The organism is Pseudomonas khavaziana, assembly GCF_036704165.1.
In the GTDB taxonomy this organism is placed as follows: domain Bacteria; phylum Pseudomonadota; class Gammaproteobacteria; order Pseudomonadales; family Pseudomonadaceae; genus Aquipseudomonas; species Aquipseudomonas khavaziana.
The window spans coordinates 2139700-2252946 of sequence record NZ_CP129946.1 but is presented as its reverse complement, the minus strand read 5'-3'; the positions used below and the strand labels follow the sequence as shown (position 1 = coordinate 2252946).

Here is a 113247-nt window from a genome sequence, read left to right as displayed (position 1 = left end):
ATGCTGCGAAATAATCGTGGGCTGACGGTGAATGCCGAGAATATCTGCCTGACCCAGGGCACCCAGATGTCCCTGTACCTGAGCGCAAGCCTGCTGCTCAAGCCCGGCGACGTGGTGCTGGTGGAGCGTTTGAGTTACCCGCCGGCGTGGGAGATTTTCCGAAAACTCGGCGCGCAGCTGGTCACGGTCGACATCGATGATGAAGGTTGCCGCACCGACCAGATAGACCGTTTATGCCGCGAGCATGACGTGCGCATGATCTACCTCACGCCCCACCATCAGTTCCCCACTACCGTGAGCTTGCATGCAGCACGCCGGCAACACCTGCTGGCACTGGCTGCGCAACATGGTTTTTGCGTGATAGAGGAAGACTACGATCACGAATACCATTTCAGCGGCCGCCCCTACCTGCCGCTGGCCAGTGACCGCGCCCAGCGCCATGTGATCTACATCGGTTCGTTATCCAAGGTGCTGGGCTCAACGTTTCGTTGCAGCTACATCGTGGCGCCCACCCAGGTGATTGAGGTTTTGCAGCGCAATGCCGCCTTGATGGTGGGCGATGCCGATGGGGTGGCGCAGGCCATGCTGGCGGACTTGATCAATGACGGTGAGTTGAAAAAACACCTGCGCCGCGTCTCGAAAGAATACCTGGCGCGCCGAACTGTGCTGCGCGATTGCCTGGACCAGGCATTCGGCGATCGCATCCAGGTGCGCGAGCCTGAGGGCGGGCTGGCGCTCTGGGTACGATTGGAGGAAGGAATAGACGTGGATCGCTTGGTAACCACCGCCCTGGACCATGGGCTGGTGGTGCGCAGCGGTCGTCAGTTTTCACCCAACGACCGCCCGGAAAATGCGCTGCGCCTGGGCTTTGCATCCCTGGACCGGGATGAAATCGCGCAAGCCACCCAGCGCTTGGCCCAGGCGATGAAAGCGATGGGCATGGGGTGAAGCGACTTACCCGGCGGCTCCGAGAAACGGCAGTGCCAAGTACAGCTTGATCACCACGGCATTGGTGATATCGATGAAGAATGCCCCGACCATCGGCACCACCAGGAACGCAATATGCGACGGCCCGAAGCGCTGGGTCACGGCCTGCATATTGGCAATCGCCGTGGGTGTGGCGCCAAGCCCGAATCCGCAATGACCGGCCGCCAATACCGCCGCGTCGTAGTTACGGCCCATTACCCGGAACGTCACGAAAATCGCAAACAACGCCATCAACAGCGCCTGCGCAGCCAACAGGATAACAATCGGCAAGGCCAGTGCCGCCAGGTCCCAGAGCTTGAGCGACATCAGCGCGATCGCCAGGAACAACGACAAACTGACATTGCCCAGTACCGACACTTCGCGATCAAACACCTGATGCCAGCCGAGGATCGACAGCCCATTGCGCAGCACCACACCGACGAACAATACGCAGACGAAGGTCGGTAATTCGAAGGCGCTGCCTTGGATGGCACTATTGAGCAAAGTGCCGGCCTTCAGGCTGATCGCCACCAGCGCCAGGGTCTCGATAAACGAAAACGCCGTGATCAGGCGCTCCTGATTGGGCTGTTCGAACCCCTTGGGCAAGAGCGGCTGCGGTTGCCCGACGCCTGGCACTTCGACTCGCTTGATCAGCAAGCGCGCCACGGGGCCGCCAATCAGCCCACCGAGTACCAGGCCAAACGTCGCCGAGGCAATTGCCAACTCAGATGCGGAAGCCACGCCATATTGCTCACTGAACACCGCGCCCCAGGCCGCGCCAGTGCCATGTCCGCCAGATAATGTCACCGAGCCAGCCAGCAAGCCCATCAGCGGGTCCAGGCCAAGCGCCGTGGCCAATGCGATACCCATGGCGTTTTGCAACACCAGCAGCGCGGTTACCACCAGCAGGAATATGGCCACTATGCGCCCGCCCTTCTTCAGGCTGGCGAAGTCTGCGTTAAGGCCGATAGTGGCGAAAAACGCCAACATCAAGGGAGTTTGCAAAGAGGGGTCGAAGCGTACCTCGATATCAGCCAGGCCGCGCAAGGCCAGGAGTAGCAGGGCGACCAACAAACCACCGGCGACCGGTTCGGGAATATTGTAGGTGCGCAAGAAGCCGATCCGCGCCACCATCCATCGCCCCAGCAATAGCACCAGCGAAGCGGCCACCAGGGTTGAATAAAAATCGAGTTGAAGCATCTGGGCAGTTCTCTGAAGTGAACAAGGAGAATGGGCGGCCAGAGTAAAGATCACGACAAAGAAACGCATCTCCCCCACAAAAAGTACAGACTATCCCTACATGCTTTACAAGAACGCCCTACGATCAAGGTGTGCTTTTCCATTAGAAAGGGCCCATGAGCTATCTGCGGTGCCGTCGCAACAAGGGCCAGCTGGAGGCTAGGGCTCCGGGCTCATAGTCACGCCCCTCGACCCGCACCAGATCGGGGAACTCAAGCAACAAGGCGCGGTTGCCCCTGCCAATGTGCTCCATCACTGCCAGGGTAATGTTCTCGCGCACCATGCCCGTCGAGACGTAATACATGGCCCAGGCTTGTTCGGGCGTACAAAGGCCGATCTGCTCTTCAATCTCTTTGTATGCCTTATAGTCGTCCGACTCCAGATAGCCCTGATCAACACCTTGGCGCATGCTGTATCCCTCCCCCGGCCCCCGCCCTGTGGTCAGCCGGCCAATAGTTCTACCCTCACGTACCACTCTTGACCTTGGTCCACACACGGGTGCGGATGCGCTCGGCCTTCAGCGGCAGGGGCTCGAGCGGAACCAACGTTGCCATGGTCTTTTTATCGGGATAAATCCACGGGTTATCCCGCAGCTTCTGCTCGACAAACTGCGTGGCATCTTTATTGGCGTTGGGATAGAGCATGTAGTTGGATGTCTTGGCGATCACCTGTGGCCGCAACATGTAATTGATAAATTCCAGGGCGGCCTTGGGGTGCCGGGCATCCTTGAGCAGCACCCAGTTTTCAGACCAGACCAATGCCCCTTCCCGGGGCAGGCTGTAGGCAATCTTGCGTCCGCTGTTGGACTTTTCATTGATCGCCTGCGCCGCCAGGGCACCGTTGGCCCAGCCTACGACGGCACAGATATTGCCGTCGGCCAGGTCGGTGTCGATGCGAGAGGAGTCGAAATAGAGGACGTAGGGGCGGATTTTCAACAACAGGGCCTGGGCCTTCTGATAATCCTCGGGGTTGGTGCTGTTGCTGGGCAGACCGAGGTAGTGCAAGGCAATCGAAATGATCTCGCTGGGCGAGTCAAGCATGGCCACGCCACATGCCTTGAGCTTGCTGATGTTCTCTTCCTTGAAGATCAGGTCCCAGCTGTTCACGGGGGCATCTTCACCCAGTGCCGCCTTGACCTTATCCACGTCGTAGCCAATGCCGGTGGTACCCCATACGTAGGGTACGGCGTAGCGATTACCGGGATCATTGACCGCCAGCAGAGCGAGGATATCGGGATCGATGTGCGACAGATTGCTCAATTGCGAGCGATCCAGCGGCTGCAATACGCCGGCCTTGATCAGCCCGGGCAGCACATTGGAGGTGGCCACCACCAGGTCATACCCGGTGCGTCCGGCCATCACCTTGCTCTGCATGATTTCTGCGCTGTCGAAGGCGTCCATGTGCAACTTGATGCCGGTTTCCTGCTGGAATTCCCTCGGGGTCTGCGGCTCAAGAAACCCGAACCAATTATACAGATACAACGAAGATTGGGCGGCGCCTGCCGGTGTACTGATTGCGGCTCCCAGCAGCGAGGCTAAAAAAATAGCTCGCAAGTGTGATCGACTCATATGACTATCCCTGTCCACCCGACATGCCTTCATGGCTATCGTTAGTTCGGGGTGAATATACCGGGCATGGTTGAATAGTAAATACCTAGAAATACTTAGCCATGGCCTGCCAACTCCTAACCCTAAAGGGGTAGAACATGTCGCTTGACCTTCATAGCCTGGCTTGGCATCGATCCGTTGGGAAACTGATCATGCAGCTCAATCGGCCAGAATTCTGGAGCTCATTGATTCGTGTATTGAATGAATACGTGCAGATAGACAATTGGGTTGTATTGGTTTTCGGCGATCACTCTGTGCGTGTGATCAGCCTGCCTGAGGTAGCTGACAGCGAAGAGGTTGACGCCTTTATTCATCGATATGTGAAAGGTCTTTATCTACTCGACCCGTTTTATATCGCTGATCGAGAAAACCCGCAGAGCGGCTTCTTCCATCTGCTCGATATTGCGCCAGAACACTTTCTTGAGACCGAGTACTACCATCAGTATTTTGCGCAATTCATCTCGGTCGATGAGGCGCAATACAACGTACGCCTCGATGCCGACCGAACCTTGTGCATGTCGTTTGGCAGCAACGTGCGGTTCACACAGGCGCAAGTTACCATGCTCGACATGATCAAGCCGTGGGTGACGGCGATGATGCACCAACGCATGTGTTTTGAAATCGACCAGGAAAAGAACATTGCCGAGCCAGCGCCATGGGCTGAAGCCATAGCCCAGTTGGAGGCCCAGATAACCGCTCGCGAAAAAGATGTACTCAGGTTGCTGCTCAGCGGCTTTTCCAACAAGGAGATCGCCGGGAAGCTGTCGCTGTCGACGGAAACCATCAAAGTCCACCGCCGCAACATCTATAGCAAGTTGAATATAAAGTCGCAGTCCGAGCTGTTTGCGCGGTTTTTTATGCCAAGACAGGAGGCGCCTGCGGCCACTTGAGTGCTGGCAGTGCGCGGGTGAGGTAAATTCAGCACACACAAAAACGCCGATCATTACTGATCGGCGTTTTCGTTGAATATGGAGCGGGAAACGAGACTCGAACTCGCGACCCCGACCTTGGCAAGGTCGTGCTCTACCAACTGAGCTATTCCCGCAAATGGCGTCCCCTAGGGGACTCGAACCCCTGTTACCGCCGTGAAAGGGCGGTGTCCTAGGCCACTAGACGAAGGGGACACGCTACTGAAACACATGGTGTGTATTTCAGTGCCCAGAGGCCTCATCCGAAGACTTGGTCCTGGTTTCACTCAATGCCGCCCGAGGGCAACACTGCTTAAAAATTGGAGCGGGAAACGAGACTCGAACTCGCGACCCCGACCTTGGCAAGGTCGTGCTCTACCAACTGAGCTATTCCCGCATATGGCGTCCCCTAGGGGACTCGAACCCCTGTTACCGCCGTGAAAGGGCGGTGTCCTAGGCCACTAGACGAAGGGGACACACGTACAACATTCACTCCCTACCGCGTTTCGCTGTGTGCTTTACGCTGTAAGTGGCGCGCATTCTATGGATGGATTGAAAGGTCGTCAACCCCCAAGGATAAATTTATTTAAATCAATGACTTCGCCACCCTTTACAGACCTTCCCGGGCTTTGTCGGCGCCCGAGCCTTGGCGCCTATATTCCGGCGCCCGCCAAGACGTTATAGTTCACCCGGGCAAATGATGGCAATGTGCATCCATGCAGGGCACGCCTACCTATATAGAAGAAAGTACCTGGGCAATTGGTCGATCAATCCTATCCGCCGGCTGACCCAGTCACTACACTCCACAGCAAACCCTATAAAGAGGTCACACCGGTGACACCACTCATGATCACCCTGCTGGTAATAGCCGGGATCGCAATACTGATCGCCATTGGCTACATGAACCACGTGGTGGAAAATAACAAGCTGGAAAAGAAGCGCACTGAGATCGAGCTTAATGATCGGTTGCGTCGCTGCGGTGAAATCACCGAGACCTTTCCCGGCCAACTGATGACCCCGGCACTCAAACTGTTGCTGACGCGCCTGGAGCTGAACGTTATCCAGCGCCTGTTGAACCTCAACAAATCCAGCGCGCCATTCAAGGCACGTATCGCCGAGCTGAATGCGCTGATCGCCCAGGGCGAATCTATTCCAGTAGCGAACCCACCGGCACCGATCCAGACCGAAGCCAAGGCCAAGGACGTACGCTTTTTACTGGAAGCCTTGCACGGCCAAGTCACCCGTGCAGCCCAGGACGGTTTCCTGCCAACCAACGAAGCCAAGCACTGGATCAAGGAAATCCGTCATATCCTGGTGCTGCTGCACATTGAGTTCTTCAACAACCTCGGCCAGCATGCCCTGCAGCAAGGCCAACCGGGCCAGGCGCGCCTGGCGTTCGAGCGTGGTGTGCAGTACTTGCGCAAACAACCGGAGCCGGTGCTCTACAGCGCGCAGTTGCAGCTGCTGGAATCACAACTGGCACGCGCCAACTCCACGGTACTGACCAACAGCCAGCCCGCCGAGAACGAAGTCAACGAGTTGACCGAGGGGTTGAAGGTGGTCGACGCCGATGCCGAGTGGAAGAAGAAAGCTATCTACGACTGACAGCCCAGGTAATAACGTGGAGCAAAGGCGATTTACCTGGTGTAAGACGATCCAAATGTGGGGCTTGCTCCCGATATAAGTGGTCCAGTCAACAGATGCATCGACTGACACCCAGCTATCGGGAGCAAGTCAAATCGTCGCACCGCCCTCCTACATTTGGATCGCGGGGCATCAGTTGGGGAGCGCCCTCACTCCACAGGCCATCACTTTGCACCTATCCCCCCGCCCACAACTAGCGTAAAAAAGTGCCCCTCACTCCGTGAAGTTAGAGGCCTGTTATGCCTGTTGCCGTGATTGATGGACAACCGCTGCATTATCTCGACCAGGGCACCGGCCCGGTCGTGCTGTTGGGTTCGAGCTACCTGTGGGCCAGCGACATGTGGGCGCCGCAGATTGAAGCGCTGTCGCAGCAATACCGGGTGATCGTTCCCGAGCTGTGGGGCCATGGTCAGTCGGGCACGCTGCCGACGCAAACCGGGTCCCTGGATGATCTGGCCCGCCAGGCCCTGGCGCTGCTCGACCAACTGAACATTGAGCAGATCAACCTGGTGGGCCTGTCGGTCGGTGGCATGTGGGGCGCACGCCTGGCGTTGCAGGCTTGCGAGCGCGTCAACAGCGTGGTGCTGATGGACACCTACCTCGGCGCCGAACCCGAAGCGACGCGCCAGTACTATTTCTCGCTGTTCAAGATGATTGAAGACGCCGGCGTGATCCCTGAACCGTTGCTGGATGTGATCGCACCGATCTTCTTCCGCCCGGGCATAGACCGCGAATCGGCGCTGTACCAGGATTTTCGCAAGTCCCTGCAAAGCTATTCCAAGGAGCAACTGCTGGAAAGCATCGTGCCCCTGGGACGCTTGATCTTCAGTCGCGAAGACATCCTGGCGCAACTGCCACGCCTGGATTCCGACACCACCCTGGTGATGTGCGGGGAGCAGGACAAACCCCGGCCGCCCGCCGAGTCCGAGGAAATGGCCGACCTGATCGGCTGCGACCTGATCCTGATCCCCGAGGCCGGGCATATCTCCAGCCGCGAGAACCCGGAATTCGTCAATGAAGCCCTACTGACCTTCCTCGCCACCCACGCCTGATCGCCCTGCCTATTGATCGCAGTGCCATTGCTGCGATCAAAGGCGGAAATGCCCCACCATGCCCTTGAGCTCTACCCCCAACTGCGCCAGCTGCAGGCTCGATGCGGCATTGCCCTGCATGCTCAACGCTGAATGATCGGCACTGGCTCGGATACTGGTGACGCTACGGTTGATCTCTTCGGCCACCGAGCTTTGCTCCTCCGCGGCGGCGGCAATCTGTTGGTTCATCTGCTGGATCAGTGACACGGCGGCGGCAATGCTGCCCAGCGCACTTTCGGTTTCCAGGGCATCACCGACCGCCTGCTTCACCAGTTCGCCACTGTGCTGGATCTGTTGCACCGACGCCTGCGCCGCACTGCGCAAGGTGCTGACCAGCCGCTCGATTTCCTCAGTCGATTGCTGGGTGCGCTTGGCCAGTGCCCGCACCTCATCGGCCACCACGGCAAAGCCACGACCCTGCTCACCGGCACGCGCCGCTTCAATGGCAGCGTTCAGGGCCAGCAGGTTGGTCTGTTCAGCCACGCTGTTGATGACGCTCAAGACAGTACCGATATTCTGGATCTCTGCACTGAGGCCCTCGATGCTGGCGCTGGCGCTGCTGCTCGACGCCGCCAGTAATTCGATACGCTGCAAACTCAGGCGCACCACCTGCTGGCCACTGTCGACCTTGTCATCCGCCGTCTGCGCGGCTTGGGCGGCCTGCTCGGCGTTGCGCGCCACATCATGCACGGTGGCGGTCATCTGATTCATCGCGGTGGCGACCTGCTCGGTTTCCTCCTTCTGGCTGCTGACCTCAAGGTTGGTCTGCTCGGTGACACTGGACAGTGAATGCGCGGAATTGGCGAGTTGTTCGATACCGGCCTGCAACCCGCGCACGATCTGGCTCAAACCACTGCCCATCTGCTGCATCGCCTGCATCAGTTGGCCGATTTCATCACGGCGGCTGACCTCCATGCGCCCACTCAGGTCACCCGCGGCAATTTGCTGGGCCACCGCAATCACGCTGCGCAGCGGCGCCACGATCAGCCGGGTTATCACCCATGCCGCGATCAAACCCACCAGCAAAGCCAGAGCGGATGAGCCGATGATCAGCATTGCGCTGCGATGCAACTGCGCCTGCATCGACTGGTCTTCGGCGGCATACGCCTGGTTGACACGGCTGACCACGTGCTCGGCGCGGTCGCGCAGTTGCGTGTAGACGAGTTTTTCCTGGGCCAGCAGCCCGGTGTACTCGCCAAGTTTTTCACTGAACGCCGCGATGTGCCCGGCGACTTCGTTGAGGACGGTCTGGTAGCCAGGATCCTTCACGCTGACCTTGAGCTTCTCGACTTCGGCCAGCGCCTGGTCGGCCTGTTCGATCCTGCCCTGCCCGGCATCATCTGCGTCAGCCTTGCGGCTCTGGTCCAGGCGCACCCGTGCCTCGTTCATGGCTTGCAGCATCAAGCGCGACACCTGGCTGACCTGCCCCGCCTGTTCGATAAACTCGGTGCCCTCCTTGCCTTGGCTTTCCTTGAGACCATAGGCACCGTCGTCCGCCAGGCCGGCTTGCAACACGTCCAGGTTGTTCGCCACGCTGGACACTGACCAACTGGCCATTTCCAGCGCCAGGTCCTTGGTCTGGTTCAGTTCGACGAACTCATCGAACGCCTTGCGGTACGCCGCCAAGGCTTGCTCAACGTCAGCCATTACTTGCTCGTTGGCCGCAGACCCGGCCTTGAGACTGGCGGCCTGCGCCGCCAGCGCCTCAACACCTGCATGCAGGTCGTCAACGGCCTTGGAGTCGGCGTGCAGTGCGTAGTCCTGCTCGATCAAGCGCACCTTGAGCAAGCCGCTGTTGAGTGAAGACATGCTGGTGAGCCCGTCGAAACGCTGGCCGACGGTTTGCAGCGACCACACACCTATCGCCGCCACCAGCGCCGTGAGCAGGAGTACCAGGCTAAAGCCCAAACCCAGTTTTTTTGCCATGCCAAGGTTGGCGAAACGTCGTTGCACGCCCGAAATCATTGCCTTGAATCCTCTTGCGATGGCAAATGCCATAAGCCAGGTTTACAAGCAGTGAGATTGGCAACCCCCGAGTGCTTAGCACAAGCGGCTGGCGCCGGAATAATGGCAAAAAGCTACACGTGCGTCGTTTTCAGAATGGTCGAGGTCGATCTGGCTGGGCCCATGGCACGAAACAGCGCCAATGCGCGCTGATCGGCCGCATAGGCCACATTGATACGCAGCCACTCGCTGCGCTCGCCGGTCGGACTGAACAGCCCACCCGGCGACAGCAACACCCCCAGCCGCCGGGCGCACGCCTGCAAGCGTGCAGAGTCTGCCAAGCCAGGTCGCGCCCACAGGAACATGCCGCCAGCGGGGACGGCAAACACCTGCCACTCTTCATCTTCGAGCACCTGCAAGGTCGCGGCCATCTGCGCGTTCAGCCGCTTGCGCAGGCGCTGCACCCACTTGCGGTAAGTGCCGTTGCTCAGCAACGTTGCCAACATGGCTTCGGCAAAGCGTGAGGTACCAATCCCCGTCAGGGTCTTGAGGTGGGCCAATTGGGTAATGGTCGCGGCATTGGCACAGAGGTAGCCCACGCGCAAGGCACTGCTCAGGGTCTTGGAAAAACTCGAGACGTAGATTACCCGGTCATCGTGGGGCAACGCCGACAAACGCGTGCAACTGGCATGTTGCAGGTCGCCGTAGACGTCCTCCTCGATGATCAGGAAGTCCTGGTCCCGCGCCAGCTCCAGCAAACGCTCCGCGACCCTGCGGCACAGACTGGTGCCGGTGGGGTTGTGATAGAGGCTGCTGATAAACAGGCACTTGGGCCGATGGGTTTGCAGCAACACTTCCAACGCCGCGATATCCGGGCCGCCCCGGGTACGTGGCACCTCCAGTAGCCTGACCCCCTGAAAGGCCAATTGACGATAGAGGTTGCCGTAGCCTGGCGTCTCGATTACCACCTCATCACCGGCCTTGAGCAGCGTGCGTATCAGCAGATCCTGGGCATGACTGGCACCATGGGTGGTGAGGATACGGTCCAGGCTGGAGGGTACATGGATCTGAGTCAGGCGCTTGAGCAGTTGTTCGCGCAGCGCGGGCAGCCCCAGCGGCGTGCTGTAGTTGAACAGGCCTGCGGTGTCGGTACGGCTGACTTCGCGGATCGCATAGCTGATGTCATCGCTTTCACGCCAGGCGTCGGGCAACCAGCCGCACCCCAGTTTCAGCTCGCCCAAGGGGCTGTCGGTGAAGGCGCCCCAGCCCTGTTCCGCACCTTCGTACCAGTGGTTTTCGTCGGCAGCCGGCGGTTGCGCCACCACGTACCCCGAACCGTGCCGCGAGGCCAGCAGGCCGTGGGACACCAACCGTTCGAATGCCTCCATCACGCTGGACTGGCTCAACAGGTTGTCGAGGGCCAATTGCCGAATGGACGGCAAGCGTGTTCCGGGGCTTACCCCATTCTTGCGAATCCATTGCGCCACTGCGCTGACGATTTGCTGAACCACCGGTACCTGGGCTTGTCGATCGATCCCTAAATCCATGAGCCACTCACTTCAACTGTCTGTAAACCTAAAACAGTTAAGCACAGAAGCCGGTCAAAACTCGTCGCCAACATTTATTAAAGTATTGATTTTATTGAATTATTTACCTAGCGATACATATTCGGGCACGGCACTTTGCCAGCTCTGGAAACCCCTCACAGCAGGTCACTCACTTTTCGAATTGGACATGACGTGAAGTCCTAGATCGCCGTCGCACCGCCGTCCACCGCCAGCGCCTGGCCAGTGGTAAACGCCGCACCATCACAGCACAGGTACAGCACCGCGCTGGCGATTTCCTCGACCTTGCCAATGCGCCCGACCGGGTGCATTGCCGCAGCAAATTCGGCCTTGCGCGGGTCAGCCTCGTAGGCACGGCGAAACATGTCGGTATCAATGACTGCCGGGCAGACCGCGTTCACCCGGATGTTCTTTTTCGCGTACTCAATGGCTGCCGACTTGGTCAGGCCGATCACCGCATGCTTGGACGCGGCATAGATGCTCATCTTCGGCGCCGCCCCCAACCCCGCTACCGACGCCGTGTTGACGATGGCCCCACCGCCCTGGGCCAGCAGCAACGGCAACTGATACTTCATGCATAACCACACGCCCTTGACGTTAACCCCCATGATGGCGTCGAACTCGTCCAGGCTGCCGTCGGCCAGCTTGCCTTTCTCGATCTCAATCCCTGCGTTGTTAAAGGCATAGTCGAGTTGCCCGTAGGCAGCGACAGTCTGGGCCATCAGTTGCTGCACATCGGCTTCGAGCGTGACGTCGCAGCGCACAAACAGGGCTTCGCCTCCGGCCTCTCGGATCAGTGCGACGGTGCCCTCGCCGCCCGCCGCATCAAGGTCGGCGACCACCACCTTCAAGCCTTCGGCGGCAAATGCCAGCGCGGTGGCACGGCCAATACCAGCGGCGGCGCCAGTGACCAGGGCGACCTGGCCGGAAAACGTCATGCTCATGGGAAGCGTCCTATGGGGAGTAGCGGTGGAGCGAGTCTAGCCAACGCTGGGAGCAGCGCGTCAGCACTATCAGAAGGCCGGTTGGGGCAGCATGAATCGCAGTGATAACGTCAGCCGGGTGATTATCAGTGAGGCCTATCGATGGGCATTCGTCACCCACTGATAACCTTGCCCTACCGCCACTGAAGGTCTATCACTCAGGATTCATTTCTAAAGAGTCCTTGCCATGACCGCCCAGACCAACCGCCAATTTCTTCTCGCCAAACGCCCGGTCGGAGCGGCCACGCGGGAAACCTTTACCTACCAGGAAGTGCCGGTGGGCGCGCCCGCCGATGGCCAGGTGCTGGTGCGCAACGAATACCTGTCCCTCGACCCGGCGATGCGTGGCTGGATGAATGAGGGCAAGTCATACATCCCACCGGTCGGCATCGGTGAAGTGATGCGTGCCCTGGGCGTCGGCAAAGTGATCGCCTCCAACAACCCGAAGTTTGCCGTGGGTGACTATGTAAACGGCGCACTCGGCGTGCAGGATTATTTCCTCGGCGAACCCCGTGGCTTCTATAAGGTTGACCCCAAGCTTGCGCCCCTGCCACGTTACCTGTCTGCCTTGGGCATGACCGGCATGACCGCATACTTCGCGTTGCTGGAGACCGGTGCGCCGAAAGCCGGCGACACCGTGGTGATCTCCGGCGCCGCGGGCGCCGTGGGCAGCATCGCCGGGCAAATTGCCAAGATCAAAGGTTGCCGCGTGGTGGGGATTGCCGGTGGCGCCGACAAGTGCAAGTTCCTGGTGGATGAACTGGGCTTTGATGCCGCCATCGACTACAAAAGCGAAGACGTGCCCGCGGCTCTCAAGCGCGAGTGCCCCAAAGGGGTGGACGTGTATTTCGATAACGTCGGCGGCGACATTCTCGACGCCGTGCTCAGCCGCCTGGCGCTGAAAGCCCGCGTAGTGATTTGCGGCGCCATCAGCCAGTACAACAACAAGGAAGCCGTCAAAGGCCCGGCCAACTACTTGTCATTGCTGGTCAATCGCGCACGCATGGAAGGCTTCGTGGTGATGGATCACGCGGCAAACTTTCCGGCGGCCGGGCAGGAAATGGCCGGCTGGATGGCGCAGGGCAAGCTCAAGAGCAAGGAAGATATTGTCGAAGGGTTGGAGACATTCCCGGAAACGCTGATGAAGCTGTTCAACGGCGAGAACTTTGGCAAGTTGGTTCTAAAAGTCAGCTGACACATTGTAGATCGAAATGTGGGAGGGGATTTGCCCCCCTGGGAAGTAAGCTTGCTCTCCCTGGAGCCTGACAGCCGACTGGGATGATGGATCAGACCGAGTACATATCCGTTATTTAGGTTACGGCCACTATTGGTTCCGCTTTTACAGCGGGTCACTTTTGAAAAGAGCCCAAAAGTAACCAAAAGGCTCTCGCCCCACCACTCGGCACCTCGCTCAGGCTCGGTGTGCCCGTAATCCGACATTGATTTGGGGGGCCGCCGCCACGCGCCATCCATGGCGCGGGGCGGCTAAACCGGCATCCCTGCCGGTTTACCCCCAAATCAACATCGAATTCCGGCCAGCGTGGTTTAACGGGGCGCCTAAGATCAAAAACACAGCGAGGCGGCCTTATAGCCGACCTGATCGTTGAAGCGTGCGCGTACCCCTGTGGGAGCGGGCTTGCCCGCGAAGGTCGTTAACGATGACGCGGGAAACCAGAAAGAACGCGGCGTTTTCAGGTTTTTCGCGAGCAAGCTCGCTCCTACAGAAAAGCAAAAGCGCCGCCGGCGTATCTGCGATGCGCAGCGAGTCGCTCTTGATCTTAGGCGCCCCGTTAAACCACGCTGGCCGAACGCAGGCTTGAAGCCGTGGCTAACCCGGCAGGACGCCGGGTTAGCCGTCTTGGGCCAGGGATGGCCCAAGACGGCGGCCCACGGATTCAAGCCGGAGTGAGGGTACACCGAGCCTAGGCGAGGTGCCGAGTGGTGGGGCAAGAGCGTTTTGCTTACTTTTGCCTGGGCCGGCATTCCGGCTTTTCAAAAGTGAGCCGCTGTAAGAGCGGAACCATAAGTGGCCGTTGCCCAAGTAACGGATATGTACCGAGGACGAAAACCAACATCCTGCTCGGCTGTCAGGCCGCCCCGGGAGCAAGCTCCCAAGTTTGCTGCGCGACAGCGTCACATCGAAGATGTGGTGGGGACTCCCACATTTTTTACAGTGTTCACTTGAGTATCAGGCGATTTCGGCAACCACTGCGGCCAACGCTTTGGCAGGATCCGCCGCCTGGCTGATCGGACGACCGATCACCAGATAGTCGGAGCCCGCATCCAACGCCTGGCGCGGGGTCAGGATACGGCGCTGGTCATCCTGGGCACTGCCCGCCGGGCGAATCCCCGGCGTCACCAGTTGCAACGAGGGGTGGGCGTTCTTCAGGGCCTGGGCTTCCAGGGCCGAGCACACCAGGCCGTCCAGGCCGGCTTTCTGCGCCAGGGCCGCCAGGCGCAAGACCTGCTCCTGGGGCTCGATATCCAGGCCAATACCGGCCAGGTCTTCGCGCTCCATGCTGGTCAGCACAGTCACGCCGATCAGCAGCGGTTTCGGACCGCTGCGTTGTTCCAGCACTTCGCGGCACGCGCTCATCATGCGCAGGCCACCGGAGCAGTGCACATTGACCATCCACACCCCCATCTCGGCCGCAGCCTTCACCGCCATCGCCGTGGTGTTGGGAATATCGTGGAATTTCAGGTCGAGGAACACTTCGAAGCCTTTGTCGCGCAAGGTGCCGACAATTTCAGCCGCGCAACTGGTGAACAGTTCCTTGCCGACCTTGACCCGGCAAAGCTTGGGGTCCAACTGGTCAGCCAGCTTCAGTGCGGCGTCACGGGTGGGGTAATCCAGGGCGACGATGATAGGAGTCTGGCAGACGGACATTGGAATAGGCTCTCAGGCAAGTCGAAATCGGCGCGGATTGTAGCGCAAGCAGCGCCGTTGCGGGATCCGATGATCGGTAAATACTGATCAAATGCCCGAGAGACAGCCGCGACGCGCTGGTCATCCGAGCGCTCACGCAACCGCAACTCGGGTGGCGTCGGCCTGGGCATGACGATTGCCAGGGAAGCGGCGAGCTTGAGCCTGGAAGAAACACAGGCGGCGGGCTGACCACCGTCATGTGGCGGCCCCGCGCCTGAACGCCTCAGTTACAGGGTTTGTCCTCGCGACGGACTTGCGCCTGGGTGGCGCTCCAGTCGGTCAGCAGGCTGTAGGCCACTGCCAGCAAGGTCGGGCCGATAAACAGGCCGATAAAGCCGAACGCTATCAAGCCGCCAAACACCCCCAGCAGCACGATCACCAACGGCAGGTTGCCACCACGGCTGATCAGGTACGGCTTGAGCACATTGTCCACGCCGCTGATCACGAACGTGCCCCACACACCCAGGAATACGGCGTAGGTGTAGTCGCCCTTCCACGCCAGCCAGGCCGTGGCCGGGATCCACACCAGCGGCGGGCCCATGGGGATCAGGCTGAGCAGGAAGGTGACAATACCCAGCACCAGCGCACCCGGCACGCCGGCAATCAGGAAGCCGATCAGGGCCAGCAGGGCCTGGGCCGCTGCGGTGCCGATCACACCGTTGACCACCCGTTGCACGGTGCCGGCCACCAGTTCGATGTAATAGCCGGCGCGCTCGCCAATCAGGCGCTCCAGCAGGCGGTGCACAAACATCGCCAGGCGCGGCCCGTCACGGTAGAAAAAGAACACGAAGACCAGGCTCAGGGTCAGCTCGAGAATGCCGCCGCCAATTTGCGCACTGCGTGCCAGCAGCCAATTGCCAACCTGGCCGAGGTACGGCTTGATGCTGACCATCAGTGCCGCGCCTTGTTGATCGATGCTGTCCCACATTCCCACCAGGCGCTCGCCGACTAACGGAATCGAACCCAGCCAGGTCGGCGCCTCGGGCAAGCCGTCGACCTGGATGTCCTTGATCAGCGCCACGGCATCGCGCACATGGTCGGCCAGGTTGAACCCCAGCCATACCAGCGGCACCGCCACCAGCAACATCCAGCCCAGGGTCAGGATGCCGGCGGCAAGGGACTCGCGGCCGCCCAGCCAACGCGTGAGCAAACGCATCAGCGGCCAACTGGCAAACGCCAGCACCGCACCCCAGAACAGCGCCGACCAGAACGGCGCCATGACCCAGAAGCTGGCACCGAACAGCACCAGCAGCAGGATTTGCACCAGCAGGCGATCGTTATTGAGCATCGGGTATCTCGAGACTAAGGCTATTGGAAGAGAGCTTAGGCGAACGGCGCGGGTCCGTTCGCCTGATGACGGTCAGCGTATCAGATGCAGGTGCAATCCCTTAGCGTCACCGGTGCCGGTTTCCAGGCGGGCAGCGCGCACGCCGGCATCGATCAGTCCCTGGCGCCAGGCTTCGGCGTTCGGCCCGGTCAGGCTGATACGCAAGGTGGTATCGAGGTTCAGGCCGCGGGAAATCAAGGTCAGCCACGTGGCGTCAGGTTCGGCACCCAGCGCCGGGAAGTCCAGCTCGCCGGTGCTTTTCAGTTCACGCAACAGGGTGGCCGAAGTCGGCAGCAGGTTACCCAAAGGCGCGCTGGCGTCGAGTTGCTCGACATGCAGGTAAGCGCGACGATTACCGCGGGTGATGCCGTACAGCGCGATCAGGGAATTGTCCTGCGGGGCGGCCAGGCGCAGCAGCAAGTACTCCTGCTGGCCGTCGGCCCCCACCAGCTTGGCGTTGCCGAACACCTCATTGGCCCACAGGCTGCTTTCGCCGCAATCGCGGGCCTGGCACCAGAACAGCAATTGCGCACCGTTGGCCTGCAAGGCTTCGCGCGTTGCCGTGAAGGCCGCGCTGGAGCTGTGCTCGGCGGGCAGTTCATAGGTGATTGCAGTGGCTTGGCCGCGCGCGGTGGCCTGGCCCTCGTAGCGCAACTGGCCGCTGATCTTGCGGATCGCGCCCATGGGGTAGATGCGTTCCTTTTCTTCGGCGGGGCGATAATCGACGATCTGCGCGTCAACCTGGCGGGCCACGGCAGGCAGATCCTGGCTACCTGGCACGTCGGCGGCGAACACCAGGGGGCTGAAACAGCAAAGGCCAAGGGCCCGGAGATATCCTTTACCCAGGCTCATCGGATCAATGAGTCCTGGCCAATGGGGGTGACAGCGGTATTGAGTGTGTACATGGTTGACTCCCTTTCAATCCGCCCAGCCTCGGCAGTTGACCCCGCCAAGTCAAGGCGTGGAGAAGAACCGATTGAAACAGTCTGCAACAAGAGCGGCGCCGGACTCGTCATTCAGGTGTAAATGATGGCCGCCTGGCAGCGTGGTAGCGGTGAAGGGAAGCTGGGAAAGCAATTCGGAATGTTTCGCCAACATGCCCTCAGACGCGACCACCAACTGCGTAGGGCAACCTACGCGCCTTACGAAAGCCATGGCCTGCTCATCGGTCAGGCGCGTCGGCGATGCCAAGGTCAGGCGGCTGTCGCTGCGCCAGGTGTAACCGCCCGGCACTGGCATCAGGCCGCGCTGGGCCAGCAGTTCTGCGGCTTCACGACTGACCGCCACCATGCCCTTCATCCGCGCCTCCACCGCTCGATCGAGCGTGCCGTAGACAGGTTTGCGCTTGTCTTGCAGGCTCATTTGCGCCTGCAAGGCCATGCCCAGGCGTTCGGCCGCGTTCTCGGCGCTGGCGGTCGGAGGGATCACGCCATCGATCAAACCCAGGCGCGTCACACGCTCCGGCAAGGCCCCGGCCAACACCAGGGAGACAATGGCACCCAGGGAGTGGCCAAGTAATGCAAAACGTTTCCAGCCAAGCTGTTCAGCCACTTGCAACACGTCATAGACGTAATCCCACAAAGCGTACCCGGCCCCTGCCGGACGATGGTCCGAGTGCCCGTGCCCCGCCAGATCCAGTGCAACAATACGCAACCCATGCAGCTTCGGCGCCAGGCGCGCAAAGCTGTTGGCGTTGTCCAGCCAGCCATGCAGGGCGATCACCGGCAGGCCATCCTCGGGGCCGAACAGATGAGCCGCCAACTCAATATGCGGCAGCCTCAGGCGAACTTCTTCGACAGGTGTGCTCATGCGCAACTGCGCTCGCGGGCTTGCCAACGGGCGAACAGGTTCTTGATCAAGGTGGCGGTGTCCTGGGGGCGTTCCAGGGGGAACATATGGCCGCCCGGCATGGTGAGCATTTCGCCCATGGGCAGGCGGTCGACGCCGCTGGCATGGTGGCGCATCACCACACGACTCTGGCGCCCACGCACCACCGCCAGCGGCACCTTCAATTGGCGCACCTGGCCCGGGCTGGTGTGGGGTACGCCGCGATAGATGCTGATTTCGGTGGCCGGATCGAACCGCAGGCGCAGGCGGTCGCCCACTTGCTGCAGGCCATGTTGCAGGTACGCGTCAAAACAATCGGGATCGAAGCCACGAAACAGGGTCTTGCCGGCAAAATAGCTGCGTGCAGCGTCAAGATCGGAGAACTCTTCACGGCGGCCGAGGGTGCGCCCAGCCGGCGTAAGGCGGTCGATAAAGCCAAAACGCTTGGCGGCACGGATCACCCAGCGGTCGGCTCGGGTCAGCACCGGCGAATCCAGCATTACCACGCCCCGGTACAACTGCGGGCAACGCATGGCCGCGTGCAGGTGCAGCACGCCTCCGAGGGAATGTCCCACGCCCCACGCAGGCTCGGGCTGCTGCTCCAGGTGGTGGATCAGCTCATCCACCAGGTTCTGCCAGTTATCATCCACCGGGAACCTGGGGTCGTGACCGTGCTGCGGCAGATGCGCTACCGCATATTCCGGGGCCAGAGCGGCAAACAGCTTGCCGTAGGTGGCCGATGGGAAGCCATTGGCGTGGGTAAAAAACACGTGCTGCGGCATACAGGTTCCATCAACAAAAACAGAGGTGGATTGTCACCAAGGCGGCTGGCTCCAGCAATGACCGTAACTGCCAGGAATGATGACACTCACGCCACGCCTATCGCGCCGGCGGCTTTTCGCCCAGCGGCACCACGGCCATAGTCAGGCGCGAGATACAATTGGCCTTGCCATCGTCGCTGCTCAGGCGGATGTCCCACACCTGGGTCGTGCGCCCGATATGAATGGCCTTGGCCACCGCCGTCACCCGCCCGCTGCGCACGCCGCGCAGGTGGTTGGCGTTGACCTCCAGGCCCACGCAATAGAATTTGCTCGCGTCGATGCACAGGTAGGCCGCCATGGAGCCGACACTCTCGGCCAGCACCACCGAGGCGCCGCCGTGCAACAGCCCGTAAGGCTGATGGGTGCGGTGATCGACCACCATGCTGGCGGTGAGGGATTCGTCGTCGAAGCTTTCGAAACGAATATCCAGCAACTCGCCAATGGTGTTTTTCTGCATCGCATTGAGTTGTTCGATATTCGGTTGGGTGCGCCACAGGCTCATAGGAGTGTCCTTGTTGATTTTATTACGTGCCTAATCCTGCCACAGAACGGTTTCGGTGCGCGCGCTCCATGCCTGCAAATGTGCCCCGTACGTCGACTCGATCACGTTGCGCTTGATCTTCAAGGTCGGGGTCAGGAAGCCGTTTTCCACCGCCCAACTGTCTTTCACCACCACCAGTTGACGCAGGCGCTCATGTTTATCCAGGGCAGCATTGACCTGTTCCAGCCAATGTTCGAGACCGGCGCCAAGGGTTCGGTGGTCCTCATGCGGCGCCGACAATACACAAAGCCCAATCGGCGCGGCGAGCCCCTCTCCGAGCACACAGACCTGTTCGATGCGCGCATGTTCGGCCAGGCGATTTTCAATCGGTGCCGGCGCCACGTATTTGCCTTTGCTGGTCTTGAAGATTTCCTTGAGGCGCCCGGTCAGGCGCAGGCGACCGTCGGCGTCCTGCTCGCCCTTGTCACCGGTTCGCAGGAAGCCGTCCTCGGTGAGCGTTTCAGCGGTTTTCTGCGGGTCCTTGAAATAGCCCAGCATGGTCGCGCCGCTGCGCACCTGCACCTCGCCCGCCGGATCGATGCGCACTTCCACGCCAGGGCATGGCAGGCCGATCCAGCCTAGCTTCTGTGCACCCGGGGTACACACATGGGAATAACCACAGTTTTCGCTCATGCCATACACCTCCAGCACATCCAGGCCCAGGCGCTGATACCAGCGCAACAGCGCCTCGGGCACCGGTGCCGCGCCGGACAAGGCAATGCGCAGCGCATCCAGCCCCAGGCCCGCCAGCACTTTATGGCCCACGCGCTTGCCGATGAACGGCAGGCGCAGCAGGGTCTCGAGGCGCTTTTCCGGGAGCTTGGCGTAGACCCCCAGTTGGAATTTGGTCCAGATACGCGGCACACCAAACAAGGCCGTCGGCCGTGCCCTACGCAAATCGGCGAGGAAGGTCTCCAGGCTTTGCGCAAAAAACACGGTTTGCCCGGTGTAGATCGAGGCCATTTCCACAAACATGCGTTCGGCCACATGACACAGCGGCAGGTAGGACAGCAGCCGGTCTTCTTCCCCCAGGCCAAACAACTCGGTACCGCGGGTAGCGGCAAAGCCCAGGGCACCGAACGTGTGCATCACGCCTTTGGGCAGGCCGGTAGTCCCGGAGGTATAGACGATGGTGGCGAGTGTCGAGGCAAGGGGTTCGGGGTTGTCCTGGATCGGTGAACAGGCTTGCAGGTCCGCCCAGCTGAAATCGAACATCCCCGCCGGGCACAGCGGCAGACCGATGGTCGGCACACCCGCTGGAATACCCGGCGCCATTGCCGACCAGTCATCCAGCTTGCCGATCAACGCTAACGCCGCCTCGGAATGGGTCAGCACGTGGGCAACGGAGTCGGCGGTGAGGTTGGGATAGAGCGGCACCGAGACATGCCCGGCCATCCAGATGGCCAGGTCGGCGATGATCCAGTGCGCACAGTTTTTTGAGATCAGGGCGATGTGCGAGCCCTGGGGCAACTCCCGGCCACGCAGCCAATGGGCGGCGCACCGGGCCTGGTGGCCGACATCGCCCCAGGTCAGGGTCTGCACCTCGCCGCCCTCGATGGGTTGCACCAGAAAGACCTTGCGCGGGTGCCGCGCTTCACGCTCGAAGAAAACCTGCAACGGCAAACGAAAAGCGACAGGCATGGGACGCGCTCCTTTGTGATCCGCCAAACAGTCAACCAAGCACTTGCTTGGTTGACTGTATAGCACATACAAAGGCGACGGCCTGCTGGAGCAATAGGCTAGAAGGCTGCGTCGGGCTTAGGCATCAACATGATTTTGGCGCGGCGTCGGTCAGTCAAGCGAACGACATGCTCAAGACAGTGAAGATCCAATGTGGGAGGGGGCTTGCTCCCGATGAGGGAGTGTCAGCAAATGCATCTGGAGCTGACTCACCGCCATCGGGGCAAGCCCCCTCCCACATTCAGACGTCGTAAGGCCACAGGTCCAGCGTCGCACCAACGCTGTGTAAATACCTATATTAGGGACTCTTCACACCGACCAGGCTCATCAAGCCGGCCAGCGGAAAGTCGCCCTCGAGCTCTGCGAGGCTGGCCGTGTACATCGGCTGCGGCTGGCGCTGATGCCCGTGCAACAGGAAGCTGATCAGGCTGCCCACCAGGGGTTGGTGGCTGACCAGCAGCACGTTGTCGTCGGTATCGAGGTTTTCCAGTACCTGCAGCGGGTTACCGTCGGGCGTCAGCCACGGCACCGTGCGGATGTCCGGCTCAAACGCCAACGCTTCGCGCACCAATTGCGCCGTCTGCTGCGCCCGCACATAGGGGCTGGCAATGATGGCGCTGAGGGGCTGGCCAATCAGGTGCGCCGCGCTGCGCAATACTTCGGCGCGCCCATGCTCGGTGAGGTTACGTTCGGCGTCGGTACGGGCGTGCCCCTGGGCCTCACCGTGGCGCAGAATCCACAACTTCATAGCTTTGGCTCTTCATCACGCACGGGGTGCGGAGCCGGTGGCACGCTGTGAGCGGCTTCGCCTTCCGGGGCACGCGGGGCCGGCCAATCGGCGAACGGCCAGGGTTTTTGCTCGGTGTGGAAGCTGCCGAAGCGGCCGATCTGCGCGAGGAACTGGCTGAGGCTGTCACCAAAGTTCATCAGGCCCAGGTTAGGTGCGCCGTAGATCAAACGGTAAACCAGCTGCACCACCACCAGCGCGCCGAGCAGCAATTGCGCCACCTGCCACACCAGCGCGAATACCAGCATCCACAGGACGCGCAAGGCAATCGACTCGTATTTGGGGGCGGCTTTCGGATCGTTCATGATGCGTTCCTCAGTTGAAACCACTGGTGGAAATAAAGTCGACGTCGGTCTTGGGCTCGGCCCGCATTAACAACTCGATGACCTGGTCCAAGGTGCGCCCTTCGAACAGGATCGCGTGCAGCCCGGCGACCAGCGGCATGTACACACCGACTTCCTGGGCCTTGGCTTTCAATACCTTCAGGGTGTTGACCCCTTCAGCCACTTCGCCCAGGCGCGTCACCGCCTCCTCAAGGCTCAGGCCCTGGCCCAGGGCAAACCCGACCTGATAGTTACGGCTCTTGGGCGATGAACAGGTGACGATCAAGTCGCCCACGCCTGCCAGGCCGAGGAACGTCATCGGGTTAGCGCCCTGGTTTACCGCAAAGCGGGTCATCTCGGCGAGGGCACGGGTAATCAACATGCTCTTGGTGTTTTCCCCCATGCCCAGGGCCACGGCCATGCCGGCAATGATCGCGTAGACGTTTTTCAGCGCGCCGCCCAGTTCGACGCCAAAACGGTCGGCGCTGGCATAGACCCGGAACGTACGGCCATGCAACACCGCCTGCACGCGCTCGCACAAGGCTTCGTCTTCGCTGGCGACCACCGTGGCCGTCAGGGCGTGCTCAGCGACTTCCCGCGCCAGGTTCGGCCCGGACAGCACACCAATGCGCGCCTGAGGTGCAATCTCCGTGAGGATTTCACTCATCAGCTTGAACGTGTGCGCCTCGATGCCCTTGGTCAGGCTGACAAGCAGCTTGCCTGCCAGGCGTTCGGCATGGGGGGCGAGCACCGAGCGCAAGGCGCTGGAGGGCAGCGCGACAAAGCACAGGTCGCAGGCCGTGAGGGTCTCCAGCAGGTCGGTGACCGGCTCGACCGCCGCATGAATCTTGATGCCTTTAAGGTAACGGGGGTTTTCACGATGCACGCGAATCGCTTCGGCCTGCTCGGGGTCGCGCATCCACTGACGCACTGCCTGGCCGTTCTCGGCCAGCAGGTTAGCCACGGCGGTACCAAAACTTCCGCCTCCCAGGACCGCGATAGGGCGCTGTTCTGTCATATGCAATCCGTTAATCCATACCAGTGGCGATGCCGGCATTATACGGAGCGCCCCGCTTGCGGCCAGCCCCCGTATCAATTGGCACGCCTGTCGGAAAATGCCACGCCTGTGCGAAGTAATTACAAACCCGACGACTGGCAAATAGCCCCGCCTCGGTTAACATGGGCGGCTATCCGTCATTAACAAGGCCGCGCCGTGTATCTGGGCCCTCCTCCTCGCTCATCACTTTTGTTGATGCTGTTGTGCAGCCTGCCTGCACTGGCTGACGATCTGTTTCTCGACGGCCAGCCGCTGCCGCAGGTATTGACCGCCACACGCCTCAAGCAATCGGCCGCCGCCGTGCCCGGCAGCATGACGGTGATCGACAGCGAGTTGATCAAGGCCAGTGGCGCCCGGGACGTCTCGGAACTGCTGCGATTGGTACCCGGGATGATGGTCGGCTACACCACTGGCAACCAGGCGTCGGTGAACTACCACGGCACCAGCGCCAGTGATGCACGGCGCATGCAGGTGTTGATCGATGGTCGCTCGGTGTATCGCGCCGGCCTGGCCACGGTGGACTGGAGCGATATTCCGGTGGCCATGGAAGATATCGAGCGCATCGAGGTATTTCGTGGCCCCAATACCGTCAGCTATGGCGCCAATGCGCTGATGGCGGTGGTGAATATCCTCACTCGCTCCCCCACCAACAGTCACGGCTCTCGCATGAAGGTTACACGTGGCGAACGCGGGATCAATGACTTCTATGCCAGCCAGGGCGTGGGGTGGGAGACCGGCGATTTGCGCCTGTCGCTGTCCGGGCAACAGGACGACGGTTTTGACAGTAATGCCGTCGGCGCCGACCGCCGTGATGGGCGGCGCCTCAACCGTTTCAGCCTGGCGGTGAGCCAGACCCTGAACGCGCAACAGAGCCTCGACTGGCAGCTGAACGTCAAGGAAGGCACCAACCAGCGCCCATATACCTACACGCCGGTATTTGATGGTATTAGCGAACACGGCAGCAACTCCGACATTACTGCCAAGGACTACGCGGGCTCACTACGCTGGAACGTCGATTTCAACCCCGACCACAGCCTGTACATCCAAGGATCAGCGCAGCAATGGGACCGTCGGCAAATCTGGAAGGCCTGTGATGCCAAGGTCTCATTCAGCCCGCAGCTGACTCAATTGTGGCAGCTCAACCCCAACTACGCCGAACGGTTGGCACGCAACATGGAGACCTATAGCCAAGGCTCCGCCCCGCCCGGCAGCGCCGCTGAACAGGCATTGGCCAACCAAGTGCTCGATCAGTGGAAATACCAGGGTGGCAAGGACAACGTCTGCGGTGACATCGACCAAAGTACCCGGGAAAGCCGCTACGACCTGGAACTGCAGGACACCCTCAGCCTGTCCGATAGCCTGCGCCTGCTCACCGGCTTTAATTACCGCTACGACCGCGCCGACTCGGACACCTACTTCAACGGCACACTGGACGACACCACTTGGCGCCTGTTCGGCCAGCTGGAATGGCGACTCAGCGAACACTGGCTGCTGCAAGGCGGCGCCATGTACGAAGACACCCACCTGAGCGGCCACTCCCTGACGCCGCGGGTGGCGGTCAATTATCTGATCAACCCGCGCCATGGCTTGCGGGCGGTTTACTCCGAGGCGGTCCGCTCGCCGGACATGTTTGAGAACAACGTCAACTGGAGCTACCGCGTCACCAATCTAAGCTCCCCGGCCTACGGGCAAAACTCCGGGCAATATTTTGTCGTGACGCGCGGCCCCGGCAACCTCGACAAAGAATTGATGCGCTCACGAGAGCTGGGCTACAACGGTTTCTTTGCCGACCTGGGGCTGAATGTCGATGTGAAGCTGTTCTATGACGAAATCACCGACATGATCAGCTCGCCACTGCGCAACAACCAATACATCGCCAGCAACGCCAACAACTCGCGCTTTACCGGGGTAGAATCACAAGTGGACTGGCGCGTAAGCAACGCTGACCGCCTGCGCCTGACCTATGCTTATGTCGACGCCTCTTCAAGCAACCCGTTGGACAAGGCGCAAACCGCCCGCAACAGTGGCTCGGCGGGATGGCTGCGTGAATGGGGCCAGGGTTGGTCCAGCGCAGTGTTCTACTATGGCGACGACGCACTCAATCAATATCGTTTCCAACGGGTCGACCTACGGGTGGCCAAGCGCATTGCGGTGGCCAAAGCCAATGTGGAGCTGGCCGGCATGCTGCAACAACGCCTTGATAACCAGCCCACCACCTGGGCCGACAATAACTACGATCATCGTCACGTCCTTTACTTCAGCGCGGAGCTGGATTTCTGACATGGGTGATCAGTCACGGATGACCCTCTTTTTGATTTCACTGCGCTGGTGCCGCGGCCTGCTGCTGGCGGGCCTGCTGCTGGCGGCTCCGGCGTGGAGCGCCGATATCCTGCTGACCGCAGCTCAAGACAGTGCCGGCGTACAAGCCTTCACCCAGGCCCTTGCGCACCAGCGCCCCGACGACCAGGTCACCTTCACCCCGCTCAGGGACCTGCCGGCGCCGAGCCGGTTGCCCTCCAGCACCCGCTTGATCCTCCTCGACCTGCCCGGCCTCGATTGGCGCCTGCAGGACGCTCAGGGCCCGCCAACCCTGGTGCTGCGCATCAGCCGCCTGCAGGCCCGGCAACGCATGGGCAATACGCACCCGGCGAAAATCAGCCTGCTGTGGAGCGACCCGCCGCTGGAACGTCAGTTGCACCTGATCGCCAGCATCCTGCCCCAGGCCCACCGCATCGGCGTGCTTTACAGTGCCGACAGTGAGTTCCTGCTTCGCGAACTGACGCAGCTCGCCAAACCCATGGGCCTAGAAATCGTGCCGCAACTATGGGGCAACACCAACGACAGCCGCCCGCTGCAAACTCTGCTCAGGAACAGCGACGTACTGCTTGGCCTCGACGACCCGCAACTGTACAACCCCAAAACCGTAAAGAACCTGTTGCTGAGCAGCTACGCCCAACAACTGCCGCTGGTGGGCCCCAATGCCGGGTTTGTCAGGGCCGGCAGCCTGGCCAGCACCTACAGCGACCAGCCCGACTGGCTCGCCGTACTGGACCGCCTGCTGGACCATGCGCCGGCCAATTGGCCGCACACCTTGTATCCGGAACACTTCAAAGTCGTGGGCAACCCGCAAGTCGCGCGCTCACTGGGCATCGAACAGGTCGATGAAGCCGCCGTCGCCGCCCGCTTGGCCGAAGGAGAAAAACGCCCATGACCTTGCGTCGTCGTTGGGATATCAACACCCGCACACAGCTCATTACCCTGGGCCCCGCACTGTTGCTGACCTTGCTGTTGATCAGTTTTTTTACCTTTGTGCGTATCCAGGATTTGCGCCAGGAACTGGACCACACCGGTCAACTGATCGCCAACCAACTGGCGCCCGCCACCGAGTACGGGGTGATTTCCGGCAACAATGATGTGCTCGAGACTCTGCTGCGCGCGACCTTGGCCACGCCCCACGTACGCTTCCTGGAGATTCAGGACAGCGCTGAAAACATTCTGGTGTATGTCGAGCAACCGTCGGAGAAACATGACCGCTCACTGTCGGTGAAGGTGTTCCAGGCGCCGATCCGCCTGCAGCATATCGAGCTGGGTAATGACTTCTTCCAGGACAACCTCAAGGGCCCCATGGCACCCCGCGCCGATTACCTGGGCCGGGTGATCGTCGGCATGTCCAACGACGCGTTCAGCCAGCGTCAGCAACAGATGCTGTTCAAGGCCGGGGTCCTGGCACTGTTCGCCCTGCTGTTCACCTTCCTGCTGGCGCGACGCCTGGCAGCGAGCCTGTCGCAGCCGATCAGCGCAATGGGCAACGCAGTCAAGGCCATCCAGCAGGGCGACTACAAGACACCGCTGCCGATTGTCGATGACTCGGAACTGGGCGACCTGTCGCGGCATATCAACAACCTGGCCGAGGGCCTCAACCAAGCCAGCCGCGAACAGCAACAAACCATTGCGCAGTTGATCCAGACCCGCGAGGAAGCCGAGCGTGCGAACAACGCCAAGTCGGATTTCCTGGCGATGATGAGCCACGAACTGCGCACGCCCATGAACGGTGTGCTGGGTATGCTGCAGCTGCTGGAAACCACCGAGATGACCGAAGAGCAGACCGAGTACGCGGCGCTGGCTTCCGAGTCCACCGAGCACCTGCTCAAGGTGATCAACGATATCCTCGACTTCTCGCGCATTGAGCGCGCCGCATTGGAGCTGGAACATATTTCCTTCAACCTGGCAGACCTGATCAATAGCTGCGCCCAGGCCTTCCAGCACAGCGCCCAGCAGCGCGGGCTGACCCTGGAGTTGCTGATTCCCACCGGCATGGAAACCCTGCGGGTGCGGGGTGACCCGACGCGTATCCGACAGGTGCTGGTCAACCTGATCGGCAACGCGTTGAAATTTACCGAACATGGCAGCGTGACCGTCGAGCCCCATTGGCAAACCCTGGACCACGAACTGGTGTGGTTCACCTGCACGGTGCGCGACAGCGGTATTGGCATTTCAGCCGAACGCCTGGAGCTGATGTTCGATGCGTTCCAGCAGGCCGACAGTTCCATTTCAAGACGTTACGGCGGCACCGGCCTGGGGCTGCCAATTGCGCGCACCCTGGCCGAGCGCATGGGCGGCACCCTGCGGGCCCGCAGTGAAGAAGGCCGGGGCTCGGTGTTTACCCTGGAAATCCCGCTGGCCATCGACCAGCAACAGGTGCCGGCCGTCGCTCCAGACGCCCTTGGCAAAACCAACGCCGGTGACGGACGCCACGTGTTGCTGGTGGAAGACAACCCGGTCAATCGCACAGTGGTCGAAGCAATGTTGCGCAGCCTGGGTTTTGAAGTCAGCTTGGCCACCGATGGCGCCGAGGCGATCCGCAGCGCCGAGAGCCTGATTTTTACCGCCATCCTGATGGATTGCCGCCTGCCGTTGATCGACGGCTACGAAGCTACCCGACGGATTCGCCAACTGCCCGGCTGCGCCGAGCTGCCGATCATTGCCCTGACGGCCAATGCGTTGCAGGGTGACCGCGAAGCTTGCCTGGCAGCCGGAATGAACGATTACCTGGCCAAGCCGTTCAAACGCACGGATTTGCAGGAAATCCTGCAGCGCTGGGTGCAATAGCGCCGCGCCATCAGCCAACTCTGACTGGCGTGAAAGACGAAAGTGCGGCAGTCTTAGGCACCCGAACGGGCCGATAAACAGGCCCGGTTTAAAATTTCAGTGAACAAGTGTACATTCAGTACCTTGCCGCTGTGACTTTCACTACAACGCAATAGTCTATGTGTAGGCTGCCGCTATGAGGCATGAACGCTTCATTCGGTTCGGGAAGATTTGCCCTACCCTGCCGCATGGGATTATTGAGGAGCTCGCATGACCAAACAAAACGCCTTTACTCGGGAAGACCTGCTGCGCTGCAGTCGCGGTGAGCTGTTCGGCCCAGGTAACGCGCAACTGCCCGCCCCGAACATGCTGATGGTGGATCGCATCACCCATATCAGCGAAGAGGGTGGCAAGTACGGCAAAGGTGAATTGGTCGCCGAGCTGGATATCACCCCGGACCTCTGGTTCTTCGCCTGCCATTTCGAAGGTGACCCTGTGATGCCGGGCTGCCTGGGCCTCGATGCCATGTGGCAACTGGTCGGTTTCTATCTGGGCTGGCAAGGCCTGCCGGGCCGCGGCCGCGCCCTGGGTTCGGGCGAAGTGAAGTTCTTTGGCCAGGTCCTGCCGAGCGCCAAGAAAGTCACCTACAACATTCAAATCAAGCGCGTCCTCAAGGGCAAGCTGAACCTGGCCATCGCCGACGGTTCGGTGACTGTCGACGGTCGCGAGATCTATACTGCCGAAGGCCTTCGGGTCGGCGTATTCACTTCCACTGACAACTTTTAAGGGTTATCCGCATGCGCCGCGTCGTTATCACTGGTCTGGGCATCGTTTCTTGCCTGGGCAATGACAAAGAGACCGTCACCGCTAACCTGCGTGCAAGTCGCCCTGGCATCCGCTTCAACCCGGAATATGCCGAAATGGGTCTGCGTAGCCAGGTTTCCGGCTCCATCGACCTGCCCCTCGAAGAACTGATCGATCGCAAGATCTATCGCTTCGTCGGCCACGCTGCCGCCTATGCCTACCTGGCCATGAAAGACGCGATCGCCGACTCCGGCCTGAGCGAAGACCAGGTGTCGAACGTACGTACCGGCCTGATCGCCGGCTCCGGCGGCGCATCGACCCTCAACCAGATGGAAGCGCTGGACATCCTGCGCGAAAAAGGCGTGAAACGCGTTGGCCCGTACCGTGTCACGCGGACCATGGGCAGCACCGTTTCGGCTTGCCTGGCCACGCCGTTCGCGATCAAGGGCGTGAACTATTCGATTTCCTCCGCGTGCGCCACAAGCGCCCACTGCATCGGGACTGCCGTTGAGCAGATCCAGTTGGGCAAACAGGACATCGTGTTCGCTGGCGGCGGTGAAGAAGAACATTGGAGCCAGTCGTTCCTGTTCGACGCCATGGGCGCGCTGTCCACCCAGTACAACGACACCCCGGAAAAAGCCTCCCGTGCCTACGACGCCAAGCGTGACGGTTTCGTCATCGCCGGCGGTGGCGGCATGGTGGTGGTCGAGGAGTTGGAACACGCCCTGGCCCGTGGCGCGAAGATCTACGCAGAAATCGTTGGCTACGGCGCAACATCCGATGGCTACGACATGGTTGCGCCAAGCGGCGAAGGTGCCATCCGCTGCATGCAGATGGCCATGTCCACCGTGGATACCCCAATCGATTACCTGAACACCCACGGCACCTCGACACCGGTCGGCGATGCCAAGGAAATGGAAGGCGTGCGTGCGGTATTCGGCGACAAGGCTCCACAAATCAGCTCCACCAAGAGCCTGTCCGGTCACTCCCTGGGCGCTGCCGGCGTTCACGAAGCGATCTACTGCCTGCTGATGATGGAAGGCAACTTCATGGCCGGCTCGGCCAACATCGACGAGATTGATCCGGTTGTGGCCGATATGCCGATCCTGACCAAGACCGTTGAAAACGCCAAGATCGACACCGTGATGAGCAACAGCTTCGGCTTCGGTGGCACCAATGCCACCCTGGTGCTGAAACGCTGGCAGGGCAAGTAAGCCCCGCAGGCTAAGTCACATGAAAAAGCCCCGACTGGTTCGGGGCTTTTTTATGGGTCAACGGAAAGACCGAGGCGCCTGCTTCGCACCGGTCAAGGCAAAAAAAGCAATATCAGGGTGTGACGCCATTGCCAGGCGGCTTGGGCAGGATGGCAAGGAAGTTATCCCGCGCCACCTTGTGCGCAACCAGCTCGGGCAATGCATCGAGGAAGGGGTCGAAGCGCCGCATCTCTTTACCCAGCTTATTGAAACGTCCGACCACATCAGAACCCAGCATAAAGCGCTCTGGAAAGCGCTCCACCAGTTTTACCCACTCCGGCCGAGGCTGACCCGCCTCATCCAGCAGATAAGGCGTGAGCATGCTCCAGGACAGGTCGATATACAGGTTGGGGTACGCCTCGAGCATGCGGTTCAAGGTGGGCAGCAAAAAGTCCATCTGCACCTGATGCCGGTGGATTTCCTTGCTCGTGCCGGCATGGGCCCAGATAAAGCGTGTGTGTGGGTGGTTGCGCAACGACTCCTCGACTTCCGCAAGATACAGCGGATTACGCTCGCGCTTGGAGGTGATGTTGGAATGCAGCATCACCGGCAGGTCGTTTTCGGCGGCCAGGTGATAGATACGCGTCATCGCTTCGTTGTTGGCGCGGGGTGTGTCACCGGAGGTCAGGGCGGTGAGGTCGTCGTGACGGGTGAACACTTCACCGATGCCCTGCCACAGCCCGGGGTTGAGATCGAGCATGCGCTGGATGTGGGCAGCGGAGTTCTTGTCGTTGGGATTGAAGCCGGCCAGGAACGGATGAAAGTGTTGGCGTTGCTCGGGTGCCAGCTTATTGACCGCTGCCGCGACAATTACATCGGTGGCACTGTACCAATAGGCATCGGCGTCATCACCGGCGTAGTAGCGCGGGCGCTTGGGCTCGTCTTCGTGCCATTTCTTGGCCACGGGGATACCGGAAATCATCACATGCTCGATGCGGTTCTCGGCCATCGCCTTGAGCAGTTTGTCCATGCCTGCCGTTTCCTGGAAAAAATCCACGTAGTGCAGGTGCGCGTCACTGTAGGCATAGTCGCGGGCCTGCGCGGCAAGGCTGCTGGCAGCGAGCAACAAGGCAAGACTCAGGCGGGTCCGAAGCACGGTAAAATCTCAATTAGGGCTGATACGGGTAGACCTTGCGCCAGCCATCGAGGTTCAGCACGGAAAAACTGGAACACTCGGGCGCCAGCATGCTCTATAACTGCATGACCTTCATCCTGCCCTCTCGTGAGGTTCGCCATGCCTGTTACCGTCAATACACTGAACGCTGAAAACTTCCGTCACAGCGTCAATATCAACAACCACGAGCTGTTTACCGACCTGCCCAAGAGCCTGGGTGGCGACGACTCGGCGCCCTCCCCCCACGATTATTTCGATGCTGCGCTGGCGTCATGCAAAGCCTTGACGGTCAGGCTTTACGCGCAGAAGAAAGATATCCCGCTCACCGGCGTGACCGTTGAAGTCACCCACGACGCCGCCGAAGAGCAAAAAGGCAAATACAAACTCAGCGTCAAATTGACCCTCAAGGGTGTACTGAGCGATGAGCAGCGCGAGGAGCTGCATCGTGTCGCGGACAAGTGCCCGGTACATAAGCTGATGACCACCGCCGAAATCAGCATTGAGACGAAATTATCGGAAGGTGCCTTCAGCGCATAGCACCAACTTCCCATCGAGCGGGTTATGCTCAGCCGCATCCAACCCGCTCAGACAGGGATGCCCCATGACCACCCTCACCGTGATCCGCCCCCGCGCCGAAGATGTCGAAGGCCAGCCGATCCTGCGCCCGCTGCCCTCCCGTGAATGCCGCAGCGTCGGGCCCTTTGTGTTTTTCGACCATATGCTGCCGACCCGCTATGCCCCAGGCACGGGCATGAATATCCGCCAGCACCCGCATATCGGCCTGTCCACCCTCACCTATCTGTTTGAAGGCGCCTTACAGCACAAAGACAGCCTCGGCTCAGATCAGGTGGTGCAAGCCGGTGATGTGAGCTGGATGACCGCGGGCAGCGCGATTGCCCATGTCGAGCGTACCCCCGAAGCGCTCAAGAACAGTGGTTTCAGCCTGCATGGCCTGCAAGTATGGCTGGCCTCACCCAAGGACCACGAGACCGGGCCCGGCCATTACAGCCATCACCCGGCGGCGAGCTTGCCGGTGAGCGATAACCTCGGCATACAGGTGCGCCTGATCGCCGGTGATGGCTTCTGCCTCAAGTCTCCGGTGCCGGTGCTATCGCCGACGTTATATGCCGAGGTGCGGATGCAGACGGCTATCACGTTATTGCTCCCCGATGAGCATGAGGAACGCGCGGTGTATGTGCTGGAAGGGGATGCGCAGCTCGACGGTGAGCCGCTGGCAGTGCATAGCCTGGTGGTATTGCCGCCAGGGCAAGAGATGACACTGTTTGCCGAGACCGATTGCCATGTGATGGTGTTTGGTGGGGCGCCGCTGGATGGGCCGCGGCGGATCAACTGGAATTTCGTGGCGAGCGATCCGGCGATGATCGAGCAGGCACGGCAGCGGTGGGCGGCTGGGGATTGGCCGACGGTGCCGGGGGAGTCAGAAAGAATTGAGTTGCCTGTGAAATAGTCATCGCCCGTAACCACGATGCGAAGCGAGCCGCTCTTGAACTTGATCTTGATCTGCTTTTGATCTCAGGCGCCCCGTTAAACCACGCTGGCCGGAATTCGACAGGGATTTGGGGGGTAAACCGGCAGGGATGCCGGTTTAGCCGCCCCGCGCCATGGATGGCGCGTGGCGGCGCCCCCCCAAATACATGTCGGATTACGGGCACACCGAGCCTAAGCGAGGTGCCGAGTGGTGGGGCAAGAGCGTTTGGTTACTTTGCGCTTTTCAAAGTGACCCGCTGTAAAAGCGGAACCAATAGTGGCCGTTACCTAAACAATGGATATGTACTCTGCTTAAACCAAGACCCCGGTCGGCTCTAAGGCCGCCATCGGGGGCAAGCCCTAATGCCAGTCAGTTAAGGCTTTTTTGTAGGAGCGAGCTTGCTCGCGAAAAACTTACAGGCGCCGCGCTCATTCAGCAAACACGCGTTATCGTTGACGTTTTTCGCGAGCAAGCTCGCTCCTACAGAAGGCGATGACCGCTTAACTGACTGGCATTAGGGCAAGCCCCCTCCCACATTTGCACCGCTCGGCATCAGTTGGATCCCCATCGTCTGCTAGACCGTCGCGGGAGCAAGCTCCCTTGTCACGGATCAGGGCCACGCCAGAGCTGTGTAGATACCCATGCCCCGATGAGGCCCGAACAGGCGCTGAAAAATCAGCCCTTGAACACTTCATCCAAGAGGTTATGCATCGACTGGAACGCCCGTGCAGCGGTCTTGGCGTCGTACATCATCTTGCCCGGCACATTGGCCTCGGGGTCGGTGAAGGAATGCACCGCGCCACCGTAACTCAGCAGCTGCCAATCCACACCCGCCGCGTTCATTTCATCTTCGAACGCCGGCAGTTGCTCTTTGGGCACCAACGGATCGGAAGCACCGTGCAACACCAGCACCGAGCCCTTGATATTCTTCGCATCCGCCGGATTTGGCGTATCAAGGGTGCCGTGGAACGAGATCGCTGCCTTGAGCGGTGCCCCAGTACGCGCCAACTCCAGGGAGCAGCAACCGCCGAAGCAGAAACCGAAGGTCGCCAGCTTCGACGTATCGACGGCCGCCTCGGTCTGGCCCTGCAACTGCTCAAAGGCCGCTTGCATGCGCTTGTTCAGCAGCGGGCGATCATTTTTCAGCGGCATCATCGCCGCGCCTGCTTCATCGCCATTGCTCGGACGCACGGTTTGCCCGTAGAGGTCGGCAATCAGCACCACGTAACCTTTGCTGGCGACACGCTTGGCGATCTCCTCGGCGCCCGCACTCACCCCCATCCAGTTCGGTGCCATCAGCAAGCCCGGCAGCGGGCCCTTGTGGCTGGCATCGAACGCCAGGCGGCTTTCATAAGACTGGCCATCAATCTGATAGACCACGGAACGTACAGTGACTTGGCTCATCATTTTCCCCAATTTAGATGGATTGACGATGCCCCCTGTAGGAGCGAGCTTGCTCGCGAAAAACGTGAGATCACCGCGTTCATTCAGCATTTGCGCGTTATCGTTGACGTTCTTCGCGAGCAAGCTCGCTCCTACAGTAGAGCCAGAACGAAAAAACCCGCCGAAGCGGGTTTTTCTACGCCGGTATTAAACCGACAGTTCAACCAACAGCTTGTTCAGACGACGCACATAGGCGGCTGGATCTTTCAGGCTGTCGCCGGCTGCCAGGGCGGCTTGGTCGAAGAGAATGTGCGATAGATCGCCAAAACGCTCTTCGCTCTGCTCGCCATCGAGTTTCTCGATCAGCGGGTGAGCCGGGTTGAATTCGAAGATAGGCTTCGAATCCGGCACTTTCTGGCCGCTGGCCTCGAGGATCTGGCGCATCTGCATGCCCAGGTCCTGCTCGCCGATGGCCAGGATCGCCGGGGAGTCGGTCAGGCGATGGGAAACCCGTACTTCACTGACCGCATCCCCCAGGGACGTCTTGATCCGCTCAACCAGGCCTTCTTTGGACTTGGCGACTTCCTCGGCTTCTTTCTTCTCTTCCTCGGAGTCCAGGTTACCCAGGTCCAGGTCACCACGGGCGACGTCAACGAAGGATTTGCCGTCGAACTCGGTAAGATAGCTCATCAGCCACTCATCGATACGGTCGGTCAGCAGCAGCACTTCGATGCCTTTCTTGCGGAAGACTTCCAGGTGCGGGCTGTCCTTGACGGCTTCGTACTTCTCGCCGGTCAGGTAGTAGATCTTGTCCTGACCTTCCTTGGCACGGGCCAGGTATTCGGCCAGTGACACGACCTGCTCTGCATCGCTGCCTTGAGTCGAAGCAAAACGCAGCAAGCCGGCGATTTTTTCCTTGTTGGCGAAGTCTTCCGCCGGGCCTTCCTTCATCACCTGACCGAAGTTCTTCCAGAAGCTCTTGTACTGCTCAGGCTCGTTCTTCGCCAGTTTTTCCAGCATGTCGAGCACGCGCTTGGTCAGCGCAGACTTCATGGAGTCGATGATCGGGTCTTTCTGCAGGATTTCCCGCGACACGTTCAACGACAAGTCGTTGGAGTCAACCACACCCTTGATAAAGCGCAGGTACAGCGGCAGGAAGGATTCGGCCTGGTCCATCACGAACACGCGCTGCACATACAGCTTCAGGCCTTTGGGCGCTTCACGCTGGTACAGGTCGAACGGAGCACGAGCCGGCACATAGAGCAACGAGCTGTATTCCAGCTTGCCTTCGACCTTGTTGTGGCTCCAGCTCAGCGGGTTTTCGTAGTCGTGACCGATGTGTTTGTAGAACTCCTGGTATTCCTCGTCCTTGATCTCGGTACGCGGGCGGGTCCACAGGGCGCTGGCGCGGTTGACGGTTTCCCACTCCTCGGCCGGCTTTTCTTCGCCTTCGGCAGCGGTGTGCTCCTTGGGCAATTCGATCGGCAATGCGATATGGTCGGAGTATTTCTTGATGATGTTGCGCAGGCGCCAGCCATCGGCGAATTCGTCTTCACCAGATTTCAGATGCAGCACGATGCGGGTACCGCGGTCAGCCTTATCAATGGTGGCGATTTCGAACTCACCCTCACCTTTGGAAGCCCAGTGCACCCCTTCGCTGGCGTCGAGCCCGGCACGACGGCTGAACACTTCGACCTTGTCGGCAACGATGAAGGCCGAGTAGAAGCCCACGCCGAACTGGCCGATCAGGTGCGAATCTTTTTTCTGGTCACCCGAGAGGTTCTTCATGAAATCCGCAGTGCCGGATTTGGCGATGGTACCCAGATGGGTAACCGCCTCTTCACGGCTCATGCCGATACCGTTGTCTTCGAGGGTGACGGTCTTGGCGTCTTTGTCGTAGCTCACACGGATTTTCAGTTCCGCGCCACCTTCCAGCAACTCCGGCTTGGACAGGGCTTCGAAACGTAATTTGTCGACAGCGTCAGAGGCGTTCGAGATCAATTCGCGAAGGAAGATTTCCTTGTTGGAATACAGCGAATGGATCATGAGGTGCAGCAGTTGCTTCACCTCGGTCTGGAAGCCCAGGGTTTCCTTTTGAGTTTCCACACTCATGGTCATCAAACTCCAATTGGATGGCAATGGCCGCGCCCTTGAGGGTTGGCGGCGGGTTGTCATCAAAGTTGGGGGCTAAGACCAGGATTTCAAGGGCGGGCCAGATCCTCAATCTTGAAATGTGCGCGGGCGGTGGCAATCGGTTCGGCCGGGGTGCTCTGCCACGCGGTGATCGCCACATTCGCCACACGGCGACCCTGGCGCCATACCTGGCATTTGGCGTAGGTGTCGCGAAACTGGCCGGCGCGCAGGTAATCCAGGGAGAAGTCGATAATCTTCGGCAGGCTCGGAGCGCCGGTAGACACCAGCAGGTGCATCGCTGCCGACAACTCCATGAAGCCGGCGATCACTCCGCCATGCAATGCTGGCAATATCGGGTTACCAATATTGTCCTTGTTGGCCGGCAGTCGAAACAGCAGCTCATCCCCCAACCGGGTGCATTCCACACCGATCAGCTTGGCATAGGGCACCAGGTCCAGAAGTGCGTCGTAATTGCCGCGAGCGAGGGCCTGCTCCAGGCGGGTCTTGAACCGATGGGTCATGCCTGCTCTCCCCTGATCGTGCTGCCCAGCCCATGCGTGCCTTTAAGACGCTTGCCCATGCGCATGAACGTGCCCACCACATGGGCGATGGGCTGTTGCGGATCGTCCTGATAGGCCACCCCCCGGGTAAAGATCACATCAGTGGTGACCCGGTAGCATTGGGCAAAGCCATAGACCGGCTTATGGGGCTCGGCCGGGTGCATGTAATCGATGCGCAGGTCCAGGGTCGGGCACACCTCGAATTCGGCTAATACGCACAGGGTGGCCATGCCGCAGGCCGTGTCCATCAAGGAAGTCAGCGCGCCACCATGGATCACTCCGGTGAGGGGGTCACCGACGATATGCGCGCCGTAAGGCAGCACGAGGGTCATGCCCTCCTCACTGGCCGCATGCACGGCGACACCCAGCACCTGGCAGTGGCGCAGCGCCGAAACAAAGCGCGCAGCACGCTCTAACAAGGGGTTTTCGGTCATTGGTTTTAGACTCTTATTAGTGTGAATCCGGCGGACTAAAAACGCCGAAAAAAGTTTCTGTGCGAAAAGGTATATATATCTGTGGGATAAAAGGAACTAATGCTGGCCCATTAGGCTCGAAAGGCCAGTAGATATCTTCAATAAGGAGAAACACCCCATGCGCAAGACATTAGCTATTTCCATGATGCTGGCCGCTGCCCTCGGCCTGGCTGCCTGCGACAAGAAATCCGAAGACAAAGCCCAAGACGCTGCTGCCCATAAAGAGCAAGCTCAGCAAGACATGGCTAAAGCACAGGATAAAGTGAACGACGCTGCGAAAGAAAACGCCGATGCTGCCAAAGCTCAGGCTGAAGCTAACGAAGCTGCTGCAAAAGAAGCTGCACCTGCCGCACCAGCAGAGCCTGCCAAGCCTTAATAGGCTGGTCTGATTCCGCAAAAAAGCCCGCTTAGATAGCGGGCTTTTTTTGTCTGCTTATTTTGCGCCGGCCACAGGCGTAATCAAAGTGCGGTCTCTTTGACCGACTCCGGCGCAGACATATCGGTCGGGGTATAGACCATCACTTGCAGCACCGCAGAATGAAATTCTCGGTGATAAAGCACCAGCACCACCCCGCTGCTCATCAACATGAACAGCCAAGGGCTGACAAACCAGGCCAGCATGGTCATGCCGAAATAATAAGAACGCAGCCCAAGGTTGAATTGGTTGGCCGCCATGGAAATCACCCGTGCCGCCCGGGACGCGAACGCCTTGCGTTCCTGTTCCGAGACTTGTCGCTCACCGATCATCGGCGCCGAACCCACCAGCACCGCCGCAAAGTTGTACTGGCGCATACACCAGCTGAAGGTAAAAAACGCATAGACAAATACCAGTGCCAGGCAAAGCAATTTGATCTCCGACATCCCGCGGGACGCCTGCTGCACCATGGGAATGTCCGCCAGCAACGACACCGCCCGTTCGGAAGCGCCGAGCACAGTGAGAATACCGGCGAGAATGATCAAGGTGCTGGAGGCAAAGAACGAGGCATTGCGTTCCAGGTTGCCGATCACGCTGGCGTCGGCGATGCGGTTATCGCGCAATAGCATGCGGCGCATCCAGTCTTCGCGATACAGATGCAGCACGCTGGCCAGACACGCAGTGTCACGGGCTTTCCAGGTGGCGTAACGGGTATAGCCGCCCCAGCAGATAACAAACCAGAGTGCGGCGAGCAGGTGAGTTTGGTTGGTTTCAACGAACGACATGCAGGTCCTATTACATGAGAGGGTGTGGCGAACGCGGTAAACCTGAGAGAGGACAAACCCTCCTTCCACTCTTACCGGGTTACAACTTTAGAAATATGTAACCTCATGCGCATAAAAAATGCCCCGTATCGATTGATACGGGGCATTTCAATACAGCCTCAAACAATCTGTTATGCGATGGCTTCGCTACGCTTGCCAAGCATTCGGTCAATCACCACCGCCACGACCAGGGTCATCACCGACGGCACCAGCCAGGCCAGGCCTTGCTCGCTCAGCGGCAAGTGTGTCAGTTGCGCCGGCATCCAATCCGCCAGGCCCGCGCCCTTAAGAGCGTCGATGCAACCAAAGATAAACGACACCAGCATTACCGGTCCGACAATACGCCCTTGCTCCTGCCAGAAATCCTTACAGAAGCTCAGCGCCACCAGCACGATGCACGGCGGGTAGATGGCAGTAAGTACCGGAATCGAGAAGGCGATCAGCTTGGTCAGGCCCAGGTTGGACACGAACAACGAGAACACTGCCAGGATTACTACCAGGGTCTTGTAGGACAGCGGCAGGATCTTGCTGAAGTACTCGGCGCAGGCGCAGGTCAGGCCTACTGCGGTGACCAGGCACGCCAGGGAAATCAGCACGGCAAGGAAGCCGCTGCCCAGGGAGCCGAACGTATGTTGCACGTAGGCGTGCAGTACCGCTGCCCCATTGCTGGCACCGGCGGCGACCGCATGGCTGCCCGAGCCCAGGCGGAACAGGCTGACGTACACCAGCGCCAGGCCCACGCCGGCTATCAGCCCGGCGATGATCGCGTAACGGGTGATCAGCTTGGGCGACTCAACACCGCGGGAGCGGATCGCGTTGACGATCACGATGCCGAACACCAGGGCACCCAGGGTATCCATGGTCAGGTAGCCGTTGATAAAACCTTGCGAGAATGGCGCGGCGACGTATTCCGTGGTGGCAACCCCTACCTCACCGGCCGGCAAGGCAAACGCGGCGATACCGAGGATGGCCAGGGCGATAATCTTCAGCGGTGCGAGGAAACGACCTACCGTGTCCAATAACCGGCCTGGATACAGCGAGACAAAGAACACCACCAGGAAATATACCGAGCTGTAGAGGAACAGCGCCAACGGACTTTCACCGGTCAACGGCGCAAGACCCACTTCAAATGACACCGTCGCAGTGCGCGGGGTCGCGAACAGCGGCCCTACCGCCAGGTACGCCGCCGCCGCCAGCAGGCCACCGGCGATCTTGCCGATCGGGCTGCTCAGCGCATCCATGCCACCACCGACCTTGGCCAGGGCAATCACGGTGACCACCGGCAAACCGACCGCAGTGATCAAGAAGCCCAGCGCCGCCATCCAGACATGGGGCCCGGACTGCAAGCCAACGATAGGCGGGAAGATGATGTTGCCGGCGCCCACGAACAGGGCAAAGGTCATAAAGCCCAACGCCAGGATATCCTGGCTTTTCAACACTTTCATTTGAGGAAATACCACACTACTGAATCGGAATTTAGAGAGGGCTTCCCTATGGATGAGGGAAATGCTGCCGGCCCTGATGGGGGCTGACCGTACCAGCGCGCAGCTTCCTTTTGGGATGCGGACGCATAAAGAGGCGGCTAGGGTACAGAATTAGGCTGACAAACGCACTGTTGCGGGGCGCTCTGTCCGATAAGCGACATTTGAATGTCGCGTTTTCATACTTAATTTGCCCATACAGTTTTTTGTAGGAGCGAGTTCGCTCGCGAAAAACCCACAGGCGCCGCGTTCATTCAGGCAGCACGCGTTATCGTTGACGTTTTTCGCGAGCAAGCTCGCTCCTACAGAAGGGCCATATCGCAGACACAGAATGCACAAAGGCCACCCGAAGGTGGCCTTTGTGTGGTGAAGCGTCAGCTAAGCGCGAGGCTTACTTGACAGCCCAACCAGTCAGCTCGGCCAGGGCCTTGCCGATGTCTGCCAGCGAACGCACGGTTTTAACACCTGCGTCTTGCAGAGCAGCGAATTTCTCGTCTGCAGTGCCTTTGCCGCCAGAGATGATTGCGCCAGCATGGCCCATGCGCTTGCCCGCAGGGGCAGTCACACCAGCGATGTAGGAAACAACCGGCTTGGTCACGTGTGCCTTGATGTAGGCAGCCGCTTCTTCTTCGGCCGAACCGCCGATCTCACCGATCATCACGATCGCTTCGGTCTTCGGGTCTTCCTGGAACAGCTTCAGGATGTCGATGAAGTTCGAGCCTGGGATCGGGTCACCGCCGATGCCGACGCAAGTCGACTGACCGAAACCGGCGTCAGTGGTCTGCTTCACAGCTTCGTAGGTCAGGGTGCCGGAACGGGAAACGATACCGACTTTACCTGGCAAGTGAATGTGACCTGGCATGATGCCGATCTTGCATTCGCCTGGGGTGATCACGCCTGGGCAGTTAGGGCCGATCAGGACTACGCCCAGCTCGTCGCACTTAACTTTAGCGTCCAGCATGTCCAGGGTAGGAATGCCTTCGGTGATGCACACGATCAGCTTGATGCCGCCGAATGCCGCTTCCAGGATCGAGTCCTTGCAGAAAGGAGCTGGAACGTAGATCACGCTGGCGGTGGCGCCAGTGGCTTCTACTGCTTCTTTCACGGTGTTGAACACGGGCAGGCCCAGGTGCTCGGTGCCGCCTTTGCCTGGTGTTACGCCGCCAACCATCTGGGTGCCGTACTCGATGGCTTGCTGGGTGTGGAAACTACCTTGCGAACCGGTAATACCCTGGCAGATAACTTTGGTGTCTTTATTGATCAGGACGCTCATTACTTGCCCTCCGCAGCTTTGACAACTTGTTGAGCAGCGTCGGTCAGGCTGGTAGCCGCGATGATGTTCAAACCGCTTTCTGCCAGTACTTTAGCGCCCAGTTCAGCGTTGTTACCTTCAAGGCGCACAACAACCGGGATTTTGACGCCGACTTCTTTCACTGCACCGATGATGCCTTCGGCAATCATGTCGCAACGAACGATGCCGCCGAAGATATTGACCAGTACTGCAGCGACGTTGGAGTCGGACAGGATGATCTTGAACGCTTCGGTAACGCGCTCCTTGGTAGCGCCACCACCTACGTCGAGGAAGTTGGCTGGCTTGCCGCCATGCAGGTTGACGATGTCCATGGTACCCATGGCCAGGCCAGCACCGTTGACCATGCAACCGATGTTACCTTCCAGGGCTACGTAGTTCAGTTCGAACTTGGCAGCGTGCGCTTCGCGCGGATCGTCTTGCGACGGATCGTGGAAAGTCTTCAGCTTAGGCTGACGGTACATGGCGTTGGCGTCGATGTTGATCTTGGCGTCGAGGCAGTGCAGATCACCGTCAGCCTTGATCACCAGCGGGTTCACTTCCAGCAGGGCCAGATCGTGATCCTGGAACAGTTTGGCCAGACCTACGAAGATCTTGGCGAACTGGGCAACTTGCTTGCCTTCCAGGCCCAGCTGGAAAGCCAGTTCACGACCCTGGAATGGCTGTGCGCCAACCAGTGGATCGATAGTGGCTTTCAGGATTTTTTCTGGGGTTTCGTGAGCGATCTTCTCGATGTCCACGCCACCTTCGGTGGAAGCCATGAATACGATGCGACGGCTCGAACGGTCAACGACAGCGCCCAGGTACAGCTCTTTAGCGATATCAGTGCACGATTCAACCAGGATCTTGGTGACTGGCTGGCCATTGGCATCAGTCTGGTAAGTCACCAGACGCTTGCCCAGCCACTGCTGTGCGAAGGCCTTGGCGTCTTCTTTGCTGCGAACCAGCTTGACGCCGCCCGCTTTACCGCGACCACCGGCGTGGACCTGGGCTTTGACAACCCACTCGCTGCCGCCGATTTTGTCGCAAGCTTCTGCTGCTGCTTCCGGGGTGTCTACTGCGTAGCCCTTGGAAACTGGCAGGCCGTATTCAGCGAACAGCTGCTTACCCTGATACTCGTGAAGATTCATGCTTTTTACCGTCTTCGTTAGGTACTGCGCATTCGGCGCTGCGCTCATTATGAGTGCCGCGCCACCTGTGACTGCTGCTCGCGCAACCTGCGGGGCTTATGGCCCGTAAAGCTGCGCAAGGCTGCGTCCAGCGGATATTCCGCGGTGAGTCTTGCGCGCAAGGCTCACGACGGGCAACTCCGCCGTGGTTTCTTATTATCTCGCTTAGCGCTTCTTCTTGTTGGCGATGTGGATGGCGCCGCCATTCACTGCCAACGCGGCTTCATGCAGCGCTTCGGACAGGGTCGGATGGGAGAAGACCATCATGCCGATGTCCTCGGCACTGGTGCCGAATTCCATGCCGATCGCGCCCTGCTGAACCAGTTCTGCAGCGCTTGGGCCAATCACGTGAACGCCCAATACGCGGTCAGTCTTGGCATCAGCGATGACCTTGACAAAACCACCGGTGTCGTTGGCTGCCATGGCACGGCCAGAAGCAGCGAACGGGAAGGTGCCGACGTTAACTTCAACACCTTCGTTTTTCAACTGCTGTTCGTTCTTGCCGACCCATGCAATTTCCGGGTGGGTGTAGATAACCGATGGAATCAGGTCGTAGTTCATCTGGGTCTTGTGGCCCTTGATGCGCTCGACAACCATGATGCCTTCTTCGGAAGCCTTGTGCGCCAGCATCATGCCGCGAACCACATCACCGATGGCGTAAACACCTGGAACAGCGGTAGAGCAATGATCATCGACATGGATGAAGCCACGTTCGTCGATCTCTACACCGCTGTCGGAAGCCAGCAGGTCGTTGGTCACCGGACGGCGGCCAACAGCCACGATCAGCTTGTCGAAGGTGATGGTCTGCTCGCCATCCTTGTCGGTGTAGGTCACCACGACTTCTTCGCCGTTGACCTTGGAGCCAGTCACGCGAGCGCCGAGCTTGATGTCCAGACCTTGCTTGGTCAGGGTTTTCAGCGCTTCTTTGGACACGGCGGTGTCGGCAGCCAGCAGGAACGTGTCCAGGGCTTCCAGCACGGTGACCTTGGAACCCAGGCGGGACCAGACCGAACCCAGCTCCAGGCCGATCACACCGGCGCCGATCACGCCCAGGCGCGCAGGCACGGCTTGGAATTCCAGGGCGCCGGTCGAATCAACGATTACGTTCTGGTCAACCGGAGCCGGTGGAATGTCGATTGGGCGCGAGCCTGGGGCCAGGATCACGTTTTCGGCTTCGATGACTTCAACCGAACCGTCCGGCTTGGTGACTTCGACTTTCTTGCCCGCCAGCAGCTTGCCGTGGCCTTGGATGGACGTCACGCCGTTGGCCTTGAACAAGGTGGCAACGCCGGAAGTCAGGCCCTTGACGATGTTGGCTTTGCGACCAACCATGGCAGGAACGTCCATGCGCAGGGTCTCACGGCTGATCCCTTGGATACCGTGAATGGCCAGGCCGTCTTGGGCTTCGTGGAATTTCCAGGAGCTGTCCAGCAGCGCCTTGGACGGAATGCAGCCAACGTTCAGGCAAGTACCGCCCAGCGCCAGTTTGCCTTCCTTGTCGGTGTATTTTTCGATGCAGGCAGTCGAGAGGCCCAGTTGCGCGGCCTTGATGGCGGCAACATAGCCGCCAGGGCCTGCACCAATCACTACAACGTCAAATTTCTGTGTCATGAAAATAGATCCTCTATTTGCGACAAGCTTTTAGCCACAAGCCGCAAGCCAAGCTGCTTTTTCCTACAGCTTGTAGCTCGCAACTTGCGGCTGCTTCTATCAGATGTCCAGGAGCAGGCGAGCCGGGTCTTCCAGCAGGTTCTTGATGGTCACCAGGAACGTCACGGCTTCTTTACCGTCGATCAGGCGGTGATCGTAAGACAGTGCCAGGTACATCATTGGGCGGATCACGACCTGGCCATTGATGGCCATCGGACGCTGGATGATGTTGTGCATGCCCAGGATCGCAGCTTGCGGTGGGTTGACGATCGGCGTCGACATCATCGAACCGAAGGTACCACCGTTGGTGATGGTGAAGGTACCACCGGTCATCTCGTCGATGGTCAGCTTGCCGTCACGGGCTTTCTTGCCGAAGCCGGCGATGCCGCCTTCGATTTCAGCCAGGCTCATCAGCTCGGCGTTACGCAGTACCGGAACCACCAGGCCACGGTCGCTGGACACGGCAACGCCGATGTCTGCATAGCCGTGGTAGACGATGTCGCTGCCGTCGATGGAAGCGTTGACAGCCGGGAAGCGCTTCAGCGCTTCGGTGGCCGCTTTGACGAAGAACGACATGAAGCCCAGGCGCACGCCGTTGTGGGACTTCTCGAACAGATCCTTGTACTTCGAACGCAGGGCCATGACTTCGGTCATGTCGACTTCGTTGAAAGTGGTCAGCATCGCCATGTTCGACTGGGCTTCAACCAGGCGCTTGGCCACGGTGGCACGTACACGGGTCATCGGTACACGCTTCTCGGTGCGGTCGCCGGCAGCGAACACCGGAGCAGCGGCAGCCGGAGCAGCAGCCTTGGCAGGTGCGGCAGCCGGGGCGTTTTTCTTGGCTTCAACGGCAGCAACCACGTCTTCCTTGGTCACGCGGCCGTCTTTGCCGGTGCCCTTGATGGAAGCCAGGTTGATACCATTTTCATCAGCCAGTTGACGTGCAGCCGGTGCAGCGATTGGATCTTCGCCACCGGCAGCCGGTGCGGCGGCAGGCGCCGAAGCAGCCGGTGCAGCAGCAGCGGCGACAGGAGCAGGAGCTGCAGCAGCGCTGCCCTCTTCGATCGAACCCAGTACCTGGTTCGACAGAACGGTAGCGCCCTCTTCAGCCACGATCGCGCCCAGCACGCCGTCAGCTTCAGCCAACACTTCGAGTACGACTTTGTCAGTCTCGATGTCAACGATCAGCTCGTCACGCTTGACGGCGTCGCCTGGTTTCTTGTGCCAGGTGGCAACGGTGCCATCGGCAACCGATTCCGGGAATGACGGGGCTTTGATTTCGATAGCCATTATCTGTAGGTCCTTAAAATTCGGTTTCAGTCAGCGCGAAGGCGTTAAACAGTGAAAGCATCTTGCAGCAGTTTTTCCTGCTGCTCGGCGTGCATCGACGCATAACCACAGGCAGGTGCAGCAGAAGCATCACGACCGGCGTACTCCAGGCCCAGGGCCTTGTTGTGGTTGCCGATGCTGCGACGCAGATGATGCTGGCTGCTGTACCAGGCGCCCTGGTTCATCGGTTCTTCCTGACACCACACTACGTTCGTGAGGTTGGTGTAAGGCGCGATGATCTCCATGAGGTCATCTTCCGGGAACGGATAAAGCTGCTCGATACGCACGATAGCAATGTCTTCGCGGCCTTCGGCACGGCGTTTTTCCAGCAGATCGTAGTAGACCTTGCCGCTGCACAGGATCAGGCGAGTGACCTTGGCGGCGTCCAGTGTGTCGATCTCTGGAATCACGGTCTGGAACGAACCTTCGGCCAGGTCTTCCAGGGTCGAGACGGCCAGTTTGTGGCGCAACAGCGATTTCGGCGTGAGTACGACCAGCGGCTTGCGCAGCGGGCGGATCACCTGGCGACGCAGCAAATGGTAGATCTGCGCCGGGGTGGTCGGCACGCACACCTGGATGTTGTGCTCGGCACACAGCTGCAGGTAACGCTCCAGACGTGCCGAAGAGTGCTCCGGCCCCTGACCTTCATAACCGTGTGGCAGCAGCATGGTCAAACCGCACAGACGGCCCCACTTGTGCTCGCCGCTGGTGATGAACTGGTCGATCACCACCTGGGCACCGTTGGCAAAGTCGCCGAACTGGGCTTCCCAGATCACCAACGCGTTCGGCGTGGTGGTCGAGTAGCCGTATTCGAACGCCAGTACGGCTTCTTCGGACAGGAACGAATCGTACAGGTCGAAACGTGGCTGGCCTTCGTACAGGTGTTGCAACGGAATGTAAGTGGAAGCGTCTTTCTGGTTGTGCAGAACCGCATGACGGTGCGAGAACGTACCACGGCCGATGTCCTGGCCGGTCATGCGGATCGGGTGACCTTCGAACGCCAGGGTCGCGTACGCCATGGTTTCAGCGTAACCCCAGTTGATCGGCAGGCCGCCGGCTTGCATCTTCTGACGATCTTCGTAGATCTTCGCCACCTGGCGCTGAACGACGAAACCTTCGGGAATTTCCAGCAGCTTGGCAGAAAGCTCCTGCAAGGTCTTCAGGTCGAAGGACGTATCGTGACGCGCAGTCCAGGTGTGGCCCAGGTACGGACGCCAGTCGACGAAAAGCTCCTTGTTCGGTTCCTTGACCAGGCTTTTTACTACATGCAGGCCATTGTCCAGGGCGTTGCGGTATTCGTCGACTTTCGCCTGGACACGTTCATCATCCACCACGCCGGCCTTGGTCAGGCTTTCGGCGTACAGCTCACGAGTGGTGCGCTGCTTGGTGATCTGCTGATACATCAATGGCTGGGTGCCGCTTGGCTCGTCCGCTTCGTTGTGACCGCGACGGCGGTAGCAAACCAGGTCGATCACCACATCACGCTTGAACTGCATGCGGTAGTCGACAGCCAGTTGGGTCACGAACAGCACGGCTTCCGGATCATCGCCATTCACGTGCAGGATCGGCGCCTGGATCATCTTGGCAACGTCGGTGGCGTACTCGGTGGAGCGCGCATCCAGCGGGTTGCTGATGGTAAAGCCGACCTGGTTGTTGATGACGATGTGAACGGTACCGCCAGTCTTGAAGCCGCGAGTCTGCGACATCTGGAACGTTTCCAGGACCACGCCCTGACCGGCGAATGCCGCGTCACCGTGGATGGAAATCGGCAGGACCTTCTCACCGGTGGCGTCGTTACGACGATCCTGGCGAGCACGTACCGAACCCTCGACCACTGGCGAAACAATTTCCAGGTGGGATGGGTTGAACGCCATGGCCAGGTGAACTTCACCGCCGGTGGTCATCACGTTGGACGAGAAGCCCTGGTGGTACTTAACGTCACCGGAACCCAGCTCGACCTTCTTCTTACCTTCGAACTCGTCGAACAGCTCACGCGGGTTCTTGCCGAAGGTGTTGACCAACACGTTCAGGCGACCACGGTGAGCCATGCCGATCACGACTTCCTTGGTGCCGTAGGAACCGGAACGCTGGATCAGTTCGTCGAGCATCGGAATCAGGCTCTCGCCGCCTTCCAGGCCGAAACGCTTGGTGCCTGGGTATTTGGTGCCCAGGTATTTCTCCAGGCCTTCGGCTGCGGTCACGCGCTCCAGCAAGTGGCTGCGCACATCAGCGGACAATACCGGGCGGCCACGCACGCCTTCCAGGCGGTGCTGGAACCAGTGGCGCTGCTCGGAATCGGTGATATGCGTAAATTCAGCGCCAATGGTGCGGCAATATGTCTGCTGCAACGCTTCGTGAATTTCGCGTAGGCTCGCTTCCTCTTTGCCGATGAACAGGTCGCCGGCACGGAAGGTCGTATCAAGATCGGCATTGGTCAAGCCGTAATGATTGATCGACAGGTCTGCAGGTGCAGGACGCTGCCACAGCCCCAGCGGGTCAAGCTGGGCTGCCTGGTGGCCACGCATACGGTAGGCCTGGATCAGTCGCAGTACTTCAACTTGCTTCTTCTCATGCTCGCTGCTCACGCTGCCGGCGGAAACCGGCTGGGCGCGGCGCTGGTTCTTTGCCAGCAGCACGAACTGATCGCGAATTGTTGCGTGCGATACATCGGTGGCAGCGTTGCCGTCTGAAGACAACGTCTGAAATTTGGTGCGCCATTCTTCTGGCACAGCGTTAGGGTCGTGCAGGTAGAGCTCATAAAGCTCTTCCACATAGGCAGCGTTACCACCTGAAAGATAGCCGCTGTTCCACATGCGCTGCATCACGCTTTCTTGCATGCTTGGTCACCCTCGATTTGGGGACACCACCGGCGAAAACACCGAGTCTGCTTGCAAAAGGCCAAGTGCAGCGACCAAAACAAGCCACTTAGGATCACGCTGATAGTTCGGGTACCAACCCGAATGCCCCTGCTTGTCTCATTTCTTCAAAATAAGAGCCGCGGCTTTGTAAGTCGCTGCTCAAGTTAAAACTACGGCGCCGGTTGAAGCCTGCGCCGCAGCATTTACGGGCACAACGGTCCTGCTATTACTACAACGTCAGTTACACGCCGCTCTGCAGCAGCATGTTACGGATGTGACCAATGGCCTTAGTCGGGTTCAGGCCCTTGGGACATACGTTGACGCAGTTCATGATCCCGCGGCAGCGGAATACGCTGAACGGGTCATCCAGCGAAGCCAGGCGCTCGGACGTCTTGGTATCACGGCTGTCTGCCAGGAAGCGGTACGCTTGCAGCAAGGCAGCTGGGCCCAGGAACTTGTCCGGGTTCCACCAGAAGGACGGGCACGAAGTCGAGCAGCAAGCGCACAGGATGCACTCGTACAAGCCATCGAGCTTTTCACGCTCTTCAGGGGACTGCAGACGCTCGATGGCCGGAGCCGGCGTGTCATTCTGCAGGAACGGCTTAACTTTCTCGTATTGCTTGTAGAAGATGCTCATATCGACGACCAGGTCACGGATAACCGGCAAACCTGGCAGAGGACGAACGATCAGCTTGTTACCTTTGACAACAGCGGACAGCGGCGTGATACACGCCAGGCCGTTCTTGCCATTGATGTTCATGCCGTCGGAGCCGCAGACACCTTCACGGCAAGAGCGACGATAGGAGAAACCCTCGTCCTGTTCCTTGATCAGGGCCAGCACGTCCAGCACCATCAGGTCTTTACCACCGGTATCGACCGAGAATTCCTGCATGAACGGCGCGGCGTCCTGATCAGGGTTGTAGCGATAAACACTGACTTTCAACATGGCAGCCACCCTTAGTAAGTCCGAATCTTCGGTTCAAACGTCGGAACCGTCTTCGGCGAGAAGTTCACGGCACGCTTGGTCACGCGCTTGTCACCCGGGAAGTACAGGGTGTGGCACAACCAGTTTTCGTCATCGCGATCTTCAAAGTCTTCACGGGCGTGGGCACCACGGGATTCTTTACGAACCTCGGCGGCGATCGCCGTCGCTTCAGCCACTTCCAGCAGGTTCTGCAGTTCAAGGGCTTCGATACGAGCAGTGTTGAACGCCTGGCTCTTATCGTTAATCTTGACGTTGGCGATACGCTTGCGCAGATCGGCCAGCTGGGCAATGCCCTTCTGCATGTATTCGCCGGTACGGAACACACCGAAGTAGTTCTGCATGCAGTTCTGCAGCTCACGACGCAGGGTTGCCACGTCTTCGCCATCAGTGCGCTCGTTCAGAGCGTTGAGGCGCGCCAGGGCAGCTTCGATGTTGGCGTCGGTGGCGTCATCGTATTCGATGCCGTCGGTCAGCGCCTTTTCCAGGTGCAGGCCGGCAGCGCGGCCGAATACCACCAGGTCGAGCAGCGAGTTGCCGCCCAGGCGGTTGGCACCGTGAACCGATACGCAGGCCACTTCGCCTACCGCGAACAGACCATGAATGATCTCGTCCTGGCCATCGGCGTTCTGGGTGATCGCCTGGCCATGAATGTTGGTCGGCACGCCGCCCATCATGTAGTGGCAAGTCGGAACAACCGGCACCGGAGCAACCACCGGGTCAACGTGGGCAAAGGTCTTGGACAGCTCGCAGATACCTGGCAGGCGGCTGTGCAGCACTTCCTCACCAAGGTGATCGAGCTTGAGCAGTACGTGGTCGCCATTCGGGCCACAGCCGTTACCGGCGATGATCTCTTTAACCATCGAACGGGCTACTACGTCACGGCCAGCCAAGTCTTTGGCGTTCGGAGCATAACGCTCCATGAAACGCTCGCCATGCTTGTTGATCAGGTAGCCACCTTCGCCACGGCAACCTTCGGTCACCAATACACCGGCGCCGGCGATGCCGGTCGGGTGGAACTGCCACATTTCGATGTCTTGTACAGGTACGCCCGCGCGCAGTGCCATGCCGACGCCGTCACCGGTATTGATCAGGGCATTGGTGGTCGAAGCGTAGATACGACCTGCACCGCCGGTCGCCAGAACAGTAGCCTTGGCGCGGATGTAGGTGGTTTCACCGGTTTCGATGCAGATAGCGATCACACCGACGAACTCGCCTTGCGCGTTCTTGACCAGGTCAACCGCGTAGTACTCGTTCAGGAACGTGGTACCGGCTTTCAGGTTGCCCTGGTAAAGGGTGTGCAGCAGCGCGTGACCGGTACGGTCGGACGCGGCGCAGGTACGGGCAGCCTGGCCACCTTTACCGTAGTCCTTCGACTGGCCGCCGAATGGACGCTGGTAGATACGACCTTGCTCGGTACGGGAGAACGGCAGGCCCATGTGGTCCAGCTCGAACACCGCGGCCGGGCCTTCCTGACACATGTATTCGATAGCGTCCTGGTCACCGATGTAGTCGGAACCCTTGACGGTATCGTACATGTGCCAGCGCCAGTCATCGTTCGGGTCGGCGGACGCGATGGCGCAGGTGATGCCACCCTGGGCCGATACGGTGTGGGAGCGCGTCGGGAACACCTTGGTGATCACGGCAGTCTTGTGACCACCCTGGGCCAGCTGCAGCGCAGCGCGCATGCCAGCACCGCCGCCACCAATGATGATGGCGTCGAATGAAATAGTTGGAATGTTAGCCATGAATCAGATACCCCAAAGAATCTGCACACCCCAGACGAAGTAAGCGAACATCGCGACGCCGCATACTGCCTGGAAGAGGAAACGTACTGCAGTCGCGGACTTGCCCAGCGCCATCGGCGTCAGGTAGTCAGTCGCGATGGTCCACATGCCAACCCAGGCGTGAGCGCCCAGGGCTACAAGGGCCAGCAGACTGAAGATTCGCATCGCATTATGGGAAAACAGGCCATGCCATTGCTCATAGCCAATGCCCGGGTTTGCGACGAGGTATCCGATCAGGAAAATGAAATAAGCCGCGAGAACGACCGCAGACACACGCTGTGCCATCCAGTCATAGAGGCCCGAACGCGACAGATTCGTAACGCTGGTTACCATATCCAAACTCCTGCCAGAACGATCAGCACCACGGAAATGGCGATGATGATTTTCGAGCCCAGGCGGCCGCCTTCCAGCGTCTCACCGATGCCCATGTCCATGATCAAATGGCGCACACCGGCTACCAGGTGATACAGCAGAGAGGACAAGAGGCCCCATGCTACGAACTTGGCCAGCGGGCTGGTCAAGCATGCCTTCACCTCGGCGTATCCTTCCTCGGAACCCAGGGATTTGCTCAATGCATAAAGCATGATGCCCAAGCCCAGGAACAGGATGATGCCGGAAACACGGTGCAGGAACGACGTAACGCCGGTGATGGGGAGTTTGATGGTCCTTAGGTCTAGGTTTACAGGTCGTTGGCTATTCACGGCTTTTTTTCACACTGAAGAGCCCCTAACAATCAGGGCAAAGTTGTTGGGGAGTGCGACTGGTCAGGTAAGCACCACCCAGGGAGTGCGACCCCCAATGAAAGCAAGCCCAAAAGCCCTTGGCGGTCGGTGGCCGAGTATAGACAGTTAGGTTACTAATGACAACGCGCACACCTCACCCTAATAGCTGATTGCGCTGACGGGATAAAAGGCGTAAATGGCAGTCATTTTCGACGAAAAAGTACGGTTAAAGCCTTCTGGCGCAAGACTTTAGGCAAATTGACATCTGGATTTATATCAATATAGTGGTGCGGGCCCTGCGTGGGGGGTCTGTCTGATGATTTGAAGCATAAATAGGAGGCCACATGGCTGACAAAAAAGCGCAGTTGATCATCGAGGGCGCAGCCCCCGTCGAGCTGCCCATTTTAACCGGCACCGTTGGTCCCGATGTTATCGACGTACGGGGCCTGACGGCCACGGGCCGTTTTACTTTCGACCCAGGCTTCATGTCGACCGCTTCGTGCGAGTCGAAGATCACCTATATCGATGGTGATAATGGCATTCTGCTTCATCGCGGCTACCCGATCGAGCAACTGGCCGAACAATCGGACTACCTGGAAACCTGCTACCTGCTGCTAAATGGTGAATTGCCAACAGCCGAGCAGAAAGCCCAGTTCGTCAGCACTGTGAAGAACCACACCATGGTTCACGAGCAGTTGAAGACCTTCTTCAACGGCTTTCGTCGCGACGCCCACCCGATGGCCGTCATGTGCGGCGTGGTCGGCGCCCTGTCGGCCTTCTATCACGACTCCCTGGACATCAATAACCCGCAGCATCGCGAAATTTCCGCGATCCGCCTGGTTGCCAAGATGCCGACCCTGGCCGCAATGGTTTACAAGTACTCCATGGGCCAACCCATGATGTACCCGCGCAACGACCTGACGTACGCGGAAAACTTCCTGCACATGATGTTCAACACCCCGTGCGAGATCAAACCGATCAGCCCTGTGCTGGCCAAGGCCATGGACCGGATCTTCATCCTCCATGCCGACCACGAGCAGAACGCCTCCACCTCCACCGTACGCCTGGCCGGCTCTTCGGGTGCCAACCCGTTCGCCTGTATCGCCGCCGGCATCGCCGCACTGTGGGGCCCTGCCCACGGCGGTGCGAACGAAGCCGTGTTGACCATGCTCGATGAAATCGGCGATGTTTCCAACATCGACAAGTTCATTGCCAAGGCCAAGGACAAGAACGATCCGTTCAAGCTGATGGGCTTCGGTCACCGGGTCTACAAGAACCGCGACCCACGTGCCACTGTGATGAAGCAGACCTGCGACGAAGTGTTGAAGGAACTGGGCATCAAGAACGATCCGCAACTCGAACTGGCCATGCGCCTGGAAGAGATCGCCCTGACCGACCCGTACTTCATCGAACGCTCGCTGTACCCGAACGTCGACTTCTACTCGGGGATCATCCTCAAGGCGATCGGCATTCCAACCAGCATGTTCACCGTGATCTTCGCTTTGGCGCGGACTGTGGGCTGGATCTCCCACTGGAAGGAAATGCTCTCCAGCCCGTACAAGATTGGCCGCCCGCGCCAGCTGTACACCGGCTACGAGTCGCGTGACATTACCAAGCTGGAAGATCGCAAGTAAGCACTTAAGGGCTTGCCTGTAATGAGAACGGCCTCCCTCAGTGGAGGCCGTTTTTATTTGGGGTGCCTGGTGTGCCGCCATCGGGAGCAAGTCGAATCGTCGCACCGCCCCTCCCACACTTGACTGTGTTCACAAGTTGAAATCTGCGAACCCAATCCAGTGTGGGAGGGGCGGTGCGACGATTCGACTTGCTCCCGATGAGACCAGTAGCAGCCCCCCATAAATCCCAGACAAAAAAATACCCCGGCCTTTCGACCGGGGCATTTTTCTATCCAGCTATAACCTTAGTGGTTAACCGCCCCACTCGCCCCCAGGCCAGTCTGCGAACGCACAAACTGCGGGAAGTACAGCGCACGCTCTTTCTCTGCCGCCGCCGACTTGTCGGTGATGGAGAAGAACCAGATGCCGATGAACGCAATGATCATCGAGAACAGAGCCGGGTACTCGTACGGGAAGATGGCTTTTTCGTGGTGCAGGATCGAGACCCAGATGGTCGGGCCGAGGATCATCAGGCCCACGGCACTGATCAAGCCCAGCCAGCCGCCGATCATGGCGCCACGGGTGGTGAGGTTTTTCCAGTACATGGAAAGCAGCAGCACCGGGAAGTTACAGCTGGCGGCAATCGAGAACGCAAGGCCGACCATGAACGCAATGTTCTGGCTTTCGAACAGGATACCCAGGCCGATAGCCAGCACTGCCAGGGCGATGGTGGTGATCTTCGACACGCGAATCTCATCCTTCTCGTTGGCCTTGCCCTTCTTGATCACGCTGGCGTACAGGTCATGGGATACCGCCGAAGCTCCGGCCAGGGTCAAGCCGGCAACCACCGCGAGGATGGTGGCGAAGGCCACGGCCGAGATGAAGCCCAGGAAGATGCTGCCACCCACCGCGTTGGCCAGGTGCACCGCCGCCATGTTGTTACCGCCGAGCAAAGCGCCTGCCGCATCCTTGAACGCCGGGTTGGTGCTGACCAACAGGATCGCGCCGAAGCCGATGATAAAGGTCAGGATATAGAAGTAGCCGATGAAGCCCGTAGCGTACAGCACGCTCTTACGCGCTTCCTTGGCGTCGCTCACGGTGAAGAAACGCATCAGGATGTGCGGCAGGCCGGCGGTACCGAACATCAGGGCCAGGCCAAGGGAGAATGCCGAGATAGGGTCTTTCACCAGGCCGCCCGGGCTCATGATCGCTTCACCTTTGGGGTGAACCTTGATCGCTTCGGCAAACAGCATGTTGAAGTCGAAGTTGACGTGCTTCATCACCATCAGCGCCATGAACGAGGCACCGGACAGCAACAGCACCGCCTTGATGATCTGCACCCAGGTGGTCGCCAGCATGCCGCCGAACAACACGTACAGGCACATCAGGATGCCGACCAGGATCACCGCCACATGGTAGTCCAGGCCGAACAGCAACTGGATCAGCTTGCCCGCGCCAACCATCTGCGCGATCAGGTAGAACGCCACCACCACCAGCGAGCCACAGGCCGAGAGGCTGCGGATCTGGGTTTGCCCGAGGCGATAGGACGCCACGTCGGCAAAGGTGTATTTGCCCAGGTTACGCAGGCGCTCGGCGATCAGGAACAGGATGATCGGCCAGCCCACCAGGAAGCCGATCGAGTAGATCAGGCCGTCGTAGCCAGAGGTAAACACCAGCGCGGAAATACCCAGGAAGGACGCCGCCGACATATAGTCGCCGGCAATCGCCAGGCCGTTCTGGAAACCGGTGATCTTGCCGCCTGCCGCATAGTAGTCGGCCGCCGACTTGTTGCGCTTGGACGCCCAGTAGGTGATGCACAACGTCGCGCCGACAAAGGCCACGAACATCAGGATCGCTGCGATATTCAGCGGTTGCTTGTGCACTTCACCGGTCAATGCATCTGCCGCCCAAACGGCGGGAGCAAAGACGCTAGCGCCGAATACAGCCAATAGACGACGGATCATTGCGCAGCCTCCTTGAGAATCGCATTGTTCAGGTCGTCGAATTCGCCATTGGCGCGTCGCACATAGATGCCGGTGAGGATGAAGGCCGAGACAATCAGCCCGACCCCGATAGGGATGCCCCAGGTGATGGATGAACCGGGGCTGAGCTTGGCCCCCAGTACTTGCGGCCCGTAGGCGATCAATAGGATGAAACCGGAGTAAAGCCCTAGCATGATCGCCGAGAGAATCCAGGCGAACTTTTCCCTTTTCCTGACCAGCTCCTTGAAACGCGGGCTGTTTTGAATCGAGAGGTAAATGCTGTCGTTCATTGTTTTTATCCTCGCAGCACAGCTTTTTTATTATTGGAACGTATCCACTGTATGCGGCTGTGGAAAGGGTTCCAGACGACCTTAGTAGTAGATCGAGTGTAGCGAGGGATGGCTAAAGCGCAGGAAGATTTGAGGCGGGGCGAAACCAGTGTGGGAGGGGGCTTGCTCCCGATAGCGGTGTACCAGTCAAAAAATCTGTGACTGACATACCGCTATCGGGAGCAAGCCCCCTCCCACAGGGGTGCATCAGTGGCTTTTATTTAGCGGTCCATTCGGCCACGCGCTCAGGGTGCTTGGCCACCCAATCCTTGGCCGCCGCATCAGGCTTGGCGCCTTCCTGGATAGCGAGCATGACTTCGCCGATCTCATCCTTGGAGGCCCACTGGAATTTCTTCAGGAAAGCCGCCACTTCCGGTGCTTTCTTCTCCAGGCCCTTGCTGCCGATGCTGTTGACGGTTTCAGCAGCACCATAAATCCCTTTGGGGTCTTCCAGGAAACGCAGTTTCCACTTGGCAAACATCCAGTGCGGCACCCAACCGGTCACGGCAATGGAGTCCTGCTTGTCTTCGGCACGGGTCAGTTCGGCGATCATCGCCGCGCCCGAGCTGGCTTGCAGCTTGTAGTCCAGGCCATATTGCTTGATGGCTTCGTCGGTCTTGAGCATTACGCCTGAACCGGCGTCGATGCCGACAATCTTGTTCTTGAAGGTGGTATCGGTCTTGAGGTCTTCGATGGATTTGGCCTTGACGTACTCCGGCACGATCAAGCCAATCTTCGCATCCTTGAAGTTAGGGCCGTAGTCGACCACCTTATCTTTGTTCTTGGCCCAGTATTCGCCATGGGTCACAGGCAGCCAGGCAGAGAGCATGGCATCGAGTTTGCCGGTGGCGACGCCCTGCCACATGATCCCGGTGGCGACGGCTTGCAGCTTCACGTCGTAGCCAAGTTTTTCCCTGATCACTTCTGCCGCCACGTGAGTGGTGGCCACGCTGTCGGACCAGCCGTCCACGTAGCCGAGGCTCAGGGTCTTGCTGTCGGCGCTGGCCAGTGTGGAGCCCATCGCAACCACCAACGTGGCAGCTGCGCCCAAGAGTCGTCGCATCTTCATAGTACTTCCCCGAAAGTGCTGCGCCCGACGGATGCCGAGCGACGTCAAACTGTTGTTATAGGGTGCACCGCGCCTCCTTCACGCGCATCGATCCGGTTGCCCAAGACATCAGTGGAGTTCTGACCCTTCGATAATCAACCTGCCGGGTCCATGGACCTGCTCTGCCAGCGACCTCGGCTGAGCAAGAAACGACATCACATAGCCAGCAGGAAGCCTCCTACAACTTGACGCCAGAATCCCGCCCGAACTTTGCATGTCAAAATCATGCAGCCGCACTGAAAGGAGTCAATTGCGGGTAAGATGCGCGCCTTTGCTCCCCCAGATAAGCCGACCATGCCCGCGACTGCCCGCTTCCCTGCCCTGCCCTATTTCCTCGCCTTGATCCTCGGCTTGCTCGCCCTTGTCGGCTACTGGTACGGCCTCGGCCGGCCGGTGGTGTTGCCGGACGTCGCCAGCGCCAGCCACAAGATGCAATGTGCGTCCTATACGCCGTTCGACAAGGACCAATCGCCCTTCGACCAGCCGTTCAAGCTGCGCCCCGAGCGCATGGACGCCGACCTGGCGCTGCTTGCCACACGCTTTGAATGCATTCGCACCTACTCCATGACGGGCCTGGAGTCCTTGCCCGACCTGGCGCGCAAGCATGGCTTGAAGGTGATGGCCGGGGCCTGGGTCAGCAGCGATCCAGTGGCGACCGAGAAAGAAATCAACGAGCTGATCGCTGCTGCCAACGCTAATCCTGACATCGTCACCTCGGTGATCGTCGGCAACGAAGCCCTGTTGCGCAAGGAAGTGACCGCCAAGCAATTGGTGGCGCTGATTCAAACAGTCAAAGGCCAGATCAAGCAGCCGGTCACCTACGCCGATGTCTGGGAGTTCTGGCTGCAACACCCGGAAATCGCCCCGGCGGTGGATTTCCTCACCATTCACCTGCTGCCGTACTGGGAAGATGATCCGTCCGGCATCGACCAGGCGCTCAAGCACGTGGGCGATGTACGCCAGACCTTCGGCCACAAGTTCGCGCCCAAGGACATCGTGATCGGCGAGACCGGCTGGCCCAGCGAAGGCCGCCAGCGCGAAACCGCCGTGCCAAGCCGGGTCAATGAAGCCAAGTTCATGCGTGGCTTCGTGGCCATGGCCGAAGCCAATGGCTGGCGCTACAACTTGATCGAAGCCTTTGACCAACCTTGGAAGCGCGCCAGTGAAGGTGCCGTCGGCGGGTATTGGGGGCTGTTCGATGCAGACCGCCAGGACAAAGCCATCCTCGCCGGCCCCGTGACCAATGTACCGTACTGGCCGCTGTGGCTGGGCGTCGGCGGGCTCATCCTGCTCGGCACCCTGATGCTCGGTGGCCGTGTGCGCAGCCTACGCTCGGCGCTGCTGCTGCCCTTACTGGGCGCCGTTGCAGCCTGCTCCATTGGCACCTGGGCCGAACTGACCCGTGTCACCGCACGCTTCAATGATGAGTGGGTATGGGCCGGTTTGCTGGTGGTATTGAACATGCTGGTGCTGGCCCACGCCGCCCTGGCCCTCAGCGCCCGTGACGGCTGGCGCGCGCGCGCGTTCGACTGGCTGGAGCAACGTGCCGGTTGGCTGGTGGCGATTGCCGGGTTTGCCGGGGCGGTAATGATGCTGGCGCTGGTGTTTGACCCGCGTTACCGCAGCTTTCCGAGCGCGGCGCTGCTGCTGCCCGCCATGGTGTACCTGGTGCGCCCGGTAACCGGGCCGCGTCGGGAGATTGCGCTGCTGGCCTTCATTATCGGTGCCGGCATTGCACCGCAGTTGTACCGGGAAGGCTTGCTGAACCAGCAGGCTTGGGGCTGGGCGGTGGTCAGCGTGCTCATGGTTGCAGCTTTGTGGCGCTGCTTGCGGGTGCGCAAGGCTTAACACTGTCATCGGGAGCAAGCCCCCTCCCACACTTGACCGAATTCACAAATAGAAATATGTGAACCCAATCAAGTGTGGGAGGGAGTTTGCTCCCGATTGGCCCTATCAGGCGCCCCGAGGCTTCCTGACCAACCGCAACCCCGCAATCACCAGCGCAAACACCGCAAACGTGGTGTTGTACAACGCCAGGGCCGGCAGCCCGAACACCATCCCCAGCACCGCCAAAGCCCACCCCGCACGCCCCGGCACGAAAAACGCCAGCACCGACGTGATCAGCGCTGCCCAACCCAGCACCTTGAAGTGAATCATCAACCCCAGGTTCGCACGCACCTGGCACTCCCAGCGGCTGGCCTCCTCTGCGCAGAGGCCGACCCACTGCCCATCCTCCATAAAGCCATAACGTGCGGCATAGCTGGCGGCCAGCCATAACGGCAGGGCAATAAGCAGCAAAATCAACGGCAAGCGGCGGGACATGGGGCACTCCGATAGGCAAAAACGGCGCTCAGCTTAATCCCACCGCGGCCGTTAGCAAGGTGTTCGCGCAGATATCTGTTCAACAAGGCGTGGCAAAGTGTATCGTCTCGCTACTATTACCCCCGATTCCTACGTTTTTTCCGACTTTTCGTGCCGAGTGCTGGCACTTCGGTGACAAGGCGGTGGTCATAGCCTGCGAACTTCATTCAGCACGTTTCCTCTTAGGGATTAAGTCATGCTCCGTTCCTTGCGCTGTGCTGCCTTGCTGGGCAGCCTATTTTTGAGTGCGTCAGCACTGGCCGTCGATATCGACCAGGCCAGCTATGGCTACCCTTTGACCAACCCGTTCGAAGCCACCATTGCCACCACGCCTCCCGATCTTCGGCCAACCTTGCCGACCGATGATGAGATCAACCAATCCGACTACACCCTGAATATGCGCCCCGAGCGCGAGTTCAGCCTGCCGGACAATTTCTGGGCGGTGAAGAAACTCACCTACCGCATCGCCAAGCAGGACCGCGCTGCGCCGCTGATCTTCCTGATCGCGGGCACCGGTGCGCGGTTCGACAGCAGCATCAACGAATACCTGAAGAAGCTGTATTACCAGGCCGGCTACCACGTGGTGCAGTTGTCATCGCCCACCAGCTTCGACTTCATCAGCGCTGCCTCGCGCTTCGCCACCCCGGGTATCACCCAGGAGGACGCCGAAGACATGTACCGCGTGATGCAAGCTGTGCGTGCACAAAATGCCTCGTTGCCAGTGACCGACTTCTACCTCACCGGCTACAGTCTGGGCGCCCTGGATGCAGCGTTCGTCAGCAAGCTGGATGAAACCCGCCGCACCTTCAACTTCAAGAAAGTGCTGCTGCTCAACCCGCCGGTCAACCTCTACACCTCGATTACCAACCTCGACAAACTGGTACAGACCGAGGTCAAGGGCATCAACAACACCACCACCTTCTATGAGCTGGTGTTGAGCAAACTGACCCGCTACTTCCAGCAAAAAGGCTACATCGACCTCAACGATGCGCTGCTCTATGACTTCCAGCAGTCCAAGCAGCACCTGAGCAACGAACAGATGGCCATGTTGATCGGCACTTCGTTCCGCTTTTCGGCTGCCGACATCGCCTTTACCTCGGACCTGATCAATCGCCGCGGCCTGATCATCCCGCCCAAATACCCGATCACTGAAGGCACCAGTCTCACGCCGTTCCTCAAGCGTGCCCTGCAATGCGACTTCGACTGCTATCTCACCGAACAAGTGATCCCGATGTGGCGCGCCCGTTCCGACGGCGGCAGCCTGCTGCAACTGATCGATCAGGTCAGCTTGTACGCTCTCAAGGACTACCTGCGCGACAGCCCGAAAATCGCCGTGATGCACAACGCCGACGACGTGATCCTCGGCCCTGGCGACCTGGGTTTCCTGCGTAAAACTTTCGGCGATCGCTTGACCGTCTACCCGCTGGGCGGCCACTGCGGCAACCTCAATTACCGCGTCAACGCCGACGCCATGCTGGAGTTCTTCCGTGGCTAAATATCTTTTGCTGCTTGCCGCACTTATGTGCGCAGGCGTGGCCAATGCCGACAACAGCAAGGCCCATGAACCGGTCAAGGTCGGTGCCGACGGTTTCAAGGAGCCGCTGACCAAGCTCAAGTTCAACCCAGGCCTGGACCAGCGCGAGTTCGAGCGCTCATCGCTGACCGCCCTTAACGTGTATGACCCGCTGGAGTCGTGGAACCGCCGCGTCTACCACTTCAACTATCGCTTCGACCAATGGGTGTTCCTGCCGGTGGTCAATGGCTACCGCTATGTCACGCCGAGCTTCCTGCGTACCGGCGTAAGCAACTTTTTCAACAACCTGGGCGATGTACCCAACCTGTTGAACAGCCTGCTGCAACTCAAGGGCCACCGCTCCCTGGAAACCACCGGGCGCTTGCTGGTCAATACCACCATAGGCGTCGCCGGCCTATGGGACCCGGCCACCGCCATGGGCCTGCCGCGCCAGAGTGAAGACTTCGGCCAGACCTTGGGCTTCTACGGCGTGCCCGGCGGCGCCTACGTGGTCCTGCCGATCTTCGGCCCGTCGAACCTGCGCGACACCACCGGCCTGCTGGTGGATTACAGCGCAGAGTCGCAGATCAACTTCCTCAACGTGTCCGAAGTCAGCTCCAACCACCCGGAAATCTGGGCACTGCGCGCGGTGGACAAGCGCTACCAGACCAGCTTCCGTTACGGGCAGATGAACTCGCCGTTTGAGTATGAGAAGGTGCGGTATATCTATACGGAGTCGCGTAAGTTGCAGATTGCCGAGTAAATCTCGCGTCATTGAAAAGGCCATTCGATTGAATGGCCTTTTTTTCGCCTGTGAATTTCCATTTTTTTATAGAAAACTGGAACTCATAGGGCCGGATCTGCCACACAAGGATGAGTTTGTTCTGCTGTCAGAACGGCTCTTATCCAAACCTGTATAATAATTAAGGAATATCATGTCCTCGATCCAGCCCACTTCATCTCCACCTCTGCCCGCCCCAGATACCTCACGCTCCCAGAAAGAAACAGGGACGCCCCCTCAAGAGCGATTTCTGGATGTCCTTGCACGGACGTATATAGACACCGCCCAGGAGCAGAACTCTAAAATTGAGTTTAATCGCGAGCCAAAGTAGCCAATACATGAGCTGGAACACAGATTTAGCCTCAGTTTTTTGACCGCATGGCTTTATTCAGCAAGGTACTAGGATGGTGCTGACTTCATGACAGGTCTGGGTTGTTTTTTAGTCAGATAGATCAAAACATTACCCCTTTCCAGCCCTTGCCAATCAGACTGACCACCGCCAACACAATGCCCCCGGCAAGAATCCCTGTCACCGCATTAAGCAAGGTTGGCATCAACCACGCCAGGGCCCCGGTGCTCTGGCTCACTGATTCAATCCAGAGATGCACCGCCGGCACACCATGGGTGAGGATGCCACCACCGACCATGAACATCGCCGCCGTACCAATCACCGACAGGCTTTTCATCATGCAAGGCGCCGCCCACAAGATTGCGCCACCGATGCTACGCGCCATCTGGCCAGGCTTTTGAGTGAACCACAGGCCCAGATCATCCAGCTTGACGATACCCGCCACCGGCCCGTAGACGCCCGCGGTCATGACAATCGCAATGCCGGACAGCACGATCACCTGCGCGACACCACCGGCCTGATCGTCGACTACAGCGCCGAGACCCAGATCAACTTCCTCAACGTGTCCGAAGTCAGCTCCAACCACCCGGAAATCTGGGCCCTGCGCGCAGTGGACAAGCGCTACCAGAGCAGCTTCCGCTATGGGCAGATGAACTCGCCGTTTGAGTATGAGAAGGTGCGGTATATCTATACGGAGTCGCGTAAGTTGCAGATTGCCGAGTAAATCTCGCGTCATTGAAAAGGCCATTCGATTGAATGGCCTTTTTTTCGTCTGTCATTTATCCATTTGCCCTCTAAGGAAAACAGGAACTCACTGTGCGAAATCAACCACCTAGGAGTGCGTTCTTGACCTCCTGCCATAGCAGCGTTTTCCATCCTGACACGAAACAATTAAAGGAAACTATCATGTCCTCTATCACGCCCTCTCCCTTCATTCAGCCTCCAGTCATGAATGCCCCCAAGCAAGAATCTTCAGTCTCTCAGCCCCCAACTGAAAACACGGGCAGAGCGCCGGGCGACAATCGGACCGTAGAGGAGATTACCAACGGGCCCCTTTTCAAACAGATCTTTGGGTCATCTGACCCCAAAAACCCGCAAGCACCTCTATTGGCACACGACCGGCTGGAGGATTTCTACTGGCAAATCGGCGGCAACTTTAACGATCCAACACTGAGCTATAAAGAGCGAGCTGACGTGGCCGCCAACGCAGAGAAAGTACTCCAATTTATCGCTCAATCAGGGGGCAACGATTCCATAGCCAACAACGGCTTTATTGAAGGCGAGACAAAGTTTAGGTCGAAAATCGCGTACCAAGGGCTGTCCGATGGAGCCCTTACCGTTGAAGGCTCAGAAGCCAGAATGGTCCTGAACTTCGCCAGGGATGGCTATCACGCACTTCAAGGCCCTGGCGGACAGAATATAGAACCTACCCACAGGCCAGTAATACAGGTCGAAGAGCCACCTGTTGAAAATTGGGAAGTTCCATTTCCCACGCCCCACGACAAAATTCCCGCGGAGGATGAGCGTACAGCCTTGCAGTTACAAAATGAATATCGCGTCGTTGACTTCGTACCTCTTCCCAGCGAGTTGCCTCCAAAACAAGCCGAACGCGCAAAAAAACTGGTTGAAGACCTGACTCATATTGTTGGCGACTTCAGAAAAACCAACCCAGACGAACAGGACCGGCGCACCGCGATGAACAAACTGGGTCGTGTTACCCAGTTCCTCGCGTCTAAAATCAACGATGACCGCAGCAATGCGCGCGACGTGCATCGCACCTTTGCAGAGTTCAGCCAGATCGGTTACCCAGCACTGGAGAAATACCGCGCCCCCGCCCGGAATGAGCCTGCCGGCACTTCAAATAACCCAGGCGCGCCTGTAAGCCCAGACCCAGCTAAAAGCATGATGGGCAGGGGCCTCGGAAGGAACTTGTAAACTCCCTCAGAACTCAAACCGTCATTGAACTGGCCTGATGAATTTGGTCACATCAATGGGCAGATGAACTCTGCCATTTGAGTATGCGAAGGTGCGGTATATCTATACGGAGTCGCGTAAGGTGCAGACTGCCGAGTACCCCCCGCGGCGAAAAAAGACCACTCCATTGAATGGTCTTTTTTTCGCCTGTCATTTGTCAACTTGATATGTACGAAAACATGGAACTCATTATGCGAAATCTGCCACACAGCAGTACGCGTCATCTCTTACCCGTGCCGCGTTTATTCAATCTGCATAAACAATTCAAGGAAACCATCATGTCCGAGTTCGCCCTCTCTTACCCTGCTCTACATCAGTACCTTAATGACCATTCCACACAGAAAAAAATAACTTCTGATCCAATGGAGCAACTCTCAAGTAAAACGCCCTCAGAACTTAACTCGCTTGTTCAAGAGGCATCGGAGCCTGACGCGTTTACGAACCAATTATTCAGTGAACTGAGCGATTTCCAGAGAACACAAATCCAGTACTGATAGTACTGACCCTGGCAGCACGTGCTTGCCAGGTCTTGACTTAGCTGCACCCTGGCGGGGCTGACTTCATAAAAGGTCTGCATTGGCTTTTTTGTCAGACAGGTCAAGACCTGACCACTTTCCAGCCCTTGCCGATGACACTGGCCGCCGCCAATACAATGCCGCCGGCAATAATCCCTGCCACTGCATTAAGCAAGGTCGGCATCAACCAAGCCAGAGCCCCGGCGCTCTGGCTCACCGATTCAATCCAGTGATGCACCACCGGCACACCATGGGTGAGGATGCCGCCACCGACCATGAACATCGCTGCCGTACCAATCACCGACAAGCTTTTCATCATGTAGGGTGCCGCCCGCAAGATTGCGCCACCGATACTGCGCGCCATCTGGCCAGGCTTTTGAGTGAGCCACAGGCCCAGGTCATCCAGCTTGACGATACCCGCCACCAGCCCGTAGACGCCCACGGTCATCACAATCGCAATGCCCGACAGCACCACCACCTGTTGCATCAACGGTGCGTCGGCCACGGTGCCCAGGGTGATGGCGATGATTTCGGCGGAGAGGATAAAGTCGGTGCGGATTGCACCTTTGATCTTGTCCTTTTCAAAGGCCACCAAATCGGTGGCCGGGTCGGCCACGGCTTCGACCAATTGCGCGTGCTCGGCCTGGCCCTCGGCCTTGCTGTGCAGGAATTTATGCGCCAGTTTCTCGAAGCCTTCGAAACACAGGTAGGCACCACCGAGCATCAACAATGGCGTCACCGCCCACGGGACGAAGGCGCTGATCAACAGCGCGGTCGGCACCAGGATCAACTTGTTGATAAACGAGCCCTTGGCTACCGCCCACACTACCGGGATTTCCCGCTCGGCGCGCACCCCGGAGACCTGCTGGGCATTGAGCGCCAGGTCGTCACCCAGCACCCCGGCGGTCTTCTTGGCCGCCATTTTTGTCATCAGAGCGACGTCATCGAGTACCGCGGCGATATCGTCGATCAACACCAACAAGCTGCTTCCTGCCATGAATCAAGTATCCGTAAGGGGGAGATCGGGCGAGCATAGCGCGGCGCAAGGCGTTATGGGCAGATTGTTGAGGCCCGCGGATGGCCGGTGCTACCATGCGCAACCGCCTGTCACGGCAAGGAAACCTCTGGTTTATGAGCAGCATTCGCGAGCGCAACAAAGAAAAAATCCTGCGGGCGGCAAGCGAGGAGTTTGCCGACAAAGGCTTCGCCGCGACCAAGACCAGCGATATCGCCGCCAAGGCCGGGCTGCCCAAGCCCAACGTCTATTACTACTTCAAGTCCAAGGACAACCTCTACCGCGAGGTGCTCGAGAGCATTATCGAGCCGATTCTGGCCGCCTCCACGCCGTTCAACCCCGACGGCGAGCCCAAGGAGGTGTTAAGCAACTACATCCGCTCGAAAATCCGCATCTCCCGCGACCTGCCGTTCGCCTCCAAGGTGTTCGCCAGTGAGATCATGCATGGCGCGCCGCATCTGAGCGCCGAGCAGGTTGAACAACTCAATGCCCAGGCCAAGCACAACATCGACTGTATCCAGAACTGGGTGGACCGTGGGTTGATTGCGGCTATCGACCCTAATCACCTGATGTTCAGCATCTGGGCGGCGACCCAGACTTATGCGGACTTTGACTGGCAGATCTCGGCGGTGACCGGCAAGGCCAAGTTGGATGAGGCCGACTATGAGGCGGCGGCGCAGACGATTATTCGGTTGGTGCTCAAGGGGTGTGAGCCGGACTGAAAGACCGCGGTGCCTGTGCCAATCGGGGGCAAGCCCCCTCCCACATTTTTGATGTGAACGCGGTCAAAGTGTGGGAGGAGGCTTGCTCCCGATTGGCCCTGACTGTCACCCAGGATCAGGCAGACACCCCCGCATCCGCCATCAATCCCAGCCCCTCGATCGCGGTGATCGCGCACTGCTCGTCAATATCCGACGTATCCCCCGTGATTCCCACCGCCCCCAGAACCAACCCCGCCTGATCCCGAATCAACACCCCACCCGGTGCCGGCACCACGCTGCCCTGCCCCAGGCTGTTCAACGCCGCGATAAATGCCGGGCGCTGCTGTGCGTCCAACGCCAGCAAACGTGAACCCTTGCCCAGGGCAATCGCCCCCCAGGCCTTGCCGATGGCGATTTGCGGGCGCAGAAGGCTGGCGCCGTCTTCGCGCTGCAGGGTAATCAAGTGCCCTCCGCTATCGAGTACCGCGATGGTCAGCGGCGCTGCGCAAATCGTTCGGCCTGCGGCGATGGCTTGGCTGGCTAGTTGGGTGGCAATTTTCAAGGTTAAAGCGCTCATGGTGCCGTCCTTCTTTTGTTATTGGAAAGCGGTGGAGTTCTGTTTGATCAGATGCTCACCAAACAAATAGAACACAATGGTGTTTATTTTTGTATACAATATTTTTAAACAAAAGCTCCGCACGTCGAAAAAAGCCTTTCCGACGAGCGCAAAGGCCCGTTCATAAAATGCATTGACCTGCGCAGCCAGCCGTGAATACACTTTGCATCGACACCACTTGTATACAATTACAAAACGCAAGAGGCACCAAAACCATGAGCAAAATGAGAGCAATCGAAGCCGCCGTCCTGGTAATGCGCCGTGAAGGTGTGGATACCGCCTTCGGTATCCCAGGCGCTGCGATCAACCCGCTGTATTCGGCCTTGCAGAAGGTGGGTGGCATCGATCACGTCCTTGCTCGCCATGTTGAAGGCGCCTCGCACATGGCCGAGGGCTACACCCGCACCAAGGCCGGCAATATCGGCGTGTGCATCGGCACCTCCGGGCCAGCGGGCACCGACATGGTCACCGGTTTGTACAGCGCCTCGGCCGATTCGATCCCGATCCTGTGCATCACCGGGCAAGCCCCCCGCGCTCGCATGCACAAGGAAGACTTCCAGGCCGTGGACATCACCAGCATCGTCAAGCCGGTGACCAAGTGGGCGACCACCGTGCTGGAACCCGGCCAAGTGCCCTACGCTTTCCAGAAAGCCTTCTATGAAATGCGCTCCGGCCGCCCCGGCCCGGTGCTGATCGACCTGCCGTTCGATGTGCAGATGGCCGAAATCGAATTCGACATTGACGCCTACCAGCCCCTGCCTTTGGCCAAGCCGTTGGCCACGCGTATCCAGGTCGAGAAAGCCCTGGCGCTGCTGGACCAGGCTGAACGCCCATTGCTGGTAAGCGGTGGTGGCGTCATCAACGCCGACGCCAGCGAGTTACTGGTGGAGTTCGCTGAATTAACTGGCATCCCAGTGATTCCGACCCTGATGGGCTGGGGTACCATCCCCGACGATCACCCGCTGATGGTCGGCATGGTCGGCCTGCAAACTTCCCACCGTTATGGCAACGCGACGATGCTCAAGTCGGACGTGGTGCTGGGTATCGGCAACCGCTGGGCCAACCGCCACACCGGTTCGGTGGAGGTCTACACCGAAGGGCGCAAATTCATCCACGTCGACATCGAGCCGACGCAGATTGGCCGCGTGTTCACCCCGGATCTGGGTATCGTCTCCGACGCCGGTTCCGCGCTGACGATGTTCATTGAAGTGGCCCGCGAGTGGAAAGCCGCCGGCAAGCTCAAGGACCGCAGCGCCTGGCTGCATGACTGCCAGCAGCGCAAAGCCACCCTGCACCGCAAGACCCACTTCGACAACGTGCCGGTCAAGCCGCAACGGGTGTACGAAGAGATGAACCAGGTGTTCGGCAAAGATACCTGCTACGTCAGCACCATCGGCCTGTCGCAGATTGCCGGCGCGCAATTCCTGCACGTCTACAAGCCACGCCACTGGATCAACTGCGGCCAGGCCGGCCCGTTAGGCTGGACCATTCCCGCGGCGCTGGGCGTGGTCAAGGCCGACCCGAGCCGCAAGGTAGTGGCGTTGTCGGGCGACTATGACTTCCAGTTCATGATCGAAGAACTGGCGGTGGGCGCGCAATTCAAGCTGCCGTACATCCACGTGGTAGTAAACAACTCGTATCTGGGGCTGATCCGCCAGGCCCAGCGCGGCTTTGAAATGGACTATTGCGTGCAGCTGTCCTTCGACAACCTCAATGCCCCGGAGCTCAACGGCTATGGCGTCGACCATGTGGCCGTCGCCGAGGGCCTGGGTTGCAAGGCCCTGCGCGTGTTCGAGCCAGGGCAGATCCAGCCAGCCCTGCGCCGCGCCCAGGAAATGGTCGAAGAATTCAAGGTGCCGGTGATCGTTGAGATTATTCTGGAACGGGTGACCAATATTTCCATGGGCACCGAAATCAACGCCGTCAATGAATTCGAAGACCTGGCCCTGGTCGGCAACGATGCGCCGACCGCCATTTCCCTGCTCGATTAAGGAGAACCCTATGCCGCGCTTTGCCGCCAACCTGTCCATGCTGTTTACCGAACAGGACTTCCTTGCCCGCTTCAAGGCCGCCGCCGATGCCGGCTTCGAGGGCGTGGAATACCTGTTCCCATACGAATTCAGCTCTGCCGAAATCAAAGCGCAGCTCGATGCCAACGGCTTGAGCCAGGTGCTGTTCAACTTGCCGGCCGGTGACTGGGCCAAGGGCGAGCGCGGCCTGGCTTGCCACCCGGACCGGGTCGAGGAATTCCGCGCCGGGGTCAAGTTGGCTATCGCCTACGCCCAGGTACTGGGTAATACCCAGATCAACTGCCTGGCGGGTATCCGTCCACAGGGCGTGGACGACGAAACCCTGGAAAAGACCTTTGTCGCCAATCTCAAGTACGCCGCCGACAAGCTGCAAGCGGCGGGCATCAAGCTGGTGATGGAGATGATCAACACCCGTGACATCCCGGGCTTCTACCTGAATAACACGGCCCAGGCCCTGGCGATTCGCGAGCAAGTGGGCAGTGACAACCTGTTCCTGCAATACGACATCTACCACATGCAGATCATGGAAGGTGACCTGGCGCGGACCATGGCGACGCACCTGGGTGTGATCAACCATATCCAGTTGGCGGATAACCCGGGGCGCAATGAGCCCGGGACTGGGGAGATCAACTATCGCTTCCTGTTCGAGCATCTGGACCGCATTGGCTACAGGGGTTGGGTTGGCTGTGAGTACAAGCCCTTGACCACCACCGAAGCGGGTTTGGGCTGGCTCAAAACCCATAACGCGCTCTAACACACACCGCGTAACCCCTGTGGGAGGGGGCTTGCTCCCGATAGCAATCTTTCATTCAACAGGTGTGTCGACTGATGCACCGCTATCGGGAGCAAGCCCCCTCCCACATTGGACCTGATGTGTCTGGCAGACCTCAACAAGTCTGCCTACCGGATAAAAAAGAGGATTTTGATCATGGCTAAAATCGGATTTATCGGCACCGGCATCATGGGCCAGCCCATGGCCGCGAACCTGCAGAAAGCAGGGCACCAACTGTTTCTCTCCGAGCATCACGGCAAGGCCCCGCAAGCGCTGATCGACGCTGGCGCCATCGCCCTGGCCAACCCGCAGCAAGTCGCGCAAGAAGCCGAATTCATCATCGTCATGGTGCCGGACACCCCACAGGTCGAAGACGTGCTGTTGCGCGCCGACGGCGTGGCCGCCGGCCTGTCGCCGAACAAAGTGGTGATCGACATGAGTTCGATCTCCCCCACCGCCACCAAGGCGTTCGCGGCGAAGATCAACGAGACCGGCGCGCAGTATCTGGACGCACCGGTGTCCGGCGGTGAAGTCGGCGCCAAGGCCGGCACCTTGAGTATCATGATCGGTGGCGAACCGCAGACATTCGAACGTGCATTGCCGCTGTTCCAGGCCATGGGCAAGAACATCACCCTGGTGGGCGGCAATGGCGATGGCCAGACCGCCAAGGTCGCCAACCAGATCATCGTTGCACTGAACATCCAGGCGGTGGCCGAAGCGCTGCTGTTCGCCTCCAAGAACGGCGCCGACCCGGCCAAGGTGCGGGAAGCGCTGATGGGCGGCTTTGCGTCGTCGAAGATCCTGGAAGTGCATGGCGAACGCATGATCAAGGGTACTTTCGACCCGGGCTTTCGCATCAACCTGCACCAGAAGGACCTGAACCTGGCCTTGGCCGGCGCCAAGGAACTGGGGATCAACCTGCCGAACACCGCCGGCACCCAGCAAGTGTTCAGCACCTGCACGGCCATTGGCGGCGGTAACTGGGACCACTCGGCGCTGATCAAGGGCCTGGAGCATATGGCCAATTTCTCGATCCGCGATAAGTAACCCATCTTGGAATGCAATCCAGTGTGGGAGGGGGCTTGCTCCCGATAGCAATCTGTCATTCAACCACTATGTCGACTGATGCACCGCTATCGGGAGCAAGCCCCCTCCCACCTTTTGATTGCGTTCCAAGTCCCAATGCTAATAACAAGAATCCGGGAGCCCGCTTATGTCGGTCGATCCGCAACACCTGCTTCGTGAGCTGTTTGCCGCAGCCATCGACGCCGCCCACCCCCGGCAAGTCCTTGAACCCTATCTGCCTGCCGACCGCAGTGGCCGGGTGATCGTGATCGGCGCCGGCAAGGCCGCGGCTGCCATGGCCCTGGTGATCGAGAATTGCTGGCAGGGTGAAGTGTCGGGCCTGGTGGTCACCCGCTACGGCCACGGCGCGCCGTGCCAGAAAATCGAGGTGGTCGAAGCGGCCCACCCGGTCCCCGACGCTGCCGGCCTGGCCGTGGCCCAGCGCGTGCTGGAGTTGATCAGCCACCTGAGCGAAGACGACCGCGTGATCTTCCTGCTCTCCGGTGGCGGCTCCGCATTGCTGGCCCTGCCCGCTGAAGGCATCAGCCTGGCCGACAAGCAAGCCATCAATAAAGCCTTGCTCAAATCCGGCGCCACCATTGGCGAGATGAATTGCGTGCGCAAACACCTCTCGGCGATCAAGGGCGGGCGACTGGCCAAGGCGGCATGGCCGGCCACCGTGTACACCTACGCGATTTCCGATGTGCCGGGTGACCAGGCCACGGTGATCGCCTCGGGCCCAACAGTCGGTGACCCGAGCACCTCGCAACAGGCCCTGGCAATCCTCAAGCGCTATGGCATTGACGCTCCCGCCTCAGTGCGCAATTGGTTGCAAAACCCAGCCTCGGAAACCGTCAAGCCTGGCGACCCGATACTTGCCCGCAGTCACTTCCAGTTGATCGCCCGCCCCCAGCAATCCTTGGAAGCGGTGGCGGTGAAAGTGCGCCAGGCCGGGTTCAGCCCGCTGATCCTCGGCGACCTGGAAGGTGAAGCACGGGAAGTGGCCAAGGTACATGCCGGTATCGCCCGGCAGATCGTCCAGCACGGCCAGCCATTGGCGGCGCCCTGTGTGATCCTGTCCGGCGGCGAGACCACTGTCACCGTGCGCGGTAATGGCCGTGGCGGGCGCAATGCGGAATTCCTGCTCAGCCTCACCGACAGCCTCAAGGGCCTGCCCGGTGTGTACGCCCTGGCCGGCGACACCGATGGCATCGACGGCTCGGAAGACAACGCCGGCGCCATCATGACTCCCAGCAGCTACGCCCGCGCCGAAGCCCTGGGCCTGTCGGCCAGCGACGAGCTGGATAACAACAACGGCTACGGTTATTTCGACGCCCTGGGCGACTTGATCATCACCGAGCCGACCCGCACCAACGTCAATGACTTCCGTGCCATCCTGATCCTTGAGACTGCCAAACATGACGCCTGACAAAAAGGTCAAGATCCTCGCCACCCTGGGCCCGGCCACCGACGGTATCGATGACATCCTTGAGCTGGTGCAAGCCGGGGTGAATATCTTCCGTCTCAACTTCAGTCACGGCGAACACGCCGACCATGCCCAGCGCTACCAGTGGATTCGCCAGGTGGAGCGCCAGTTGAACTATCCACTGGGCATCCTCATGGACCTGCAAGGACCAAAGCTGCGGGTCGGCCGTTTTGCCGAGGGCAAGGTGCAGTTGATTCGCGGCCAGGCCCTGCGCCTGGACCTGGACCCGACGCCCGGCGACCAGCGCCGCGTCAACCTGCCCCATCCGGAAATCATCGCAGCCCTTGAACCGGGCATGGACTTGCTGCTTGATGACGGCAAGCTGCGCCTGCGCGTGATTACCAAGCATGCCGACGCCATCGACACCACCGTGCTCAATGGCGGCGAGCTGTCAGACCGCAAAGGCGTAAACGTCCCGCAAGCTTTATTGGAACTCAGCCCGCTCACCGCCAAAGATCGCCGCGACTTGAGCTTCGGCCTGGAACTGGGGGTGGACTGGGTGGCACTGTCGTTTGTACAGCGCCCGGAAGACATCCGCGAGGCCCGCGAGCTGATTGGCGACAAGGCGTTTCTGATGGCCAAGATCGAGAAGCCTTCGGCCGTGCAGCGCCTGCAGGAAATTGCCGAGCTGAGCGATGCGATCATGGTAGCCAGAGGCGACCTGGGCGTGGAAGTACCGGCCGAAAGCGTGCCGCAGATCCAGAAAGACATCATCAGCACCTGCCGCCAACTCGGCAAGCCAGTGGTAGTCGCCACGCAGATGCTTGAGTCCATGCGCTTCTCCCCGGCGCCGACCCGTGCCGAAGTCACCGATGTCGCCAATGCTGTGGCCGAGGGTGCGGACGCGGTGATGCTATCGGCGGAAACCGCGTCGGGCGAGTACCCGCTGGAAGCCGTGCAGATGATGAGCAAGATCATCCGCCAGGTGGAAAACGGTCCGGACTACCAGGCGCAACTGGACGTCAGCCGACCCAAGGCGGATGCCACGGTGTCGGACGCCATCAGCTGCGCGATCCGACGCATCAGCAGCATCCTGCCGGTGGCGGTGTTGGTGAACTACAGCGAGTCGGGCAGTTCCAGCTTGCGCGCCGCACGGGAACGGCCGGTGGCACCAATCCTCAACCTCACGCCGAACCTGTCCACGGCGCGACGCTTGAGCGTGGCGTGGGGCGTGCATTCGGTGGTCAATGATCGTCTGCGCCAGGTGGATGAGGTGTGTTCCACCGCGTTGGAAATCGCCCAGGCTCAGGGTATGGCGCAACGCGGGGATACCTTGGTGATTACCGCGGGGGTGCCGTTTGGGCAGCCGGGGTCGACCAATTCGTTGCGCATCGAAACCCTACTGTAGGAGCGAGTTTGCTCGCGAAGAACGTCAACGATGACGCGGGTAGCCTGAATGTACGCGGCGCCCTTGGGTTTTTCGCGAGCAAGCTCGCTCCTACAGGGAGCCGCTATGCACAACCACACTTGCCCTGACTGGGCCGAAGCCCTGCTCAATGGCTTCAGCCAGATTTTCCTGCAACGCCACCCGCTGTGCGGCCTGCTGTGCCTGTTGGCGATCCTGGTCGGCGCCCCGGCCTTGCTCGGTGGTGCGCTGCTGGGCGGCGTCGCGGGTTTGCTCACGGCCCAGCGCCGTGGCTATCCCAAGGCTGAGCGCCAGGCCGGGCTGTACAGCTACAACGGCGTACTGCTGGGCTTGTTGATCAGCCAGCACTTTGCCTGGTCGGCACTGGTGCCGCCGTTGATCCTGGCGTGCGGTGGCTTGAGCGCGATCCTCACCCGGCAATGGTTGACACACGCAAGCCAGCCCCAGGACTTGCCCGTCTACACTGCGCCTTTTGTTGGCCTCGGCTGGTTGCTGCTCGGCCATGCCCCCCAAAGTACGCTTGCGCCGACCCAGGCCGACATGTTCGCTCTACTCGCAGCACCCTTTACCGGCCTCGGGCAGATCATGCTGATGGAGCAGCCCCTGGCCGGCCTTTTAATCGCCCTGGGCTTGCTGTTTGCTGACCGCCGTGCGGCCGCATGGGCTTTGGGCGGTGCCAGTCTCGGTGTACTGGCCGGTCTGTGGTTAAACGAAACTTCCGGCGCCCTGCTCGGCCTGCACAGCTATAACCCCGCATTGGCGGCCCTGGCCCTGAGCCCGTTACGTCGCCAGCCGTGGTTGCCGCTGCTGGGCATCCTGCTGGCAATCCTCCTCACGCCAGGCTTCGCCGCTCTGCATCTGCCCGCGCTGACAGCACCGTTTATCCTCGCCTGCTGGCTGGTACGCGCCAGCCAGCGAATGCTGCACAAACCCCACATGGACAGCCCGTTCGAATCCCCCTAGGCTTGCTCGATATTCGCTTCAGGCAGGACTTATGGACAGTAACAACGACTGGCGCCAGCGGCTCTACATCATGGTTTTCCAAAGCGACACCGTCGCGGGGCGGCGCTTTGACGGCATCCTGCTGCTGATCATCCTCGCCAGCCTGGTGATCGTGATGCTCGACAGCATCGATGAAATCCATCAGAACTACGCGGATGTGCTGGCCTATATCGAGTGGGGCTTCACGCTGATCTTCGCCATCGAATACGGCCTGCGTCTGTATTGCTCGCCCAAGCCGCTGCGCTATGCCTTCAGCTTTTACGGCCTGGTGGACTTGCTGGCCATCGTCCCCGGCATCCTCGCCCTGTACTACAGCGATGCGCAGTACCTGCTGATCATCCGCATCATTCGCATGCTGCGCATCTTCCGCGTGCTCAAGCTCAGCCCGTACCTCAAGCAGGCCAACTACCTGATGGCGGCGCTGCGCGGCAGCAAGCAGAAGATCGTGGTGTTCCTGGTCAGCGTGTGCACGCTGGTGACGGTGTTCGGCACACTGATGTACGTGATCGAAGGCCCGGAACATGGGTTCACCAGTATTCCCAAGGGCATCTATTGGGCCATCGTCACCCTGACCACCGTGGGCTTCGGCGATATCGTGCCCAAGACGCCGCTGGGCCAGGTGATTTCGTCGCTGGTAATGATCACCGGTTATTCGATCATCGCGGTACCGACGGGCATTTTTACTGCAGAGCTGGCCAGTGCCATGCGCGGTGAACAGCTGCAAACCGACTGTCCGGCGTGCAAGAAGAACAGCCATGAGCCCAATGCGGCTTTTTGCTCGCGCTGTGGCAGTAACCTTTTCCATAAACTGGAATAAGCAAAGGTCGTTTTAATCTTTAAAGGTCTATGCAGGCCCGGCTATAGTCGCTGGCAAATTGCCTCCCCTCTTCTTCAACAACAAGGAATGAGCAGTGAAAAAGATCCTCAGCGCCTCTCTTCTGGCCGCCAGCCTGGCCTTGACGGGCTCCGCCCAGGCCGCGACCACCCTGCTCAACGTCTCCTACGACGTGATGCGCGATTTCTACAAGGACTATAACGCTGCCTTCCAGAAGCATTGGGAAGCCGAGCACCCTGACGACAAGCTGACGTTGCAGATGTCCTTCGGCGGCTCCAGCAAACAGGCACGCTCGGTGATCGACGGCCTGCCGGCTGACGTGATTACCATGAACATGGCCACCGACATCAATGCCCTGGTCGACAACGGCAAACTGGTGCCGGACAACTGGGTGACGCGCCTGCCGAACAACAGTGCACCGTTCACTTCCGCCACTGTGTTCATCGTGCGCAAGGGCAACCCCAAGGCGTTGAAAGACTGGCCGGATTTGCTCAAGGACGGCGTGCAGGTGATCGTTCCCAACCCGAAGACTTCGGGCAACGGCCGCTACACCTACCTGTCGGCCTGGGGCTATGTGCTCAAGAACGGCGGCGACGAAGAGAAGGCCAAGACCTTCGTCGGCAAGCTGTTCAAACAAGCGCCGGTGCTGGACACCGGTGGGCGTGCTGCCACCACCACGTTCATGACCAACCAGATCGGCGACGTGCTGGTGACCTTCGAAAACGAAGCAGAAATGATCGCCCGTGAGTTTGGCCGGGATCAGTTCGAAGTGGTCTACCCAAGTGTATCCGCCGAAGCCGAGCCGCCCGTGTCGGTGGTGGATAAAGTGGTCGAGAAGAAAGGCACCCGTACTGCGGCCGAAGACTACCTGAAGTACCTGTGGTCGCCGGAAGGCCAGGAGATCGCGGCCAACAATTACCTGCGTCCACGGGACCCGAAGGTATTGGCCAAGTACACCGACCGCTTCCCGAAGGTGGACTTCCTGTCGGTGGAGAAGACCTTTGGCGACTGGCGCACGGTGCAGAAGACCCACTTCAATGATGGCGGGGTGTTTGACCAGATCTACAGCGGCCAGTAAGTGGTCATGATTGAATAAACTCGGTCAAACTGTGGGAGGGGGCTTGCTCCCGATAGCGGTGTGTCAGTCAGCATAGGTATTGGCTGATGCACTGCTATCGGGAGCAAGCCCCCTCCCACATTTGGTTTGGGTTGAGTCATTATTTCGCGGCATGACAGTTATCACGCCAAGCGGCCTACTCACTGCCGGCCCCTGTCTTTATTCTCTCACCCCATCGTCCTTCGCCTTATGAGAACACCATGAGCTCAAACTCTCACGCTACAGGCACCATGACCCGGGGCATGGTCATGCTGTTCGCGTTTTGCTGCGGTGCCATCGTGGCCAACATCTACTACGCGCAACCGATCATTGAACTGATCGCCCCGGATATCGGCCTGACACCGACAATGGCCAGCCTGATCGTGTCCCTGACGCAAATCGGCTACGCCCTCGGCCTCTTCTTCCTGGTGCCTTTGGGCGATTTGTTGGAAAACCGCAAGCTGATGATCTTCACCACGGTGGTGGCCATCGCCAGCCTGCTGGGTGCTGCGTTTACCGAACAACCCAATCTGTTCCTGCTGGTGTCGCTGCTGATCGGTTTCAGTTCGGTGTCCGTGCAAATCCTGATCCCGCTGGCCGCGCACCTGGCCCCGGCCGAATCCCGCGGTCGGGTGGTAGGCAGCATCATGGGTGGCCTGCTGTTGGGCATCCTGCTGGCGCGACCGGTGTCCAGCGTCGTCGCCGACCACTTCGGCTGGCGTGCGATGTTCATGGCTGCCGCTGCGTTGATGGCGCTTATCAGCGTGGTCCTGCTGCTGACCATTCCCAAGCGCCAACCCGATCACCGCGCCAGCTACGGCCAATTGCTGCGCTCCCTGGCTACCTTGCTGCGTGGGCAGCCGCTGCTGCGCCAACGGGCGTTTTACCAGGGCTGCATGTTTGCTGCCTTCAGCCTGTTCTGGACCGCCGCGCCGCTGGAACTGGCGCGTAACCATGGCCTTAGCCAAAGCGAAATCGCACTGTTCGCCCTGGTCGGCGCACTGGGCGCCATTGCCGCGCCCATCGCCGGTCGCCTGGCCGATGCCGGCCACACCCATCGCGCCTCGTTGCTGGCCATGCTGTTGGGGGCATTGAGCTTCCTGCCGGCGTTTGTGCACCCGCTGTACAGCGTGATCGGCCTGGCGGTCACCGGCGTTGTCCTGGACTTCTGCGTGCAGATGAACATGGTGCTGGGCCAGCGCGCCATCTATGCCCTCGACGCCAATAGCCGCAGCCGTCTCAACGCGCTGTACATGACCAGCATCTTCATTGGCGGCGCGTTCGGCTCGGCGATTGCCAGCAGTGTGTATGAACATGGCGGTTGGCTGGGCGTGATGCTGGTGGGCAGCGCCTTTCCATTGATCGCATTGCTGCGATTCCTGGGTGCGTCCCGTGGGGTCGTGGCGGCCACCGCCTGAGAGCGGTGTGACCAGATCAGGAAATGTTGGGCACACGTAATTACGTATTCACAGGCACAAAAAAGCAGGACTTGATCATATGAAAAAGTCCTGCCCTGTCTTACTGCAAAGCCGATGGTTGCTAGCTCGCCATTACAGCGTTACAGATAACCAGCATCCCTTATGTTCAACCCGATGACATCTTCCGGGCTGATCATGCGGGTGCTCTTGATCAAGAAGTCCGTCTTGCCGTCACCATCCAAGTCTATCGCCAACAAGTAACGTCCTGTTTGCGGGTTGAACTTGATAATGGTATCGCCGGCCTTCCCGGTGTATTCCTCAACGAAGTTAAACGCAACCTTGCCATCAATCGCCATTTGCGACAGATCAATCTTGTCCTGACCCGTGTTGAAGTCCAACAGCAAATCAGCTTGTGTGCGGGTAGAGTCGGCAAAAGCGTTGAACTTGAACGTATTCCAACCACCGCCCCCAACCAGGTTATCGGCGCCTGCACCACCAATCAGCACGTTATCGGCACTGTTGCCAATGATTCGATCGTTACCGCCACCACCCACTGCGTTTTCGATCACGGTCGAGGTACCGATCCTGACGTTCTCGCGCAAGCCCCCTACGCTGGAAAGCGAACCACTGCGCAAGTCGATGATCTGGTCCTGCTTGAAGCCGGAAAAATCAAAGGTATCGACCCCTTTCGTATCCCAGATGTTGAACTGTGGTTTATCCGTAGCAGATGTCAGCGTCGTTTCCGGCCTGCCAGTGTTGGAGTTAAACCCATAGATTGTGTCAACAGGTGCGTCTGGACCTGTTGGCTTGGCATTGGTCGTGTCAATAGGCAAATCCGGGGCTTTGGGCTTGGGCCCCACTGGGGAGTGCGGCTGATTGCCCTGTGGCTTAGCAGGATCGATTTTGGGATTGGTCTGCTCCCCGGCGACCTTAGGCTTGTCCCCTTGCGGTCGGGTTTCCTCACCCGCTACCTTGGGTTTATTACCCGTTGGCCTGGTGTCCGTTCCGGTTGCCTTGGGCTGGTCCGCTTGCGGTGCGACCTTGGGTTTATCACCCGTTGGCCTGGTGTCCGCTCCGGTTGTCTTGGGCTGGTCCGCTTGCGGTGCGACCTTGGGCTTATCACCCGTTGGCCTGGTGTCCGCTCCGGTTGTCTTGGGCTGGTCCGCTTGCGGTGCGACCTTGGGTTTATCACCCGTTGGCCTGGTGTCCGCTCCGGTTGTCTTGGGCTGGTCCACTTGCGGTGCGACCTTGGGTTTATCACCCGTTGGCCTGGTGTCCGCTCCGGTTGCCTTGGGCTGGTCCCCTTGCGGTGCGACCTTGGGTTTATCACCCGCTGGCCTGGTGTCCGCTCCGGTTGCCTTGGGCTGGTCCCCTTGCGGTGCGACCTTGGGTTTATCACCCGCTGGCCTGGTGTCCGCTCCGGCTGGCTTAGGCTGGCCACCTTTTGTTTTGGCGTCAAAGCCGACAGGTTTAGGCTTATCACCAGCAGGCCTGGACTGATCGTTTTTTGGCACTATCTCTTCACAGAATGGCTGAGGCTGATCGCCGGCTGGCCTTGTTTGCTCACTAGCCGGCTTGGGTTGCCCGCCTCTGGGCTTGATCTCCCCAGCGGCCGGCTTGGGCTGCTCACCTTTGGGCTTGATCTCCCCAGCGGCCGGCTTGGGCTGCTCACCTTTGGGCTTGATCTCCTCAACGGCCGGCTTGGGCTGCTCACCTTTGGGCTTGATCTCCTCCCCCTTTGGCATAGGCAGGCAATTAGCAGTCAGAACATTGCCGTCCACTCCCCCCATACTCAAGAGAAGCCTATTGCCGATCATTGTTTCACCAGCCTGCAGCAGACCTGATGCAGTCGGATTCATATTCGATCCATATAGCCGTTGCAGGCTGGAAAGCCCACCTGCCGACTGCGCAGAAAGACTCAGCAATCTGGCCCCTTTTGAGATCGATGGATCATTTCCATAATGCGAGTCGTTGGAAGTACCCACAGGCTCTTTTCCCCCATGGGCCCTCGACGGTGCCGCCGGCAATGGCTTAGGGGCCGTATCTAATGTAGGTACATAGGAGTTCAAACCAGATAGATTCACATTAACCATACTTCACACCTTACTTAGTTAGTTATATAAAACAACAGCCAACGCTCCGCAAGCTCAACACTTACGAACTACTAAATTGCTAACTATCTGACGATAAAACGCCTTTCAGCCAGCAACTAAATAAAAATAAAATAAATAAACTGTTAATACGTCCTACACCCATCCTGCTGATAGGTGCAAAAAAATGACTACTTCCAACCCATGATAATCGGCACTTTTCAGCACTACTTTTAGAGGCTTCGACCAGCAATTGCCTGCCGGAGAGGGCGCCTTATTTGGATAAATTTTGCGCTGTCACCCGTGAACCGATCCGCCCCATGCGCGCGCTGTAAAGGCCCATTGATCAGATGCGGGCATCAATGTCGATCGACGCTGATCGGCACCGGTCTTGCCGTCAACTGCCGGCCGCATGGGAGGCGCATTAGTTTTAGGCCCGCGTTCGTTGATCGTGCTTATGACACATGAGGCTGGCGTCGGCGCACGTCGTTCTGGTTTCGGCTCACACAAGACCGCGCGTGGCTTCGGCCTGGGCTCACACGCATCTTGACTTGGCTTCGGCGTGGGCCTACACGAGTCCGGAAATGAATCGACCTTCGGCTTTTTCGGCTCGGGCCGCGTATCCGGCTCCGGATTTTCCGGTTCAGGATCTACCGAGGGGCTGACGCCGTGGTACACATCATCGGCATTTATCCGGCCAATACTCTTTATCAGTACATCAGCCCTACCATTTCCGGTCAGGTCCAAGGCGAAACTTCCCTCTCCACTGCCCTCGTCGTAGTTCAACACAGCTTGGCCAGGTTGACCGGTCAGGCGCTCGCCGAATGTCAGCGCCTTGATATTCGTTCCTTTGAACAGCGCAGAGACATCCAGACGGTCCACGCCGCTCTCGAAATCGAGGATGACGTCAGGGTTATCAGGGGTGGAATCACTGGTATGGTCATAGACAAACGTGTCTGCACCACCACCGCCTTGCAAACTGTCGGCTCCGCCTCCACCGGTCAGGCGATTGGCAACGTGGTTGCCTATCAAAGCGTCGTTCCCGGTGCCCCCCACGGCGTTCTCCAGGGTGACGCCCTTGGCAATAGAGACATTACCTTTCAATGCCCCCACATCTGAAAACGACTCGGCATTGAGATTGATCTTCTGATCCTGAGAGAACCCGGAGAAGTCCAGCGTGTCGTTACCGCCACCGTCCCACACACAAAAGACAGGATTGTCATTGGCCGTTTTCAGGCTCAGGGCGTCACGATTCGTATTGGAGTTGAACCCATAGGTCGTATCGGTATTACGCGTATTGGTATTAGCCCCATATAGCCGCTGGGCTGCAGCAATGTCGTCCATCATCGGCGCAGAGGGATGCAGCGAATGGAAATCATGCCCCGGTTGATTCCTTTCCGAGAAATAGCTCATGACACTACGGGCTCGAGTGTCCCCGGCATACTCGGCGTGCGTTGCATAGGTCCCGGAACCATCATATTTACCCGGGTGCTCCAGCCCGATTGCATGTCCTGTTTCATGAATCAGTACTTGGCGAAAGAACCCGCCCTGCCTAGGGTTTGTGCCCGCATCTGCCGTGCCGATATTAGCGAATGTATTTCTTAAGTACCGATTTGGCAGTGAAGCCACACCGTTATTGGTTCCTGGCATACCACCGATATCAACGTGACCGTCGAGGTTCGCGGCGTTTTCAGTGAACGTCACGTTGGCGATATCCTGCCAGGATTTCAATGCTTGCCTGGCCAGTTCTGCCTGCTGCGGTGTGAGCTCCTTGGAAATCCGGAATGACAGGTCAATCTTCTGATCACCATTACGGTCATGAAATCGGAAGTCACGCCGAGTGATATGTTTTCCAGCCTGCTCAGTCGTGAATAACGCTTTTTTACTATTGAGGGCGTAGGACGGCCTCAACCGCTCAGAACTCATAGCCCCCCGAGCAGCAAAATCCTTTTCTTGCGAAATATTAATAGCGGTTGGTCCTGATAATTTCATACAACCTAAGTCCTCATGCAATAACCCAAAACATCGTACTTCCACTCCATACGAGCAATAGCACTTGTCGGCACCCCCTTAAGTTCGCACAGAGATACGCTGTCCGCCAGATACTAATTAGTGCACTCCGACACACTCTAAAATCTCAAAATACTTTGGCGATAGAGGCGCAACGTCCCGCAACAACACCTGCACCCCATACGCCACTACAACTACGCCAACCAACTGATTTATATTGAAAAAACAAGAACTCACACACTCACAATCCATTTCGGTTGCAACCCATTACTCACAAACAGATAACACTCCAAGACGCAGCTTCGAGCCGGCATTTCAGTGCAAACTCCCCTACCTACACTCCGCTGCAACTAAACAAGAGAATACTGAGTAAGAGTCGAACGAAAAACGTTACCTTCTTCAACTTATTAAATCCACGCCTTCGCCACACCGTAAATTAATACACTGCCACAACCGATCATTCTGACAAGGCCGACCCCGAGCCTATGAACAACTGGCATAAAGACCAGGCATGCGCGGATTTGCTGCAGGAAAATGCAGACCTATATGAAACAGGCATGCAACCGTCTGCCGTTGGCGCAAAGAGCGCCGGACAAGACAATATTGGGTTTAGGTTGGCGTCAACGTGCGGGTGATATGATCAAGCCAGCGGGCTCGATCCAGGCCAACGAAACAAGCGCATGCGCGATGCCGCCAAAGCAGCAGCGCACATCAGGTTGACAGGCTTGTACGCGGTATCAAGCGAGTAACCAGCCTGTCATTAGGTAACGAGATAGTGATTTTTATCGGCGTATAGCGAGATGTGCCGTGGCATTCCCTGAAACGAGCATTGACAGGCATGAGGTTGACGCAAAGCGTCAACTCACGCTTATCATCCAGCCAGCGCCGTACTCAAGCCAGGCCCAGGACATCATCAGGGCTGATCGGACGCGTACTTTTTATAAGAAAGTCACTTCTGCCGTTGCCCGATAGGTCGATCGCCAAAAAATAGCGACCGCTGTACATATTGTATTTAATAACCGTATCGCCGGGCTTGCCCGTAAAGTCGGCAACACAGTTCAGACTGACTCCCGCAGTGTTCGCCAGGGTGCATAAATCAATCTTGTCCCAGCCGGTCTTGAAGTCAATGAGCAAATCAGCCGCTGCGTAGCCAGAGTCCGCTACCGAGTTGTATTTGAAGACATTGCGTCCCCCTGCACCTCGCAGCGTGTCTGCACCTTCGCCCCCAACCAATACATTATTGGCCTCGTTGCCGATTATCCGATCATTGCCGGAGCCGCCAATGGCGTTTTCGATAACTGACGCTGGGCTGATATAAACATTGTTGGGTTTTCCGCCGACACTTGAATAAGCACCCGCCTCCAGATTGATGACTTGGTTCTGCCTGAACCCGGAAAAGTCGAATGTGTCATTACCCTGCCTGTCGTCAACTTCAAATTGTGGTTTGTCATGGGAAGCTACCAAGGACCGACCGGCATTTCCGGTGTTTGAGTTAAACCCGTATACGGTGTCCATCGGTGAACACTGTGTAGGCTCGGGTTCCGGGCATGGCTCTGGACTCGGGTATGGTTCTGGACATGGCTGGGGCTCCGGACATGGCTCTGGGGTCGGGCATGGTTCTGGACATGGCTGAGGCTCCGGACATGGCTCTGGGGTCGGGCATGGTTCTGGACATGGCTGAGGCTCCGGACATGGCTCTGGGGTCGGGCATGGTTCTGGACATGGCTGAGGCTCCGGACACGGCTCCGGGGTCGGGCATGGTTCTGGAGATGGCCTTGGCTGAGGCTGCGATTCAGGACGTGGCTCGGGCCTTGGTTGGGGCTGCGGATACGGTTCAGGCTCCGGTTGCGGATAAGGCGCGGGCCTCGGCTGTGGTGCCGGACGTGGCTCCGGCCTTGGCTGGGGCTGCGGATACGGTTCAGGCCTCGGCTCCGGTTGCGGATAAGGCGCGGGCCTGGGCTGTGGTGCCGGACGCGGCTCCGGCCTTGGCTGGGGCTGCGGATACGGTTCAGGCCTCGGCTGCGGTTGCGGATAAGGCGCAGGCCTGGGCTGCGGTGCCGGACGCGGCTCCGGCCTTGGCTGGGGCTGCGGATACGGTTCAGGCCTCGGTTGCGGTTGCGGATAAGGCGCGGGCCTGGGCTGCGGTGCCGGACGCGGCTCCGGCCTTGGCTGGGGCTGCGGATACGGTTCAGGCCTCGGCTCCGGTTGCGGATAAGGCGCAGGCCTGGGCTGCGGTGCCGGACGCGGCTCCGGCCTTGGCTGGGGTTGCGGATACGGTTCAGGCCTCGGTTGCGGATAAGGCGCGGGCCTGGGCTGCGGTGCCGGACGCGGCTCCGGCCTTGGCTCAGGATACGGCTCAGGTCTCGGTCGCGGCGGCGGACATGGTACCGGCCGCGGCTGCGGGCGCGGACAGGGTTCTGGCCTTGGCGGTGGACACGGGTGAGGTCTGGGCTGCGGTTCTGGACAGGGTTCAGGCCACGGCCTCGGAGGTGGACACGGATTGGGGTTGATAGATCCCCCACAGCGACTCATTACCTGCCTGAATCCGTTAAAATTTTCCGCCAGCCCGTTTAATACGCTGCTTCGCCCTTGAAAGCCGTTGAAAACACTCTTATCAGTACTTCTAGAGGGATGCCTATCGACATGATAGTCCTCGCCCTCCAACGGACTGTAGAACGGACTGAATGCAGGGGTATTACGAGGACATGGAGTAGAGACACTCTGACGGTCACTATCCATGCTGGACTTATTAGTTTCACCCGGTCTGCTCAGAGGATTAAATTGTCTTGGGGCACTGGAAAAGCCATCACTTCGAGACCCCACACTGGAAACATTAACCTGCATTTTAAAATCCGCCTATCCAAGTTGAAATAATTAAAATCAATGTAGTCTGCCGAGGGCGAAATTCGCTGTGAAAATATACGAGCACGCGATCAAAGCGGCGTTAAATTCCCACAATCAAAAACACCAAACAACACCTCTTATATTTCAACTTAAAACGTCACTTCATGTACGTTAGACCGATTTCACGACACCACAAAAATACATTTACCCACAACTAAAAAACCTCACAAAACGTGCACACCTTTTAAACCTTGCAACATAGAACCTTGAAATTTCAGAATGACGCAACACGGATAAACACTCACACAACAGTATTACCCAACAAACGAATAATCGAACACGAATGACTTTTACCGCACTTGGCGATTACCAATGAATACGGTGAGCTCCGAGGTCACGACCCCGTACCGCAAGCCCCCCCTATTCAGACGAAGCAAACCCGCATGCCGCGCATTCGCAACCGTACACCTGAACTTGCCATGCATCGCCGTTGCCGAGCAGGGTCAGGCGCATACCGAGTGCCCGTGATCCAGGCAGCACAGCAGACGGGCGACGGTATGTTCCAATGGGCCGGAGTTATCCAGTACAAACAAGCCCGCGCCATTGCCAGCGATCAGTTCGGCAGTAAACCGCGCATTGCGCGCCAGGCGCTCTTCGATGTCCTCCTGGGATTCTCGCCCCCGTGCGATCAAGCGCTGGCGCAACACGGCCTGATCCACCGTCAGCAGCAGCACCAGCAACCTCGGATAACGCTCGCGGGTCTGCGCCAGGTGGGCGCGGGAGCCATTGACCAGCACATCGTCCCCGGCTGCCAGCCAGTCGTCGATCTCACGAGGAATTCCATAGGACAAGCCATTGGCCTGCCAGCTCAAGGCAAACGCGCCCTGGGCATCCATCGCCGCAAACTGCCCCGGGCTCACCCCTTGTGCCGCTTCGCCCACTGCCTCTGCCGAGCGCGTGATTACCCGGCGTACCAGGCGACAGCCGCGCTCGACCAAGCGCGGGCGCGCGGCATCCAGCAGGCTGTCCTTGCCCGAACCCGATGGCCCGATGAGATAGATCAACCTGCCTGCCATCAAAACACCCTCTTCGCTTGTCTCCAGACTTGTTGTACCACCGGCAAGCCTTAGCGGCTCCGCCCTGTTGATCAGCCAGTACAAACGCCACGTGCAACAGGCTGGCCGGGTAGTCACAGGAAAGTATATCCAGCAATCGTGTATCGGCCACGCCGACGGCGGCCACCTTACCCGAGTGCGACCCACCGCGCACCACGTATGCGCCACGCGTAATAAAGGATTTTACCTACGGCCAAGCATGTGCAATGCCTCCATCATGCCGAGCGAGCTGCACGCAGGAGGCCGTGCCCCAACCAGGTTTCCATCCCTGGTCGACCGCCTGCGTACAGCTCGCCCTGTTTGACCCACCCCATCAGTGACTGAACCACTGCAATCGGGGCTGGCAGACCGTTTTTTCAGCCCACGACGATGTAATCCCCTGCGCTTTCAGGATGGCCCCACCCAATCCCGACTTCGCCGCCCGGCTGCTTGATGGCGCACAGATCTACTGTGGGAGGGGGCTTGCCCGATGGCGGTGTAATATTCAGCTGATCATTGACTGACCTACGCTATCGGGAGCAAGCCCCCTCCCACATTTGCCCAGCGGTGATTGGCAGAGTGCATTTCAAGGCCATGAAAAAGGCGACCCGAGGGTCGCCTTTTGTCATTGTGCGTACTGCTTGCTCAAGCCCGGCGGTACGCCCTGTACGTTGGTCTCTTCCCAGGGCCCGTTGGGACTGATGGAGCGGCTCCAGCCGTTGCTCCAGCGATAGTAGGTGCGCTGGCGGTAGAAGGTGTCGGGCTGGTCGTCGAGTACGTACACCTGCATCTTGCCGTCCCAGTGGCTGGCGGCGCCCGGTGGTGGAGCGAAGGTGGGCGATTTGGTTGGCAGTGGCTTCGGCGGCGGGGTCACCGGGCCCGACGGCTTGGTGCTCGGCTGGGTCGACGGGCCCGACGGCGGGATGGTCGGGCCGGTGGGGCCCGGCGGTGGGCGGTGAACCGCACAAGCGCTCAAGCCAAGTACCAGGCTAAGCAGGGTGATGCGTGCAAATGCGGTCATGGGCGTTTCCTCGCGTTATTTATCCGGACTGTCGATGGTCAGCTGCTGCGGCGCAGTGGTGCTGCTGGCCAGGGGTTGGCTGCGGCCGATCCATTCGCCAGTGGTCGGAACACCCGCCCGGGATATGCGCGCAACCAGTTGGACTTCGGGGAAGTTGGACAGTTTCAACTGCGGCATCATTGCATCGGCATCGCCCAATTCAACGGTAACGGGCAATTCAGCGACGGTAACGCGCTTGGCCGCCAACGGTGCCGGTGGGCCGGAGACGGCGCGGGCGAAGATGAACACGCTGTCGCTCGGCAAGGTCTTGGCTTTTGCCTCGGCGGACAGGTCCACACGTACGGTCATTACCGTTTTGTGCGCGACCGTACCGCCGCTTTCCTTGAGCTTCTCGGCTGCGCGATCAATACCGCCTTGCAGCGCCACACGGGAATTGTCTTGGGGCGGCAGTTGCGCCAGCAGGCGGTTCCAGTAGTCGATCGCCTCCTGATAACGCTGGCCTTCAAAGGCGGCGATACCCAACAGGCCAAGGCTGGTGACTTCCTTGGGGTCGAGCTTCAACGCCTCGTCCGTCAGCGCCTGCACCTTGGGCGACCACTGTTTGTTGTCGGCAAAGTATTGCGCCTGGGCCCACTGGCCGAGCAGTTCCGGCTGGCGCCCGGCCAATGCCACGGTACGCTCGAAGACTTTGGCGGCATCGGCGGAGCGGTCCTGGGCCATGTAGGCGCGGCCCAGGAAGTACAGGCCCTCGGCCGAGTCCGGCTGGGCTGCCGCGGCACGCTCCAGGCGCTGGGTCATGTCGGCCATGGACACTGGCGGCTGGGAGAACTCACGGGTCAGTTCGACCTTGTCGCTCGCCCCATAATGCAGGTACAGCACAACGCCGAGCACGGGCACCAGAAACGCCGCCAAAAACGGCAAGGGTTTACCCAAGCGTGATTCACGGGGCTTTTCCACGCCTTCGGTATCGGCCAGCAGCTCACGGGCGGCTTCGGCGCGGCCGGTGTCCAGTTGCGCGGCGTTCAATACACCTTCGTCCTGCTGCACTTGCAGCTCGGCAACGCGCTCCTGATACAGCGCCACGTTCAGCGCGGTGCGATCTTCTTCACGCTGGGCACGGCGGCCGCGCAGTACAGGGATCAACAGGAAACTCAGGGCAATCAGAAGCAGCAAGCCGGCTGCGAGCCAGAAATCAATCATCAGTCTTGGTGTCCAGCAATTGGTCGAGACGTTTGCGCTCTTCAGGGGACAGGGCATCGGAACCATCGGTCGGCGCGGCGCGGCGGCGACGCACGATCACCGCCATCACCACGACGCCGGCCAGCAGCAGGCCGGCAGGGCCGAACCAGAGCAGCGCGGTCTTGCCGGTAAGGGCCGGTTTGTAGCGCACAAAATCACCGTAGCGGTCGACCATGAAGTCGATGATCTGCTGGTCGTCCTTGCCCTCCCCAAGCATGCGGAAGATCTCTCTACGCAGGTCGGTGGCGATGGGTGCGTTGGAGTCGGCGATGTCCTGATTCTGGCACTTGGGGCAGCGCAGTTCCTTGGTCAGGTCGCGGAAACGCTCGCGCTCGGCGTCGTTGGCGAATTCGTAGGTGTCGATGGCAGCGTGGGCCACACCGGCCAGGCCCAAGGCCAAAACAGCGGCAGCTAACAGACGCTTCATGGCTTGGCCTCATCGACGAGGGCCTGGTACTTGGCGGCCAGTTGCTCGCGCCACACCACCTCGTCGATCACGCCGACGTACTTGTCGCGGATCACGCCCTTGGCGTCGATAAAGAAGGTTTCCGGCGCGCCGTACACGCCAAGGTTCAAACCGAGGTTGCCGTCTTCATCGCGGATATCCAGCTGGTACGGATTGTGAAATTCGGCCAACCATTTCAACGCAGCTGCGTTGTCGTCCTTGTAGTTGATGCCGTAGATCACCACGCCCTTCTCGGCCAGCTTGTTCAGCACCGGATGCTCGACGCGGCAGGAAATGCACCAGGTCGCCCACACATTGACCAGCGCCGGCTTGCCCTGCAAGTCGGCCTGAGTCAGGGTCTTGTCGCCCTGCACTGTCGGCAGGTTGAATGCCGGGAATGGCTTGCCGATCATCGCCGACGGCAATTCGGCCGGGTCCAGGTACAGGCCGCGATACAGGAACACCGCCACCAGCAGGAACAACGCCAGTGGCACCACCATCAACCAACGCTTCATACCGCAGCTCCCATACCCAGTGCTTCACGCACCCGGCTTTTGACCTTGACCCGATAACGCCGGTCCAGCGCCGCGAGCAAACCGCCAAAACCGGTGAGCAAACCGCCGAACCAGATCCAGCGCACGAAGGGTTTGACATGCACCCGCACGGCCCAGGCGCCGTCGCCCAGGGGTTCTCCGAGGGCCACATAGAGGTCACGGGTGAAGCCGGCGTCAATGCCCGCTTCGGTCATCATCGAACTCTGCACGGTGTAAAGGCGTTTTTCCGGGTGCAGCACGGCGATTTCCTTGCCGTTGCGCACCACGCGCACCGTGCCTTTGTCTGAGGTAAAGTTCGGCCCTTCGAAGTGCTTGGCGCCTTCGAAGATGAAGTGGTAACCGGCCAAGTCCATGGATTCGCCCGGCGCCAGGCGCAGGTCGCGCTCGGCGCTGTTCTGGCTGGACAGCACCACGCCGAGGGCGCACACCGCGATGCCGATGTGGGCGATCTGCATGCCCCAGTAGCTGCGGGTCAGGGTCGGCAGACCTTTGAGCAAACCTTTGTGACGGGTCTTGTCGAAGATGTCACGCACACCGGCCAGTAATACCCAGGCGGCGAGCAGGAAGGTGGCGAGCACTGCCCAGTTGAAGTCGCCGTAGGCAATACCGGCGACCACGGCCAGCGCAATGCTGCCTAGCAGCACCGGAGCGAGCATGCCCACCAGCCATTTCACCGGAGTGTCTTTCCAGCGCACCAGCACGCCGACCGCCATCACCACCATCAACAGGCCCATCAGCGGGATGAACAACGCATTGAAATACGGCGGGCCGACGGACAGCTTGGCGCCGCTGAGGGCATCCAGCACCAGCGGGTAGAGGGTGCCGAGCAGGATCATCGACGCGGCTACCACCAGCACCAGGTTATTGCCCAGCAGCAGGGTTTCCCGCGACCACAGGTTGAAGCCGACCTGGCTCTTGACCACCGGTGCGCGCAGCGCAAACAGGGTCAGCGAGCCGCCCACCACAAACAGCAGGAAGATCAGGATGAACACGCCACGCTCGGGGTCAGAGGCGAACGCATGCACCGAGGTCAGCACGCCCGAACGCACCAGGAAGGTGCCGAGCAGGCTGAGGGAAAACGCGGCGATGGCGAGCAACACAGTCCAGCTCTTGAACACGCCGCGTTTTTCAGTGACCGCCAGGGAATGAATCAGCGCAGTGCCCACCAGCCAGGGCATGAAGGACGCGTTTTCCACCGGATCCCAGAACCACCAGCCGCCCCAGCCAAGTTCGTAGTAGGCCCACCATGAGCCCAGGGTGATACCGATACCGAGGAAGGCCCAGGCAACGATGGTCCATGGCCGCGACCAACGCGCCCACGCCGCATCCAGACGCCCGCCAAGCAAGGCGGCGATGGCGAAGGCAAAGGCTACGGAGAAGCCGACGTAGCCCATATAGAGCATGGGCGGATGCACGATCAGGCCGATGTCCTGCAACAGCGGGTTGAGGTCATGCCCGTCCGCCGGGATCTGCGGCAGCATGCGGCTGAAAGGGTTGGAGGTCATGATCAGGAACAGCAAAAAGCCAATGCTGATCATGCCCATCACCGCCAGCACCCGTGCCAGCATGACTTGCGGCAGTTGGCGCGAAAACACCGATACGGCGAAGGTCCAGCCACCGAGGATCAACGCCCACAGCAGCAACGAACCTTCGTGGGCGCCCCACACGGCGCTGAACTTGTAATACCAGGGCAAGGCGCTGTTGGAGTTGTTTGCGACATAGGCGACGGAAAAGTCGTCGGTCATAAAGGCGTAGGTCAGGCAACCGAAGGCGAACAACAGGAAGGCAAACTGGCCCCAGGCCGCCGGCTGCGCCAGGCTCATCCACAGGCGGTCACCGCGCCAGGCGCCGAGCAATGGCACCACAGCCTGGACCACGGCAAAGCACAGGGCGAGAATCATCGCCAACTGGCCCAGCTCCGGAATAAACAGTGCGGACGTCATCACTTAGCCCTCCTTGGCAGGCTGCGGATTCGCGCCAGGCGCGGATTGGCCGCTGTCTTTCAAGGCCTTTGTGACCTCCGGCGGCATGTACTTCTCATCGTGCTTGGCCAGCACCTCGTCAGCCACTACCACGCCATCGGCATTGAGCTTGCCCAGGGCGACGATGCCCTGGCCTTCGCGGAACAGGTCGGGGAGGATGCCGCGATAAGTGATGGTCACGGCCTTGTTGAAATCGGTGACCACGAAGGTCACGTCCAGGGAATCGCCGGAACGCTTCAACGAGCCCTGCTCCACCATGCCACCGGCGCGGATGCGCGTGTCCAGCGGGGCTTCACCATTGGCGATCTGGGTCGGGGTGTAGAACAGGTTGATGTTCTCCCGCAGGGCGCTCATCGCCAGGCCCACGGCAATACCCACACCGGCCAGGATGGCAAGGATGATCAACAGACGCTTTCTACGCAGCGGATTCACTTTTCGGTCTCCCGGCGCAGACGTCGCGCCTCTTGTTGCAGGTAACGCTTGCGGGCCAGGATCGGCGCGGCGACGTTGAGGACCAGTACCGCCAGGCAGATGCCATAGGCGGTCCAGACATACAGGCCGTGGTGGCCCATGGCGAGAAAATCACTGAAAGAAGCAAAGCTCATCCACACGCTCCCAGGCTGGTTTGCACTTCGGCTTTTACCCAACTGGTGCGGGCTTCACGCTTGAGCACTTCGAGGCGCATGCGCAGCAGCAGCACGGCGCCGAAGAAGCAGTAGAACCCCAGCACCATCAGTAGCAGCGGCGCCCACATCTCCACCGGCATCGCCGGTTTTTCGGTGAGGGTGAAGGTGGCGCCCTGGTGCAGGGTGTTCCACCACTCCACCGAGTATTTGATGATCGGGATGTTGATCACGCCGACAATCGCCAGCACCGCGCAGGCCTTGGCGGCGCTGTCGCGGTTGCTGATGGCGTTGCCCAGGGCAATCAGGCCAAAGTACAGGAACAGCAGGATCAGCATCGAGGTCAGGCGTGCGTCCCACACCCACCATGAACCCCAGGTCGGCTTGCCCCAGATGGCGCCGGTGACCAGCGCCACGGCGGTCATCCACGCGCCAATCGGCGCGGCGCATTGCAGGGCCACGTCGGCCAGCTTCATCTTCCACACCAGGCCAACGATGCCACACACCGCCAGCATCACGTAGCAGGACTGGGCCAGCATCGCGGCGGGAACATGGATATAGATGATGCGAAAGCTGTTGCCTTGCTGGTAGTCGGGCGGCGCGAAGGCCAGGCCCCAGACCAGACCGATGCCGATCAGCAGCACGGCGGCGACGCTCAACCACGGCAACAGCTTGCCACTGATGCCATAAAACCATTTGGGCGAGCCGAGCTTGTGAAACCAGGTCCAGTTCATTGCAGTTTCCATCACGGGTGCTTTTCGTCGTGGCGAGAAGCTCAGGGTCTTTACTGACTCAACGTCATCAACGCCGGGTCAGACCTCATTATTCGCCGACGCTGATTTTCAGGCCGGCGGCTATAGCAAAGGGTGTCAGGGTTACCGCCAGGGCGGTCAGGCTACCGAGCCATAAGAGGTAACCGGTCGCCGGCATGCCCATCAGCGCGGCTTGCAAAGCGCCGCTGCCGAGGATCAATACCGGGATGTACAAAGGCAGAATCAGCAGGGCCAGCAACAGACCACCGCGCTTCAAGCCAACGGTCAGCGCCGCCCCTACGGCTCCCAACAGGCTCAGGGCCGGCGTGCCGAGCAACAAGGATAGAAGCAATACCGGCAGGCACTCGCCGGGCAACCCTAGCATCATCGCCAGCAAGGGTGAGAGCAGCACCAGCGCCAGGCCGGAAAAAGCCCAGTGTGCCAGTACCTTGGCCAGTACCAGAAGTGGCAAAGGGTGCGACGAAAGGACCCACTGTTCCAGGGAACCATCTTCGAAATCACTGCGAAACAGCCCGTCCAGCGAGAGCAGGACCGATAAAAGCGCCGCTACCCACACCAGTCCTGGGGACAAGGTTTGCAACAGTTTAGTCTCCGGGCCGACCGCCAGCGGAAACAGCGCGATCACAATCGCGAAGAACACCAGCGGATTGGCCAGCTCCGCCGGACGACGGCACAACAACCGCGCTTCACGGGCAACCAACAGGGCGAACACACTCATAGTGACCACCGCCCGAGGTCCAGCTCGCGAAAACCGGCGGGCAGGCGCGTCAATGTGTGGTGGGTGGTCAGTACCACCAGGCCGCCTTTCTCGCAGTGCCGGGCCAGGTGCTCTTCGAGTTGGGCCACGCCTTGTTTGTCGAGGGCGGTGAAGGGTTCATCGAGAATCCACAGCGGCGGCCCAGGCAGGTATAAACGCGCCAGGGCCACACGGCGCTGCTGGCCAGCGGACAGGGTATGGCAGGGAACGTCTTCGAAACCCTTGAGGCCCACTGAGGCCAGGGCCTGCCAGATGGCGTCGCGGGAAGCGGGATGATGCAGGGCGCTGAGCCAGCTGAGGTTTTCTTCGGCGGTGAGCACGTCCTTGATACCGGCGGCGTGACCGATCCAGATCAGGTTGCGCGCCAGTTCGGTACGTTGTTCGTGTAAAGGCTTGCCGTTGAGTCGGACTTCACCTGCCGTGGGCTGCATCAAACCGGCCATCAGCCGCAGCAGGCTGGTCTTGCCGCTGCCATTGGGCCCGCTGATTTGCACCATATCGCCGCCCGCCAGCCGCAGCTCGAGTTGCTCGAACAACAGGCGCAGGTCGCGTTCACAGGCAAGCGCTACGGCTTCAAGAAGAGGGCTGGTCAAGAGATCGCGGGCCTTTACGGTTCAAGTCGGCGGTGCAGCGGCCGTTAAAGAGAGATGCACAATAACGACTTTGGCGACCGATTTTAGAGAGCTGGATCAAATAGTTGTGAGGTTTTTACCGCTCTCGTTGCAGACGGGCGGCATTATACATGCGATGCCCTACTCTAAAGAGGGCAATTTCCCCAGAGACGACGTGCACGATGACCGGCGAGATCAACCTACCTCCACTGCCTCCAGCCCCAGCGCCCAAACCTGCCCCGCTGCCTGCGGCGGGTGAGCTGCTCAAGCTGCTGGAGCCGCAGGCCGGCCTGATCGGCCCAGGGAAAACTGTGAACGCCGAGGTCATCGCGCTGAAACAAGGCAGCGAAGCCTTCCAGTTGTTGCTCAAACTGACCCTCGAAGGCGGTCGCCAGACCCTGGTACAGGCCAGCAGCGCCCAGCCCTTGCCATTGGGCAGCAATGTGGCGGTGAGCCAGGCGCCTGCGGGCAACCTGGCCATCACCTTGCAGCAGGCCATGAGCGCCAACGTCGCCGCCCTCACCCGCCTCGATACCGCGCAAATGCCGGTGGGCACGCTGCTGCAAGCCAAGGTGCTGACCACGCAGATGCTGCCCCAGGGCACGGGGCAGCCGGCGATCTATCGCTCGCTGGTGAGCGTGCTCAATAACGCCCTGGCCGGTGCCACCCTGACGCTGGAAAGCCCTCAACCCCTGCGGGTTGGCAGCTTGCTCAGCGCCGTGGTGCAGAACGCGCAAACCCTGAGCTTCGTGCCATTGAGCGGCTTGAAGGACCAACTGGCCGTAACGCAGCAGCTTGCCACCCAGCAAAGTCGCCAAGGCTCGCTGGATGCCGTGTTCAGCGCCTTGCAAAACCTGCCTCGTGGCGACAGCACCTCCGCCGACCTGCGGGCCGCTGCCGAGCGTTTATTGGCGGCGTTGCCCGACCTGGCGCAAGTCAGCAACCCCAAGGTGCTGGCGCAGGTGATCCAGAACAGCGGTGCTTTCCTGGAGGCCAAATTGCTCGCCGGGCAGAACCCGCAGATCCCCCCGCTGGATATGAAAGGCGCGCTGTTGCGCCTGGTCGCGGACCTGCTGCCCACCCTGCCCGCCAGCACCAACCTGAATGCCATCCTCGCCGCCAATACCCTGGCCCAGGTGCTGCCACACTTTGTCCGCAGCCCGTTGAACACCCTCGGCCAGGTCGGCGCCCGGCAGATACCCGCAAGCTTCCCGCTGCCCGAGCGGTTGATGGCCAAACTCGAAGGTGAAGGCGACCTCGAGAACCTGCTGCGCCTGGCCGCCGGCGCGATCTCACGCTTGCAGAGTCATCAATTGTCGAGCCTGGAACAGACCGGCACCACCGCCGACGGCCGCCTGCAAACCACCTGGCAGCTGGAAATCCCCATGCGCACCTTGCAAGACATCGTGCCGTTGCAGGTCAAGTTTCAGCGCGAGGAACCGGCGCCAGACCAGGACCAGCCCGAACGCAAGGATAAAAAAGAACCGAAACAGATGCTCTGGCGCGTCGAACTGGCCTTCGACATGGAGCCGCTGGGGCCGCTGCAAGTCCAGGCGCAATTGAACCAGGGCAAACTGTCCAGCCAGTTATGGGCCAGCCGCCCGTTCACGGCCAGCCTGATCGAAAGCCACTTGGGCAGCCTGCGCGAACGCCTGGTGTCCTCGGGGCTTGACGTCGGCGACCTGAATTGCCACCTGGGCACCCCGCCACGCGGCCCCAAAACCGGACTGGAACAACGCTGGGTGGATGAAACCGCATGAAGAACGCCACCCCGCCACGCCAGGCCATTGCCCTCAAGTACGACGGCCAACAGGCACCCACGCTGACCGCCAAGGGCGACGAGGCCCTGGCCGAAGCCATCCTCAAGCTGGCCCGGGAAAACGAAGTACCCATCTATGAAAACGCCGAGCTGGTCAAGCTGCTGGCGCGCATGGAACTGGGGGACAGCATTCCAGAAGAGCTCTATCGCACGATTGCCGAGATCATTGCGTTTGCGTGGACATTGAAGGGCAAGTTCCCGGCAGGGTACGACCCGGATGCGGGGCCGGTGGAGCGGGATGTCACAGAGCGTGGGGATGATTACTGAGTAGCCACAGGCATATACACATCCAAGTGTGGGAGGGGGCTTGCTCCCGATTGCGGTGTGTCAGTCACATTATTTCAACTGATACGCCGCTATCGGGAGCAAGCCCCCTCCCACATTTGGAGCCGGCCACATTTTCGCTCTGTGTTCAGCTCAAGACTTCGCTCAAGGGAATGAAATTGACTTGATCACCGATATCCAGCGTCGTGCCTTCCATCACCTCCACAAACCCCTCTGCCCACGCCGCGCTGCGCAGCACGCCGGAACTCTGGTTGTGGTAGATGACCGCCTTGCCCTGCTCAATACGCCCACGCAGGTATTCACGACGGTTACCCGGCTTGGGCCAGGCGAACCCTGCTGGCACTTCGAAACGCAGCGGCTGCACCTGCACCACACCTTGGCGGCGTAGCAGATAGGGGCGCGCCAACAGCGCAAAGGTCACCAGGGTCGAGGCCGGGTTGCCTGGCAGGCCGATCACCGGCACGCCACGAAAATGCCCGAAGGTCAGCGGTTTGCCCGGCTTGATAGCCAGCTTCCACAGCGCCAGCTCGCCCTCTTCACGCAAGGCGATGCCGAGGAAGTCCGCTTCACCTACCGAAACACCGCCAGTGGACAGGATCAGGTCGACGCTGCCCAGGCCCGCCAGGCGCGTGCGGGTCTGTTCCAGATCATCCGGCAGGATTCCTGCATCGATCACTTCACAGCCCATGCGTGTCAACCAACTGCACAGGACGCGGCGGTTGCTGTTGTAGATCTGCCCCGGGCCCAGCGGCAACCCCGGCTCGATCAGCTCATCGCCGGTCGACAGTACGGCCACGCGCACGCGGCGCACCACGTCGAGACGATCACACCCCAGGGATGCGGCCAGGCCCAGCTCGATGGGCCCCAGTCGGGTACCGGCGGTGAGCACGCATTCACCGACCGTGGTTTCCTGGCCCTGGGGGCGGATGTTGTCGCCCACTTGCAGCGGCTCGGTAAAACTGACGCGCTGGTCGGCATGCACCACGGCGTTTTCCTGCATTTGCACGCAGTCCGCGCCCTGGGGTACCGGCGCGCCGGTAAAGATGCGGGCGCAAGTACCGGGCGCCAACGGCTCAGGCGCATTGCCGGCGAAAATGCGTTGGCTCACCACCAGCGGTTCGCCGGTCCAATCCGCCAGGCGCACGGCGTAGCCGTCCATGGCGCTGTTGGGCCAGGGCGGCAGGTCAAGTGTGGAGATCAGGTCCTGAGCCAAGACCCGGCCGTCACACTCAGCCAGGGGCAGCACTTGCTGCTCGCGAACCGGCGCGGCTTCGGCCATGGCCAGCAGACGCTGCAAGGCGTCTTCCACCGGCATCAATGCACCGGTCTTGCCCGGCTTATCCACGGGATTCACAGGGTTCAGCCTGTTTCAGATGTGGGACGAAGTTGCACGGGCGGTGACGGCTATCCAGTTGCTCGGCGAGGATGCCGTCCCAACCGGTGCGCACGGCGTTGGTGGAACCCGGCAGGCAGCACACCAGGGTGCCATTGGCCAGGCCGGCCAGCGCGCGCGATTGCACAGTGGAAGTGCCGATATCGACCACGGATATCTGGCGGAACAGTTCGCCAAAGCCGTCGACCTGTTTGTCGAGCAGGCAGCTCACGGCTTCAGGGGTGCTGTCGCGGCCGGTGAAACCGGTGCCGCCGGTAATCAGCACCACTTGCACCACGTCTTCGGCGATCCAATGGGCAACCTGGGCGCGGATCTTGTAGAGGTCGTCCTTGAGCAGTACGCGCTCGGCCAGGTGGTGGCCGGCGGCAGTCAGGCGGTCGACGAACACCTGGCCGGAGGTGTCGGTGTCCAGGGTGCGGGTGTCGCTGACGGTCAATACAGCAATATTCAGGGGTACGAAGGGCGCATCGGCCTTGGCTTTCATGGCACGGTCCGGTTGTCGAAGGAACAGCCCGATGTTATATCACAGGCCCCCATTTACGTGCCGCAGCGGAACCACCATGTCTCTTGAATCTTCACTCCTGCCCTGTTCGATCCTGCTGTTGGCCGGTGGTCGCGGCCAACGCATGGGCGGCCAGGACAAAGGGCTGCTGCAATGGCGGGGCGAACCTTTGATTGCCCACCTGCAAAGGCTGGCCCGGCCGCTCACCGATGACCTGATCATCTCGTGCAATCGCAACCATGAACGCTATGCGCCTTATGCCGATCAATTGGTGAGCGATGACAACCTGGAATTTCCCGGACCGCTTGCCGGTATCCGCGCCGGACTGCTCGCGGCACGCCATGAGCATTTGCTGATCCTGCCGTGCGATGTGCCGCAGATCGATGGGCGACTGCTCGCCGACTTGCGTGAGACCGCCCAGCGCAACCGGCAGTTGCCGGTGATGGTACGCCAGGGCGAGTTCTGGGAACCCTTGCTGTGTATCATCCCGACCAGCTTGAAAAACCAAGTGGACCAGGCCTGGCAAGCGGGTGAGCGCAGCCCGCGCAAGATCTTGCTGGAACTGGGTGGCGTGGCCCTGCAATGCCCGGCCGATGACCCGCGCCTGGCCAACCTTAATACGCCCGAGCTGTTGCACCCACGGGCTGGCGTGTCAGAATGAGCCCTGCACAAGGAACTTTGCCGACGTCCTATACGTCACAAGGTCAGCAATTTAAAAGTATTCTCTCGGAGACAAACTCATGACTCAACGGACCATCGCCGCTCTCATGCTTGCACTGGGCATCGCCACCCTCGCCGGTTGCGCTTCGCCAACAGTGATCACCCTGAATGACGGTCGCGAAATCCAGGCCGTCGACACCCCGAAATTTGACGAAGATTCGGGCTTCTACGAATTCCAACAGCTTGACGGCAAGCGCACCCGCATCAACAAAGATCAGGTTCGCACCGTTAAAGACCTGTAAGCCACAACGCTTGCACACAAGGCCCGCCTCGCGCGGGCCTTGTTGTTCCTGGGGTTTACCAGTCGAGGGTGATCTGGCTGCGGAAACTGCGTTCTTCACCGCTCACCGGATCGATAAAGCGCACGCCTTGGGCCAGCAGTTTCAGGGGGTTGGCGTAGTCATCCTCGGCATCCTTGATCACCTCGGGGTAGAACGGGTCATTGCAGATACTCGCGCCAAGCGCGGTCATGTGCACGCGCAGCTGGTGCTTCTTGCCAGTCACCGGGAACAGGCCGTAGCGCCATAAGTGGCCGTTTTTCTCTCGCACTTGCACAGCCGTTTCGGTGTTACTGGCGCCCAGCCCTTCCTGCATACGAAAGAACGGCTCGCCATCCACCAGCCGGCTTTTGTGCACCAACGGAAAGCTGCGGTTCGGCAAGGCTGGGGCGATGGCTTCGTAGAATTTATCGATACGCCGCGTGGGAAACAGTTGCTGATACGCCGAGCGGCTTTGCGGGTTGGCCGAGAACAGCACCAGCCCCGCCGTATGCCGGTCGATACGGTGCAGGGGCACCAGCGCGGGGTTGTCCAGGCGCCGGATCAGGCGACGCAGAAGCGTCTGCTCAACGTACTCGCCAGCAGGCGTAACCGGCAGGAAATGCGGTTTGTCCGCCACCACCAGGTGTTCATCGGCGTACAGAATGCTTTCCTGTACCGGGATGACTTTCTCGTTGGGCACTTCGCGAAAGTAATAGATGCACAGGCCTTCCTTGTAGGCCAGGTCCAGGCTGATCGGGCTGCCATTGATATCCAGTACCCTGCCCCGCGCAATCCGGTCCAGCCACTGTTCGCGGCCGATGGCCGGGAAGTGCTCGCACAGGCAATCGAGCACCGTCGCCCATAGGCCTGGGGGCAGGTACAAGGTACTGGCTTGGTGCTGGGAAGGGGAAAAACCGGAAGTGGACATGCAGATGCTCGAAGCCTGGGAAACAGGCGGGCATTATCCCGCATGGCGCACGATTGCCTAGGGCCTATCTCAGGCCTTGGCCAATTGCGCCCGCAGGACCGGCGACGCGCTTGCCGCCTCGGTGAACTCCTTGAGCCAGCGCAATACGTCCACCGCTTCCCAACGGCCCGGATCATACAGCGCGTAAAGCAAGCCCTGGTAGCCCACTACATCCAGCTGCCTGTGATAACCGGCACGCTGGAACAGCGCCTCGATTTCCGCAAAGCAAGTGTTGAAATGCACCTTGTTAAACGGCGTCTTGCCTTCCGTGACCAGGCCATCGAGGCGCAGCTCGTTTACCGCGTCACGCACGACATCGGCAGACATGCGATTGACGCTGCTTTTCAGTTGTTCAACATTCACCACGGGCGTTCCCTCTATTCAATCGCTGTACGAATATACAGTAACGTAATATTGAGAAACCCGCCATCGCATAAATTTCAGCGCAGGAAGGCGACAACCTGATCACTGTCGAATGGCCAGTCCAGTTCTGCCCCGGTGTCGACCCGCCGCAGTACCGGGATCCTTAGGCCGTAGGCTTCGGTCAGGTCTTCTGGATCAGCAATATCGATCAATTCAACCATCAGGCCGTGTTCGACCAACGGCATGAGGACCTCTTCGGCAAGTTCACAAAGATGGCAACCCAGGGTGCCGAACAGCTGGCATTCAGGAGGCATGACGAAAGAACCCGGTCAGAAAAACAAGTGATCATTCTAAACCCGCTCGCCCCATGAAATCCCATTGCCGACAAAACACCTGACCCAGGTCACCATGGCCTATAACTGATTCAGCGATTCTCGCGGCTTTTTGCCCGTCCACCTGCAACGGAGATGCCTGTGTTTGCCAACCTGCTGATCATCCTGGCCTCATCTTTGGTGGTGATTGCGCTGTTTCGCCGGCTGCAACTGCCGCCCGTGCTGGGCTACCTGTGCGTGGGCCTGGCGGTAGGGCCGACTGCACTGGACTGGGTGAACGATAACGAGGACCTGCCGGACCTGGCCGAGATGGGCGTGGTGTTCCTGCTATTTTCCCTGGGCCTGGAGTTTTCCCTGTCGAAAATGTTCGCCCTGCGCCGTGTGGTGTTTGGCCTGGGCAGTTTGCAGGTGCTGGGCTGCGGGGCGCTGCTGGGTGGTCTATTGATGGGCTTTGGCCTGGCACCGGGCATCGCGCTGCTGCTCGGCGCAGGCCTGGCGTTGTCGTCCACGGCCATCGTCAGCAAGGAATTGACCAGCCTCGGTGAGATCTTCAGCAGCCATGGCCAGAATGCGATTGGCGTGCTGCTGTTCCAGGATGTGGTGGCGGTATTGCTGCTGACACTGGTACCGGTGTTCGCCGGCAACAGTGACCAAGCCTGGTACTGGGCGCTGCCGCTGACCCTGGGCAAGACTGTGGTGTTGTTCGTGGGCCTGCTGTTCGCCAGCCGCTGGTTGCTGCCGCGGTTGTTCCGTGAAGTCGCGGCGTCCCATTCGGCGGAGTTGTTTGTATTGCTGGCGCTGGTGATTGTGTTGCTCACGGCCTGGCTCACCCATCTGCTCGGCCTGTCCCCCGCCCTTGGGGCATTCCTGGCCGGCATGTTGCTGGGTGAAAGTCATTATCGTCACCAGATCGAAGCGGATATCCGACCGTTCCGAGACATTCTGCTAGGGCTGTTTTTTGTCAGCATCGGCATGTTGATCGACTTGCAGTTGTTCGTCAGCCATAGCCTGTTGATCCTCGGCCTGACCCTCACGCTGATGCTGGTCAAGGGTTGCGTGGTCGCCGCACTGGTCAAGCTGCGTGGCAGCGACACCGAAACCGCCTGGCGCAGCGGTCTGGCCCTGGCCCAGGGTGGCGAGTTCTGTTTTGCGTTGATGGCGCAGATGCAACAGAGCCGGCTGATTCCGGATCAATTCAACGGCCTGCTACTGGCCGCCACGTTCTGCTCGATGCTGATGACACCGTTGCTGCTGCGCGCCGCGCCGGCCATTGCCCTGCGCCTGCACCGCAAGCCCAACCAGCAGGTGCAACTGGAGCAGATCACCGCGCTCAATGCGCAACTGCATGGGCATGTGGTGATTTGTGGTTATGGGCGGGTGGGCCAATCCATCGGGCGTTTTATGCGCCGGGAACACCAGGCGTTTATCGCCCTGGATGACGACCCCGCACGCGTACAGGAGGCCGCCACCGAGGACAGCAGCGTGCATTACGGCGACTGCCGCCGTGGCGCCTTGCTCAGCGCCGTCGGCCTGGAGCGGGCGCGGTTGGTGGTGATCGCCGTGGACAACAGCGATGTCGCCCTGCTGGTGCTCAAGGAAGCGCGGCGGATCAACCCTGAGGTGCCGATCCTGGTGCGCACTCGCGATGCCAGCCAGTTGGCTGAGCTCAAGGCCGCCGGTGCCAGTGAGGTGGTGCCTGAGTTGCTCGAATCAAGCCTGATGCTCGCCTCCCACGCGCTGATCCTGCTGGGCCTGCCGGACCAACAGGTGCAGGCGCGGGTCGATGAAGTGCGGCATAACCACTATCGCCTGCTGCACGGATTCGATCCGCAGCCCCGCACTGACGAAGAGGCGCCGATCAATCCTGACTGACTGCGCCAATCTTGTGGATCGACAGGTCAGCACCGTAATACTCCTCTTCCTGGCTCAGGCGCAGGCCGTGCATACGCTTGATCACGCCGTACACCAGCAAACCGCCGCCGAAGGCCACCACTACGCCAAGACCGGTGCCGATCAACTGGCTGATCAAGCTCACGCCGCCCAGCCCACCCAGGGCGGTCTGCCCGAAGATGCCACAGGCGATACCGCCCCACACTCCACACAAGCCATGCAAGGGCCATACACCCAGCACGTCGTCGATCTTCCACCGGTCCTGGGCGGCGATAAAACACCACACGAACAGGCCACCGGCAATGGCCCCCGTGACCAGCGCGCCCACCGGGTGCATCAGGTCGGAACCGGCGCAGATAGCCACCAGCCCGGCCAATGGGCCGTTGTGCAGGAAGCCCGGGTCGTTACGCCCAATCACCAGCGCGGCAACGGTGCCGCCGACCATGGCCATCAACGAATTGACCGCCACCAGGCCACTGACCCCATCCAGGGTTTGCGCACTCATCACGTTAAAACCAAACCAACCGACGATCAGGATCCAGGACCCCAGCGCCAGGAAGGGGATGCTCGACGGCGCAAACGCCACCAGGCGCCCTTCGCGATAACGCCCGTTGCGCGGGCCCAGCAGCAACACGGCTGCCAGCGCGAGCCAACCGCCCATGGCGTGTACTACCACGGAACCGGCAAAGTCGTGGAAGCCGGCACCAAAGGCTACGAGCAGCCAGGCTTGCAGGCCGAAGTTGCCGTTCCACACCATGCCTTCGAAGAAGGGGTAGATAAACGCCACGATCAGCGCGGTGGCGCACAGCTGCGGAGCAAACTTTGCTCGCTCTGCAATGCCGCCGGAAATGATGGCCGGGATGGCCGCAGCGAAGGTCAGCAGGAAGAAAAACTTCACCAGGCCGTAGCCATGATCGGCACTGATCACGGCTGCTGGCTGCATGAAGTTCACGCCATAGGAGATCCAATAGCCTATAAAGAAATAGGCCAGGGTGGAGATCGCGAAGTCGCTGAGGATTTTCGACAAGGCGTTGACCTGGTTCTTCTGGCGCACCGTGCCGACTTCCAGGAAGGCAAAACCGGCGTGCATGGCCAAGACCATGACCGCACCAATCAGGATGAACAGGGTGTTGGAGCTGTGGATGAGGGTGTCCACCGCACTTTGCAAATTTTCCATGGAGGTTGGCAGGCCTGCATCAAGGCAAAAAGCACCAAAGCGGTTCAAGCCAGGGTTTCGCGCACTAAATTGGCACCGCCGGCCCGCCCTTCTTCAGAGGGCGTGAACCGCTTTAGCGCAGCGATCAACAACACAGGCCGTTGCCGACAGGGTTTTTCCGCGAGTTTCAGTAATTTAGGGTAAGGTTTTTCAAAGCCGCAGCCTCAACCGCCCGGATTCAGCGCAGGCCCCAGGGCCTGCGCACCAAGGCAAAGCAAAAGCTGTACCAGACAATTGCACTGAACCTTCGGCGAACCCCGCGACTCGAAACCACACGTACAGATCAGCCACACACGGAGACAACCATGGCCGGTAAAACAGCAAAGACTGCTCAAGAGATACTGATGGCGGATTTTCAAACCCTGGTCAGTGATACCGAAAGGTTGCTGGACGACACCGCTGTGCTGGCCGGTGACCAGGCCGATGAGCTGCGCACCAAGATCCACGAGAGCCTGCTCAAGGCCCGCGAGACCCTGCAGTTGACCGAAGACTCGCTGCGTGAGCGCGGTCAGGCAGCGATCACTGCCACTGAAGACTACGTACAGGCCAACCCATGGCAGTCCGTCGGTATCGCTGCCGGCGTGGGCTTTTTGATCGGTCTGCTGGCTACAAGGCGCTAAATATCATGTCTATCGGCGAATCCAGCTCATCAACGAGCGCACACTCTTCAGGAACCAGTTCCACCTCCCGGCGCCTGGGCGCTGCCGTGCTGGGCTTGCTGCACAGCCATGTGGAGTTGTTCGGCATCGAATTGCAGGAGCAAAAGGCCCGCACCGTAAGCCTGTTGCTGTTCGCCGGACTGGCGCTGGTGTTTGCCCTGCTATTGCTGGTGGGGTTGTCGACGCTGGTAATGATCCTGGTATGGGACACCGGCTACCGACTGACCGGAATAATCTGTCTGTGCGTGTTCTATAGCCTGGCTGCCGCGTTCTGCGGGGTGCGCTTGAAAGCGGCAGTGTTCGACGAGTCCACGCCCTTCCACGCCACGCTTGAAGAGCTGGCCAATGACCGGGAGCGCCTGCTGCCATGAGCATGACTGAGATCCCGCAAAACACCTCCCGCCGGGAAATGCGCAAGGCCCTGATCCGCCTGCGCATGGAAATGCACCGCCAGGAAATCCGTCATGAGTCCCAGCAACTGATGGCGCCGCTGCAAAAAATGCGCAACATGCGTCATAACTGGCAGGACAGCCTGGGCATCAAGCATGCGCCGTTGTGGGGCGTAGCGGCGGTGACGCTGATGGGGTTCTTTACCGGCAAGGGTGCCAAAGGCGGCAGTATCAGCAGCGTGACGCGCCTGATACGGCTAGGTGCCGGTTTAATCCCACTGATCAAACTGGCCATGCAAGGCGCTTCGCGCAAAAGCTGACCTGAGTGAGTCAAAGACCGTAATGACCGATATATCTTGGTCATTGCGGTTTTTTGCGCTGGCTGTTAATTGATATCGACACGGCCGACCGTTGGATTCGCTTGCCCCAGCGAGGCCGAACCGGGAAGCTGGACCTGTCATTCACCGTACGGAGAGTACCCGCCTTGGATTGGCCCACCCTGCTGACCCGCGAACGCCTTGGAAAACCCCTGCACAGCCCGGAAGAACTGGGTCGCAGCCCCTTTCACAAAGACCACGATCGCATCATCTTTTCCGGTGCATTCCGGCGCCTGGGGCGCAAGACACAAGTGCACCCGGTATCGAGCAACGACCATATCCACACGCGCCTGACTCACTCGCTTGAAGTCAGTTGCGTCGGCCGCTCCCTTGGCATGCGCGTGGGCGAAACCCTGCGCAGCGCCCTGCCCGACTGGTGCGACCCGAGCGACTTGGGCATGGTGGTGCAATCGGCCTGCCTGGCCCATGACATCGGTAACCCGCCGTTCGGACACTCCGGCGAAGACGCCATTCGCCACTGGTTCCAACAGGCCGCCGGGCGCGGCTGGCTGGATGACATGACCAGCGCCGAACGCAATGACTTCCTCAACTTCGAAGGCAATGCCCAGGGCTTTCGGGTGCTGACCCAGCTTGAATACCATCAGTTCGACGGCGGCACGCGGCTGACCTATGCCACCTTGGGGACTTATCTCAAATACCCCTGGACTGCCCGCCACGCCGACTCACTGGGCTACAAGAAACACAAGTTCGGCTGTTACCAGAGCGAGTTGCCGATTCTTGAGCAGATCGCCCACAAGCTCGGCCTGCCCCAACTGGAAGAGCAACGCTGGGCCCGTCACCCGCTCGTTTACCTGATGGAGGCCGCCGACGACATCTGCTACGCGCTGATCGACCTGGAAGACGGCCTGGAAATGGATCTGCTGCAGTACGCCGAGGTCGAGTCGCTATTGCTGGACCTGGTCGGCGATGACCTGCCACAAACCTATCGGCAGTTGGGCCCGCTTGACTCGCGGCGCCGCAAACTGGCGATCCTGCGTGGCAAGGCCATCGAACACCTGACCAACGCAGCAGCAAGGGCATTTGTCGAACAGCAGGACGCCCTGCTCGCCGGCACACTGCCTGGCGACCTGGTCGAGCACATGCACGGCCCGGCAAAACGCTGCGTACTGGATGCCAAGGACATGGCGCGCAAGAAAATCTTCCAGGATAAACGCAAGACGCTGCATGAAATCGGCGCCTACACTACCCTGGAAATCCTGCTCAACGCATTCTGCGGTGCGGCCCTGGAACAACATGGCGGGCGTACCCCATCGTTCAAGAACAGGCGCATTCTCGATCTACTGGGCAATAGCGCGCCGGACCCGGCCTGGCCATTACATGCGTCGTTCCTGCGGATGATCGATTTCATCGCCGGCATGACCGACAGCTACGCCACAGAAATGGCGCGGGAAATGACCGGGCGCTCCAGCCCTCAGTAACGACTCGACCACGCATCCTGTTCCCTGAAGAGAATCGCCCTACGACGGGAACAGAGCGGCCTGATCGAATTCGTACATACACCCGAAGAATAATCACGCACGCTCTTAACGGACCAGCCGAGCAATTCCTACACCCCCATCGACGCTTGACTCACTGTGTGTTCTCTATGCCCAGATACCCTCTTCGTATTCTTTTGGTGGAGGATCACCCCTTTCAGCTCCTGGCCACCCAATGCCTGCTCAAAAGCTTCGGTTTCGACCAGTTAACGCCCGTGGAAAATGCCGAGCAGGCCATACGCTTGATGAGCCAGTCCGAACACCCCTTCGATCTGATGCTATGCGACCAATGCCTGCCTGACTTGCCCGGGCTTGAACTGGTGGAAATCGCCAGCCGCCAGCGCTTTATAACCAGTGCGATCCTGTTGAGCGGGTTACCCCCGACGGAACTGATCAATCTGAAGCGGCAAGCCCTGCAACGAAATCTCCCACTCCTTGGCTACTTATCAAAACCGTTGGACAAAGATCAACTTGAAAGTCTGATCGCCTCGTTTTTCACTTAATAAATGTAGGAAATTAAACATTTCCACTTGAGAAAACCTACTTGAAGCCAGGCGCAAATACCAAGGCGCCATTCAATGACGCAATCATGCGCAAAATGCTTACATACACCTTCATCACACCTAGCAACTTGTAGGGTAGCGCCTTTTCTAATGTAGGAACTTTCCTGTTTTGCTTCTACTGCCCCTGGCCTTCATGCTGCAACCTCACCTTCTGAGCTAATGTGCCCGCTTTATTTGCACCTGCATGGAATGTGATTATGAACTCTGTTTTTATTATCGATGACCACCCTGTTATACGACTCGCCATTCGAATGTTGCTGGAGCACGAAGGTTACAAAGTCGTTGGCGAAACAGATAACGGGTGCGATGCCATACAGATGGTGCGTGAATGTCTTCCGGACCTGGTGATTCTAGACATCAGCATTCCCAAACTGGATGGCCTTGAAGTGCTCTGCCGCTTCAACGCGATGAACACATCGATGAAGACCCTGGTACTGACGGCGCAGTGCCCTACGCTCTTTGCGACGCGATGCATGCGTTCGGGCGCCGAGGGGTATGTGTGCAAGGAGGGGGACCTGAGCGAATTGCTCAGCGCCATTCGTGCAGTGCTGTCGGGCTATAACTACTTCCCCAGCCAGGCGCTGAATGGTCCCGGCACCGAAGGTATGGACGCCCAGGAGCTGGAGCTCTTCAAGACAGTCAATGATCGCGAACTGATGGTGCTGCAGCTGTTTGCACAAGGCCGTACCAACAAGGAAATCGCCAAGGGTATGTTCCTGAGCAATAAAACCGTCAGTACTTATAAAAAGAGGCTAATGCAGAAACTCAAGGCCAAATCCTTGGTAGAACTCATCGAGATGGCAAAACGAAACGCGCTAGTGTGAGAAAGCGGATGCCCAGGCGTATAAAGGACTATCTGATTATATTGAGTGCCGGTTTGTACTTCAGCACCACCGTGCTCGCGGAGCACCAAACCAGCCCGGAACGCTTCACCCTCTTGAGCCGTGCCGGAGCCGTCCAACTAGACACTCATTTTGACAAGGCTCAGCGCCAGTGGCTGCAGAACAAACGCGAACTGGTGTTGGGTACCTCCGCACCTGACTACCCGCCCTTCGACCTCACGTCCAGCGGTCATGATTACGAAGGTCTCACCGCTGATTACGCTGGATTGCTGGCCAAGGCGCTCTCCTTGCCCATCAATGTCATGCGCTATCCGTCCCGCAAGGATGCCATTCGAGCCCTGGAAGCCGGGGAAATCGATTTATTGGGATCCTCCAACGGCTTTGAGGCCGCGACCCCCAATCTCATCCTGTCTGAACCCTACGCCGTGGACCAGCCTGTACTGGTCACCCGCGAGGGAGAAACCCGTAGTCTCAATGAGGGCCTGGAAGGGCTACGACTGAGCCTTGTCTACCATTACCTGCCACTCAACGAAGTAGAGAAGCTCTACCCCAATGCGATCATCCGCGCCTATCCGTCTTATCAGAATGCCTTGAATGCGGTGGCGTTCGACCAGGCGGATGTGTTTCTCGGCGACACCATTTCCACCCATTACATGATCAACAAGGGCTATCTCAAGAACATCCGCATGGCCAACTTTGGCAAGCATGAGGCTTATGGTTTCAGCTTTGCTACGCGCCAGGACAATCGGATCCTGCTGAGCATTGTCGACTCAGTCCTGGCAGCCGTGCCGGTCAACGAACGGGATAGCATCGCCAAACGCTGGAGCGCCGGCAGCGATATCCTGCTGACCGATAAGAAACTGCAACTGACCCAGCGCGAAGAGCGCTGGCTCAAAGAGCATCCGGTGGTGAAGGTGATCGTGAACGAAACCTTCGCGCCACTCACCTTCTTTGACGCAGACGGCAATTTTCGCGGGATTACCGCCGACCTCCTGGAGCTGATACGCCTGCGCACCGGCCTACGTTTCTCGATCGAGCGCGGACGTGACGTCAACGCGATGATTGAGCAAGTCACCAGCCAGAAAGTCGATATGATCGGCGCTATCGTCCCGAGCAACGAAAGAGACTCGCAACTCAATTTCAGCCGCCCGTACCTGGAAAACTCCTATGTATTGCTCACACGCAAAGAGCCCGGTGCGCCCGCCAACATGGAGCAAATGGCCGGCAAGCGCCTGGCGATAACCCAAGGCAATCCATTGGCCGCGAGCTTGAGCACGGACTTCCCGCAGATTCAGCTGGTGGAAACCAGCGATACGTTCAGGGCGTCAGAATTGCTCGCCCAAGGGCAAGTGGACGGCGCCGTGAACACCCTGGTCATTGCCAACTACTTCCTGTCTTCCCAGGTTTTCCAGGACCGGCTGCAAATCAGCGCCAGCATCGGCACGACCCCTGCCACGTTCACCCTGGCCACGTCGCGCCAGTCCACAGAATTGAGTTCAATCCTCGACAAGGCGCTGCTGAGCATCGCCCCGGATGAAATGGGCGTGATCAACAGCCGCTGGCGTGGCTACACCGCCGCGTCCGACAGCTACTGGCGCAATTACCACCAACTGATCGCGCGGATCATCATCGGCACAGGGCTTTTGCTATTGATTTCCTTGACCTGGAACGCCTACATGCGCCGCCAGATCAAACACCGAAAAATGGCCGAGCGTGCCCTCAACGATCAGTTCGAATTCATGCGCGCACTGGTCAATGAGACGCCCCACCCGATCTACGTGCGCGACCGCAATGGCCTGCTGCAGACCTGCAACGACAGCTACCTGCAGGTGTTCGACGTCAAGCGCGAAGACGTGATCGGCAAAAGCGTGACCCAGATGAGCATGGCCCTGGAGTCGGAGGCGGCGCAATACCATGCCGATTATCAGCGCGTGGTGGCCGAGGGGAACCCACTGATCCTGGATCGCAGCCTGCATATCCATCAGAAGAAGCTGACCATCTACCACTGGATCCTGCCCTACCGGGACTCCACCGGCGAGGTCCAGGGCATTATCGGCGGTTGGATCGATATCAGTGATCGACGCCAGTTATTCGATGAGCTACGCGCCGCCAAGGAACGCGCCGACGAGGCCAATCGCGCCAAAAGTACGTTCCTTGCCACCATGAGCCATGAGATCCGCACGCCGATGAATGCGGTGATCGGTATGCTCGAACTGACACTCAAGCGCGCCGACCAGGGGCACCTTGATCGCCCGGCGATTGAAGTGGCATACAACTCGGCCAAGGACCTGCTGGAATTGATCGGCGATATCCTCGATATCGCGCGTATTGAGTCCGGTCGTCTCAGCCTGGCCCCGGAACGCGTCAACCTGCGGGAAGTGATCGAGTCGGTCGTGCGCGTCTTCGACGGCCTTGCACGTCAGAAAACCCTGAGCCTGTTGCTGGAGTTCAAGCCCGATCTCAATGACGTCGAGGTGCTGATAGACCCCCTGCGCTTCAAGCAAGTGCTCTCGAACATCGTCAGCAACGCGATCAAATTCACCGAACACGGGCAGGTGAAAATCAAAGTGGAGATACAGCCTACCCAGGCGCCGGAGCAGATCGAGTTGAAACTCGTCGTGGAGGACACTGGCATCGGCATCACCAGGGAAGACCAGTTGCGCCTGTTCGAGCCCTTTGCCCAAGCCGACAACTCTGGGCACCTGGCCAGGAGCGGTGCGGGGTTGGGATTGGTCATCTGCCGCAGCCTGTGCGAAATGATGGGCGGTCAATTAAGCCTCAGTAGCGTGCCCCTGGTAGGCACCCAAGTGCACGTCAACCTCAGGATGCCGCGCCTGAGCCCGGTCCAGGCGTTGGGAGAGCACACGCCTGAGACGCCGGCCCGCACCCCCGTGCTGAACGTGCTGGTGGTCGACGATCATCCGGCGAACCGCCTGCTGATGTGCCAGCAACTGGGCTACCTGGGCCATCAATTCACCGCCGCCGAGCACGGCGCCGCCGGATTCCAGGCCTGGCGCCAGGAACGTTTCGACCTGGTGATCGCCGACTGCAACATGCCCATCATGAATGGCTACGAGCTGAGCCGTTCAATCCGCGAATACGAGCAACGGGAACAATTGCCTGCCTGCGTGGTGCTGGGTTTTACTGCCAATGCCCAACCGGAGGAAAGGCTACGGTGCGTGCAGGCCGGCATGGATGACTGCCTGTTCAAACCCATCAGCCTGACCATGCTGGAACGGCAACTGGCGCAAATCGCTCCTCAATCAGCAAGCGCTCGGCTGGACTTGGGGTGCCTGGAGGCCCTGACCGGCGGCGACCCGCAATTGAGTCGACGTTTGCTGGAAGAGCTGTTGAGCAGCAGCCGTCAAGACCGCCTGGCACTCATGGACCTGCTGAACCGAAAAGCCTCGCTCACGGAGGTCATTGAGCAGGCCCATAAAATCAAGGGAGCTGCTCGTATCGTTCAAGCCACTTCACTGGCCGGGCAATGCGAAGCACTGGAACAAGCCTGTTCGCGCAATGAGCATTGGACTGTGATCGAAACCGGTATCAAGGCCCTGGAAAAGCTCATGTTGGAACTGGAGAGGGTCCTGCAAATTCAACTGGATGACCTGGACAGTCTGTAAGCGCCTGAATGCTGTAGGAGCGAGCATACTCTCGCGCCTACAGCAGACAGCATCAGCCCGCTTGTCTCAGCAATCGGTCAATCGCAGGAAGATGGCCGCCAGCTGTTCAACCCCCACTTGGTCCTGAGGTGTAAAACGGCCCAGCAACGGGCTATCGAGGTCGAGCACGCCAACCAACTGCCCGTCCTTGACCAACGGCACCACCAATTCGCTGTTGGAAGCGCTGTCACAGGCGATATGCCCCGGGAAAGCATGCACATCCTCCACTCGCTGGGTTTGCCGCGATGCCGCCGCCGCGCCACACACCCCGCGGCCGAAGGGAATGCGCACACAGGCGATCTGCCCCTGGAATGGCCCAAGCACCAGTTCGTCATTGCGATTGAGGTAGAAGCCTGCCCAATTCAAATCATCCAACTGATTGAACAGAAACGCGGAAAACTGCGCACTGTTGGCAATAAAATCCCGCTCATCAGCGAGCAACGACTCAAGCTGCGCGCACAGCATGGCATAGCCATCAAGGCCGGTACCGGCCTGTTGTAAATCGATCATGGTTGACGTTCCAGCAATTTAAGACCCACCCAGTAACGGGCGAATTGATAGGCACAGCGGCCATTGCGGTTGCCGCGGCCCGTAGCCCAGCGCACCGCCAGCACATCCAATTGTTCATCGCGCTGCCACTGCAAGCCAGCCTTGCCGGCCAACTCGCCGATCCAATGTTCCACCACATCCAGGAAGTGCTCCTGGGTGAAGGGGTAGAACGATAGCCACAAGCCAAAACGGTCTGACAAGGCAATCTTGTCTTCTACCGCCTCACTCGGGTGCAACTCGCCATCCACGCGTTTCCAATTGTCGTTGTCGCTCTGGTTTTCCGGAACCAGGTGGCGACGGTTCGACGTGGCGTACAGCAGCACGTTTTCCGGCGCCTGTTCAAGGGAACCGTCGAGCACGCTCTTGAGCACACGATAGTCGCCTTCACCAGCTTCGAACGACAGGTCATCGCAAAACAAAATGAAGCGCTGTGGTAATTTGACCAGTTGCTCGACCACCCGTGGCAAGTCGGCCAAGTGGTCGCGCTCGATTTCAATCAAGCGCAAACCCGCCTTGGCATGCTGGGCGAGCAAGGCGCGTACCATGGAGGATTTGCCAGTGCCGCGCGACCCCCAAAGCAGCGCATGATTGGCGGGCAAGCCATCGAGGAACTGCTGGGTATTGCGCGCCAGTTGTTCACGTTGTTTATCGACGCCGATCAGATCCGACAGGCGCATGTCCAGGCTCACTTGCAGCGGCAATAGAAAGCCACTGCGCCCTTCGCGCTGCCAACGGGCGGCCAGGCACTGGTCCCAGTCGATGGCCTCGCGCAGGGCGGGCAACAAGGGTTCCAGGCGTGCAAGTACCGCATCGGCGCGTTCAAGGAAGGCATTCAATCGAGAATCCATGACTATTCCTCTGGCAAGTTCTTGTAAAAGATGGCGTATTAGCAACCCTGCGGCGCACCGCATGAGGCTGCATCAAAACAACG

102 protein-coding genes, 4 tRNA genes and 5 pseudogenes (1 of these 111 only partly in view) are annotated in these 113247 nt (G+C 59.6%); 43 read left to right on the top strand and 68 right to left on the bottom strand.

Features of this window, described 5'->3' with window-relative positions; all coding sequences use genetic code 11:
* Positions 1-948, top strand: the 3' portion of a protein-coding gene (locus QYQ93_RS10095; protein ID WP_338476836.1) for a PLP-dependent aminotransferase family protein. It extends 543 nt beyond the left edge of the window; only the last 948 of its 1491 coding nucleotides appear in the window; the start codon falls outside the window, past its left edge; it ends in the stop codon at positions 946-948.
* Positions 949-954: 6 nt separating this feature from the next.
* Here the strand turns inward: QYQ93_RS10095 and gltS are convergent, their stop codons facing one another.
* The 3 genes from gltS to QYQ93_RS10080 all read right to left on the bottom strand — a co-directional run bounded on the left by gltS (position 955) and on the right by QYQ93_RS10080 (position 3773).
* Positions 955-2166 carry a sodium/glutamate symporter gene (gltS, locus tag QYQ93_RS10090; RefSeq protein ID WP_338476835.1) on the bottom strand — a complete coding sequence of 404 codons (1212 nt, stop codon included), beginning with the start codon at positions 2164-2166 and terminating at the stop codon, positions 955-957.
* Between the two features lie 160 nt (positions 2167-2326).
* Positions 2327-2614 carry a hypothetical protein gene (locus tag QYQ93_RS10085; RefSeq protein WP_043051358.1) on the bottom strand — a complete coding sequence of 96 codons (288 nt, stop codon included), beginning with the start codon at positions 2612-2614 and terminating at the stop codon, positions 2327-2329.
* A 55-nt stretch (positions 2615-2669) separates the two neighbouring features.
* Positions 2670-3773, bottom strand: coding sequence for a polyamine ABC transporter substrate-binding protein (locus QYQ93_RS10080; protein ID WP_338476834.1), 1104 nt, complete (start codon positions 3771-3773; stop codon positions 2670-2672).
* Positions 3774-3910: 137 nt separating this feature from the next.
* On the opposite strand from QYQ93_RS10080, the gene QYQ93_RS10075 reads away from it, so the two are divergent.
* Positions 3911-4702 (top strand): helix-turn-helix transcriptional regulator, encoded by a 792-nt coding sequence (locus tag QYQ93_RS10075; protein ID WP_043051360.1) that lies wholly within the window; start codon positions 3911-3913, stop codon positions 4700-4702.
* Between the two features lie 79 nt (positions 4703-4781).
* Here the strand turns inward: QYQ93_RS10075 and QYQ93_RS10070 are convergent.
* From QYQ93_RS10070 to QYQ93_RS10055, 4 genes are all read right to left on the bottom strand, one after another.
* Positions 4782-4857 (bottom strand) — tRNA-Gly (locus QYQ93_RS10070).
* Between the two features lie 3 nt (positions 4858-4860).
* Positions 4861-4936, bottom strand: a tRNA-Glu gene (locus QYQ93_RS10065).
* Positions 4937-5041: 105 nt separating this feature from the next.
* Positions 5042-5117, bottom strand: a tRNA-Gly gene (locus QYQ93_RS10060).
* Positions 5118-5120: 3 nt separating this feature from the next.
* A tRNA-Glu gene (locus QYQ93_RS10055) sits at positions 5121-5196 on the bottom strand.
* Between the two features lie 358 nt (positions 5197-5554).
* Between QYQ93_RS10055 and QYQ93_RS10050 the strand changes: the two genes are divergently transcribed.
* Entirely contained in the window at positions 5555-6325 is a 771-nt protein-coding gene (locus tag QYQ93_RS10050) for a hypothetical protein (RefSeq protein WP_043051776.1), read from the top strand.
* A gap of 278 nt (positions 6326-6603) precedes the next feature.
* Complete coding sequence (locus QYQ93_RS10045) at positions 6604-7416, top strand: alpha/beta fold hydrolase (protein ID WP_043051777.1); 813 nt, start codon at positions 6604-6606, stop codon at positions 7414-7416.
* A gap of 36 nt (positions 7417-7452) precedes the next feature.
* On the opposite strand, the gene QYQ93_RS28540 is transcribed toward QYQ93_RS10045, so the two are convergent.
* The 4 genes and pseudogenes from QYQ93_RS28540 to QYQ93_RS10030 form a co-directional block, all read right to left on the bottom strand.
* Positions 7453-8316 carry a methyl-accepting chemotaxis protein gene (locus QYQ93_RS28540; RefSeq protein WP_422394055.1) on the bottom strand — a complete coding sequence of 288 codons (864 nt, stop codon included), beginning with the start codon at positions 8314-8316 and terminating at the stop codon, positions 7453-7455.
* Positions 8314-8511 (bottom strand): annotated as a pseudogene (locus tag QYQ93_RS28535) (HAMP domain-containing protein); the annotation flags it as partial. The pseudogene QYQ93_RS28535 and the gene QYQ93_RS28540, both read right to left, overlap by 3 nt.
* A gap of 1022 nt (positions 8512-9533) precedes the next feature.
* Positions 9534-10946 carry a PLP-dependent aminotransferase family protein gene (locus QYQ93_RS10035; protein ID WP_043051779.1) on the bottom strand — a complete coding sequence of 471 codons (1413 nt, stop codon included), beginning with the start codon at positions 10944-10946 and terminating at the stop codon, positions 9534-9536.
* 200 nt (positions 10947-11146) lie between these two features.
* Positions 11147-11908 (bottom strand): SDR family oxidoreductase, encoded by a 762-nt coding sequence (locus tag QYQ93_RS10030; protein ID WP_338476832.1) that lies wholly within the window; start codon positions 11906-11908, stop codon positions 11147-11149.
* A gap of 226 nt (positions 11909-12134) precedes the next feature.
* Between QYQ93_RS10030 and QYQ93_RS10025 the strand changes: the two genes are divergently transcribed.
* Positions 12135-13142: an NADP-dependent oxidoreductase gene (locus QYQ93_RS10025; RefSeq protein WP_338476831.1), complete on the top strand. Its 1008-nt coding sequence runs from the start codon at positions 12135-12137 to the stop codon at positions 13140-13142.
* 368 nt (positions 13143-13510) lie between these two features.
* Here QYQ93_RS10025 and QYQ93_RS28530 read toward each other — a convergent pair whose 3' ends face one another.
* Together QYQ93_RS28530 and pyrF are read right to left on the bottom strand one after the other, a co-directional pair.
* Positions 13511-13657 carry a hypothetical protein gene (locus QYQ93_RS28530; protein WP_422394044.1) on the bottom strand — a complete coding sequence of 49 codons (147 nt, stop codon included), beginning with the start codon at positions 13655-13657 and terminating at the stop codon, positions 13511-13513.
* A 478-nt stretch (positions 13658-14135) separates the two neighbouring features.
* Positions 14136-14834, bottom strand: a complete 699-nt coding sequence (pyrF, locus tag QYQ93_RS10015) for an orotidine-5'-phosphate decarboxylase (protein ID WP_043051239.1) — start codon at positions 14832-14834, stop codon at positions 14136-14138.
* A 126-nt stretch (positions 14835-14960) separates the two neighbouring features.
* On the opposite strand from pyrF, the pseudogene QYQ93_RS10010 reads away from it, so the two are divergent.
* Positions 14961-15091 (top strand): annotated as a pseudogene (locus QYQ93_RS10010) (two-component sensor histidine kinase); the annotation flags it as partial.
* Positions 15092-15096: 5 nt separating this feature from the next.
* Here the strand turns inward: QYQ93_RS10010 and QYQ93_RS10005 are convergent.
* The 9 genes from QYQ93_RS10005 to QYQ93_RS09965 form a co-directional block, all read right to left on the bottom strand.
* Positions 15097-16161, bottom strand: coding sequence for an AI-2E family transporter (locus QYQ93_RS10005; RefSeq protein ID WP_043051240.1), 1065 nt, complete (start codon positions 16159-16161; stop codon positions 15097-15099).
* 72 nt (positions 16162-16233) lie between these two features.
* Entirely contained in the window at positions 16234-17052 is an 819-nt protein-coding gene (locus tag QYQ93_RS10000; protein ID WP_043051241.1) for a DUF4892 domain-containing protein, read from the bottom strand.
* A gap of 102 nt (positions 17053-17154) precedes the next feature.
* Positions 17155-18009: an alpha/beta fold hydrolase gene (locus tag QYQ93_RS09995; protein WP_043051242.1), complete on the bottom strand. Its 855-nt coding sequence runs from the start codon at positions 18007-18009 to the stop codon at positions 17155-17157.
* Positions 18006-18809: an alpha/beta hydrolase gene (locus tag QYQ93_RS09990; RefSeq protein WP_338476830.1), complete on the bottom strand. Its 804-nt coding sequence runs from the start codon at positions 18807-18809 to the stop codon at positions 18006-18008. Before QYQ93_RS09990 ends, QYQ93_RS09995 begins: the two co-directional genes overlap by 4 nt.
* Positions 18810-18906: 97 nt before the next feature.
* A complete protein-coding gene (locus tag QYQ93_RS09985) occupies positions 18907-19350 on the bottom strand; it encodes a hotdog fold thioesterase (RefSeq protein WP_338476829.1) in 444 nt (147 codons plus the stop codon).
* Between the two features lie 30 nt (positions 19351-19380).
* Entirely contained in the window at positions 19381-21030 is a 1650-nt protein-coding gene (locus tag QYQ93_RS09980; protein WP_338476828.1) for an AMP-binding protein, read from the bottom strand.
* A 337-nt stretch (positions 21031-21367) separates the two neighbouring features.
* Complete coding sequence (sixA, locus tag QYQ93_RS09975; RefSeq protein WP_043051246.1) at positions 21368-21817, bottom strand: phosphohistidine phosphatase SixA; 450 nt, start codon at positions 21815-21817, stop codon at positions 21368-21370.
* Complete coding sequence (locus QYQ93_RS09970) at positions 21814-22164, bottom strand: DUF4389 domain-containing protein (RefSeq protein WP_173664508.1); 351 nt, start codon at positions 22162-22164, stop codon at positions 21814-21816. The genes sixA and QYQ93_RS09970 overlap by 4 nt, the downstream gene beginning before the upstream one ends.
* Positions 22165-22171: 7 nt before the next feature.
* Complete coding sequence (locus QYQ93_RS09965) at positions 22172-23197, bottom strand: NAD(P)H-dependent glycerol-3-phosphate dehydrogenase (RefSeq protein WP_043051248.1); 1026 nt, start codon at positions 23195-23197, stop codon at positions 22172-22174.
* A gap of 195 nt (positions 23198-23392) precedes the next feature.
* Here QYQ93_RS09965 and QYQ93_RS09960 point away from each other — a divergent pair, with 195 nt between their 5' ends.
* From QYQ93_RS09960 to fabB, 5 genes are all read left to right on the top strand, one after another.
* Positions 23393-25516: a TonB-dependent receptor plug domain-containing protein gene (locus QYQ93_RS09960; RefSeq protein ID WP_327175658.1), complete on the top strand. Its 2124-nt coding sequence runs from the start codon at positions 23393-23395 to the stop codon at positions 25514-25516.
* A 1-nt stretch (position 25517) separates the two neighbouring features.
* The gene (locus QYQ93_RS09955) at positions 25518-26447 is read left to right on the top strand and encodes an ABC transporter substrate-binding protein (protein WP_043051250.1); all 930 of its coding nucleotides are present in this window, start codon (positions 25518-25520) and stop codon (positions 26445-26447) included.
* Positions 26444-28345, top strand: a complete 1902-nt coding sequence (locus tag QYQ93_RS09950) for an ATP-binding protein (protein WP_338476827.1) — start codon at positions 26444-26446, stop codon at positions 28343-28345. The genes QYQ93_RS09955 and QYQ93_RS09950 overlap by 4 nt, the downstream gene beginning before the upstream one ends.
* Positions 28346-28594: 249 nt before the next feature.
* Entirely contained in the window at positions 28595-29110 is a 516-nt protein-coding gene (gene fabA / locus QYQ93_RS09945) for a 3-hydroxyacyl-[acyl-carrier-protein] dehydratase FabA (protein ID WP_003190035.1), read from the top strand.
* An 11-nt stretch (positions 29111-29121) separates the two neighbouring features.
* Positions 29122-30342, top strand: a complete 1221-nt coding sequence (gene fabB, locus QYQ93_RS09940; RefSeq protein WP_338476826.1) for a beta-ketoacyl-ACP synthase I — start codon at positions 29122-29124, stop codon at positions 30340-30342.
* Positions 30343-30454: 112 nt separating this feature from the next.
* On the opposite strand, the gene QYQ93_RS09935 is transcribed toward fabB, so the two are convergent.
* Positions 30455-31477 (bottom strand): amidohydrolase family protein, encoded by a 1023-nt coding sequence (locus QYQ93_RS09935; protein ID WP_338476825.1) that lies wholly within the window; start codon positions 31475-31477, stop codon positions 30455-30457.
* Between the two features lie 138 nt (positions 31478-31615).
* Between QYQ93_RS09935 and QYQ93_RS09930 the strand changes: the two genes are divergently transcribed.
* Positions 31616-32032 (top strand): OsmC family protein, encoded by a 417-nt coding sequence (locus QYQ93_RS09930; protein ID WP_043051254.1) that lies wholly within the window; start codon positions 31616-31618, stop codon positions 32030-32032.
* Positions 32033-32096: 64 nt separating this feature from the next.
* Positions 32097-32963 carry a pirin family protein gene (locus tag QYQ93_RS09925; RefSeq protein WP_338476824.1) on the top strand — a complete coding sequence of 289 codons (867 nt, stop codon included), beginning with the start codon at positions 32097-32099 and terminating at the stop codon, positions 32961-32963.
* Positions 32964-33659: 696 nt separating this feature from the next.
* On the opposite strand, the gene QYQ93_RS09920 is transcribed toward QYQ93_RS09925, so the two are convergent.
* From QYQ93_RS09920 to QYQ93_RS09905, 4 genes are all read right to left on the bottom strand, one after another.
* The gene (locus tag QYQ93_RS09920; RefSeq protein WP_338476823.1) at positions 33660-34388 is read right to left on the bottom strand and encodes a dienelactone hydrolase family protein; all 729 of its coding nucleotides are present in this window, start codon (positions 34386-34388) and stop codon (positions 33660-33662) included.
* 186 nt (positions 34389-34574) lie between these two features.
* Positions 34575-36479: a molecular chaperone HtpG gene (htpG, locus tag QYQ93_RS09915; RefSeq protein ID WP_338476821.1), complete on the bottom strand. Its 1905-nt coding sequence runs from the start codon at positions 36477-36479 to the stop codon at positions 34575-34577.
* 89 nt (positions 36480-36568) lie between these two features.
* Positions 36569-37021, bottom strand: coding sequence for a PaaI family thioesterase (locus QYQ93_RS09910; protein ID WP_217883290.1), 453 nt, complete (start codon positions 37019-37021; stop codon positions 36569-36571).
* On the bottom strand, positions 37018-37494 hold the full coding sequence (locus QYQ93_RS09905; protein ID WP_338476820.1) for a PaaI family thioesterase: 477 nt from the start codon (positions 37492-37494) through the stop codon (positions 37018-37020). The genes QYQ93_RS09910 and QYQ93_RS09905 overlap by 4 nt, the downstream gene beginning before the upstream one ends.
* 157 nt (positions 37495-37651) lie before the next feature.
* On the opposite strand from QYQ93_RS09905, the gene QYQ93_RS09900 reads away from it, so the two are divergent.
* Entirely contained in the window at positions 37652-37909 is a 258-nt protein-coding gene (locus QYQ93_RS09900) for a hypothetical protein (protein WP_043051010.1), read from the top strand.
* Between the two features lie 83 nt (positions 37910-37992).
* Here the strand turns inward: QYQ93_RS09900 and QYQ93_RS09895 are convergent, their stop codons facing one another.
* The 11 genes from QYQ93_RS09895 to sdhC form a co-directional block, all read right to left on the bottom strand.
* Positions 37993-38733, bottom strand: a complete 741-nt coding sequence (locus tag QYQ93_RS09895; protein ID WP_043051009.1) for a DUF599 domain-containing protein — start codon at positions 38731-38733, stop codon at positions 37993-37995.
* A 170-nt stretch (positions 38734-38903) separates the two neighbouring features.
* On the bottom strand, positions 38904-40217 hold the full coding sequence (gene brnQ / locus QYQ93_RS09890) for a branched-chain amino acid transport system II carrier protein (protein ID WP_043051008.1): 1314 nt from the start codon (positions 40215-40217) through the stop codon (positions 38904-38906).
* Between the two features lie 427 nt (positions 40218-40644).
* Positions 40645-41526: a succinate--CoA ligase subunit alpha gene (gene sucD, locus QYQ93_RS09885; RefSeq protein WP_003190013.1), complete on the bottom strand. Its 882-nt coding sequence runs from the start codon at positions 41524-41526 to the stop codon at positions 40645-40647.
* Positions 41526-42692 (bottom strand): ADP-forming succinate--CoA ligase subunit beta, encoded by a 1167-nt coding sequence (gene sucC / locus QYQ93_RS09880; protein WP_003190011.1) that lies wholly within the window; start codon positions 42690-42692, stop codon positions 41526-41528. The genes sucD and sucC overlap by 1 nt, the downstream gene beginning before the upstream one ends.
* A gap of 204 nt (positions 42693-42896) precedes the next feature.
* Entirely contained in the window at positions 42897-44342 is a 1446-nt protein-coding gene (lpdA, locus tag QYQ93_RS09875) for a dihydrolipoyl dehydrogenase (protein WP_043051007.1), read from the bottom strand.
* Between the two features lie 99 nt (positions 44343-44441).
* A complete protein-coding gene (gene odhB / locus QYQ93_RS09870; RefSeq protein ID WP_043051006.1) occupies positions 44442-45671 on the bottom strand; it encodes a 2-oxoglutarate dehydrogenase complex dihydrolipoyllysine-residue succinyltransferase in 1230 nt (409 codons plus the stop codon).
* Positions 45672-45715: 44 nt separating this feature from the next.
* The gene (locus tag QYQ93_RS09865) at positions 45716-48547 is read right to left on the bottom strand and encodes a 2-oxoglutarate dehydrogenase E1 component (protein WP_043051005.1); all 2832 of its coding nucleotides are present in this window, start codon (positions 48545-48547) and stop codon (positions 45716-45718) included.
* A 262-nt stretch (positions 48548-48809) separates the two neighbouring features.
* Positions 48810-49514, bottom strand: coding sequence for a succinate dehydrogenase iron-sulfur subunit (locus QYQ93_RS09860; RefSeq protein ID WP_034118919.1), 705 nt, complete (start codon positions 49512-49514; stop codon positions 48810-48812).
* An 11-nt stretch (positions 49515-49525) separates the two neighbouring features.
* Positions 49526-51298, bottom strand: a complete 1773-nt coding sequence (gene sdhA, locus QYQ93_RS09855) for a succinate dehydrogenase flavoprotein subunit (protein WP_003190007.1) — start codon at positions 51296-51298, stop codon at positions 49526-49528.
* A 3-nt stretch (positions 51299-51301) separates the two neighbouring features.
* Positions 51302-51670, bottom strand: a complete 369-nt coding sequence (gene sdhD, locus QYQ93_RS09850; protein ID WP_003172805.1) for a succinate dehydrogenase, hydrophobic membrane anchor protein — start codon at positions 51668-51670, stop codon at positions 51302-51304.
* Positions 51664-52038, bottom strand: a complete 375-nt coding sequence (gene sdhC / locus QYQ93_RS09845; protein ID WP_003190005.1) for a succinate dehydrogenase, cytochrome b556 subunit — start codon at positions 52036-52038, stop codon at positions 51664-51666. Before sdhC ends, sdhD begins: the two co-directional genes overlap by 7 nt.
* A 365-nt stretch (positions 52039-52403) precedes the next feature.
* On the opposite strand from sdhC, the gene gltA reads away from it, so the two are divergent.
* A complete protein-coding gene (gene gltA / locus QYQ93_RS09840; protein WP_012723087.1) occupies positions 52404-53693 on the top strand; it encodes a citrate synthase in 1290 nt (429 codons plus the stop codon).
* Between the two features lie 284 nt (positions 53694-53977).
* Here the strand turns inward: gltA and QYQ93_RS09835 are convergent, their stop codons facing one another.
* The 3 genes from QYQ93_RS09835 to QYQ93_RS09825 all read right to left on the bottom strand — a co-directional run bounded on the left by QYQ93_RS09835 (position 53978) and on the right by QYQ93_RS09825 (position 57052).
* A complete protein-coding gene (locus tag QYQ93_RS09835; protein WP_043051004.1) occupies positions 53978-55636 on the bottom strand; it encodes a cation acetate symporter in 1659 nt (552 codons plus the stop codon).
* Positions 55633-55944 (bottom strand): DUF485 domain-containing protein, encoded by a 312-nt coding sequence (locus QYQ93_RS09830; RefSeq protein ID WP_046069091.1) that lies wholly within the window; start codon positions 55942-55944, stop codon positions 55633-55635. The genes QYQ93_RS09835 and QYQ93_RS09830 overlap by 4 nt, the downstream gene beginning before the upstream one ends.
* Positions 55945-56200: 256 nt before the next feature.
* A complete protein-coding gene (locus tag QYQ93_RS09825) occupies positions 56201-57052 on the bottom strand; it encodes a glycine betaine ABC transporter substrate-binding protein (protein ID WP_043051002.1) in 852 nt (283 codons plus the stop codon).
* Between the two features lie 333 nt (positions 57053-57385).
* Between QYQ93_RS09825 and QYQ93_RS09820 the strand changes: the two genes are divergently transcribed.
* Entirely contained in the window at positions 57386-58939 is a 1554-nt protein-coding gene (locus QYQ93_RS09820; RefSeq protein WP_338476816.1) for a glycosyl hydrolase family 17 protein, read from the top strand.
* Between the two features lie 105 nt (positions 58940-59044).
* Here QYQ93_RS09820 and QYQ93_RS09815 read toward each other — a convergent pair whose 3' ends face one another.
* A complete protein-coding gene (locus QYQ93_RS09815; protein WP_338476815.1) occupies positions 59045-59413 on the bottom strand; it encodes a hypothetical protein in 369 nt (122 codons plus the stop codon).
* 235 nt (positions 59414-59648) lie between these two features.
* Here QYQ93_RS09815 and QYQ93_RS09810 point away from each other — a divergent pair, with 235 nt between their 5' ends.
* Together QYQ93_RS09810 and QYQ93_RS09805 are read left to right on the top strand one after the other, a co-directional pair.
* Positions 59649-60947 carry a serine/threonine protein kinase gene (locus QYQ93_RS09810; protein ID WP_032877094.1) on the top strand — a complete coding sequence of 433 codons (1299 nt, stop codon included), beginning with the start codon at positions 59649-59651 and terminating at the stop codon, positions 60945-60947.
* Positions 60940-61728 (top strand): MlaA family lipoprotein, encoded by a 789-nt coding sequence (locus tag QYQ93_RS09805; RefSeq protein ID WP_043051000.1) that lies wholly within the window; start codon positions 60940-60942, stop codon positions 61726-61728. The genes QYQ93_RS09810 and QYQ93_RS09805 overlap by 8 nt, the downstream gene beginning before the upstream one ends.
* 470 nt (positions 61729-62198) lie before the next feature.
* Here the strand turns inward: QYQ93_RS09805 and QYQ93_RS09800 are convergent.
* Positions 62199-62636 (bottom strand): annotated as a pseudogene (locus tag QYQ93_RS09800) (DUF808 family protein); the annotation flags it as partial.
* Here QYQ93_RS09800 and QYQ93_RS09795 point away from each other — a divergent pair.
* Together QYQ93_RS09795 and QYQ93_RS09790 are read left to right on the top strand one after the other, a co-directional pair.
* Positions 62592-62819, top strand: a pseudogene (locus tag QYQ93_RS09795) (MlaA family lipoprotein); the annotation flags it as partial. The pseudogenes QYQ93_RS09800 and QYQ93_RS09795 sit on opposite strands and share 45 nt — an antisense overlap.
* Positions 62820-63001: 182 nt before the next feature.
* The gene (locus QYQ93_RS09790; RefSeq protein ID WP_338476814.1) at positions 63002-64030 is read left to right on the top strand and encodes a hypothetical protein; all 1029 of its coding nucleotides are present in this window, start codon (positions 63002-63004) and stop codon (positions 64028-64030) included.
* A 636-nt stretch (positions 64031-64666) separates the two neighbouring features.
* Here QYQ93_RS09790 and QYQ93_RS09785 read toward each other — a convergent pair.
* The gene (locus tag QYQ93_RS09785) at positions 64667-65581 is read right to left on the bottom strand and encodes a DUF808 domain-containing protein (RefSeq protein WP_338476813.1); all 915 of its coding nucleotides are present in this window, start codon (positions 65579-65581) and stop codon (positions 64667-64669) included.
* Positions 65582-65715: 134 nt separating this feature from the next.
* Here QYQ93_RS09785 and QYQ93_RS09780 point away from each other — a divergent pair, with 134 nt between their 5' ends.
* Complete coding sequence (locus QYQ93_RS09780) at positions 65716-66321, top strand: TetR/AcrR family transcriptional regulator (RefSeq protein ID WP_043051311.1); 606 nt, start codon at positions 65716-65718, stop codon at positions 66319-66321.
* Positions 66322-66436: 115 nt separating this feature from the next.
* On the opposite strand, the gene QYQ93_RS09775 is transcribed toward QYQ93_RS09780, so the two are convergent.
* Complete coding sequence (locus QYQ93_RS09775) at positions 66437-66877, bottom strand: GlcG/HbpS family heme-binding protein (RefSeq protein ID WP_043051310.1); 441 nt, start codon at positions 66875-66877, stop codon at positions 66437-66439.
* Positions 66878-67131: 254 nt separating this feature from the next.
* Between QYQ93_RS09775 and gcl the strand changes: the two genes are divergently transcribed.
* The 9 genes from gcl to QYQ93_RS09725 all read left to right on the top strand — a co-directional run bounded on the left by gcl (position 67132) and on the right by QYQ93_RS09725 (position 77986).
* Positions 67132-68907 (top strand): glyoxylate carboligase, encoded by a 1776-nt coding sequence (gene gcl / locus QYQ93_RS09770; protein WP_338476812.1) that lies wholly within the window; start codon positions 67132-67134, stop codon positions 68905-68907.
* Positions 68908-68917: 10 nt separating this feature from the next.
* A complete protein-coding gene (gene hyi / locus QYQ93_RS09765) occupies positions 68918-69700 on the top strand; it encodes a hydroxypyruvate isomerase (RefSeq protein WP_338476811.1) in 783 nt (260 codons plus the stop codon).
* 174 nt (positions 69701-69874) lie between these two features.
* On the top strand, positions 69875-70765 hold the full coding sequence (locus tag QYQ93_RS09760) for a 2-hydroxy-3-oxopropionate reductase (RefSeq protein WP_057014114.1): 891 nt from the start codon (positions 69875-69877) through the stop codon (positions 70763-70765).
* 166 nt (positions 70766-70931) lie between these two features.
* Entirely contained in the window at positions 70932-72212 is a 1281-nt protein-coding gene (locus QYQ93_RS09755; protein ID WP_338476810.1) for a glycerate kinase, read from the top strand.
* A complete protein-coding gene (gene pyk, locus QYQ93_RS09750; RefSeq protein WP_046069100.1) occupies positions 72202-73617 on the top strand; it encodes a pyruvate kinase in 1416 nt (471 codons plus the stop codon). Before QYQ93_RS09755 ends, pyk begins: the two co-directional genes overlap by 11 nt.
* Positions 73618-73722: 105 nt before the next feature.
* The gene (locus QYQ93_RS09740) at positions 73723-74598 is read left to right on the top strand and encodes an urea transporter (RefSeq protein ID WP_338476809.1); all 876 of its coding nucleotides are present in this window, start codon (positions 73723-73725) and stop codon (positions 74596-74598) included.
* 31 nt (positions 74599-74629) lie between these two features.
* Positions 74630-75454: an ion transporter gene (locus QYQ93_RS09735; RefSeq protein ID WP_046069102.1), complete on the top strand. Its 825-nt coding sequence runs from the start codon at positions 74630-74632 to the stop codon at positions 75452-75454.
* 94 nt (positions 75455-75548) lie between these two features.
* On the top strand, positions 75549-76550 hold the full coding sequence (locus tag QYQ93_RS09730) for a sulfate ABC transporter substrate-binding protein (protein ID WP_043051302.1): 1002 nt from the start codon (positions 75549-75551) through the stop codon (positions 76548-76550).
* Positions 76551-76789: 239 nt separating this feature from the next.
* Positions 76790-77986 carry an MFS transporter gene (locus QYQ93_RS09725; RefSeq protein ID WP_043051301.1) on the top strand — a complete coding sequence of 399 codons (1197 nt, stop codon included), beginning with the start codon at positions 76790-76792 and terminating at the stop codon, positions 77984-77986.
* Between the two features lie 140 nt (positions 77987-78126).
* Here QYQ93_RS09725 and QYQ93_RS09720 read toward each other — a convergent pair whose 3' ends face one another.
* From QYQ93_RS09720 to QYQ93_RS09710, 3 genes are all read right to left on the bottom strand, one after another.
* Entirely contained in the window at positions 78127-79971 is a 1845-nt protein-coding gene (locus tag QYQ93_RS09720) for a M10 family metallopeptidase C-terminal domain-containing protein (protein ID WP_338476808.1), read from the bottom strand.
* A 402-nt stretch (positions 79972-80373) separates the two neighbouring features.
* On the bottom strand, positions 80374-82068 hold the full coding sequence (locus QYQ93_RS09715; RefSeq protein ID WP_338476807.1) for a M10 family metallopeptidase C-terminal domain-containing protein: 1695 nt from the start codon (positions 82066-82068) through the stop codon (positions 80374-80376).
* A gap of 909 nt (positions 82069-82977) precedes the next feature.
* Positions 82978-83601: a M10 family metallopeptidase C-terminal domain-containing protein gene (locus QYQ93_RS09710; RefSeq protein ID WP_052501177.1), complete on the bottom strand. Its 624-nt coding sequence runs from the start codon at positions 83599-83601 to the stop codon at positions 82978-82980.
* A gap of 50 nt (positions 83602-83651) precedes the next feature.
* On the opposite strand from QYQ93_RS09710, the gene QYQ93_RS09705 reads away from it, so the two are divergent.
* The gene (locus QYQ93_RS09705; RefSeq protein ID WP_338476806.1) at positions 83652-84596 is read left to right on the top strand and encodes a hypothetical protein; all 945 of its coding nucleotides are present in this window, start codon (positions 83652-83654) and stop codon (positions 84594-84596) included.
* A gap of 837 nt (positions 84597-85433) precedes the next feature.
* Here the strand turns inward: QYQ93_RS09705 and phnN are convergent.
* From phnN to ccmA, 12 genes and pseudogenes are all read right to left on the bottom strand, one after another.
* Positions 85434-86006 (bottom strand): phosphonate metabolism protein/1,5-bisphosphokinase (PRPP-forming) PhnN, encoded by a 573-nt coding sequence (phnN, locus tag QYQ93_RS09695; RefSeq protein WP_217883272.1) that lies wholly within the window; start codon positions 86004-86006, stop codon positions 85434-85436.
* Positions 86006-86202, bottom strand: a pseudogene (locus QYQ93_RS09690) (alpha-D-ribose 1-methylphosphonate 5-triphosphate diphosphatase); the annotation flags it as partial. The gene phnN and the pseudogene QYQ93_RS09690, both read right to left, overlap by 1 nt.
* A 447-nt stretch (positions 86203-86649) precedes the next feature.
* Complete coding sequence (locus QYQ93_RS09685; protein ID WP_043050426.1) at positions 86650-87045, bottom strand: hypothetical protein; 396 nt, start codon at positions 87043-87045, stop codon at positions 86650-86652.
* A gap of 15 nt (positions 87046-87060) precedes the next feature.
* Complete coding sequence (gene ccmI / locus QYQ93_RS09680; protein WP_043050427.1) at positions 87061-88245, bottom strand: c-type cytochrome biogenesis protein CcmI; 1185 nt, start codon at positions 88243-88245, stop codon at positions 87061-87063.
* On the bottom strand, positions 88238-88711 hold the full coding sequence (locus QYQ93_RS09675; protein ID WP_043050428.1) for a cytochrome c-type biogenesis protein: 474 nt from the start codon (positions 88709-88711) through the stop codon (positions 88238-88240). The genes ccmI and QYQ93_RS09675 overlap by 8 nt, the downstream gene beginning before the upstream one ends.
* Positions 88708-89244, bottom strand: coding sequence for a DsbE family thiol:disulfide interchange protein (locus QYQ93_RS09670; RefSeq protein WP_057014552.1), 537 nt, complete (start codon positions 89242-89244; stop codon positions 88708-88710). Before QYQ93_RS09670 ends, QYQ93_RS09675 begins: the two co-directional genes overlap by 4 nt.
* Positions 89241-91226, bottom strand: a complete 1986-nt coding sequence (locus QYQ93_RS09665) for a heme lyase CcmF/NrfE family subunit (RefSeq protein WP_338476804.1) — start codon at positions 91224-91226, stop codon at positions 89241-89243. The genes QYQ93_RS09670 and QYQ93_RS09665 overlap by 4 nt, the downstream gene beginning before the upstream one ends.
* Positions 91227-91229: 3 nt before the next feature.
* On the bottom strand, positions 91230-91697 hold the full coding sequence (gene ccmE, locus QYQ93_RS09660; protein ID WP_043050431.1) for a cytochrome c maturation protein CcmE: 468 nt from the start codon (positions 91695-91697) through the stop codon (positions 91230-91232).
* Complete coding sequence (gene ccmD, locus QYQ93_RS09655) at positions 91694-91870, bottom strand: heme exporter protein CcmD (RefSeq protein ID WP_043050432.1); 177 nt, start codon at positions 91868-91870, stop codon at positions 91694-91696. The genes ccmE and ccmD overlap by 4 nt, the downstream gene beginning before the upstream one ends.
* A complete protein-coding gene (locus QYQ93_RS09650) occupies positions 91867-92622 on the bottom strand; it encodes a heme ABC transporter permease (RefSeq protein ID WP_338476803.1) in 756 nt (251 codons plus the stop codon). Before QYQ93_RS09650 ends, ccmD begins: the two co-directional genes overlap by 4 nt.
* An 88-nt stretch (positions 92623-92710) precedes the next feature.
* The gene (ccmB, locus tag QYQ93_RS09645) at positions 92711-93379 is read right to left on the bottom strand and encodes a heme exporter protein CcmB (protein ID WP_043050434.1); all 669 of its coding nucleotides are present in this window, start codon (positions 93377-93379) and stop codon (positions 92711-92713) included.
* Positions 93376-94011: a cytochrome c biogenesis heme-transporting ATPase CcmA gene (gene ccmA, locus QYQ93_RS09640; RefSeq protein WP_043050435.1), complete on the bottom strand. Its 636-nt coding sequence runs from the start codon at positions 94009-94011 to the stop codon at positions 93376-93378. Before ccmA ends, ccmB begins: the two co-directional genes overlap by 4 nt.
* A 200-nt stretch (positions 94012-94211) precedes the next feature.
* Here ccmA and QYQ93_RS09635 point away from each other — a divergent pair, with 200 nt between their 5' ends.
* Together QYQ93_RS09635 and QYQ93_RS09630 are read left to right on the top strand one after the other, a co-directional pair.
* Complete coding sequence (locus QYQ93_RS09635) at positions 94212-95789, top strand: flagellar hook-length control protein FliK (RefSeq protein WP_338476802.1); 1578 nt, start codon at positions 94212-94214, stop codon at positions 95787-95789.
* Positions 95786-96115 (top strand): EscU/YscU/HrcU family type III secretion system export apparatus switch protein, encoded by a 330-nt coding sequence (locus QYQ93_RS09630; RefSeq protein WP_043050437.1) that lies wholly within the window; start codon positions 95786-95788, stop codon positions 96113-96115. The genes QYQ93_RS09635 and QYQ93_RS09630 overlap by 4 nt, the downstream gene beginning before the upstream one ends.
* A 145-nt stretch (positions 96116-96260) precedes the next feature.
* Here QYQ93_RS09630 and glp read toward each other — a convergent pair whose 3' ends face one another.
* Both glp and moaB read right to left on the bottom strand, forming a co-directional pair.
* Positions 96261-97487 (bottom strand): gephyrin-like molybdotransferase Glp, encoded by a 1227-nt coding sequence (glp, locus tag QYQ93_RS09625; protein WP_043050438.1) that lies wholly within the window; start codon positions 97485-97487, stop codon positions 96261-96263.
* Entirely contained in the window at positions 97471-98010 is a 540-nt protein-coding gene (gene moaB / locus QYQ93_RS09620; RefSeq protein WP_338476801.1) for a molybdenum cofactor biosynthesis protein B, read from the bottom strand. The genes glp and moaB overlap by 17 nt, the downstream gene beginning before the upstream one ends.
* Before the next feature lie 76 nt (positions 98011-98086).
* Between moaB and mobA the strand changes: the two genes are divergently transcribed.
* On the top strand, positions 98087-98689 hold the full coding sequence (mobA, locus tag QYQ93_RS09615; RefSeq protein WP_338476800.1) for a molybdenum cofactor guanylyltransferase MobA: 603 nt from the start codon (positions 98087-98089) through the stop codon (positions 98687-98689).
* A 79-nt stretch (positions 98690-98768) separates the two neighbouring features.
* The gene (locus QYQ93_RS09610; RefSeq protein ID WP_043050441.1) at positions 98769-98990 is read left to right on the top strand and encodes a YgdI/YgdR family lipoprotein; all 222 of its coding nucleotides are present in this window, start codon (positions 98769-98771) and stop codon (positions 98988-98990) included.
* A 55-nt stretch (positions 98991-99045) separates the two neighbouring features.
* On the opposite strand, the gene QYQ93_RS09605 is transcribed toward QYQ93_RS09610, so the two are convergent.
* The 3 genes from QYQ93_RS09605 to QYQ93_RS09595 all read right to left on the bottom strand — a co-directional run bounded on the left by QYQ93_RS09605 (position 99046) and on the right by QYQ93_RS09595 (position 100652).
* Positions 99046-99936, bottom strand: coding sequence for a pseudouridine synthase (locus QYQ93_RS09605; RefSeq protein ID WP_043050442.1), 891 nt, complete (start codon positions 99934-99936; stop codon positions 99046-99048).
* A 69-nt stretch (positions 99937-100005) separates the two neighbouring features.
* The gene (locus QYQ93_RS09600) at positions 100006-100341 is read right to left on the bottom strand and encodes a hypothetical protein (RefSeq protein ID WP_043050443.1); all 336 of its coding nucleotides are present in this window, start codon (positions 100339-100341) and stop codon (positions 100006-100008) included.
* A 74-nt stretch (positions 100342-100415) separates the two neighbouring features.
* Positions 100416-100652 carry a glutaredoxin family protein gene (locus QYQ93_RS09595; protein ID WP_043050444.1) on the bottom strand — a complete coding sequence of 79 codons (237 nt, stop codon included), beginning with the start codon at positions 100650-100652 and terminating at the stop codon, positions 100416-100418.
* Between the two features lie 153 nt (positions 100653-100805).
* Between QYQ93_RS09595 and QYQ93_RS09590 the strand changes: the two genes are divergently transcribed.
* Positions 100806-102542: a monovalent cation:proton antiporter-2 (CPA2) family protein gene (locus tag QYQ93_RS09590; RefSeq protein WP_338476798.1), complete on the top strand. Its 1737-nt coding sequence runs from the start codon at positions 100806-100808 to the stop codon at positions 102540-102542.
* On the opposite strand, the gene QYQ93_RS09585 is transcribed toward QYQ93_RS09590, so the two are convergent.
* Positions 102529-103737, bottom strand: a complete 1209-nt coding sequence (locus tag QYQ93_RS09585) for an ammonium transporter (protein ID WP_043050446.1) — start codon at positions 103735-103737, stop codon at positions 102529-102531. The two genes, QYQ93_RS09590 and QYQ93_RS09585, sit on opposite strands and share 14 nt — an antisense overlap.
* A 344-nt stretch (positions 103738-104081) precedes the next feature.
* Between QYQ93_RS09585 and QYQ93_RS09580 the strand changes: the two genes are divergently transcribed.
* The 7 genes from QYQ93_RS09580 (at position 104082) to QYQ93_RS09550 (ending at position 111728) form a co-directional block, all read left to right on the top strand.
* Positions 104082-104396 (top strand): DUF883 family protein, encoded by a 315-nt coding sequence (locus tag QYQ93_RS09580; RefSeq protein WP_005786475.1) that lies wholly within the window; start codon positions 104082-104084, stop codon positions 104394-104396.
* Positions 104397-104401: 5 nt separating this feature from the next.
* Positions 104402-104806 (top strand): phage holin family protein, encoded by a 405-nt coding sequence (locus tag QYQ93_RS09575; RefSeq protein WP_043050447.1) that lies wholly within the window; start codon positions 104402-104404, stop codon positions 104804-104806.
* The gene (locus QYQ93_RS09570; protein WP_338476797.1) at positions 104803-105144 is read left to right on the top strand and encodes a hypothetical protein; all 342 of its coding nucleotides are present in this window, start codon (positions 104803-104805) and stop codon (positions 105142-105144) included. Before QYQ93_RS09575 ends, QYQ93_RS09570 begins: the two co-directional genes overlap by 4 nt.
* Before the next feature lie 164 nt (positions 105145-105308).
* Positions 105309-106640 (top strand): deoxyguanosinetriphosphate triphosphohydrolase, encoded by a 1332-nt coding sequence (locus QYQ93_RS09565; RefSeq protein WP_043050449.1) that lies wholly within the window; start codon positions 105309-105311, stop codon positions 106638-106640.
* 167 nt (positions 106641-106807) lie between these two features.
* The gene (locus QYQ93_RS09560) at positions 106808-107200 is read left to right on the top strand and encodes a response regulator (protein WP_043050450.1); all 393 of its coding nucleotides are present in this window, start codon (positions 106808-106810) and stop codon (positions 107198-107200) included.
* Positions 107201-107457: 257 nt separating this feature from the next.
* Positions 107458-108084 carry a response regulator transcription factor gene (locus QYQ93_RS09555; RefSeq protein WP_043050451.1) on the top strand — a complete coding sequence of 209 codons (627 nt, stop codon included), beginning with the start codon at positions 107458-107460 and terminating at the stop codon, positions 108082-108084.
* An 8-nt stretch (positions 108085-108092) separates the two neighbouring features.
* On the top strand, positions 108093-111728 hold the full coding sequence (locus QYQ93_RS09550; RefSeq protein WP_338476796.1) for a transporter substrate-binding domain-containing protein: 3636 nt from the start codon (positions 108093-108095) through the stop codon (positions 111726-111728).
* A gap of 66 nt (positions 111729-111794) precedes the next feature.
* On the opposite strand, the gene QYQ93_RS09545 is transcribed toward QYQ93_RS09550, so the two are convergent.
* Complete coding sequence (locus QYQ93_RS09545) at positions 111795-112277, bottom strand: GAF domain-containing protein (protein ID WP_043050453.1); 483 nt, start codon at positions 112275-112277, stop codon at positions 111795-111797.
* Positions 112274-113164 carry an ATP-binding protein gene (locus QYQ93_RS09540; protein ID WP_043050454.1) on the bottom strand — a complete coding sequence of 297 codons (891 nt, stop codon included), beginning with the start codon at positions 113162-113164 and terminating at the stop codon, positions 112274-112276. Before QYQ93_RS09540 ends, QYQ93_RS09545 begins: the two co-directional genes overlap by 4 nt.
* Positions 113165-113247: the final 83 nt, after the last annotated feature.

What these genes read in the sequence shown, in the direction of transcription:
- gltS (WP_338476835.1), bottom strand. Translation starts at nt 2,166, where the DNA reads ATGCTTCAACTCGATTTTTATTCAACCCTGGTGGCCGCTTCGCTGGTG.
- QYQ93_RS10085 (WP_043051358.1), bottom strand. Translation starts at nt 2,614, where the DNA reads ATGCGCCAAGGTGTTGATCAGGGCTATCTGGAGTCGGACGACTATAAG.
- QYQ93_RS10080 (WP_338476834.1), bottom strand. Translation starts at nt 3,773, where the DNA reads ATGAGTCGATCACACTTGCGAGCTATTTTTTTAGCCTCGCTGCTGGGA.
- QYQ93_RS10075 (WP_043051360.1), top strand. Translation starts at nt 3,911, where the DNA reads ATGTCGCTTGACCTTCATAGCCTGGCTTGGCATCGATCCGTTGGGAAA.
- QYQ93_RS10045 (WP_043051777.1), top strand. Translation starts at nt 6,604, where the DNA reads ATGCCTGTTGCCGTGATTGATGGACAACCGCTGCATTATCTCGACCAG.
- QYQ93_RS28540 (WP_422394055.1), bottom strand. Translation starts at nt 8,316, where the DNA reads ATGGGCAGTGGTTTGAGCCAGATCGTGCGCGGGTTGCAGGCCGGTATC.
- QYQ93_RS10035 (WP_043051779.1), bottom strand. Translation starts at nt 10,946, where the DNA reads ATGGATTTAGGGATCGATCGACAAGCCCAGGTACCGGTGGTTCAGCAA.
- QYQ93_RS10030 (WP_338476832.1), bottom strand. Translation starts at nt 11,908, where the DNA reads ATGAGCATGACGTTTTCCGGCCAGGTCGCCCTGGTCACTGGCGCCGCC.
- QYQ93_RS10025 (WP_338476831.1), top strand. Translation starts at nt 12,135, where the DNA reads ATGACCGCCCAGACCAACCGCCAATTTCTTCTCGCCAAACGCCCGGTC.
- pyrF (WP_043051239.1), bottom strand. Translation starts at nt 14,834, where the DNA reads ATGTCCGTCTGCCAGACTCCTATCATCGTCGCCCTGGATTACCCCACC.
- QYQ93_RS10005 (WP_043051240.1), bottom strand. Translation starts at nt 16,161, where the DNA reads ATGCTCAATAACGATCGCCTGCTGGTGCAAATCCTGCTGCTGGTGCTG.
- QYQ93_RS10000 (WP_043051241.1), bottom strand. Translation starts at nt 17,052, where the DNA reads ATGAGCCTGGGTAAAGGATATCTCCGGGCCCTTGGCCTTTGCTGTTTC.
- QYQ93_RS09995 (WP_043051242.1), bottom strand. Translation starts at nt 18,009, where the DNA reads ATGAGCACACCTGTCGAAGAAGTTCGCCTGAGGCTGCCGCATATTGAG.
- QYQ93_RS09990 (WP_338476830.1), bottom strand. Translation starts at nt 18,809, where the DNA reads ATGCCGCAGCACGTGTTTTTTACCCACGCCAATGGCTTCCCATCGGCC.
- QYQ93_RS09985 (WP_338476829.1), bottom strand. Translation starts at nt 19,350, where the DNA reads ATGAGCCTGTGGCGCACCCAACCGAATATCGAACAACTCAATGCGATG.
- QYQ93_RS09980 (WP_338476828.1), bottom strand. Translation starts at nt 21,030, where the DNA reads ATGCCTGTCGCTTTTCGTTTGCCGTTGCAGGTTTTCTTCGAGCGTGAA.
- sixA (WP_043051246.1), bottom strand. Translation starts at nt 21,817, where the DNA reads ATGAAGTTGTGGATTCTGCGCCACGGTGAGGCCCAGGGGCACGCCCGT.
- QYQ93_RS09965 (WP_043051248.1), bottom strand. Translation starts at nt 23,197, where the DNA reads ATGACAGAACAGCGCCCTATCGCGGTCCTGGGAGGCGGAAGTTTTGGT.
- QYQ93_RS09955 (WP_043051250.1), top strand. Translation starts at nt 25,518, where the DNA reads ATGGGTGATCAGTCACGGATGACCCTCTTTTTGATTTCACTGCGCTGG.
- QYQ93_RS09950 (WP_338476827.1), top strand. Translation starts at nt 26,444, where the DNA reads ATGACCTTGCGTCGTCGTTGGGATATCAACACCCGCACACAGCTCATT.
- fabA (WP_003190035.1), top strand. Translation starts at nt 28,595, where the DNA reads ATGACCAAACAAAACGCCTTTACTCGGGAAGACCTGCTGCGCTGCAGT.
- fabB (WP_338476826.1), top strand. Translation starts at nt 29,122, where the DNA reads ATGCGCCGCGTCGTTATCACTGGTCTGGGCATCGTTTCTTGCCTGGGC.
- QYQ93_RS09930 (WP_043051254.1), top strand. Translation starts at nt 31,616, where the DNA reads ATGCCTGTTACCGTCAATACACTGAACGCTGAAAACTTCCGTCACAGC.
- QYQ93_RS09925 (WP_338476824.1), top strand. Translation starts at nt 32,097, where the DNA reads ATGACCACCCTCACCGTGATCCGCCCCCGCGCCGAAGATGTCGAAGGC.
- QYQ93_RS09920 (WP_338476823.1), bottom strand. Translation starts at nt 34,388, where the DNA reads ATGAGCCAAGTCACTGTACGTTCCGTGGTCTATCAGATTGATGGCCAG.
- htpG (WP_338476821.1), bottom strand. Translation starts at nt 36,479, where the DNA reads ATGAGTGTGGAAACTCAAAAGGAAACCCTGGGCTTCCAGACCGAGGTG.
- QYQ93_RS09910 (WP_217883290.1), bottom strand. Translation starts at nt 37,021, where the DNA reads ATGACCCATCGGTTCAAGACCCGCCTGGAGCAGGCCCTCGCTCGCGGC.
- QYQ93_RS09905 (WP_338476820.1), bottom strand. Translation starts at nt 37,494, where the DNA reads ATGACCGAAAACCCCTTGTTAGAGCGTGCTGCGCGCTTTGTTTCGGCG.
- QYQ93_RS09900 (WP_043051010.1), top strand. Translation starts at nt 37,652, where the DNA reads ATGCGCAAGACATTAGCTATTTCCATGATGCTGGCCGCTGCCCTCGGC.
- QYQ93_RS09895 (WP_043051009.1), bottom strand. Translation starts at nt 38,733, where the DNA reads ATGTCGTTCGTTGAAACCAACCAAACTCACCTGCTCGCCGCACTCTGG.
- brnQ (WP_043051008.1), bottom strand. Translation starts at nt 40,217, where the DNA reads ATGAAAGTGTTGAAAAGCCAGGATATCCTGGCGTTGGGCTTTATGACC.
- sucD (WP_003190013.1), bottom strand. Translation starts at nt 41,526, where the DNA reads ATGAGCGTCCTGATCAATAAAGACACCAAAGTTATCTGCCAGGGTATT.
- sucC (WP_003190011.1), bottom strand. Translation starts at nt 42,692, where the DNA reads ATGAATCTTCACGAGTATCAGGGTAAGCAGCTGTTCGCTGAATACGGC.
- lpdA (WP_043051007.1), bottom strand. Translation starts at nt 44,342, where the DNA reads ATGACACAGAAATTTGACGTTGTAGTGATTGGTGCAGGCCCTGGCGGC.
- odhB (WP_043051006.1), bottom strand. Translation starts at nt 45,671, where the DNA reads ATGGCTATCGAAATCAAAGCCCCGTCATTCCCGGAATCGGTTGCCGAT.
- QYQ93_RS09865 (WP_043051005.1), bottom strand. Translation starts at nt 48,547, where the DNA reads ATGCAAGAAAGCGTGATGCAGCGCATGTGGAACAGCGGCTATCTTTCA.
- QYQ93_RS09860 (WP_034118919.1), bottom strand. Translation starts at nt 49,514, where the DNA reads ATGTTGAAAGTCAGTGTTTATCGCTACAACCCTGATCAGGACGCCGCG.
- sdhA (WP_003190007.1), bottom strand. Translation starts at nt 51,298, where the DNA reads ATGGCTAACATTCCAACTATTTCATTCGACGCCATCATCATTGGTGGC.
- sdhD (WP_003172805.1), bottom strand. Translation starts at nt 51,670, where the DNA reads ATGGTAACCAGCGTTACGAATCTGTCGCGTTCGGGCCTCTATGACTGG.
- gltA (WP_012723087.1), top strand. Translation starts at nt 52,404, where the DNA reads ATGGCTGACAAAAAAGCGCAGTTGATCATCGAGGGCGCAGCCCCCGTC.
- QYQ93_RS09835 (WP_043051004.1), bottom strand. Translation starts at nt 55,636, where the DNA reads ATGATCCGTCGTCTATTGGCTGTATTCGGCGCTAGCGTCTTTGCTCCC.
- QYQ93_RS09830 (WP_046069091.1), bottom strand. Translation starts at nt 55,944, where the DNA reads ATGAACGACAGCATTTACCTCTCGATTCAAAACAGCCCGCGTTTCAAG.
- QYQ93_RS09825 (WP_043051002.1), bottom strand. Translation starts at nt 57,052, where the DNA reads ATGAAGATGCGACGACTCTTGGGCGCAGCTGCCACGTTGGTGGTTGCG.
- QYQ93_RS09820 (WP_338476816.1), top strand. Translation starts at nt 57,386, where the DNA reads ATGCCCGCGACTGCCCGCTTCCCTGCCCTGCCCTATTTCCTCGCCTTG.
- QYQ93_RS09815 (WP_338476815.1), bottom strand. Translation starts at nt 59,413, where the DNA reads ATGTCCCGCCGCTTGCCGTTGATTTTGCTGCTTATTGCCCTGCCGTTA.
- QYQ93_RS09810 (WP_032877094.1), top strand. Translation starts at nt 59,649, where the DNA reads ATGCTCCGTTCCTTGCGCTGTGCTGCCTTGCTGGGCAGCCTATTTTTG.
- QYQ93_RS09790 (WP_338476814.1), top strand. Translation starts at nt 63,002, where the DNA reads ATGTCCTCTATCACGCCCTCTCCCTTCATTCAGCCTCCAGTCATGAAT.
- QYQ93_RS09785 (WP_338476813.1), bottom strand. Translation starts at nt 65,581, where the DNA reads ATGGCAGGAAGCAGCTTGTTGGTGTTGATCGACGATATCGCCGCGGTA.
- QYQ93_RS09780 (WP_043051311.1), top strand. Translation starts at nt 65,716, where the DNA reads ATGAGCAGCATTCGCGAGCGCAACAAAGAAAAAATCCTGCGGGCGGCA.
- QYQ93_RS09775 (WP_043051310.1), bottom strand. Translation starts at nt 66,877, where the DNA reads ATGAGCGCTTTAACCTTGAAAATTGCCACCCAACTAGCCAGCCAAGCC.
- gcl (WP_338476812.1), top strand. Translation starts at nt 67,132, where the DNA reads ATGAGCAAAATGAGAGCAATCGAAGCCGCCGTCCTGGTAATGCGCCGT.
- hyi (WP_338476811.1), top strand. Translation starts at nt 68,918, where the DNA reads ATGCCGCGCTTTGCCGCCAACCTGTCCATGCTGTTTACCGAACAGGAC.
- QYQ93_RS09760 (WP_057014114.1), top strand. Translation starts at nt 69,875, where the DNA reads ATGGCTAAAATCGGATTTATCGGCACCGGCATCATGGGCCAGCCCATG.
- QYQ93_RS09755 (WP_338476810.1), top strand. Translation starts at nt 70,932, where the DNA reads ATGTCGGTCGATCCGCAACACCTGCTTCGTGAGCTGTTTGCCGCAGCC.
- pyk (WP_046069100.1), top strand. Translation starts at nt 72,202, where the DNA reads ATGACGCCTGACAAAAAGGTCAAGATCCTCGCCACCCTGGGCCCGGCC.
- QYQ93_RS09740 (WP_338476809.1), top strand. Translation starts at nt 73,723, where the DNA reads ATGCACAACCACACTTGCCCTGACTGGGCCGAAGCCCTGCTCAATGGC.
- QYQ93_RS09735 (WP_046069102.1), top strand. Translation starts at nt 74,630, where the DNA reads ATGGACAGTAACAACGACTGGCGCCAGCGGCTCTACATCATGGTTTTC.
- QYQ93_RS09725 (WP_043051301.1), top strand. Translation starts at nt 76,790, where the DNA reads ATGAGCTCAAACTCTCACGCTACAGGCACCATGACCCGGGGCATGGTC.
- QYQ93_RS09715 (WP_338476807.1), bottom strand. Translation starts at nt 82,068, where the DNA reads ATGAAATTATCAGGACCAACCGCTATTAATATTTCGCAAGAAAAGGAT.
- QYQ93_RS09710 (WP_052501177.1), bottom strand. Translation starts at nt 83,601, where the DNA reads ATGGACACCGTATACGGGTTTAACTCAAACACCGGAAATGCCGGTCGG.
- QYQ93_RS09705 (WP_338476806.1), top strand. Translation starts at nt 83,652, where the DNA reads ATGGTTCTGGACATGGCTGGGGCTCCGGACATGGCTCTGGGGTCGGGC.
- phnN (WP_217883272.1), bottom strand. Translation starts at nt 86,006, where the DNA reads ATGGCAGGCAGGTTGATCTATCTCATCGGGCCATCGGGTTCGGGCAAG.
- QYQ93_RS09685 (WP_043050426.1), bottom strand. Translation starts at nt 87,045, where the DNA reads ATGACCGCATTTGCACGCATCACCCTGCTTAGCCTGGTACTTGGCTTG.
- ccmI (WP_043050427.1), bottom strand. Translation starts at nt 88,245, where the DNA reads ATGATTGATTTCTGGCTCGCAGCCGGCTTGCTGCTTCTGATTGCCCTG.
- QYQ93_RS09675 (WP_043050428.1), bottom strand. Translation starts at nt 88,711, where the DNA reads ATGAAGCGTCTGTTAGCTGCCGCTGTTTTGGCCTTGGGCCTGGCCGGT.
- QYQ93_RS09670 (WP_057014552.1), bottom strand. Translation starts at nt 89,244, where the DNA reads ATGAAGCGTTGGTTGATGGTGGTGCCACTGGCGTTGTTCCTGCTGGTG.
- QYQ93_RS09665 (WP_338476804.1), bottom strand. Translation starts at nt 91,226, where the DNA reads ATGACGTCCGCACTGTTTATTCCGGAGCTGGGCCAGTTGGCGATGATT.
- ccmD (WP_043050432.1), bottom strand. Translation starts at nt 91,870, where the DNA reads ATGAGCTTTGCTTCTTTCAGTGATTTTCTCGCCATGGGCCACCACGGC.
- QYQ93_RS09650 (WP_338476803.1), bottom strand. Translation starts at nt 92,622, where the DNA reads ATGAACTGGACCTGGTTTCACAAGCTCGGCTCGCCCAAATGGTTTTAT.
- ccmB (WP_043050434.1), bottom strand. Translation starts at nt 93,379, where the DNA reads ATGAGTGTGTTCGCCCTGTTGGTTGCCCGTGAAGCGCGGTTGTTGTGC.
- QYQ93_RS09635 (WP_338476802.1), top strand. Translation starts at nt 94,212, where the DNA reads ATGACCGGCGAGATCAACCTACCTCCACTGCCTCCAGCCCCAGCGCCC.
- QYQ93_RS09630 (WP_043050437.1), top strand. Translation starts at nt 95,786, where the DNA reads ATGAAGAACGCCACCCCGCCACGCCAGGCCATTGCCCTCAAGTACGAC.
- moaB (WP_338476801.1), bottom strand. Translation starts at nt 98,010, where the DNA reads ATGAAAGCCAAGGCCGATGCGCCCTTCGTACCCCTGAATATTGCTGTA.
- mobA (WP_338476800.1), top strand. Translation starts at nt 98,087, where the DNA reads ATGTCTCTTGAATCTTCACTCCTGCCCTGTTCGATCCTGCTGTTGGCC.
- QYQ93_RS09610 (WP_043050441.1), top strand. Translation starts at nt 98,769, where the DNA reads ATGACTCAACGGACCATCGCCGCTCTCATGCTTGCACTGGGCATCGCC.
- QYQ93_RS09605 (WP_043050442.1), bottom strand. Translation starts at nt 99,936, where the DNA reads ATGTCCACTTCCGGTTTTTCCCCTTCCCAGCACCAAGCCAGTACCTTG.
- QYQ93_RS09595 (WP_043050444.1), bottom strand. Translation starts at nt 100,652, where the DNA reads ATGCCTCCTGAATGCCAGCTGTTCGGCACCCTGGGTTGCCATCTTTGT.
- QYQ93_RS09590 (WP_338476798.1), top strand. Translation starts at nt 100,806, where the DNA reads ATGCCTGTGTTTGCCAACCTGCTGATCATCCTGGCCTCATCTTTGGTG.
- QYQ93_RS09585 (WP_043050446.1), bottom strand. Translation starts at nt 103,737, where the DNA reads ATGGAAAATTTGCAAAGTGCGGTGGACACCCTCATCCACAGCTCCAAC.
- QYQ93_RS09580 (WP_005786475.1), top strand. Translation starts at nt 104,082, where the DNA reads ATGGCCGGTAAAACAGCAAAGACTGCTCAAGAGATACTGATGGCGGAT.
- QYQ93_RS09575 (WP_043050447.1), top strand. Translation starts at nt 104,402, where the DNA reads ATGTCTATCGGCGAATCCAGCTCATCAACGAGCGCACACTCTTCAGGA.
- QYQ93_RS09570 (WP_338476797.1), top strand. Translation starts at nt 104,803, where the DNA reads ATGAGCATGACTGAGATCCCGCAAAACACCTCCCGCCGGGAAATGCGC.
- QYQ93_RS09560 (WP_043050450.1), top strand. Translation starts at nt 106,808, where the DNA reads ATGCCCAGATACCCTCTTCGTATTCTTTTGGTGGAGGATCACCCCTTT.
- QYQ93_RS09555 (WP_043050451.1), top strand. Translation starts at nt 107,458, where the DNA reads ATGAACTCTGTTTTTATTATCGATGACCACCCTGTTATACGACTCGCC.
- QYQ93_RS09550 (WP_338476796.1), top strand. Translation starts at nt 108,093, where the DNA reads ATGCCCAGGCGTATAAAGGACTATCTGATTATATTGAGTGCCGGTTTG.
- QYQ93_RS09545 (WP_043050453.1), bottom strand. Translation starts at nt 112,277, where the DNA reads ATGATCGATTTACAACAGGCCGGTACCGGCCTTGATGGCTATGCCATG.
- QYQ93_RS09540 (WP_043050454.1), bottom strand. Translation starts at nt 113,164, where the DNA reads ATGGATTCTCGATTGAATGCCTTCCTTGAACGCGCCGATGCGGTACTT.